The organism is Mesorhizobium huakuii (assembly GCF_014189455.1).
Classification (GTDB): domain Bacteria; phylum Pseudomonadota; class Alphaproteobacteria; order Rhizobiales; family Rhizobiaceae; genus Mesorhizobium; species Mesorhizobium huakuii_A.
Window position 1 is genome coordinate 173,014 of the sequence record NZ_CP050299.1, and the last position, 115,343, is coordinate 288,356.

Genomic DNA, 115,343 nt, shown 5'->3' on the forward strand with positions numbered 1-115,343 from the left:
AAGCAAATCCTCAAGCAATGCAATGCGCTGTTCCATCGGAAAACTCAGCAACGGCACCGCACTTATCACACAGTCGAATTGCTCCCCGCGCCGCTCGGCCAGCACTTCCTCCAGCGCGAACGCATCGCCCAATCGAAAATCCACCCCTGGAAAGCGTCGTGTGAGACGATGATAGAAATCCTTGGATTATTCGACCGAAACCAGCTGATGCGGCTTGATGCCCCTTTCCAGGATTGCCTTGGTGATGACGCCAGTTCCTGCGCCCAGCTCAAGAACCGGCAATCCGGATGCCGGATTGATAACGCTTGCCATACGACGCGCGGCATGAACGGACGTTGGCATCAGCGCGCCCACTCGTTTCCTGTCCTTCTGCCAGCCCTTGAAGAATTGCACTTCTTCTTCGAACTTCCTGGCGAGGAGCTCCTTCAATCGAAAGACCATATCCACTCCCTGCTACGCTATTTGTCTGGGTCATTTTGACGACGCACTCTATCCCCTTGCCGGACTGGAGACCGCCGACAGCGGTGCTGTCGCAATAGACGGCTAGCCGGTGCATGGCGTCGGCGCCGAGCGCGCGGTGATCTTCCAGGAAACCGCCTGCTGCCTTGGCCGAGCGTACTCGGCAACGTCGCTTTCGGCCTCGAGGTACGGGGCATGGCCAACCAAGAAGCCGAAGAAAGGGTCCGCTTCCATATTGCACTGGTGGTCGGCCTCGCCGAATTCACCGATGCCTGGCCAAGGCAGCTTTCAGGCGGCAGCGCCTCTCCACCGCTATATATCTGAGTTAAGCGCAATTCAGCAAAGCCAGTGGTTTCCAAAAGGGCTGACCAGAGCGTCGGAACGCATCGTGGGGCTTTGCGGTCGCAATAGGTTGGGCGGGGTCGCGGTATGATGCTCATCTTGTTGCTCTGGCCCGGGCGCGTAGGCTATCTCGTCGTCGGTCCAGCCGGATTCCGCTGCGCGCTCAACCAATTCCTGAAGGGCCGGTTCCAAGGCGAGCTGGCATTGAAGGCCGCGGTCCGTATGTCGACTGGGCACCTTGGTTCGGCGATCGCAATGCTTGATCTCTTCGTTGCAGGCCATGGGCTCTCGCCCCTCCCCTTTCGCCATACAAGGCGCGCCAGCTCACGCGTTGTTCGTGCGCGCCTCGGCAATCGCTTCATCAACCAGCCGCTCCAGCGATCCGGCGCGTTCAAGCTCCTTGAAGAAATAATGCGGCGTGACGCTACCGAGCCGGTGCAACTCGGCTGCCCGTTTCGCATCGAGCAAGACAACCGGCGGCGGGTTGACCGTCACGCTCCAGCGCTTTCCTGAAGAAGCGCTTGGCCGCCGGACAGGTGCTCGTCGACCTGCCATTTGCGGGTCACGAGCCGCTTGCGCCGGGTGAAGCGTCCCAGGCGCAGTGGGGCGAAATGAACGACCCCGCGGTATCGTGGAATGGCGATGCTGATGCGGCGCTACTATTGCACCTCCTGTAGCCTCGCCGTCATGAAGTCTATGAAAGTGCGGACCTTGGCGGAAAGGTATTTTCGGCTCGGATATACGGCATGTAGCGTGTTGGTGAACCCGATCGCGTCTGGAAGCACCATCTCCAGCCGGCCTGCTTCGATATCCGGCTCAACCATCCATTTCGGTAGAAAAACAAGGCCCATGCCCCGCAGCGCTGCAAGCTGCAAAATCGTCTCGTTCTCGCTCTGCATCACGCGACGGAATGTGACCCTGTGCCGTCCATCCGGACCTTCCAGCGACAGGCTGTCGCCGAGGTTGATCCCGCTGAACCAAAGCAGCGCGTGGCCATTGAGATCGGTGATACGTTGGGGTCGCCCTGTTCGCTCCAGATATTCCGGCGATGCCATGAGACGAAACTCGATCTGGGTCAGCGGACGGGCAACAAGGCCCGGATCGAGCCGCTCGCGCGACGTTGCCCGCAGAGCCAGGTCGAAACCTTCGTCCACCAGATTGACGATACGCCCGCTTAGATCGACATCCAGGCAGACGTCGGGATAGCGCTGATTGTAGGCGGCCAGTATGTCTACAAAGCAGGAACTGGCTGCCCAAACCGGCGCACTCAGTTTCAGGGTCCCACGGGGTGCCACGGTGACGTTGCCGACAGCCGCTTCCACCTCGTCAAGCCCTTCAAGCATCTGTTTGGTTTGATTGAAATAAAGCGCACCAGACTCTGTGAGGCTGACTCTTCGGCTGGTCCGGTTGAGCAACCGGGTGCCCAGGCGGTTCTCCAACTGCATTACGTGTTTGCTGGCCATTGCCGGCGAAATGCCGAGGCGATCTGCGGCAGCGGTGAAGCTTTTTAGGTCGGCGACGGTGCAAAACACCCGCAGGCTCGTCAACGTATCCATTTATCATCAACATCCAGGAAATGGTTCTTCAATATCAGCCAGATTGATCATTGAAGGAGAAAAAATCAAATTCTTCCGCAACGGACGCCCTTGGAAGGCAAGCTTTTCAAACGGCGCCCCAGCCGCGGATTTTGCGGTCACCTCATGAAGGACAAACCTGGTGACAGATTCCTTGCTCCCGACCTACTTCATCAGTCATGGCGGCGGACCCTGGCCCTATATTACGGGCGAGTTCCGCCGCAATTTCGACGTGCTTGAGAAGTCGCTGGTGGACATGCGCGCCGAACTCGGCAGCGCGCCGAAGGCGGTCCTCGTGATCTCGGGCCACTGGGAAGAGACTGGTTTTGCCATCTCGTCAGGTGTCAAGCCGGGCATGGTCTATGACTATCACGGCTTTCCGGAATACCTCTATAGCATCGCCTACAATGCGCCCGGCTCGCCGGAGCTTGCGAACCGTGTTCAGCGGCGACTCCTCGCAAGCGGCATCGAAGCGGCACTTGATCCAACACGCGGTTACGATCACGGCACCTTCAGCATCATGAAGCCTCTCTATCCGGACGAGGACATTCCTTTGGTCCAGCTTTCGCTGGATATGGGTTACGATCCGGCGCTGCATATCAAGGTCGGCCGAGCTCTCGCGCCTCTGCGCGCCGAGGGCGTTCTGATCATCGGCAGCGGCCTCAGCTATCACAACCTGTCTGCCATGCGCGGCACGGACGGATACGAGCCGTCCCGTCGCTTTGACGCCTGGCTCCAGGAAACTCTGATGCATTGTCCTTCCGAGAAGCGAACCGAACGGCTCATCGAATGGGAACGGGCGCCAGCCGCCCGCGCGGCGCACCCCCGTGAAGATCACCTCATCCCGCTGATGGTGGTGGTCGGTGCCGCCGAAGACGAACCGGGTGCCACGATCTATCACCAGAAGGACTTCGCGGGCGGGCTCACCGCATCGAGTTTCCGCTTCGGTCTCGCCCCTTCAGCCGCCCAAGCAAATGGAGATGCGCCATGATCAGCGAAACGTTCAAACCGATCGTCTATCTCAAGGAGAACTGCCCCTTCTGCTTGAAAGTTCGCCTGTTTCTTCTGGAATCAGGCCTGGCTTCGGAAGTTGAAAGCCGCGACTTCGTTTCCGGCACCGCGGGGGAGCAAGAAATCCGGACAGAGCTGCTGCCGCACCTCGATGAGGTGAGCTTTCCGTGCGCGCAGCTTGAGCCCGGTCGTTACGTCACTGAATCCGACGACATTGTTGCATTCTTCGCGGCAAAGGCGGGCCGCGATCCGGCCAGGCTGCCGGTCTACCGGAACTATGTCGATGGCGTCTTTGCCATGTCGATGAAGCTCTGGAAGGAAAACCAGGAACTGAAGAAGGCGGTTTCCGCCGCCTGACCACCCATCAACCAAATTGGAGATGTCATGCTTGATACCGTCAAATGGACGCCGCGCGTTCTTGCGATCCTTCGCATCATGACCGCACTTCTGTTCCTCGAACACGCGACCATGAAATTCCTGCAGTTCCCGGCCGCGATTCCGGGTGTGTCCTATCCGCTGCCCGCCATCATGATCGTTGCCGGCACAATCGAGGTGATCACCGCGCTGTTGATGTTCGTCGGATTTTACACGCGCCTCGCCGCCTTCATTGCTTCGGGTGAGATGGCAGCCGCCTATTTCATGGCACACGCGTCGCAGGGTTTCTGGCCGGCTCTGAATTTCGGCGAACCCGCGATCCTGTTCTGCTTCATCTTCCTTTATCTCGCCCTCGCAGGCGGTGGGGCATGGGCCCTCGAGAACGCTCGCCGCCCGGCCATGGCGTAAACGGCAGCATCTGGAAAAAGCAAGTGCCAAACCAGACGACCAGAATTTTGGAGACCGCAATGAAAGCCGCACTTCTCAAATCCTACGGCGACGTCGATCACTTCGAAATCGCCGATATTCCGACGCCGCAGCCGGGGCCGGGCGAGGTCCTCATTAAGATCGAGGCATCCGCGGTCAACCCATTCGACCTTGTTCTCCGCCAGGGCTTCATGGCCGAATTTATACCGCTGCCGCTGCCGGCTGTGCTTGGCGGAGACGCCGCCGGCGCCATTTCGGCGCTCGGCGAAGGCGTGACCGGTTTTGCGGTCGGTGACCGGGTTGTGGCCGATTTTCCGGCAAACGGCAAAGGCGCGCACGCCGAATATGGCGTCGTTGCAGCCACATCTGTCGCCAAGCTGCCTGCTGAACTAAGTTTCGAGCAGGGTGCCTCGCTCGTCAAAGCTGGCCTTACCGGGCGCCAAACCGTCGAAGCGCTGGGAGTCAAGGCTGGCGATCGGGTTCTGGTCTCGGGCGGCCTTGGCACGGTGGGACGGTCCGCGATCCAGTATCTCAAACAGATCGGCGCCAAGCCGGTGGCGGGCGTCCGGCGTGAGCGGCTGAGTGAAGGCCGCGACGTGGCGGGCGAAGCGCTCGATATCACGATCCCAGCCGCAGTTCCGAGTTTCGACTATGCCATCAGCGCCGCCGGCCCCGTAGCCGGCAATCTCATCAGCCATGTCCGCGACGGCGGCCATGTGGCCAGCGTTGTTCCGGTGCCCGAGGGCGCCAATGCCGGAAATCGCTTGGCTATCATTGAACTCTACCACCGCACCGATGCCGCCACGCTTAATGCAGTGCTGGATTCCGCCGTACGTGGGCAGCTGGTGATCCCGATTTCCCACACTTTCACCCTGGACCAGATTGGCGCGGCCCAAAAAGCGGTTGCAGCGGGCGCTCCCGGGAAAGTCGTGCTGAAGCACTGACAGCAAGAATATGGCCTCGCCGTATGTGACATTCGATTTTGGATGGCGCGTGTGAGGCCGCGAAGTCCATGTGGCGCGGGCGGCGAATTCCTGCTTGCACCAGGAAGCGTACCCGGCGCGTAAGGGCGTGCGCCGTCGACGACGTGGACGAGGACGAGGAGGACGTGATCCGCTTTGACCACGCCGGAGCAACCTACGCGATCTATCGCAGTCCAGAAGACGAGTTTTTCGCGACCGACGGCCTGTGCACGCATGAGTGCATCTGGCCGACGGCCTGGTGATGGACAATATTGTCGAATGTCCCAAGCACAACGGCAGGTTCGACTACAGGACTGGAGCGGCAAGAGGCGCTCCGGTTTGCGTGAACTTGAGGACCTATCCGACACGCGTCGACGGTGGCGAGTCTTTATCGAAATCGATTGAGATTTGGGGCCATGATCTTCAAGGAACAGGTCAGGTGGGAGTTCCTCAAGCCCCAGGAATTTCTCGAGCGCCAGAAACAGAAACCGGTCGTCTACCTTCCGATGGGCCTTTGTGAGCCGCATGGGCATGTCGCACCTTTCGGTCTCGACACGATCAAGGCCGACTGGCTGTGCGACGAAGCCGCTGACCGGTTCGGTGGCGTCGGCGCACCGACCATGGCCTACCACACCCATGAGACCGGCTATCACGCGCCTTGGCTTAAGGAGGTCATGGGCGGGGTCAATCCCAGGCTCGCGGCGCTGCCGCCGCATCTCCTGCTCGAGACGCTGCTCTACCAGCTGCGGGCTTTCCGCAACGCCGGATTCCAGGCGGTGGTTGTCGTCAGCGGTCACCATGGAAGCCAGGACGATCTCAGGATGATTGCGGAGGCATTCGCTGGCGCCTTCCCCATTCAGCACTTTGTCAGGACAGACCCCGAGCTCGTCAGCGGGAAATTCACAGGCGATCATGCGGGTCGATACGAGCTTTCGCAGCTTCTGGCGATCCGACCGGACCTCGTGGCGCTGGACAGGGCTGACCGGATCGGCATGGATCCGCTGGACGTTTCGCGCAGAATCCTGACCCCACTTAAACACCGCCTGTAAGAATATGTTATTATATCAGCACGTTAGGCGCGCGCCGGCGCGTGTTACCACTACATTTTGGGGATGATCTCAGGCGAGTTGTTCGTCGAGGTTGTGTGGCAGAGCGATGCCAGATGCCTTGAAGACGTTGCCCACTTGGCCCGTAACGTGGGTTCTGGTGGTGACGATGCGACCATCCTTTTCGATGGTGGCTTCCTGGAGGCGGTCGAGATCGCGTAGAAGCGGCTGCCATTCGGGCGTCAGGCCTTTGGCCCGGCAGAGGCGGTACAGTTCCTTGCTGAGTACGAGCCCCAGGAACGAGCAAAACACATGCCCGCGGATGGCGGCATCGGATTGGTGGAAGATCGGCCGGGTATTGAAGGTTGCCTTGGCGGCGCGGAACAGGCTCTCGACCTCGAGCAAATCGCGATACCGCAGCACGGCCTGGAGCGGGGTCACCTTCGCGTTGGTCCGCACCACGGTGATGCCGTCGTAGCGGGCTTCCTCGGCAAGCTTGCCGACATCGATCTTGAAGTTCTTGCCGCTGGCCTTGAGGTAACGCCGGTAGGCCGAGTTGCCGACCAGTGCCTTGTCGCCCTTCTTGAGCTGCGCCTCGAGGCCGGCGATGATCGCCTGGCGGTCGGCCTTGTCCTTCTCGGCCTCGGCGTCATTGCGGCTGACGATGTAGCGGTCTTTACCGACCTTGACCTCTTTGACCCACAACTGAGTTTCACCACGCTGGCGCTCGAGAACGAGCGGAACCATCGGTGCCGTGTCATTGAGCACGACGTTGTGGATCACGCTGCTCGAGCGTTCGCGGGCCCCCAGAATGTATTCCATGCCCAGCTTTTCGAGCGCGGCGATGGTATCGGCGCTGATCATGCCGCGATCGGCGACAACGCAGGCGCGTGTGACGCCGAAGCGCGTTCGCAGCCGATCGACCACCGGCAACAGGACGGTCACGTCAGCGGTGTTGCCGGGCACCATCTCGGTGCAGATCGGCCGGCCCTCGGCATCAACGACCAGCGCCAGGATCATTTGCGCCAGATCGGGGCGGAAGTCCTTGGAATGCCCGCGCTTGCCCAGCGTCTCGCCGCCCGCGCCATGGAAGGACAACGAGGTGGTGTCCATGAACACAAGGCTGAGGTCGGTGAACAGGTCCTGCCGGCGCGCGAAGAGCTTTTCCTCGATCGCGTCTTTCACGCAGCGCGCCACCAGCGCGCCTTGCGCCTTTTCGCCGAGTTCCTCGCCCAGCCACGCCATGGCCCGGTAAAAGTGATGGAGCGCCAGACCCTCGGCGCCCTCGATACCATAATCGGCCATCCAGTTCGCGCAGTCGCGGTCCGAGCCCGAGACGAACAGCCGATGCAGCGTGCCAACGAACACCGCCCGTTCCACCGCAAAGCCGAACTGGCGCCCTTCCAGCACCTCTTCCAGCACCTCGCCGATCCCGAGCCGCTCCCACAGCCGCCCGAACAACAGCGGACCGCCGATGCGGCGAGAGGCAATTCGCCCCGCGTCAATGTCGGACAGGATGAGGCTGCGTTCGCCATGGCGCGCAATCGAGGCCGCCAATCTGTCAAGTTCGCCGCTGGCAACCAGCGCATCCTTGCGGCCCAGCGCCTTTATCGTGCGCTGGCGAACGGTTTTACCGTCGCGGACACTTTCCACGAGGTAAAGATAGCGGTGGCCGCGCGCGACTCTCTCAACGACAAACATGCCAGCGTTGTTAGCGAATAAATGCCATCAAATCCATACAACATGCGGCTAGCAGATCAAATGTTGTTACCACACATTTTCGCGCCGAAAACTCAAGGCGAGTGAATTCAATAGCTTAACGGACAGCGTTCGCCATCCGTTCACCTCCAACTGTTCAAGTCGGGCCTGACGTGACAGAAGCGACCGCAGAGAAGGACACCGCATCCTTGAGGCTTCCCTCGACGCGCTCGGAGCCGCAACCAGTGCTTTTCGCTTCACGGAAAACGCCCCAGATTTTAGCCTGATGAAGGCCATGGTCGACGTCTGGGAGGGAATTGACCGTCGCCGCGCGCAGTGGAAGACACACAACCCCTGAACATCGACATCGCATTTGCGTCCCCGCCCAAGCCGGGCGGCAATCAATGGAGGAGAACGAACTTGGGCGGCACGATCAAATTTGCACTCAACCACATGACAGCCCCAAAGCTGACCAGCAAAAAACTGATCGACCTGGCATCCCGACTTGGCTGCATCGGTATAGAACTTCGGAACGACCTTGCAGACAAGGGTCTCAGCACAGGCGAATTTTTTCGATGGCGAGAAGCCCTCGGCGATTGGCGAATATGCCCGCAGCAAAGGCATTCGCCTTCTGGGCCTTTCCGAGGCCTATGGCTTCAATCGCTGGTCGGACGCGATGAAGGACAAGATCAAGCTCTTGATCGCCCAGGCGAAGGAAGCCGGAGCAGAATCTATCAGCCTCATACCGAGCAACGATGGGGCCATCGAACCTGACGAGAAGCGGCTCTCCGATCTCCGCGGCGCACTCGCCGTCATACTGCCGATGCTTGAGGAGGCGGACCTGGTCGTCCTTCTGGAACCGCTGGGCTTCACGACCTCTTCGTTGCGTCGCAAGCGCGAAGCTGTCGAGGCGATCGAGGCCGTCGGGGGAAGGATCGGTTCCGGTTGGTGCACGATACGTTCCACCATCACATCGCTGGCGAGGCCGAATTTTTCCCGGAATGGACAGGCATCGTGCATATTTCCGGCGTCGTTGATCCATCCCTTGCACCCGAGGAGATGAAGGACGGTCACCGCATCCTGGTCGATGAGGCCGACCGACTGTGGAACGTTGAGCAGATCAAGACGCTTGTCGCCATGGGCTACAAAGGCGCCTATTCTTACGAATGTTTCGCGCCTTCGGTCCACGCGGACGAAAATATTGAGGCGAGCCTGAAGACGAGCATAAAGCTCATCGAGAACTCGGCGGCTCAATGAGCCTGAGTTAGCCACACCGGACTCCGCGCGAGCATTTAACAAGAGGTGCGCATCCGCCTAGCCCCCCGTTCCACACTGCCCTTTATGCGACCCAGGTAAACGTCTTTGCTCTCCGATCCAGAGGTCAGCCTCGTCGGAGGGACGGCGATCAGCATCGCGGCAATAAAGGTCTTGATTGGAGCCGACTGCGGACTGTCCTCTTTCGGCTGTGAATTGGCGAATAGCTTCCATTAGATGCTGGTAGGAACCACCGCTTTTGACCCCACGTCGGATGCTTTCCTCAAGTTGTGTCATGGTTTGATGATGTACCGCCCCCATCCTCTGTCTCTTTCCTCCAAGGCTAGTCGCCGCCGCCGATCGACAGGCTGAAGAACGGCGACGCGATCCTGCTCGTGGTTTCCCCGAGGATATTGTCCAGCTGCGCCATTTGCTTGAGCATGTCTGAAGCTGGACTTCTGACTTCCTGCCTAAGGCATGCGACATTGGCTTGAACGCCTACCGAGCCCGAATTCGATCTTGCTAAAAATGTGGGATATCGCCGACCAGGGGCCGAGCGGATTAGCGCAACGCCTTGAGCTCGCGGTGGGCAGGGAATTCGTCCAGCGCCGCGTCGATCAGGCTCTCGCGCGAAATGCTGCCGCCGCCGCCCAGGGAGATCAGGCGGAGCGCGGCGAACCACTGCGCTCGTCCGTTGCCGCTCAGCCTGAGGCGCGAGACGTCGCCGCCCGCCCGCAGCCAGATGTCCTGGTCCGTCGGGCCGAGCGGGAAGAGGTCCGGCATGATCTGCTCGAGGTCCCGGTGGCGCTGATTGACGCCCGGCGAGATCGACTTGGTGCCGCCGAGCGCGAGTGCGACGGGGAAGTTCTCCTCAAGGTCGCTAGCCTTGAACACTGGGTGCTGCCTTCCCGGGACGGACTGCCTGACCGTCTCGGACACGTGGTTGAACAGGTCAAATACCCGGATGGTCCCGTCGCTGGCGGCGGTGGCAGCGCCCTTGAGGCCGGAGAGCATCGCGGTCGTGAACACGCTGTTCCGCTCGCGTCTGAGCACCAGAGACGTCTCGGTCGCGCGCGACGACGCGAGCACAACCCGGCCGGTCCCCCGCGCCAGTTGCTGCAGCGACTTCTCGTCGAACCCTTCGTCGATCCCGTCCTCCCCATCCTCGCCCAGGCCGGACTTGAGCGTGGCGGTGCCGGCGGCATGGCACGCGTCGACGACGAGGATGACCCGCGGCGCCTTGATGGCGGCGATCGCGGCGGACAGCTCGGCCTCGCCGAGCGACGTTCCTGCGACGTCCGTGAGCTTGCAATCGTAGGGGACGAGCGCGCTCGTCGCCTCGGCGCCACTGCCGATGCGCGCCCCGTGGCCCGAGAAGAAGATCGCGACGGTGTCGTCGGCGGTCGCGGTCGCCGCGAGGTCGGCAAGCGCTTTTCGGATGTTTTCGAGCGTGGACGCGTCGTCGGTGAGGACAGTGACGTTCGCCTCCGGATAGCCGCAGTACGCGGACGACTTGAGGGTCTCGGCGGTGTCGAGCGCGTCATTGAGCACGGCGGCGGGAAGACCCCCGACCGCCTCATAGTTGGCAACGCCAATGATCAGCGCCCGGCCTTGGTCGAATTTCATTAAGGACTCCATCGGGTGTCTTCCGCCGCCGACTCAGTTCCGGAACAGCGGGTCGTTGGCCATCAGCCTAAGGTTGGGATTCTCGGGGAAGTCGGCTCGCATCTGCTGGATCAGCCTCGAGACGCGGGGTTGCCTTCCGTTTTGGATGTCGCGGATCGCACCACGCCAACGCTCCTTGCCGGTACCGTGGTGACGAAGGTCGGCGTCCCGTCCGCCGGACCGCTCCCACATCGCGTCCTGGTCCGGCCCGTTTGGAAAGAGCTCGGCGGCCAGCTCGGTGAGCACGTCCCACTTCTCACTGGCGCTGACGGGCGAGAGCCCGAGGAACCAGCGCTCGACGAGGCCGATCAGGCCGAGGCAGTGGCGGAGCACCGGCGCGACGTCGTTCCGGCCGGCCCGGTAGATCGAGATCAGGTCGTCGACGATGTCGCTTCGTCCGCGCGATGCGACGGCCCGTCCGAGCAGGTCGGCATCGGCAGGGGTGATCGACCGGACCGCGCGGACCGCGGTCGAGACCCACCGCCGGAAGCGCGCGTGGTCGAGCCCGCCGAGTCCGTCGATCACGTGGAGACCTTCCGCGAGCGTCCCGGCCGCGAGGCGCATAAGGAGCTGGTCGAGCCGCGGATCGCGGACGATCCGTTCAACCAGTTCAGGCTCGATCGTGGTGTTCTGCTGACCGGCTCCCGCGCTCGCGAACCAGGCGTCAGTCGTCGCCGCGAGCAGACGATCCCGGGTGGCCGTCGGCACCTTATCCCAGACCTTGCTCCTCCGCGGGTAAGTCGTCAGGTCTGCAAGCGGCGATACGGACAGGAGGTGGAGGAGTTCCGCCGGCGGCCTGCCGCCGTCGATCTGCTCGTCGAGAAGCTGGTTGAACGCCTTCCGCGGGTCCTCAGGCCCACGCCACGCTCCCGTGTCAGCCTTGAGTGCTGCCACCCAGATGCGCCGGTTCGGGGCGGTCGACATGTCCCGCCTCCCCAGGAGCGTCGGGTCCTTCGCCACCGCCTCGCCCGCGATCGTGAGCACCCGTGCGTCGGGAACCCTGGCCACCGCGTCGAGGATCTCGCCGGGCTTCGCGCGGCGCATCGCGAGCCGCATCGCGGTGACGTCGGCACCCGGCTCCACGGCGCTCTGGGCGCTCGCCGCGTCCGCGGGCTTCATGCTCGCGCCGGCCGCGATGGCGTGCAGCCGAAAGAGCTTCTGCTTGGCGGCAGAGGCGATGATCGGCTTCGCGGTGGCGGTATCCAGGTCTGTCGGGGCCGCGGCCTCGAGCGCCTCCAGTCCCTTCCGGTCGCTCGCGACCAGCGCGACGAGCGGCGCGGAGACGCGGGGCTCGGACTTCGCCCAGCGCCAGAACCCAGCGGCAAACTGGCCACCCGTCGCAACGGCCGAGCGGTCCAGGCCCCGCCTCGCGGCCTCGCGCCAGGGTGCGATGGCATCGTCGTCGATCAGCGCGTCGGCGACGATGGTCACTATGTCGGCATCGTCTGAGGGAAGATAGTTGTTTTGTTCGAACCATAGCTCGAGCGCCTGCCAGACGAGGCCGCTCGTCTCGAGACCCGGGAGCGCGAGGTTGCGCAGCGTCAGGATCTCCGATGGCTGAGCCGTCGGGAGTACTTCGACGAGCCGCTCGACGATGGTGCGTTTCTCGACCTCCCCCCGCGCGGGATCCGGCGAGAGCCGCTCGATCAACCGGGTGGCCGAGACAAGCCGCGCGACGGTGTTGGGCGTCGTGGATGCGATGGCGTGCGCCTGCTCGAGCAGCTGGAGCTCCTGGAAATCGTCAAGGTTCGCGCCGATCCTGTCGCCGAACTCCCGCAGCTCGGCGCCGTCGGCCGAGCCGTCGATCATTCCAGCGGCCTGGGGCCGCTCGGCGCCGCTCCGGCCAACGATCCGCTGCTGCTGTTGCCACCGCCCGACGAGGGAGGCTGGCGTGCAGACGATCGTCGGCTCCGGCTTTTCCACCACGTCCTTCGGGCCGAAGCTCAGCCGGAAGTAGAGCTTGCGCCGCAGGGCGGGCCATAGGCGTCCCCACAGCGCGACCATGAGCTTCTCGAAGCCGTCCGATCCGATGCGCACCACCGGGCCGGAGCCGCGGCTGACGAGCGCCTGCGCCGTGTCCGCGAGATCGGATGTCGCGGGCGGCATTCCCGGTACCGGAGTCACCTCGAGCGCCTCGACGGCTGCCGGTGCCGCGTCAAACGACGTGATGAGGTGCGCGAGCAGCGGGCGGAGGTCGTCCAACGCGGCGATCTCCTCCAGGTCGCAGATCAGCGCGTGGGTGACTACCATGCCTGACCGTCCAACCGACGGATCGCTGAACGTTCGAGCGACAACGTACCAGTCGCGCACGGCGAACCCCGACGTGACGGGCGACCAGTCGGCGCCTTGGGGCTCCGTGTCCGGCAGGTCGAGGCGCTGCGCCAGCTCGCCCGCGAGCTTGCGGTCGCCGCTCGCGTACCTGAGGGCGTGCCCAAGTTTGACAGTGCCGTAGATCGCCTGGTCGACGCGCATCCTCCGCTTCCCGTCCGCTCAGTCGCCGGCGTCGAGCAGGTGGTAGATCGGCAAGGCAAGGTCGCCGCTCTTCGTGCCGTTCGCCTCGACGACGTAGCCGAAGTGCTCGGGACCCTTACTGGCGTATTCCATGTCGCGAGTCGTGGGGCTGAGCGGGCGTTCGAGCGCGGAGAGGCCCATGATCAGCGGCTGCCGCCAGTTCGACCGCACGAACGCCGAAACGAGCGGCAGTCGCGCTTCCAGAGCCTCCGACGGGGTCTGTGCGATCCCCGCCTCGTCCCAGCAGGTCAGGAGCACGCCGAGGCGCGGAAGGCGGTGCAACCTGGACGTGGACCGATGGGAGAAGATGAGCATTTGGAGCAGCTCCACCAGCCTGGCCTGGTCGGAGGGATGCACCTCCCTGTTCTCGACCGAGACGCCCTTCAGACCGGCCAGTGGCTTGGAGAACATGTCGTCGCCGACGCTCGTCTGCTGGGGCCGGATGAGCAGCAGCCACGCGTCGGCCTCGTCGACGCGCTTTTGCCAAGTGTCGGGGAGTCGCCGGTTCTCGATCACGGACTTGATCTGCTCGCCGCCATATTCAGGCCAGACCAGGTCGGCCTCGCGGCCGTTGGCATCGACCACCGGCCAGACGCTGTCGACGTTGACGGACCGTGCGGTGTGACCCGCGGCCCGTCCCTCGTCGAGGCTCTCGAGCGCGGCCTCGAAGGCCTCAAGGTTGGTGGCCGCGCCGTTCATGCGCAGCGCTCCCGGGATCCGCATGAGGCGGCGGAGCAGCTGTGCCCCGTAGTGCGTCTTACCGACGCCGCTCTCGCCGACGAGGAGGATCGAGTTGGACGTCTGGCTCACGGCTTGTTGTTCCCGTAGATGAACAGGGGGTCGTCGGATGTTGATGCCGGCGGCGGCAGCCGGACGCCGGGCCGTCTGACGCCAATCGCCCACTGGAGAAGCTCGACCAGCCCAGCGCCCTTGTTCAGCAGCGGATCGCCGTCGGGCGCCCCGACCACGCTGACCGAGTGCTCGACCGTGTCGGACATCGCGTCGGTGACGGCACCGCGGACGGCCTCCTCCATCTCCGGAGGAATGTCGACGTCGGACTTGGTCCAGACGAGAGCGACGGGGCGGCCGCCCCGTTCCGCGCCCAGGCGCTTCGCGATGCGCTGCAGCGAGCCGCGCGCCGTGCCCATCAATTCGCCGGCGAGCGCATCGCGGTCGGCCACGATCATGAAGGCGTCGGCGTTATCCGACACCCAGCGCGCGCCTGCCCCCTCGTCAGAATCCCTGTTGATAGCCCATCGCTGGAACCATTCGCCGGGCGCGTCGGTGAAGAGGTAGTCGACCGGCCGGTCGCCGTTCTCGTCGCGAAAGGTCAGGTGCAGGAGCCCCGGCGCCCTTCCGCCGCGACTGGTCGTGTGGGCGGGGAAGCCCGGCGGCTGGCCCGGCGCCCACCGCATCGAACCCGCGACCGCCTCCCACCCGGAGAGCGTGTAGGATCCGGCGAATAGCTGGCCCTTGGTGCCGGCCAGGCCTCGACCGAGCAGTAGGTACCATGCCGCGAGCAGGGTCGTCTTGCCAGCGTTCTGCGGCCCCACGACGCCGATGACGATGGGCTTGCCGCGCCCCGACACGAATCCTAGGTCCGCGAAGCCCAACGCGCTGCCGGACCACGGCATCAGCATCTCGCCCGAGAGTTCCTCGTCGGCTGTGTCGGTTACCTTGGCCCCATGCCAGATCGGGCACTTCGACAGGTCCGTGTGGCCGAGGTCGCAGCCGGTGCCGGGGACGAAGCACGTCGCCTGCGCGCACTTCTCCACGGGTCAGCCCTTCTTCGCGGAGCGACGCTTGGCAGGCGAGGCGTCTGTCGCCGCCTTCGAGGCCTGGAGCTCTCGGAAGAGCCATCCTGCCCACGCCACCGCGTCGAGCTCGGAATTGGCCGGGACGCCGGTGAGCCGCTGAAAGTCGTCCGCGTTCCGTGCGCCGGTGTGCGCAGGGTGGCCGATCAGGGCGAGCAGTGGCCCGCGCCCGTCCGGCGCCGCCGCGAGGTTGCCGGCGGCGGCTCGGAGCGAGGCGAGTCCGTCGTGGTCCTGGGCCTCAGCGACGAGGTCCCCCACGGGCCGCTTGCCGCCACCCGCTGTACCGTTCAGGCGGAGGACCGCCTCGCCCAGGAACGCCGACACGCTCGCGGGCGAGAACAGCGGGACCGTTTCGAACAGGTCGAGCGCCATGAGTGCGGCGGCGACTGAGGGCGGGAGTTCACGGTAGCTCTTACGGGCCGAGGGCGAGTACAGCGCCTCGCGCCACCAGAGAAGATTGGTGCGGCGCTGGAGCCCGGCGGTGGCGGCGCTGATCGACTTTAGCGTGTCGTCAACGTAGCCGGAAACCGCTGTGGCCAACTTGCTGAAAGGCTCGGCCAAGTCCGGCTGGCTGACTTCGATCTCGGACATGGCGGCGTTGATCGCGGCGGCGATCGCCGTCCCGGACCGCTTCCCGAATTCGTAGACCCACTGCTGTTGCTGTTGCGGCCAGTGCGGATTGCCACCTGTCGCGACGCCACCTTGCTGAGGGTGGTGAGACGATGGGCCAGCGGCCGCGGTCATGCCGTTCTGCAGGTCGGTCTGGGACGCCTCGCCGATCTTGACATCTGGTACGGTGAGGGTCGGTACCTGGTACTTCATCGGCTGGACCGAGATGGTCTCCGGCGTCGCCCACTCTTCTTCCGCGCGGGCGTCGACGCGGCGCTCGACCTGCTCGACGATGCCGATCCAGATGTCGCGCTCGTTATCGACGGGCAGGAGCGGGAGCGCGTTGCGCGCCGACGCGATGAAGCACACGCCGACGCGGTCGTCCTCTGCGGCGGCATTGACCAGCGCGTCGAGCAGAATGGCGCGGATCACCGCGATCGGCGTCGCCGCGAAAGTGTTGCGGTAGGTTGTCCACCTGTTCTGGAGCGCCGCCAGCGCCTCTTGGACCACGGGATCGTCCTCGGGCGCGTTGGGGTCGAACGCGATGAGGGAGTAGCTCAGCGCTTTAGACGGGTTCTTTTTCAGCGCGTCGCCGAGGTCCTTTGCGGCCTGCGAGAGCTTCTCTAGAGCAGATTCGACTTACTCCGGGTCATACCCGGCTGCCTCGAAGTAGTTTCGGCATTCGGCCGGTTTGAAGGCGTCGAGGCAGTCGGCGATGACGGACCAGAGTTGATCGATGGAGCGGGCGGCTGCTTTTCTGAGTAGGGCTTTGAGCTTCGAGAACGCCATCTCGATGGGATTGAAGTCGGGCGAATATGGCGGCAGCAACAGAAGCCGTGCGCCGGTCCTTTGGATGGCCTCGCGAACGCCGGTGATCTTGTGAGCCGGCAGGTTGTCCATGACGACGATGTCGCCGGGAGAAAGTTCAGGCGCGAGCACCTGTTCGGCATAGGCCAGGAAGGCGGCGCCGTTCATCGGCCCGTCGAGCAGCATCGGTGCGGTCAGGCCGTTCAGCCGCAGTCCAGCGGTGAAGGTCGTGGTCTTCCAATGACCATGAGGAACCGGCGCACGGCAGCGTTCGCCACATTTGGCCCGCCCGCGCAGCCGCGCCATCTTGGTGGAGGCCGCAGTCTCATCAATGAAGATCAGCTTCTCGGGGTCGAGATCGAGCTGGCCGTCGAACCAGGCGCAACGGCGCGCCTTGACGTCGGGGCGCTGTTGTTCGCTGGCATGCGCCGTCTTTTTTTAAACGTGACGCAGCGCCTGTCGAGAAACATCCAGATCGTCGAAGGAACCACGCGCACGCCATGCCCGGCCGCCAGCCTCTCGGCAATCTCCGCCAGAGTGATGTCGGGCGTCTCCTCGATCAGGCCGAGGATGAAGGCTTCGTGAGGATCAAGCTTCGAGCGCGACGGTTGGCCCTGCTTGCGTGCCGCCATCTCACCCGTCTCGCGATAGCGGCGATACCAGTTCCCCGCCGTAGCAATCCCGATCCGGAACCGGCGTGCTGCCTCCCGCGTCGAAACACCCTCCGATATAGCCAAAATCACCCGACCGCGAAGGTCCGCACTCAAGCTGCGTGTCATCGTCATCTCCCTGCAAATCACAGGGAAAATGAAACAGACTTCCGCCACCGCGTGAATCCCAAATGTGACTCGGCGTTCACGGAAAATGCTCTAGCTTGGTGTCGTCCCCGCCGACGTCGATCAGCCCCTTGTTCAGGAACCCTTGAAGTGTGGCGTTGTCCACGCACTCATCCCCCTGTACCGATCTCACTTTGTTTTAGCGGACCGAGCGACCATGCCAATACGAAAAATATCTTCTATTTCCAAACTAAAAAGAGGAGGATCGATTCGTTCCGGGTCGCTTATTCGGACTAACGTCGTGTAGCATGCTGCCAGCGTGGGGTGGATTGAAAGTACATGTAAAAGTTCACAGGGGCAGGTCGAAGGGCAATTGTTTCGGCACGAGTGGCGCAGGCCGGTCGTCCATGTCGAGTTCGTACTTTCCAAATCGGCGAATGTGCCGACGGGTGTAGGGACTGAGGGCAGCAGCAAGCTTCGGAGTGACGTGCAGGCCGTCATTGGCCATGGAAGCAAGAGCCTCGGTCAAGTCGGCGACATTTGAAAGCATGATAGCGTTCGCGACCAGGCTGGCATATTTGACCTGCTTTTCCTGCTCGACCGGATCCCCGCTCTTGATGATTGGACCGCCGAATGTGATCCAGTCGAGGAAATCATTGAAGGATTCGATTTTCGTGGTTTCGGCGCGGATGGTGCACCGGATCTCGGGATTGGCGATATAACGCAGCAGGAACAGCGTACGCTCGACCCGACCGAGTTCGCGGAAGGCTTGGTATAGCCGACTTTTCCGGTTGTGCGATCCGAGTTTGCGCAGCAACATGGAGGGTAGGACCAAGCCGGCCTGAATGGAGAGGACGACCTGCATCATGTCCTGCCAATGCGTCGAGATCAAGCTCCAGTCGATTTCGCGGGTGAAGAGCCTGTCAATATGCTGGTAGCGCACCGATTTGTCGGGCCGATAGAAGGTGGCGTCACCCCAATTGCGCATACGCGGCATCAGCATGATGCCGAGAAAGCGGGAAAGACCAAAGACAGGCTCGCTTTGACCCTGGGTGTCGGCATGGAGGATGTCCGGCTGGATTGTCGATCGGTTCTTCATGAGGCCGTCCAGGATATGGACCGCTTCCCAGACGCCGCAGGGGATGAAGGTGGTGAACAACGCGATATAGTTGTCAGCGATGTGATGATAGGCGATGCCACCATAGGCACCGTAACGGATATGCTGAGCACCCAGGAGGTTGTTTTCGCGAAGCGGGACGTGCGTGCCATCGGCGATCGCCGCCCGGCCGGCGCCCCAGATTTTCGGCAAGGGGAAGCGATTGTAGGCGTCGATCAGGTCCGTCATTGCGGCTTCGAGCTTGGACGTATTGATATGCTGGGCATTGAGGCGACGCAACGTATCGGCGCTGGCGATAGCTGGAGCATGGCGGGCGGCCTGGACGGGGCCGAGATTGCAACCATAGCCAAAAGTCGTGAAGACATAGCGCTGCTCGGCTCTTGTGAGCTTCGGATCGGCTCCGGAAGGCGGGCCGAAGTGGCGCGTGAAGTTGGTCCAGAAAGTCCCGTCCCTGAGAATATCGAGCAGGTGGCGTTCGCGCATGCGAGCATGGACTTCCATCTCGAAGCCCTGCAATCCCTCGGGCAGCGACTTGGCCCTGAGCTGTTTGAGGTGCGGCACGCCGTCAGCGTCAATGGTCAGTTCCGCGTTGGAGGGGAAGTCCGCATCGACCGCCACTGCTGTCGCCGTCAGTTCTCGCCGCAATTGATCGACAAGGTGTTCACCGCTCCCGGGAAGGCCAAGCGCATCGCAATATTCTGCCAGCCGCGCTTCGCAATCCGGCCAAGGCAGGAGCTGAGTCCTGTAATCATCGAAGGTTTCGGCGCCGACAACGAACAGATCCGTTGCTTGCAGCGCGTCCGCCAGATGGATGAAGACGCAGACTTCGAGCGCGCGACGATCGACCACTGTACTGCCACCACGGCGCTTCGCCACGAAGCTTTGCCATCGCTGCGAGGCAAAGCTCAGCTCAAGCGGTCCAGCCAATTCGTCACGGCGGGCGTGACGATGTTCGATCACGATCGACAATGCGTCAAGCAGGCTGCGATCCTGTGTCGCCGAGCGAATCTCCATCAAGTCCAGCAGCTGGAACAAGAGGCTGCGGGTTTTGGCGTGGATTGGCCACAGCAGCGGCAGATCGTTGTTGCGATGCCAGGCGCTGACCGTTTCACATTGCTGCGACAACGCCTCGACGCCGCCCTGCTCGGCCAAAAGAGCGCGGATGCGACGTCCAGTATCGGTGTCGCTCTCGCCTTCCTTAGCCGTTTCCAGCACCTGTCCCTGAACAGCGATCAGTTTCTCCTCGACGTCACGGTGCTGCTCCTGGAACGCTTTGAGCTTTTCCTTGGCGGCGGCCTGCGTCTTTCGGACACGGCGCAACAACATCTCGATCAGTTCGTCACGGCATTGCGCGTGGACCTGTCGCAGAAGGCTCAGGACCAGAAGGTAGCGCCGTCCTGGCCGGGCAATGGCAAGAAGTTCGCTCACCTCCAAAGCCCGGGCCTCGGCGGCGAATTGCCGGAGCTTGGTGTGGGTTATGTCTGCCAGAGGCGGATCAGGATCAATCAAATTGTTCAGCCAGTGGAGGCGCTCGATCCACAGCCTGATTGTCTCTGGGCGCGCTGGCCCAGGCGTCTGTTTCAACCGGTTGAAAGGGGTTGTCGCGGCTCCCGGCGGGACCGTCAGCAATCCATCCAGAGCCGCGACAACATCTGCGGTCAGCCGAACTGCAACCTGGTCGTACATGCGCGTGTGGACCTGGGTTCGCAAGTGGTTGACCAGCCGGTCCAGTGTGCTGAAGGCCGGCAAATCAATCGAAGCCTTCCCCAGAGCTTCAATGCCTCGATTGATCAGGCCCGCCGGATCGCTCATCGTTTCGGCTGCCGCAAGCACGGTGACCGATACCAACTGCTCGGCAGTTTCGGAATAAGCCGCCACGCCGAGATGAATGCGTACCGCCGTCCGATAGCGGTGGAGCGTCGTCTTTTGACGGGTCTCGTCGAGCAACGGGGGCACGGCGTCCAGATCAAGTTGCGCCGCCAGATAAGCGAGCGTACCGACGTGAACGTCGCTCACCGATGGAAAGTAGCCAAGGTCCTGCCGGCCCTTCAGCACCGTCGCCAGTGTCAGGCGACCGGTATCGGTGAGCGCCTTATCACGAACGAAGAAGAGATCGGCTTCATTCAGGAGGTAGCGGACGTTCAGTTCCTCAGCCGTCAGAGGGTCGCCAGGACGCGGGTAAGCGGTGCGGTCAATCGAGGTCATGAGATGTCCAGAAAAGGGTCCGCCGAAGGGGCGACGGAAAGTGTATGAATTGAAGGCGTTAGGACATAGCGATTGTAACCGGGGCAGATTACCGGGCAGTCAGGCTTGAGCGGCTTGCCTAACGAGATCCGGGAGCGGCGGAATCGACTCTTGTGTTGGTATGCCGAGGCGGTCGCCGAGATAGCGGAAGAATGAGACGTCGAGCTTGATGCAGGTCTTCATCAGGCCGAGCAGGACGTCGCGGGCGTTCTTGCCTGCCTCGCTGACGGTTCCGCCGGAGATCTTGCGCTTGGTGACGAAGGTGCGGATGTCGTTTTCCGAACCATTGGTGTGGAGCGGGATCTCGGGACGATCGAGAACGCGCAGGAGTTCATGCTTGCGGCGATGCAGCCTGGCAAGAAGCCGGTCGAGCATGACGTAGCCGGTTCGTCGTTTGAACAGGCGCTCGAAGCGGGCGCGCAGGGCCGCCGCGTGGCGCGGACAAGGAGCACGCTGGTAGCTCTTGAGGTCGCGATAGAACCACCAGATCAACTGGCGCATGATGTCGACGGCCTGACGTTGATCCGGGGTCACGGGTATCAATTTGTGGACGAGCCGCTCGGCGTGGACCCAGCACAGAGCATGGTCGCCGATGCGGAACTGGCCGGCATCATCGGACACGACCACGGTATCGCCAAGAAAGCCGTGGTGGCGGATCGCTCCCCACATCGCCCCTTCGGTGGCGATCCTGACTGGGTTGGGCTCAACCGCGAGCTGGTCGAGGCCGAGTGCGGCCAGATGCGCCTGCCATGCGGCGCTGTCGGCAAATGCCTTGTGCGGCGCAGCCGCCAGCCGCGCGATCACCGGACCGGCGAGGTTGCGGCCGCGCATATAGGCCAGGGCCTCTTCATTGATGAAGTAATCGCTGTGCCCGGCACGCAGCGTCGCCAGGAACGCCTCCCGTGACTTCGATCGCCCGGTGCGGAACGCGGTGAAGCGGCGATCGCCGATCTGGGTGGTGTAGCCGTCCTGGTGGGCGTGGCGCGCCGACGTATCATCGACGGTGATCCAGGGCGCCGTAGCCAGCCCGGCGCGCAGCACGTCACGGTCCTCCGCCGCGAAGGCCTCCAGGCCCTCCGAAATCAGCCGCACCACCTGGCGCTTCGAAATGTCGACCCCGATCCCGGTCAACAACGCCGTCAACCGCTCCGTCGTCACCTGGCCTTGAATGTGACAGGCCAGAATGAAGCGGCGCAGGTTCGCGCCCCAGCCGCCGATGATCCCCGCCGGCAAGGGCGCCACCATCGTTTCGCCGGTCGGTGTCACCCAGCGCTCGCGGCGATAGCGCACCACCTCGGCCGACAACGCCAGATCGCGCACCAGGATCGTCTCATACCCCTTGAAGCGAGAGCCCGCAGGAGCGCTCACCGCAACCGTCACCTCGCGGCTCACGCGACCGCCGTCGCGCTTGGCGCCGCGCCGGCGGCGCTTGCCCTTGCCAGATGTCGGCTGCGTCGCCTTCTCCATGCCCGATGGCTTGGTCGGCTTGACCGGGGGACGCGGCGGCAGGTCCTTCAGCCGGGCGATCTCATCCTTCAGGGTCTGGTTCTCGGCGCGTAGCGCCTGGTTCTCGATCTCAAGGCTCTCGACCCGGCTTTGAAGACCGCGCACTTCGCCGATCAGCGCAGAAACCAGCCCGCGGAGTTCCGCGAGCGACAGGCCTTCAAGCGAATCAGTCGGTGGTAGCGTCACGCAAAGGGTGAATCACGAAAGCACGCGCCTGCAAACCCCCACCGCCCGGTAATCTGCCCCGGTTACATAGCGATTCGCCGTCCGGAAAGGAAGACATTCTGGGACGCAATCATCGTCACTTCCATGCCAAAAACCGCACGGCACTTTACCTGCGCGTCTCCACGCCGGAGCAGAAGCCCGATCTGCAATATGATGGGTTGCATGGCTACGCTGCGCGCGCCGGACTGGAGATCGTCGGAGACTACTGCGACATTGCGGTGTCAGGCCGCCGCGAGGGACGCCCCCGGCTCAACGCCTTGATGGCGAGTGTTCGTAACCGTGAGGTCGATTGTGTCCTGGTCTGGAAATTCGACCGTTTCGCCCGCTCCACACGTCACCTTCTGATCGCCCTCGAGGAATTCGATCACCTCGGCGTGCGCTTTATCAGCGTTCAGGATCAGATAGACACCGCAAGCCCCATGGGGCGGGCCATGTTCACCATCATCGCAGCCATGGCAGAATTGGAGTCCTCTTTGATTAGCGAGCGCGTCACCGCTGGAATGCAGGCGGCGCGATCGCGCGGCAAGCATCTCGGACGGCCAAGTCTCCCAATTCTGTTGGTTGAAGAGATCGAGGTGCTTGCCGCATCAGCCGATCTGAGCATTCGAAAGATTCAAGAGAAAATCGGAGGAAAAGCCAGTCGAGGCCGCGTTGGTGAAATCGTCAAACGCGTCCGATCGGCAAAAGCGTCGACCGGGTGAACTTTTTACACGTACTTTCAATCTACCCCCGCAAGGACTCCATCATGCAAATCAAAACCGCAAGCCTTGGCCCTAACGCGCATCCGCACGACCCGGTTGCGGGCGACGGATCGTCACCCGCCGACCGCAGCATCGAGATCGAAGCGGGACACGGCAGCGGCACTCTGTGGCCCACGGACGGCACGCAAGCACGCGCGTGCCCGAGACCGGCTTCGGAAACCACGATGTGCCTCGCGGACCTGCTGTCGATCTCCAGCCAGCGGCCTTCGAGGCCCGAAGTCATACCGGCCATTGTGCAAGCCGGGGACGATGAAGGCGTCCCGGATTTGCTTCCGCAACCGGCCCGTTCCGGGGCGAGCCAGCCGCGCCTGGCCAATCCCGGCGAAGCGAGGGACGTCGAGAGCGGGTTGCTCATGCGCGATTGCTCGTCGCGGATCGCCGCCTTCCTGGGCAACCTGTCGGTCGTCCAGGAGCTTCGGCAGTTCGATGACAGCGAGTTCGTGGGCAAGCTGCGTAACGAACTGGTCACCGAGCCCGGATGTCGAGAGCCGAAGACGCTGCTGGCCGCCATGGGCGAGAAGGTCGATGAACTGCGGTCGCACCTGGACAAGCAGGCGTCGACACCAGAGGAGGCGGAGTTCCTGGCAGAGGCCCGGCGCTATCTCGAGCCGGTCATGACCAGCTTCGAGACCGACATCCACACCTTGCAGCACGACGCGAGTGCCGCGAAGCGGATATACCAGGGAGCGCTGACGCTTCTGCTCTACCCCTTGCCGCTCGCCACGCTGTTCACCCAGAAGACTGGCACCTACGCTGCGTTCAACATTGCTTCCTACACCTATACGGCGATACAGCTGGTCTCGCTTATGCGACGCCCGACAACGGACGCCAAGCTGTTCATGAAGCACGCCATCAACCGGCACAGCCTGGTCTTCTTCATCTCGCTGATCTATGCCGTACCCACCTTCTACGCCAAGGCCGCGCCGCTGCAGCGCAACGCCGGCTTCGTCGCCGGCGCAGCGGCAGCGCAAGGGGCGATGATGTTCGGCCTGCGGCTGGGGCAGGACCTGATGGACTCGATGCGGCTGCGCTTCAACGGCGCCTTCAACCGCAGGCGTGATCTTCCCGACGGCTTCAGGGACGCCATTGAGGGAGTCGTGGGCGATCTGCGCGCGGGTCTGAGCAACGTCAACCGCTCCGTCGGCGAATTCCAGAAGGACCGGCGGATCACGCCGCACATGGATCGGCAGCTCACCTTCTTCAAGCAGGACCTGTCCAGAATCGTGACGGGCCTTGAGCGGCTCGTAGCGACCGGGACGCGGCAGGAGAGCCCGGTCGCCGCAAGCGATGACCCACCAGGCCCCCTAGAGGCGGTGCGCCGGACCCTGGACGCATCGTTCGCAAACAACCCCGACCTGAAGGGAAAGCTCGCGCTGGCGACCGTAGCCTTCGCCGTCCTCGGGTCAAACATCGCCCTGATGCGCAACAACGGGCTGGCCCTACCTGACTTCATCGCCGATGCGGTCGTCTCGTCGACGTTCCTGCTCCGTGAAGCGCTGAGCCCGCACGTCACGCACGCGGGGATGAACGACAGCGTGAGCGACACCGTCGGCGGTATGACGATCGGCCTGCCCTTCTCCGTAGCCGCTGTGATGAGCGGCTACATGGACGACCCCAGGGCCAACCCATCGGGCTTCATAGCCGGGACCGTCGGCTACACGGCGGCCTACCTGCTCTTCGGCCGGGTGGCCGGCGACGTCATGTCCAAGGGCCTCATGGCTACGAGCGGAGCGCTCGGCTGGGGCCAACAGCAGGCGATCCGACTCGGCCGGAGCGCGATGGCCTTGGGTTTCGAGCTGGTCGCCGGGCACCGCTCGCCGGCTGCAGCGGATGTGCACGACGTAGCCGGGGTCGAGATGGCGGGTGTGCCGCATGAGCCGCTGTTCTTCAGCCCCTCACAGCGGGCGTCCGCCGAACGCACCCTGGTCGGCACGCTTGAGCAGATCGGCGACGAGTGGTACGAGGCGCGCGACGAATGGGAAGGCGAATCGGAGGGGACGGCGGGTAGGGACGACCCCTGGGTCGACGCACCGGCGGAGCTGCCCATGCAGCCGGCGCCTCAGTCGGAATAAGCAGCCCTGCACGCGTATGGGGTCGGGCGGGATTCCTGAGCGGGAGGGTCGGTAGGGATTCGTGTAAGAAACCTTTACTGACAGCGAGTTAGCTCACTTTTGGCTGTTTTGTACACAAATCCGTAACCGGGGCAGATTACCGGGCAGTCAGGCTTGAGCGGCTTGCCTAACGAGATCCGGGAGCGGCGGAATCGACTCTTGTGTTGGTATGCCGAGGCGGTCGCCGAGATAGCGGAAGAATGAGACGTCGAGCTTGATGCAGGTCTTCATCAGGCCGAGCAGGACGTCGCGGGCGTTCTTGCCTGCCTCGCTGACGGTTCCGCCGGAGATCTTGCGCTTGGTGACGAAGGTGCGGATGTCGTTTTCCGAACCATTGGTGTGGAGTGGGATCTCGGGACGATCGAGAACGCGCAGGAGTTCATGCTTGCGGCGATGCAGCCTGGCAAGAAGCCGGTCGAGCATGACGTAGCCGGTTCGTCGTTTGAACAGGCGCTCGAAGCGGGCGCGCAGGGCCGCCGCGCGGCGCGGACAAGGAGCACGCTGGTAGCTCTTGAGGTCGCGATAGAACCACCAGATCAACTGGCGCATGATGTCGACGGCCTGACGTTGATCCGGGGTCACGGGTATCAATTTGTGGACGAGCCGCTCGGCGTGGACCCAGCACAGAGCATGGTCGCCGATGCGGAACTGGCCGGCATCATTGGACACGACCACGGTATCGCCAAGAAAGCCGTGGTGGCGGATCGCTCCCCACATCGCCCCTTCGGTGGCGATCCTGACTGGGTTGGGCTCAACCGCGAGCTGGTCGAGACCGAGTGCGGCCAGATGCGCCTGCCATGCGGCGCTGTCGGCAAATGCCTTGTGCGGCGCAGCCGCCAGCCGCGCGATCACCGGACCGGCGAGGTTGCGGCCGCGCATATAGGCCAGGGCCTCTTCATTGATGAAGTAATCGCTGTGCCCGGCACGCAGCGTCGCCAGGAACGCCTCCCGTGACTTCGATCGCCCGGTGCGGAACGCGGTGAAGCGGCGATCGCCGATCTGGGTGGTGTAGCCGTCCTGGTGGGCGTGGCGCGCCGACGTATCATCGACGGTGATCCAGGGCGCCGTAGCCAGCCCGGCGCGCAGCACGTCACGGTCCTCCGCCGCGAAGGCCTCCAGGCCCTCCGAAATCAGCCGCACCACCTGGCGCTTCGAAATGTCGACCCCGATCCCGGTCAACAACGCCGTCAACCGCTCCGTCGTCACCTGGCCTTGAATGTGACAGGCCAGAATGAAGCGGCGCAGGTTCGCGCCCCAGCCGCCGATGATCCCCGCCGGCAACGGCGCCACCATCGTTTCGCCGGTCGGTGTCACCCAGCGCTCGCGGCGATAGCGCACCACCTCGGCCGACAACGCCAGATCGCGCACCAGGATCGTCTCATACCCCTTGAAGCGAGAGCCCGCAGGAGCGCTCACCGCAACCGTCACCTCGCGGCTCACGCGACCGCCGTCGCGCTTGGCGCCGCGCCGGCGGCGCTTGCCCTTGCCAGATGTCGGCTGCGTCGCCTTCTCCATGCCCGATGGCTTGGTCGGCTTGACCGGGGGACGCGGCGGCAGGTCCTTCAGCCGGGCGATCTCATCCTTCAGGGTCTGGTTCTCGGCGCGTAGCGCCTGGTTCTCGATCTCAAGGCTCTCGACCCGGCTTTGAAGACCGCGCACTTCGCCGATCAGCGCAGAAACCAGCCCGCGGAGTTCCGCGAGCGACAGGCCTTCAAGCGAATCAGTCGGTGGTAGCGTCACGCAAAGGGTGAATCACGAAAGCACGCGCCTGCAAACCCCCACCGCCCGGTAATCTGCCCCGGTTACCACAAATCCCTGCCAAGCCTCTATAGAGGCTCGAGAATCCCGCGCGTCAATGCTTCGTCGTCCCAGCTATGACTTCGGTGAGCCAGCGCGAATCGGAGAGTTTCTCGCCAAACTTGCTCCTACAGTCACTGTAGGAGATCAACATGGGTCTATGCGTTTCAAAGCCGAGCGTGGCAGGCTCACCTGAGCATTATGCAGCCCACGCCACAGAGCAGGCCACGCCCTCTACGCCGTCATCTCCCGAGGCGTCCATGTCACCCAGCCTGTATGGCTTGGCGTCACTCGGGTCTCCCGGAGCGAGCTCGAGCCGCCGTCCATTAAGTCCACTGCTGGAGTTGAATACCAGCGATCTGGTAAAGCAAAAAAAGCGACTTTGGCAGCGGATCCAACACGATGGGTCGCAGTTCCGAACCACACCTGAAGAACGAAAACAGTTCAAGACTGCGCTCATAACTCTTTGGGGCTAACAATCCCGCCCACAGAGGCAGCAGCAGTGGAATGGGATGATGCAAAGAATGGCACAGATGAAGAGGAACCACCCAGAACTCGAACACATGGCAACCGAGGATCTCGTGGCGCTGCAGGCATGGACGACGGACGATTATGAAGTAGTACAGGATGTTCTGGAGAAAGAAGCGACGCCCGCTGCTCATGGCCTTGCATTTGCAAAATGCATCATTTCCGCCCTGCACTCGCTTCCCGAAGAATATTCATATCAAGGGACTGTCTTCACCGGCGAAGATCAGTTGCCGGACTGGGTGTCGGAGCGATACCAAGAAGGAAGCATCACCACGGACCGCCGATTCTTCGCGACCTCAGAAACCAAGAATGCATCCTGGCAAGGAATGGCAGTCGAGTGGGAAAGCAATTCAACAACTGGAAAACGCATCTCCATGTTTTCAGAGCGCCCGAATGAGCAGGAAGTTCTCTTCCCTCCTGGCACCCGCTTTCAGGTAACACGAATTGAAGAGAACGAGACTCATCCCCGCCTGAAGATTTATCAAAGCCAGATCGCGTAGGCATTCTGAATCGCCCTGGAGAAGTATTCACCAGAAGTACGGATGTGGGCGGTGTGGATGGTGTTCGAGCGGACTGAACTTCGCAGCAACAGGCTGCTGAAGAATCATCTGCCACGCGAAACGGCAAACGGACGGCTCGACAAGGGGTTCTCAGTTCACAGGCCAAGCGCGCTGCTGACAGGCAATGCGCTTGCCTGTCAGTTGCGGTCACTTTGTGCCAGTCGCAGCGCTGCGCCATGACAGCAGCCGTACGTCCCTGGCGCAGGCAACGCGCACTAAGAGCGGCGATGGCCACCGCCGTACAGATCTACGACCAGGTCACCAACGGCTGCCGGCGATCGCCCATAGGCTCCGTGAGAATCCCTCGCTAGCGACATCGCAGCCGGCCAGCCCTCCCGCAGGCCCGCTGGGCGCTCTGTAAGTGCTGCCTCTGACCAGCAGCAGGCCAGCGGCGCTGTGCGAGTTGCATCCTCCTTGCCTGGCTGCGCTGACTTTGCCAATTCACAACCGTCCAGCCTAAATGACGCCACCGTCCAGTTTGACTGATAGCTTTGTCCAGTTTATTTAGTGCCGGCGTCCACTTGCTTGGCTGTATGTAGTAACATGCTGACCCCAGCGAGCACGTGGTACTCACTACCTGCTGCGTTCAGGCCCGCCGAACCGGCAACAATCGCGCCAACGGAAATCGCTCCAACTACGATCCGCCAGACGGCAAAGAACCGAAACCCGTAGCGTCGTTGAGCAAGAGTGTTGAATTGCACTACTGCGCCCAGCCCAAGGAAGGCTGCAACAGCGATCGCGAATATAGGTCAGCGTTTCCATGTTGCCTCCTCGTGCACTTTAGGTAGCATTATGCTACCGCGATAGCCGGTGGGTTTCAATGGGTGTGGGCAACGAGGCCTGAACGTCTCAGCTACCTACCTTGATCCTGTTCGCGGTCCTGATCCTTGCGGCGTATATCCGGGAGGGTTTCACCACGCTCTATACGGCCCGCCAAGTCTTCGCGCACCTTTTTGGCTACCCCAGCAGCCGACGCAGGCTGGGAGGCCGCTACGCGCGCTTCTACGGCCCTCACGTATGCGTAGGAGGGAGCTAAGTCGGGATACTTCGCGACGGCCTGTTTGGCGGGCAGGGACCGGAACGCGTCAGCCCTGTCCTTCGCTTCCGACGCTTCCCTAGCAGAGCGAAGTGTGGCGGCTCCATCTTTGCCATAGCGAATTTCAACGTCATCGCCGACACGTGGAGGGCGACCTAACTTGTCTCTGAAATGCGCAATGGCAGAGCGTGCACCGATCTGCTGCACCAGGTGCAGGTCGGTTTCGCCAATGACCTTACCGCTGTACTCGCTGTTCGGCCGTGGAATGAATGTCCGGCTCTCCTGTCCCAAGGCCCGCTCCGCGATCGCCTTGGCATCCGCAAAGCTCGCAGCAGCCCGATGTTGGCGGCTCTGTGAGAAGTTCTGCAGTTCGTCCTTGTAGAGCATCCGAGCCCAGGCCGGCACATTCTCGCTGGCGCGAATTGCCTTGCCGCGCTCCAATATCACCGACAGTTCGTGGGGCTTGCCCAGCTGCGAGTTGTCGAAAATGTACGCCCGGTCAGCAAGCTTGGCAGCCTCGCGGATCAGCGGTTGATTGCGGTCGTAACGCTGACGGATCTTGTCTTCCGGGACGGGATGCCCACCCTTGTTGACGCGATCGGCGACACGCATCACTGACAGGTTCGGGCTTCGGACGTTGACGTGGTAAAGCACCACCTCGTAACCGGCAGCTTTGGCGTCACGCACCAGGTCTACCTTCGACGGATGTGAGAACGTGGATTCAGTGACCAGGCTCTTGCGTTCGGCCATGAGTTGCCGGCGACGTTCCTCTGCCAATTCCTGGCCACGTGCAGACTCCGACTTTGTTTGCGCTGGGTGACCAAACTCTCGCAACGCCAGCTCGTCGGCGTTTACAAACTCGGCGTCCGGATAGCGCTTTTCCAGTCGATTCCTGTAAAGCGTTGTCTTCCCTGCGCCGTTAGGCCCAGCAATGACGTGCAGTGTCGGCGTTCTTTCGTCAGTCACTCTTCGATCACCACAGTGTTCCCGTCGCCCGCAACCCGAACAAGCCGGCCATGCGCGTCATACCCTGCAGCACCGGCAGAGCGACCCAACAAGGCCATCGCAGCTGTTTCCTCGCTGCTCGGTGCAAGCATCACGTCATCAAGCAGGTCGTAGTAGTGCGTGCGTTCCTGGTCGGCCAGCAAAGCCGGATCAAAGCGACCCTCCAATGCGGCGCGAACGCGATCGAGGGTAAACCCTGGCGCTTGCTCGATGGCGCGCCCGATCCGCGCCCAGTGCTCGAGCTGGCCACCAATGGAACGCGAGAACACCGGTGCATCTTCCCGCGCCAGGTTGACGAGGGCGCTTGACAGTTTCACCGACGCGAAATCGATCTTAGGCTGACGGGCAGGGGAGTTTGGCGAAGGTTTGGTCTTTGTGGGCATCACGTTGCTCCTATTTGAGTAGCAAAATGCTACCCGAAATGCTGCCTAAAATCAAGCCGGGTGGCAAAGTGACACTCAAACAAAAAGCGCGGCCTGAGCCGCGCTTTCGTTCCTACATCGGTGGGAATTACCGCGCCTGTGTCTGCTGCCCGTTGCCAGGCTGCGTGCCCGCTGCGCCTCCACCACTGTTGCCACCGGGGGTGCTGCAATCCTGGTAAGCCGAATTGCATTTGCCCTTGACGATCGATTCCACCAGGTCATCTTGTCCGGACGGGCACATCTTGAGGAAATTGCGCCTCTTCTTGCGCTCGTCGCTGGGCTTGTCCGCCCTGATACTGAAATAACGTCTCAGCGGCGGAGTACATTCCGATGGAGCTGATCCAGCCACCAGGCACAGAAGTGCCTCGCACGCGTCCTTCTGGTCTCCCTGCATCGTCTCTTGCGCAGCTACGCTTCCTGTGCCGCCGGCGATGAAGCTTGCCACCATTAAGATCCAAAGCTTTTTCATAGTCGTCACCTGATTGGTCATTATCGTTCCGCGCCGCGATCCTGCCGGCGTTCTGCTTCCTGCCGTTTACGGACTTCCGGCAGAGAATTGCCCTTAGCCAAGCCGCGCTCGATATTCTCACGCAGCGAAGCTAGGCCCTGTCGGCTCGAAGCCGGGATTTTGGCCAAGTTGAAGAACGTTGTGGGAACATTGTCTCGCTAATTGACGAGTGCTTTGCTGGGGAATGACAGTCTGCTCCAATTTTAGGGATTGGAGTGACGGGTTTGCATATTTCGCGAGAGGATTTGATCGGGCGCTGGAGCCTGAGCTATTCGGATATTGAATTTGTGAACGGCAAGCCGGTCCCGGCGCGACTGGGATTGGCGGTTCAGCTTAAGTTCTTCGCCGCGCACGGCTTCTTTGTACAGGACCATGCCTCGATCCCGGCCGACAGCGTTTCCTGGCTGGCCGAGCAGCTTGGCGTCGGATCTGGCGCCATGACCGAGTATGATTTCTCCGGTCGGACTGCGCGCCGGCATTGTGCCGAGATTTTGCAGTACCTCGGCTTTCGGCGCCTGAAACGGTGCGATCGGGAAGAGCTGACATTATGGATCGCTGGCGAACTGTGTCCGACCGGGCAATCGGTCGGCGCCATGCTCGAGCAGGTTTTTCTGTGGTGCCGGGACCGTTGCATATACGGCCCGTCGCACAAGGAACTGGAACGCCTGGTGCGTTCGCAACGGCAACACTATCTCGACGACTGGTTGACCGGGGTGAGCGCTCGCCTTTCAGCAAGCACGGTCGCATTGCTGGAAGCTTCTATTGCTGAGGCAGACGGCCAGACCGGCTTCAATACGATGAGAGGTGATGCTGGCCAAGCGTCGCTCGACAACATCCTCAGCATGACGGCGAAACTTGCCTTCATTCAGAAACTTGATCTGCCACGGGATATGCTGTCGGCGACCGGCAAGGCATGGGTGGAACAGATTGTCCGCCGTGTCGCCGGCGAAAAGGCCTGGGAGATGCGGCGGCACCCTTCGGCCAAACAAATCGGACTGTACGCAATTTATCTTTCGTCACGGCAAGCGCAGCTCACGGACGCGATGGTCGATTTGCTGCTCGAGACGGTCCACAAGATCGGGACGCGCTCGAAACGCAAGGTGGTCGGCGATATCGCGAAGGATATCGAGCGGGTTTATGGCAAGGAAAGATTGCTGGTTGAGATTGCCAGTGCTTCGATCGACGAGCCCGCGGGGCGCGTCTGCGATGTCATTTTCCCGATCGTCGGCAAGGACAAGCTGGCGGCGATCGTCAAGGAGAGCCAGGCGAAAGGGGCTCTCGACCGGCGCATATATAAGGTGATGCGCTATGTAACCGGGGCAGATTACCGGGCGGTGGGGGTTTGCAGGCGCGTGCTTTCGTGATTCACCCTTTGCGTGACGCTACCACCGACTGATTCGCTTGAAGGCCTGTCGCTCGCGGAACTCCGCGGGCTGGTTTCTGCGCTGATCGGCGAAGTGCGCGGTCTTCAAAGCCGGGTCGAGAGCCTTGAGATCGAGAACCAGGCGCTACGCGCCGAGAACCAGACCCTGAAGGATGAGATCGCCCGGCTGAAGGACCTGCCGCCGCGTCCCCCGGTCAAGCCGACCAAGCCATCGGGCATGGAGAAGGCGACGCAGCCGACATCTGGCAAGGGCAAGCGCCGCCGGCGCGGCGCCAAGCGCGACGGCGGTCGCGTGAGCCGCGAGGTGACGGTTGCGGTGAGCGCTCCTGCGGGCTCTCGCTTCAAGGGGTATGAGACGATCCTGGTGCGCGATCTGGCGTTGTCGGCCGAGGTGGTGCGCTATCGCCGCGAGCGCTGGGTGACACCGACCGGCGAAACGATGGTGGCGCCGTTGCCGGCGGGGATCATCGGCGGCTGGGGCGCGAACCTGCGCCGCTTCATTCTGGCCTGTCACATTCAAGGCCAGGTGACGACGGAGCGGTTGACGGCGTTGTTGACCGGGATCGGGGTCGACATTTCGAAGCGCCAGGTGGTGCGGCTGATTTCGGAGGGCCTGGAGGCCTTCGCGGCGGAGGACCGTGACGTGCTGCGCGCCGGGCTGGCTACGGCGCCCTGGATCACCGTCGATGATACGTCGGCGCGCCACGCCCACCAGGACGGCTACACCACCCAGATCGGCGATCGCCGCTTCACCGCGTTCCGCACCGGGCGATCGAAGTCACGGGAGGCGTTCCTGGCGACGCTGCGTGCCGGGCACAGCGATTACTTCATCAATGAAGAGGCCCTGGCCTATATGCGCGGCCGCAACCTCGCCGGTCCGGTGATCGCGCGGCTGGCGGCTGCGCCGCACAAGGCATTTGCCGACAGCGCCGCATGGCAGGCGCATCTGGCCGCACTCGGCCTCGACCAGCTCGCGGTTGAGCCCAACCCAGTCAGGATCGCCACCGAAGGGGCGATGTGGGGAGCGATCCGCCACCACGGCTTTCTTGGCGATACCGTGGTCGTGTCCGATGATGCCGGCCAGTTCCGCATCGGCGACCATGCTCTGTGCTGGGTCCACGCCGAGCGGCTCGTCCACAAATTGATACCCGTGACCCCGGATCAACGTCAGGCCGTCGACATCATGCGCCAGTTGATCTGGTGGTTCTATCGCGACCTCAAGAGCTACCAGCGTGCTCCTTGTCCGCGCCACGCGGCGGCCCTGCGCGCCCGCTTCGAGCGCCTGTTCAAACGACGAACCGGCTACGTCATGCTCGACCGGCTTCTTGCCAGGCTGCATCGCCGCAAGCATGAACTCCTGCGCGTTCTCGATCGTCCCGAGATCCCGCTCCACACCAATGGTTCGGAAAACGACATCCGCACCTTCGTCACCAAGCGCAAGATCTCCGGCGGAACCGTCAGCGAGGCAGGCAAGAACGCCCGCGACGTCCTGCTCGGCCTGATGAAGACCTGCATCAAGCTCGACGTCTCATTCTTCCGCTATCTCGGCGACCGCCTCGGCATACCAACACAAGAGTCGATTCCGCCGCTCCCGGATCTCGTTAGGCAAGCCGCTCAAGCCTGACTGCCCGGTAATCTGCCCCGGTTACATGCGCTCGTCCTGGGCCAATCATTACCGGCGCATGCTGCCCAGTCTGCTTTCGGTTCTGGAATTCCGGTCGAACAATACCGCGTGGCGTCCGGTGCTAGTGGCGCTGGATTGGATCAGGAGCAAGGTGGATGATGGCTGCCGGTTTGTGCCGATGCAGGATGTGCCGTTTGACGAGGTTATTCCGGCCAGATGGCGCAGTTCGGTCAATGACGATGGCTGTGTGAACCGGATCAGCTACGAGCTTTGCGTCCTCACCCAGTTGCGTGATCGCATCCGCTCCAAGGAGATCTGGGTTGTCGGCGCGGACCGCTATCGCAATCCTGACGACGATCTTCCCAGGGACTTCGAAATCCGGCGTGACGCCTATTACACAGTCCTCAACCTGACCCCGAACGCGCGAGCGTTCACAGCCGGCATTCGCAAGGAGCTTGAGCATGAGTTACTGCTTCTGAACGAAACGATCCCACGAAACGGCAAGGTCCGGCTGCTGTGGCGGGGCGAAAACCGCATATCGATTACACCGTTCAAGCCTCTGCCGGAACCGAAGGGGCTGGAAGCAATCAAGGGCGAGATCGGTCAGCGCTGGTCGATGACAGGATTGCTCGACGTGCTGAAGGAAGCCGCACTCGATACCGGTCTGCTGGAGTCCTTCGAAACATCGGCGTCGAGAGTTGCCCTGTCGCGCGAGGCGCTGGATCGGCGGCTTCTGTTGTGCCTTTATGGTCTCGGCACGAATGCCGGGCTCAAGCGGATCGCCGGCGCAACACCTGATGTCAGCTACGACGAGTTGCTGCATGTTCACCGCCGCTTTATCCACGCGCCGGCGCTGAGGGAGGCGTGCGCGAGGGTTGCAAACGCGACCCTGGCCATCCGCAACGCAGCAGTCTGGGGTGACGCGGGTACGGCGTGCGCATCTGATTCGACAAAGTTCGGAGCGTGGGATCGCAATCTGATGACGGAATGGCATGCCCGCTACGGCGGCCGTGGTGTCATGATCTATTGGCATGTCGAAAAACGTGCGACCTGTGTCTATTCGCAATTGAAACGGTGCTCGTCCTCGGAGGTCGCCTCCATGATCGAGGGCGTGCTGCGTCATTGCACCGATATGGAAATCCAGCGCCAGTATGTCGACAGTCATGGTCAGAGCGCAGTCGGTTTCGCATTTTGCCGCCTTCTCGGCTTTGAACTCGCCCCACGCCTGAAGGCGATAGCCCGTCAGAAGCTTGCCATCCCGGAAGCCTCGCTGCGCACAAGGCTGCCGAATCTCTTGCCGATCCTTTCCAGCGCGATCGACTGGGAGGAGATCGAGCAGCAATATGACGAGATGGTCAAATACACCGCCGCCATGCAGACGAGAACGGCGGACCCGGAGGCCATCCTGCGCCGTTTCGCCCGTGCCGAAGTGATGCACCCGACCTACAAGGCGCTGAGCGAGCTCGGCCGCGCGGTCAAGACGATATTCTTGTGCCGCTACCTTCGCCAGGAGGCATTCCGCCGGGAAATCCACGAGGGGCTGAATGTCGTCGAAAACTGGAACAGCGCTAATGGCTTCGTGTTTTTCGGCAAGGGCGGCGAGATCGCCACGAACCGGATCGATGAGCAGGAGATTTCCGCTCTGGCTTTGCACCTGCTGCAGGCGTCACTGGTCTATGTGAACACACGCATGCTTCAGACCGTGCTGGTGGAACCGAAATGGGCCGCACGGATGGCGCCGGAAGACTATCGCGGCCTCACGCCTCTGATCTACAGTCACGTCAATCCTTATGGCCGTTTCGATCTCGACTTGAATAGTCGGATCGATTTTGATCGGCTGGCGGCATAATTTTTGGAGATACCAATGGTTAAAATTGCTGAATCATGCCTGAATGTTCTCTACCAACATGGGCTGTCGTCGGCGCAGTTCCAGTTTTATTTCGAGAGAGCAAAGCATGATCTTCTGGCCAATGACATGGCCTGCGACGCCATCGTTGCGGAGGTTATGCAGTCCATGGACGATCATCCGGATGTGGCAACCTTGTTCGGATTGCTGCTGGATGAGGCACGAATGGGCATCGAGAATGACAGCCCATATGGAAAGGCCTTCCTGGAAAATGCGGAGAAGGCGATCAAGGCTCGCATTGCTGCGGGCGCTGGCGAGCCGCTTCACGGTTTGAAAATTGCTGGCTTGTATCGGCGTGCCAGTCTGCCCGTGCCAGACATACTGATGCTTGACCCGGTTGGGGAAAGCCCCGCCGAGGAGATCCCGATGCCGGATCTTGATGGCGCGCTTGCCGTTTTAGCGGCAGAAGTTGAAGCTGAAGGCGGCGGCGCGTATGAGTTCTTCAGTGGCCTGGATGAGATGTCGGCAGGAATGCCGGAGGAGTTCAAAGCCGAGTTTGTCCATCATCTGTTGAGCCTCGACAATCCCTTTCTGGAGCGCTGTGCACTCTATTGGCTGGTATCCGGCACATCATTGACGGGAGAGGCCGTGGCCGCCGGCCTACGAGAAAGGCTCATGCGCGGGAAGCTGGAGCCTGAAACCTTATCCTATCTGCCGATCATTCGCGGCTGGCTGTCGGCGAGCGCCGCCCGGGCGGCTATCGATGACATTGGCAAGCTGGCGCTGCGACAAGGTCTCGCTGATGTTTCCAAACAAAACAGGGCGGAGCCGATCGTCAGCGACATCCTGGCGACCACCGCTGACGGGGTCGGAGCGCAAGGCCTAACGATTGTGGGAAAACTGCAAGCCCAGACATTTGTCGCGATGATCCTGTTAAAGACCGGATACGGCATCAAGGATGCCTTTGTCATTCGTTGCCGTTCAAAGCGCGAAGCAACCAGCATCGTCTCTTATGCCCGCCAGGAAGCAAACAGCGTCCGAATAGATCGAATGTCTGCCGAGCTTCTGCTGGAAGCGGCTCTGGCGGATGGGATAGAAAACGGCCATCCACCAGCGCCGGCCTTCATTGACGTCATGGAGGCTTGTAGCTTGAGCCAATTGCGGCCCCAGGAAAGGGATCTGCAGGCTTTGCTGGATCACGTCGATCCGCAAAAGGAAATCCAGAATGCGACAGCGGCACAACTGGATCGGATGCTCCGCAATGAGCCCGCACTGGATGCGCTTGTCCCGTTCACCGACAGCTGGTTTGAAGACACAGGAGAAACACGCGATATCATTCGGGGATCCCGCTCGGCGCGGACTGTTGAAAAAGAATCTGGGCCTTTCTCGAAGGCCGACGAGACATCTGGGCAAGGCGATTTCTGCAAACCGCGATCATTCTCAAATCGGCTAAAAAGGAGCGACTGTCAAAAGCACTGGCAGCCGCAGCCTTTGCACTGATACACAAGCATCCCCTACAGGGCATCCCGCTCATGGAAGATATCGTTATGACCACACTGGATGCAGGCGGTGCACCTTTGTAGTGAATATTTTTGGTATACCCATGGAGAACATCGTCAATGAACGGGTTGCGGCCGTTGAATCCTGTTTATTGTGGGTCGGAAACGAGATATTGAACAACTCGGCATGACAGCACACGCAAATTGAACAGTTAGCATGGTTAGGACATGGCTCGTATCGGATATGCCCGTACATCCACAACAGACCAAAACCTCGCCGCGCAAATCGCCGCGCTCAGGAACGCCGGCTGCGAGGTCATCCGCGAGGAGCAGAAAAGTGGTGCATCACTCGAAGGTCGTCCGCAACTGATGACCATTCTCGACTTCATCCATGCCGGCGAAACTCTTGTCATCACCCGCATCGACCGGCTGGCCAGATCGTTGCGAGATCTTCAGGTGATAGTCGACCGACTCAAGGCCAAGGGCGCGCATCTGGTGGCCACCGAGCAGCCCGTCGATACCTCCACAGCCGCCGGCAAGGCGTTCTTCGACATGCTCGGCGTCTTCGCGGAATTCGAAACTAACCTGCGGCGCGAGCGGCAGGCTGAAGGTATCGCCGCCGCCAGGAAACGTGGCATCTACAAAGGTCGCCCACCGAAGATTGACCGCGCAGAAATCCTGCTTCGCCTCCAAAAGGGTCAGGGACCCAGCAAGATCGCCCGCGATCTCGCCATATCACGTGGCACGGTCTATCAGGTACGCAACGGTGCTTCCGAATGAGCAAGGCCAACCGCATCACCCGTTTAACATCCGCCGCCTGCGAGCAGATTCAGGCCCGCATGCTTGAGGCTTGCAGAAAGATCGCCTCAGATCACGGACTGGTCATCGAAAGTACCGGGTGGCGTGGCCTGGAACCTGGCTTCTCATTCGAACCAGCATTCCGCATCAGTATTCCCGCGCCAGACGGCAAGACGCTCAATCTGGATAAGGAGATGTTCGCCCTGCTGGCCGAACAGTACGGCCTGGAGGCTGCTCACTTCAAACGCGAGTTTATCGCTGGTGGCGAGCGTTTCCGGATCACCGGCATTGATCCACGAAGACCTAAATATCCCATCTCCGTCGAGCGTATCCCCGATCGCCGCGGCTTCAAGTTCACCGCCGACAATGTTGCCATGTTGCTCAAAGCTCAGGTCGAACCCTGACGTTCACCAATCGTTCTTCAACTTGGCCAAAATCCCGGCTTCGAGCCGACAGGGCCTTTCTGCTCGATCGCCAGCCCTCGATCCTGTCCATACCACTCAACGCACACCAACGGCCAACAAACCATTGCAAATGCTCGCAAAAAGAAGCGTTTGTGGACGAAAACTAACTAGTTGAGAAAACTGGCGCACCCGACGCGATTCGAACGCATGACTCCTTCCTTCGGAGCGCCCATCGGCTAAGATTACGAGACTTTAGAGATATGTAATCATTTGTTTTCTGGTCATTTTTACCCGTCGATCATCATCATTACGGGTCGTGTCTCATCAGGTGGTGTAGCTCGGTGGTTACGAAGCCGCTCGCGAGCGTTCTCTTGCAAATCCGGCGCTCGGCGTCACGCGATCGATGGGTGATCGCTTAACAGCGACGCCCGGCGGTCGGCAGGCCGGTAGACAATCGTCTGAGGCCGGTCTACCCCTGACCCGCTGCCCCCGCCCGGTTATTCTCGTCCTTGCGATCCCCCTGAAAGAGTAGTTCCGATGCTTCCTCCCCAACTCAGCCGCCGCGATCTCCTGACCATGATCGGCGCGCTTGCCGGCAGTGAGGCCATGTATCAGGCCATGACGACCCTGGGCTTCGCGCAGGAGTCGCCCTACAAGGGTCCGATCAAGCTGGACGGCGATCCGAAAGGGGCTTCCGTTCTCGTACTCGGCGGCGGACTGGCCGGCATGGTCGCTGCGTACGAACTCAGCAAGGTCGGTTATAAGGTGCAGGTTCTGGAGTACAGGGAAAAAGCCGGCGGTCGCTGCTGGTCGCTGCGTGGCGGCGACAATTACACCGAGCTCGGCGGCTTCGAGCAGGAATGCAAGTTCGACGAGGGTCTTTATATCAATCCCGGCCCGTGGCGTATCCCTTACCATCACCATGCCGTGCTGGATTACTGCAAGCGGCTCGGCGTCAAACTCGAGGCGTTCGTGCAGGTGAACCACAACGCCTACTTGCATTCGGTCAAGGCGTTCGAAGGCAAGCCGCAGCGCTACCGCCATGTCAGCGCGGATTTCAACGGCCATGTCGCCGAGCTGCTTTCCAAGGTGACGAAGCAGGGTGGACTCGACCAGGCGGTCTCGACGGAGGACCGGGAGAAGCTGCTGGAAGCGTTGCAGAGCTGGGGCGCGCTTGACGAAAACTACGCTTACGTCGCTGGCACTCACAGCAGCGAGCGGCGAGGCTTTGATATTGAACCGGGCGGCGGCCAGATGCCGCTGGCCAAGCCATCGCAGCCGATAGGGCTCTCCGACATCGTGCAATCCGGCCTGTGGAGCAGCCTTAGCACTGGCAGTCTCTATGACTACCAGACCACGATGCTGCAGCCGGTCGGCGGCATGGACATGATAGCCAGGGCGTTCGAGAGGGAAGTCGGCAGCCTTACCAAATACAACGTGAAGGTCACGGAGATCGACCAGGACGACGAAAGCGTCACCATCCGCTACGAGGATGCGCGAAAGGGCGGCGAGGCGCAGACCGCCACCGCTGACTGGTGTATCTGCACCGTGCCGTTCTCCGTGCTCAGCCAGATCAAAACCAAGGTGTCGACCGAAACGAAGGCGGCGATTGACAACCTACCTTACGGTGCCGCGATCAAGGTGGGATTGCAGTTCAAGCGCCGCTTTTGGGAAGAGGACGAACACATCTACGGCGGCATCACCTACACCGATCTGCCCAACACGCTGATCTCCTATCCCAGCACCGACTATCACAGCCCGGGCAAGGGCGTGCTTCTCGGCGCCTTTTCATTGGAGGCCTGGGCTTACGAGTTCACGTCGCTGCCGCCGGAAGAGCGCATCCAGAAGGCGCTGGAGTACGGGGCTCAGATCCATCCGCAATACAAAGACGAGTTCGACAACGGCGTTGCCGTCGGCTGGCACCGCGTGCCATGGACGCTCGGCTGCTATGGCGAATGGACCGAGGAGAAGCGCAAGGAACACTATCATGCGGCAAGCTCGATCGACGGGCGCATCGCCATGGCCGGCGAGCACATCTCCTACATGCCGGCCTGGATGGAAGGAGCGATCCTGTCTTCGCTCGATGCGATCGGGCGTCTCCACCAACGCGTGGTCAGCGGCTGACGGCCCGCCGCCAGCCAGCTCGCCCTGATCGCAATCTGGAGACTTTTGGACATGAACCGGATCACCTCTTTCGCCGCCACCGTTGCCGTTGCGGCTTTCGCTGCGTTTCCTGTTTTTGGGCAATCGTCCGACTCGACCGGTTTTGGCAATGCCTCGAAGATCCAACCCAGAGATGGCGCCGGCATTTACGCGGCGATCTGCCGGGGTTGCCACATGCCGGAAGGCGTCGGCGCAGTCGGGGCCGGCAAATATCCGGCGCTCGCCAAGAACGAGAAGCTCGAAGCGGGCGCTTATCCGGTCGTCATGGTGGTCAAGGGTCAGAAGGCGATGCCGCCGCTCGGCTCCTATCTCGATGACGAGCAGGTGACGGCCGTGGTTAATTACATCCGTACCAATTTCGGCAACAACTACACGGATGCGGTGACTGTCGAAGACGTGCAGGCGGCGCGCCCGTAAACCCGGCCTGAACAGGTCATTGCAGGCGCATTACCGGCGGGCGCACGCTGACCTTCCTTGGCTCCGCGGCTATCTCGAACAGGAGTTGGTGCCGCTACGCTCTAAACTCCAGGCCACGAAAGCACTGGGCTGGAAAACGCCCGCTGAGGCGCTTGACGAGTGGTTGCGGTAGGTCAAACAGATTGGTGTTGCGACGACCGGCCTGAATCCGCCCAATTTTCGTGCGCTGCCCATTCCGGTCTTCTCAACCTGCACGGCACCCAGCCAAGCATGAGCCGCGTTGGCACTAGGACAATGCCGAGGCGGAAAACTTCATGAAAACACTGAAGCAGGACGTAGTGCAGGTCCTCAAGCGCCTCCTTCGGGGTTCTCTTCCCCAAGGTTGCAGGCTAGGCCTGAGTCCAGGAACGCCCTAAGATCGAAAAGTCGGGCAACCGAAAGGCGCGGAACGTCAGTGGTCTTGACCGATGCGACCGCTGGATCGATCATCCAGGCATATTTCCCCCACCATTTTCTAGGCAACGCCCCACGCCCGACAGCGTCTCCTCACGTCATCTCGCGAACCCCGAGTCGTAGATCACGTTGAGGACGCCGCGAACTGCGGCCACCGGCCAGGCAGCGTATTATTCATCAGTGCCGACGCTAAGCATGCTCTTCCTCGTCGTCGGATAATCCTGGCATGATATCACCTGCGAGTAGCTTCTCCTTCGAGAGCAGTCCAGCGTCCTCGAGGGCTTCGCAATCCGGCAAGTCGCGCAGCGTGTCGAGCCCGAACTCCAGCAGGAATTCTTTTGTCGTCACGTAGGTGTAGGGCGCGCCCGGCGTCGGGCTACGCGGACCAGAAGCGATCAGCTTCGCGCCGCGCAGATGGCCGATCAGGTCGCGAGAAATCTCTTTCCCAAAAAAGCTCGACAGTTCTCCACGCGTGATCGGCTGGAAATAGGCGATACACATCAGCACCAGCACGTCCGACTGCGTCAGGTCGACGGCACGCCCGTTGCCGCCGCCGGCCGTGCCAAATGCACTGCGGATGGCGTCGGCATAGGCCGGTCGTGTCAGGTGCCGAAAACCGCCGGCGACGGCGACCAGATCATAAGGCCGGCCGCGCAGCTCCTCGCGGATGTCGTCGATGAGAAGGTCGATGCTGCAGCTTTTGCCGACGATGCGGCCGAGCGTTTCGCGGTTGACCGGTTCGCTCGCGGCAAAGATCGTTGCCTCGACGCGGTTCATCCACTCGCGCCAGCGCGCCTCCGGCGGCAGGTGATCCAGCTCCCGATCAACCGGCATTCGCTGGACATCTCTTTCTTCTCGTATGCGTCGTGTCGCTTCCGCCATCGTCTTCACAGTCCGTAGATGCGGAAGGTTGGCCGGCCGGACAGTTCACGCACGGCGCCCAACTCGACCAGCCGGTCGAACAGGCGGCGCAGGCCGCGGTCACTCATCCCGGTCTTTTTGTCCCCGCGCGATGCCACGAGCGCGTCGTCGGACAGGAGTCTTTCGACGACCATGTCCGCCGCCTTGGCCCGGAGTTTTGGAGCGACCACAAGCAGCCGCTCCGCGCGGCGCTCGAGCTCGGCGGAAAGATCAATTGCACGCAACGCGGCGCGCGCCTGTGCGGCAAGCAGACTTTTGGCCAAATCGGCTTCCGTCTCGGCACCCGCAGCCTGGTCGGCAGTCGCCGGTCGACGCGGCCGGCCCTTACCCACTCCCAAAGCCTTCTCCGCACCCAGCAAAGGCACCGCATGCGCCCAACCCAGCCGCTGCGCCAGCAGGGCGTCGGCGAGCCAGGCTCCAAGGGCGCGCCCGAAACCGTGGCGTTCGGCGGCCATGAATGCGCCGGTCAGCATGCCGACCATTCCGGTGCTGGCAGAAAGCCGTCGAAGCTCATCCGCCAGATCGCTGACTGCCTCGTCGTCGCGGGCGTAACCGAACTCTTCCAACATCGCGGCGAGACTTCTCTTCGTGAGAAGCTCCTCGGCGGGCCGGGCTGCCAGCCGGCGCCAGGCGAGCAGCAAAAGACCGGCGGGCCCGACGGACAAAAAATCGCCCGGTCGCGTGAGCAGCACGGCGTCGCGCAATTGGCTTTCATCCTCGACGCGACCGACCTGCTTTGCCGTGACCGCGGCCGCCGCAAGCGCCAGGCGCTGCCGCCAAGCGCCAGCCCACCGCTGCTGCCGACGGACCACCGCATCGAGCGCGCCAATGGTGGGGTCAGAACAAGAGCTGCTCGAAATCATACGCGGCCTTTATCAACCAAAGACAGCTACGGCTGATTTGATGATGATGCCGCCATGCGGGCTTCGGCGCATCTGACGACCCGTGGCGGTGCGAAAAACATTCGTCAATTGCAGCGCAGGCGGCACGCGCGACCACAAGGTTCGCACGCTCTCCCGGCCATGCCGGGTTTTGCGAATGACGTTTCCTGTGACGACGCGCTGCGACCATCGGAAGCCGATCTCGTGGAAATACAGGTCGGCATGCTGCGGGCTGATATGATGAAAGACGCCGGCGATGGTACGGCGGACGCGGGAGTTGAAACCTTCGACCGAATTGACGTGGACGGCGTCCCGGACATACTCACCGCTGGAATGCTTCACGGTCTCGTGCTTGGTAAAGCTCTCACCAATGGCCATGAATGCCTTCCACTCGTCGCTCATCAAATGAGCTCCCAATTCGATCTGCGCTTCAGTGACGCGTTCGCTTGCTCGCGCCGAGAGACTGGTCACGACCGCGGCACGCGCGTCACCGGACGGAGCGCCAGGCGTGACGTCGGTCGGCCGCTGCACCATGGCCATGACTGGCGTTTTGTCCGTATTCGCCTGGCCTTTCCGGCCCCGTCCCGGAGGTGGGTCATCCGGCCGCTTTCGGGGACTTCCCCCGAGATGGAAATGGTCGATCTCAACCGTGCCGACGAGCATGTTTTCCCGCGCCACCATGAGACGCAGTGCATGTCCCATCCGCCAGGCCGTTGGCTGGCTCACCCCGAGCGCCTCGGCCAGGCGCACCGACGACAAGCCCTTGTCGGATTGCAGTAACAGCCACATTGCCTTCAGCCAAACACGCATGGGAAGCTTCGTGGAGTGCAGAGGCGTGTGTGTCGTCACCGTGAACTGGAACCGGCAATCGCCGCTGGAACATTGATAAAGGCCCGGTCGGGCGCGACGCTTGCCGGTATCGCGACCGGCAAGCGCGATCGAACGTTTGTATCCGCAGGCGGGGCAGATCCGGCCATCCGGCCACACCATGCTTTCCAGCAACCGACGGGAATGCTGCTCATCCCGGAAGGCCGCGATCATTTCTTCAACAGTCCGAATGTTGGAAAGCGCTGCAAGTATTTCAGGCATTCTCACCTCCTTCAGACCAGCCCGAAGAATCGCATGAAAAGCTATAGGTCACAAGGATATTGCGGTCTTTGGTTGATAAGGGCCTCATACGCTAAGGTTGAACGGAACGTGAACTGTCGTCTCTGACGCGCATGATGGTTTGTCGGCTGGTTTGGAACTTTCTGGCGAGAGCTGAAACGCTCATCCCGTTGGCCAGCCCTTGAAGAACATCATGCTTCCGCGTTTCGTTGAGCCGCGCTGGTCGGCCAAGGGTCTTTCCTTCTGATCTTGCCCGTTTGAGGCCAGACTGCGTGCGTTCGATAAGCAGATCACGTTCGAACTGTGCGACGGCATTGATGACGTTCATGGTCATTTTGCCAGCGGAGCTTGCGAGATCGACACCACCCAGAGCGAGGCAGTGAACCCGGACACCCAATTCCTCCAGTTTTCCTACTGTGGTGCTCACATCGATGGCGTCCCGACCAAGACGGTCGAGCTTCGTCACGATGAGCACATCCCCGGCTTCGAGCTTATCCATGAGCCGGATGAAGCCCCGGCGCCGCGCAATGGCGATACTGCCGGAAATAGTTTCGGTGACGATGCGACGTGGCTCGATGTGGAACCCGGCGGCCTGGATTTCCTGGATCTGGTTTTCAGTCGTTTGGCCGGTCGTGGAGACACGGACGTAGGCAAAGGTGCGTGGCATAAGCTCGATTCGTCCGAATAGGCTGTCCGAAATGTCGGGCATGTCCGTAATTATGTCAAGCTAATTTGTGGACAGTGCGATTTCACCCTGTACGGAACCGGTCGTTTTCGGACATGCCGGAGGCCATCGGCGCGATGTTGCATGGAGTAAAGAAATGGCCCGGCGGAAGCTTCTCAAAATTCAGGATCGACAGGAGCTGTTCGGCGTGCCAACCGATGAAGACAGTTTGATCCGTCACTATACTCTGTCTCCGGTCGACCGGCTGGAGATCGAAGTGCGCAGGCGAAAACATAACCAACTCGGCTTTGCTGCCCAGCTTTGCATGATGCGATATCCGGGCAGGACGCTCATGGCGGCCGAAATACCGCCGCGGGCAATGCTCAACTATATCGCCGAGCAACTGGATGCCGATCCGGAAAGCTTTAGCTCCTATGCGAGGCGAGAGCCGACCCGACTGGAACACGTCTCGCACCTCCTCGCCTATCTTGGGATGAGAACCGCGGCAGCTCCGGACCGGCGAGCCGCCTTGATGTCCGCAATCGAAACGGCAGCGACAACCGACAAGGGGTCTCCTATTGCCAAGGCAATCGTCACCACCATGCGGGAACGCAATGTGGTGCTTCCCACGCCGGACACCATAGAGCGGATCGGGCTGGCGGCACGCGCCATAGCGCGACGGCGTGCGGAAGCGGCGTTGATCTCCGGCTTTTCCCCTGAGCAGCTTCAGAGCCTCGACGATTTGCTGAAGGTCGATCCTGCAATTGCACAGACGCGGTTCTATTGGCTACGATCGGCCCCGGACGCACCCGGCGCCAGCAACCTGGTCGCGATGATGGAAAGGCTCTCCTTCATTCGCACCCTTGATATCGATCCCCGCCTGCAGGGCCGTATCCATTCCGGACGCTGGGACCAGATGATCCGGGAGGGCGATGTCACGCCGGCTTGGCTTGCCGCTGATTTCAACGCCAGCCGTCGACGCGCGACGATCGTCGCCCAGGTTATCAAGCTCGGCCACAAGCTGACCGACGACGCGATCACCATGTTCATCAAGCTGATCGGCAGGCTCTTTTCCCAGGCCAACAATCGCAAGAAGCAGCGCCATGCCGAAACGCGCAAAGAGACGGCGAAGGTGCTCCGGCTGTTTCTCGATACGATTTCCGCCCTTCAGGCCGCCAACGACAACGATGAGGATGCGATCGAGACGATCAACCGGCACGTCGGCTGGCATCGTCTTTTGCAGGTAAAGCCCGCTCTCGAAGCCATGGTGGAAAATGGAGATCCTGATCCATTGCTTGTGGCGGTGGAGCAATACGCGAACGTCCGCAAATATGCGGCGCTGTTCCTACGGACCTTCGCTTTCCGCTCGGCTCGCCGGAACGATCCCCTGCTTGCGGCGATTGAGACCCTCAAATCCCTCTACGAAGATGGGCGGCGCAGCCTTCCAGATCGGGTTCCGGTTGCCCATCTCGGCGCGACGGCCCGCAAATTGATCTTCAGCGGATCAAAACCTGATCGTCGTCTCTACGAGATTGCCACGCTGGCGGCGTTGCGGGAGCGCCTTCGCTCAGCAGATGTCTGGGTCGAAGGCAGCAGGGCATTTCGCCCGATGGATGAGCATCTTATGCCGCGTCCGGCCTTCTCCGATCTCAAAGAAACCGACCAGCTCGGTCTCGGCGTACAGCGCGACGGGGCGGCATGGCTCGCGCAAATGCAGCAATTGCTCGACTTCAATCTGAAACGCCTCGCACACCGCGCCCGGAACGGCAAGCTTGAGGGTGTCCGTCTCGAGGCCGGAACCCTGCTGGTGACGCCGCTGGCCAGCGAGGTTCCCGCCGCAGCCGAGGAACTGAATCTTGAGCTGAACGACATGTACCCGCTCGTCGAGGTGCCAGATCTTCTCAGAGAGGTGCATGAGTGGACGGGCTTTGCCGACCAGTTCACCCATGTGCGAACGGGCGACATGCCGCAAAACATCGCTGCTATGCTCGCCGGCACCCTCGCGGACGCCACCAATCTCGGGCCGAAACGCATGGCGGGTGCATCGAAAGGGATCAGCGCCCATCAGATCGGCTGGATGCGCATGTTCCATGCCAGGACCGAAACTTATCGGGCGGCGCAGGCAAGCGTGACCGACGCCCATGCGCGTCATCCCCATGCTCTGCTCTGGGGCAATGGAACGACCGCGTCTTCCGACGGTCAATTCTTCCGGGCCAGTGATCGTGCTGCAGGGCGCGGCGACATCAATCTGCACTATGGCAGCGAGCCAGGCACCAAATTCTATAGCCATCTCTCCGATCAGTACGGCTACTTCAGCATCCTGCCGATCAGTCCGACCGAAAGCGAGGCGGCCTATGTTCTGGACGGGCTGTTCGATCATGACACCTTCCTCGACATCGATGAGCATTTTACGGACACAGGCGGCGCTAGCGACCATGTGTTTGCTCTCTTTGCCCTGATCGGCAAACGCTTTGCGCCCCGCCTGCGCAATCTCAAGGACCGAAAATTCCACACGTTCGAAAAAGCCGATATCCATCCGGCCCTCGCGGACCATATCGGCGTGCAGATCAATACCGCGCTCATCATGGAATATTGGGATGATCTGCTGCATCTGGCGGCGTCGATCCGCACGCGCGCCGTTGCACCCTCGACGATTCTCAAAAAGCTGGCAGCGTCACCGAATCCGAGTCAGTTGGCCAAAGCCCTGCGGGAACTCGGCCGTATCGAGCGATCCTTATTCATGATCGAGTGGTATTCCAGCCCGGCCCTGCGTCGGCGGTGCCAAGCCGGTCTCAACAAGGGCGAGGCCGCGCACAAACTCAAGCGTGCCGTCTTCTTCCATGAGCGCGGCGAAATCCGCGACCGATCGTTCGAGAGCCAGGCATTCCGCGCCTCCGGCCTTAATCTGGTCGTCAGTGCCATCGTCCATTGGAACACCGTCTACCTTAGCCGCGCCGTCGCCCATTTGCGGCAGAATGGTCGGAATATTCCCGATATCTTGCTCAAGCACGTCTCGCCGCTCAGTTGGGAGCACATCAATCTCACCGGCATTTACGCTTGGGACGCTGCGCCGGACCTCCCGGAAGGCTTCAGGCCGCTCCGCTTGCCGACGAAATTGCTCTGGGCGGCATAATGTTCATGCTCCGTTCGACCTTAGCGTATGATTCGAGCAGTTCTTGTTCTGACCCCTCAAAAGCCGGTGACAAATTCTCGACTGCCGACCTATTTCATCAGTCATGGTGGCGGCCCCTGGCCCTATATGACGGGCGAGTTCCGCCGCAATTTCGACGTGCTCGAGAAGTCGCTGGTGGACATGCGCGCCGAACTCGGCAGCGCGCCGAAGGCGGTCCTCGTGATCTCGGGCCACTGGGAAGAGACTGGTTTTGCCATCTCGTCAGGTGTCAAGCCGGGCATGGTCTATGACTATCACGGCTTTCCGGAATACCTCTATAACATCACCTACAATGCGCCCGGCTCGCCGGAGCTCGCCAACCATGTTCAGCGGCTACTCCGCGCAAGCGGCATCGAAGCACCACTTGATCCAACACGCGGTTACGATCACGGCACCTTCAGCATCATGAAGCCTCTCTATCCGGAGGAGGACATTCCTGTGGTCCAGCTTTCGCTGGATATGGGTTACGATCCGGCGCTGCATATCAAGGTCGGTCGGGCTCTCGCGCCTCTGCGCGCCGAGGGCGTTCTGATCATCGGCAGCGGCCTCAGCTATCACAACCTGTCTGCCATGCGCGGCACGGGCGGATACGAGCCGTCCCGCCGCTTCGACGCCTGGCTCCAGGAAACTCTGACGCATTGTCCTTCTGAGAAGCGAACCGAACGGCTCATCGAATGGGAACGGGCACCAGCGGCCCGCGCGGCGCACCCCCGTGAAGATCACCTCATCCCGCTGATGGTGGTGGTCGGTGCCGCCGAAGACGAACCGGGTGGCACGATCTATCACCAGAAAGACTTCGCGGGCGGGCTCACCGCGTCGAGCTTCCGCTTCGGCCTCGCCCCAGGGCTGTTCAACGCTAACATCTTTGTGATCGGCTTTGATGCGTCGCGGGCAAAAAGGGCGATTCCCTCCGGGAGATTTGTCTGAATCTATGCAGGGCAACCAATCATGAGGGTTGCACCGTTGCCCGGCACATTGCTGTCATTGTTTTCGCAGATCCCCGATCCACGCCGTGGCCAGGGGCAGATGTATCCCCAGGCGCCGATCCTGCTGTTCACGGTGCTGGCGATGCTGGCCGGGGCGGTTTCGTATCGTCAGGTCCACGCCTTCATCCGCATCCATCTTGTCCGCCTGAACGGCGTGTTCGGGGTCTCGGTGCGAAAGGCCCCAGCCTACTCGACGGTGCGGTTCATCCTTCGCGGTCTCGACGGGGCGGAGGTCGAAAGGGTGTTCCGCCAGCATGCGGCCGGCCTGCCGACGCCCCCGGCCCAAGAGCCGGACGACGCCATGCCGGACGACGTCATGCCGGCGTGCGTGGCCATTGACGGCAAGACGCTGCGCGGCAGCTTCGACGCCTTCAACGATCGCAAAGCGGCGCATCTGCTGAGTGCTTTCGCCAGCGATGGTCAGATCATCCTCGGCCATCTGGCGATCGATGAGAAGAGCAACGAAATCCCCGCCGCCCAGGACTTGATCGCCACGCTGGGCCTGACCGGGCGCATGTTCACTCTCGACGCCATGCATGCCCAAAAAAACCTTCGCCGTAGCCCTGGCCACGGGTAACCATCTGCTGGTTCAACTCAAGGAGAACCAGCCCAATCTGGATGACGAGATTCGCGCCATCGTCGACAGCCGCACTCCCAGCGACACGGCCTCCTCACGCGACACAGTGCGATCCCGGCAGGAGGATCGAACCGTGGACGTCTTTCCCGTCGGCAAGGCCCTCGTCGACAGCGAATGGCAGCCCTTCGTCAAGACCATCATCCGCGTCACCCGCCAAACTTGGCTCCGCAGTGCCGCCACGGGCATGTGGCAGCCGCGCGGCGAGGTCTCATACTATATCTCCTCCGAACAGGGTCTCCCCGCCAAGACTTGGGCCGCCATCATCCGAGGCCACTGGGGCATCGAGAACCGCAACCACTATGTCCGCGACGTGTCCTGCGACGAGGACCGCAGCCGTATCCGCGACAACCCCGGCATCATGGCCAGAGCCCGCAGCTTCGCCCTCAACATCCTGCGTCACAACGGCACGAAAAACGTCGCTCAAGCCCTCTGGAACGGCGCTCTCTCCCTCGATCTCATCCTCGCTTACAAGGCTCTGTAATCAGCGTTGAACAGCCCTGGGCCTCGCCCCCTCACCAGCCCAATCAAACGGACAAGAGTCATGACCAATGAAACGTTCAAACCGATCGTCTATCTCAAGGAGAACTGCCCCTTCTGCTTGAAAGTTCGCCTGTTTCTTCTGGAATCAGGCCTGGCTTCGGAAGTCGAAAGCCGCGACTTCGTTCCCGGAACCGAGCAGGAGGAAAAAATCCGGACAGAACTTCTGCCGCATCTCGACAAGGTGAGCTTTCCGTCCGCGCAGCTTGAGCCCGGACGTTACGTCGCTGAGTCCGACGACATTGTTGCGTTCTTTGCGGCGAAGGCGGGCCGCGATCCGGCCGGCATGCCGGTCTACCGGAACTATGTCGATGGCGTCTTTGCCATGTCGATGAAGCTCTGGAAGGAAAACCAGGAACTGAAGAAGGCGGTTTCCGCCGCCTGACCCCCCATTAACCGAATTGGAGATTTCATGCTTGATACCGTCAAATGGACGCCGCGCGTTCTTGCGATCCTTCGCATCATGACCGCACTTCTGTTCCTCGAACACGCGACCATGAAATTCCTGCAGTTCCCGGCCGCGATTCCGGGTGTGTCCTATCCGCTGCCCGCCATCATGATCGTTGCCGGCACAATCGAGGTGATCACCGCGCTGTTGATGTTCGTCGGATTTTACACGCGCCTCGCCGCCTTCATTGCTTCGGGTGAGATGGCAGCCGCCTATTTCATGGCACACGCGTCGCAGGGTTTCTGGCCGGCTCTGAATTTCGGCGAACCCGCGATCCTGTTCTGCTTCATCTTCCTTTATCTCGCCCTCGCAGGCGGTGGGGCATGGGCCCTCGAGAACGCTCGCCGCCCGGCCATGGCGTAAACGGCAGCATCTGGAAAAAGCAAGTGCCAAACCAGACGACCAGAATTTTGGAGACCGCAATGAAAGCCGCACTTCTCAAATCCTACGGCGACGTCGATCACTTCGAAATCGCCGATATTCCGACGCCGCAGCCGGGGCCGGGCGAGGTCCTCATTAAGATCGAGGCATCCGCGGTCAACCCATTCGACCTTGTTCTCCGCCAGGGCTTCATGGCCGAGTTTATACCGCTGCCGCTGCCGGCTGTGCTTGGCGGAGACGCCGCCGGCACCATTTCGGCGCTCGGTGAAGGCGTGACCGGATTTGCCGTCGGTGACCGGGTTGTGGCGGATTTTCCGGCAAACGGCAAAGGCGCGCACGCGGAATATGGCGTCGTTGCAGCCACATCTGTCGCCAAGCTGCCTGCTAAACTAACTTTCGAGCAAGGAGCCGCGCTCGTCAAAGCAGGCCTTACCGGGCGCCAAACCGTCGAAGCGCTGGGAATCAAGGCTGGCGATCGGGTTCTGGTCTCGGGCGGCCTTGGCACGGTGGGACGGTCCGCGATCCAGTATCTCAAACAGATCGGCGCCAAGCCGGTGGCCGGCGTCCGGCGTGAGCGGCTGAGTGAAGGCAGCGACGTGGCGGGCGAAGCGCTCGATATTACAATCCCAGCCGCAACTCCGAGTTTCGACTATGCCATCAGCGCCGCCGGCCCCGTAGCCGGCAATCTCATCAGCCATGTCCGCGACGGCGGCCATGTGGCCAGCGTTGTTCCGGTCCCCGAGGGCGCCAATGCCGGAAATCGCGTGACTATCGTCGAACTCTACCATCGCACCGATGCCGCCACGCTTGATGCAGTGCTTGAGTCCGCCGTGCATGGGCAATTGGTGATCCCGATTTCCCACACTTTCCCCTTGACCAGATCGGCGCGGCCCAAAAAGCGGTTGCAGCGGGCGCTTCCGGGAAAGTCGTGCTGAAGCACTGAAAGCAAGAATATGGCTGGCATAGCCGACATAGAGCTGCTGCTTCCGCAGCGTCAGAGCCGATTCTCTACATGTAAAAGCTGTACCTTGGGGCGATCTCCTGCCCGTCTCCGAGGTACTTTAGCACCTGCCCCACCTGTCTTGCCGCCGCAATAGTAATCGGCATTCCGTTGTCGAACTGAGTGTTGTTCCAATTCATCTTGGTCAAAGCCAGGGTCTCGTACGCGATATGCTGCAGTGGTTGACCGAGGACCTGACATCGCAGCATCAGCGGCCGCGCACATACATTCCGGGATATGTGCGGAAGAAGTCGACGCTGCCGCGCGTGTAAAGGAGAGCCTGATCCTTGCTGAAGCGCAAAAGGCTGCCTCTCAACGGTGGATAGACACCGAGGCGATAAAGGCGTGTCATCGATTTCTGGATCCAGACGAAATCGGCATAGTCGATGTCGCGCTCGTCAATGGCCTTGTGAAAACCGTCCAGTTCGTTCCGATCGAAACGCGAGGTCTTGTGCAGTACTACGCGGGCTGGGTAGTGGCCGTGCTGACCGCGAAACACCTTCAGGGAATCTCTCAGGAGCGCATAAGCATCTTCGGCGGTGAGATGGGGCGAACGGTCTTCTTCGCTCTCGACCATGCGTCCGCCACGAAGGATTAAACCTTCCCCTCTCTCGTCAAACATCTGGGCCGTGCTTGTATGCATATGCTCGCCTTCCACCGATCGGTAGAAACTTAGACCGACGAAAGATGTTCTAAGTTCTCTGGCATCCCTTGCGAGGCGCCACGGCAGGCCACCGGCTTTGTAGTAGATGGCAGTGATAAGGTTCCAGGCGATGGTGGCAGGATCCTGCATGCGCCGGTCGCTGTTCTCCTTCAGTTTCCGAGGTATGCGGTAAGACGGATCGAATGTGGTCGGCCACATCAACTGAATAGGAATACGCAGGCGCATGCACGCTGCCTTGAGCATGCCGCGGAAGTCCAGTTCGCTGCCTGGCTCCGCTTCCACCGGGGCCTCCGCGTCGACCTCGTCGTCGTTCTCGCCGGTGGCTTCACGCGCATTCACGGTCCTTTCGATGATCTCGACAGGCAACGCGATAAGAACGACATCCGGTAGCGCGGTCCTTTCAGCGAGGACCGCGATTTCGTTGACGATGGTGCTGACCACCTCGCGAGTGACCTCCCTTTGTCCCGGGATCGCAACCAGACGACCGATTTCCTTTGTTGGAAGGATTCGCTGAAGCTCGCTCGATGTGGTGAATTCGCATCGAAAGGTTTCATCGTTTCGCAGACCTGGGAATCGTGGGAACAGGTTCGCCTGCCGGCTGGACTTTGCTTCGAAACCGTCAGAGCACGCCTCGATCCATCTGGCGGTACCTTCCACCGTGTCCGCGCTCCCGACTATTCCAAGCTTGATGCGTCTTGACGCACCATCGATGTGCACGTCAAAGGGACCGTAGTCCATGATCCCGAAGCGGATGTCGGGATGCCGCAGCCCACTTCCGAATTCCAGTGCGGGCTCGGCCAGATGAGAAAGCCTCATTCCGTGCCCTCCTGCATCTTGTCGAAGTCGAACAGCGGCGAGGTGGGATTGGATTCTTGCGCCGTCCAAAGTTGGTCCGGGACACCGACGTCGAGTTCGAATGATTCCAACGGCGCGAATCTGAGATGTGGGTAGGCTTCTCCGAGCAGGTCTCCTGTGCGGTGCGTGGTCAGAAACGCCTGCCACATCACAAACTGACCCATGACAGCAGCGTTGTTTTCGAGTTCTTTAATCTTCTTCAGATGTTCGCCTGCTTTGAAATCCGGTTCCCAGCCATCCCTGCTGAAATGATAGGTCGGCGAGACCTCGACATACCATTTCTGGTCATAGCGGACGAAATGCGGGCGGAAGCCCGAATGACGGAAGTAAGCAGGCTTCCCCGGATGGTCGCGCTGGCGGCCATAGCCCTTGACAACGCGACGCGTAGTCAAGTTCCGGAGGCTCCTGTAGGCGTAGTTGAGCTTCCCTCGGTTTCTCGGCTTCACGAAATACAGGATGCCGCTGTCGCGATCGCGACGGAGGTCGGGTCTCACAAAATCCCCGATCGCCCTATTCAACAGCGCCACGAAATCACGAACCCGGTCCACGTCGTCGCTGCCCGACCACTCGGAGGTGTCGAAGACTTCCATCGCCGACACATCGCAGATCTTGTTCCAGGGCCACTTGTCCAAGTCGTTGAATGACAGAACCGCATTGCTCCTGACTATCCACTCGGAAGACGCTTTCGAGTCCAGCTCCCTTAGGGCGGCTCCGAAAGATTTGTCCGTGTGGTGGTGGGTTGGGGCCCAGTAGATCTTAGGCGCGAAACCGATCTCCAACAGATTCACGAGCAGGGATTCGTGGAGACGCACGCTAGGTCCCGTGGACCCGGGCTTTGCCGAAGTGGCTACCGCCACGATCGCGGCCTTTGCATCGACAGAGAAGAAATCGGATCGCTTGTCGAACACGACCTTCCGCGACTTCAAGTGCTCGATGTCACTGAACCATTCTTTGATCGACTTCCAATAGGCCTTCCCTTCATCGAGCTTCACGACGAGCAGCAGAACAGGAGCCGTGCCATGCATCCAGTACTGGATGTCTGCTTCTGTCACGGGGAACTCAAACGTGGTGTCGGTTTCGGCCTGCAGTCGCGTGCGCTCGGTTGCCTTTCCCTGAACCTGTAGCAACAGGTTTGAGACGGCTCCCGTCGTTTCATCACGTAGTTCGATAAATCCATCGATTCCGGCTTCGACGCCGCCAGTCTCGTAGAACATGAAGCCCATGCTCAACACGACTTGGCGAATATACGCGATGCCGCGTTCGCCGATGATATCGGTACGCCCAATCTTCTTCGCCATCTTCCGCTCAACGAGAGTATGCGACCCAGAATCGAGAATAGGGACAAGAATCGTTCGGTTAGGATACGACGGCGCGGGCCGCGCTTCAATTTCCCGACGAGTTGTAATCGAATAGCTGCCGCGACTTCCAACGGAAGACCAGGTGCTATCGACGTCTAAGCCAGGATCGCCTGAGCGAAAGCTTCCTCGTCACCCGAGCCCACTAAACGGAACGGCACGCCGAGTTCCCGGGCATGTTTCTCGGCGAGCGCTATGACCAGGGATTGGTACTCGGCAATCTGGCCAGAAGTCCTGTCTGGGCGGACCCTACCCGTGTCTCGAGTCCTGCGAGCGAGGATGCTTTCAGGATCGCCGGAAAGAGCTATCACAACGTACAGATCGATCGCACGGAACACTTCCAGAGGGATTTCGACATAGCCGTTGTCGGTGTCGATGATGTTATGCGCGTCGAAAACGATTGGGCGGCTCTCCTGGGCCCGCAGCTTCCCGAAAGCTTCGATTAGCAGCGTCTGATTGTCGAGAACTTGACCTTTTCTGAGTTCCTCGCGGTCTACGGTTCGAGCCAGCAGGTCGGCTTTCGCTTGCCGTAGGACATCGCTTGCCTGAATATGGATGAAGCCGGCATTTGCGGCACATCGTCCAATCACGTACGATTTTCCGACACCTGACACGCCGACTACCAGTGCGGCTCTCGCCATGTCCCCCTCAACTTCCTCTAGCCTGAGCCTCTGCCATGGACGACCGTGCGACGAAATTGCCCGCTACATCGCACACGCTGTCCACTACAAGTTTGCCTGGGACCGTTTTGATCTCTCTCGTGTTGGCATAGGATCCGGAAAAGACAGGAGTTGCAATGCAATTCGTTTTTCCTACTCCCCGACGGTTGTACGACGCCGCTCTCGAGCGCCTGAAGACAAGGCTCGCAGACGAGTTTCCCGAACGAACTTCCGTTCCGCGTCGGCGCTTCGTCATGGCCGAACGCCTCGCGGACAAGGTGTTGTCTGAGCAGAAATCGACGACGATCCGATACGACCGCGATAGGGTCGAGTACCCCGCTGGGCCTGTCCTGCCACTTTACGCGGCTGAAGAGCGCGGGCCGCAAGATGAGTATCGTTGCCTTGCCTGTCTCCGTGTCCTGAGCGTGCGCTACTCCACATTCAATGGCCTTACTGAAGCGGATGCGCGTTCCGACGGGTTTTCTTCCCTAGACGAATTGCTCGGTGCACTGCAGCGCTTCTACGGCCGCATAATGCCGGAAGACACGGTCTGCATTTACGAGTTCGCCCTCGAGCCAACGGCGACGAAGCGAAACACTCGCGGCCGGAACGTCGTGCTGGAATCCCCCTCGGTCTAAAACTTGAAGCCTAGCTTTAGGAGCGGCTTCAGCTTCGTGTAGGCCGATTCGGGAATCTTGTTTATCGACTGCGGCCACGAAGGCAGGACGCCGTAGCCGAGCAAATCGGTCAACGGCACGGTTGGCTCTACGTGCCCGATCAGCAGGAAGTCAATGACCTTAAGCGGACGCGATCCCGCCACCCAGTGCGCGAGTTCCGCGTCCGAGAACACGGACCGTTTCGCAGTCCACTTTCGTACCTCGTTCACATCGAGGGTCCAACGGACGGATTCCACGACACCCACGCTCGTCATCGACTGGGAGCCGTACGACGGGGACTTGGTCATGTAGAAGAAGAGCAGATCTCCGGGCTGCATGGCGTTCGTGGGGGCGTGGCAGATGTAGACCTTCTTGATGGTGTTACCCGGTTTACCACCTGGCGCCCCGGTGCTTCCGGTCGTCGGAGCGGTCGCCTCCGGGAACAACTTCCGATGATATCCCGGCTGGATAGGTACGACGAACTTGCTCACAGCAGCGTCGTCCGAAAACCGCGGGTAGTTCTTCTTCACGGTCTTGAGCTTATCGGTTCCGGCCGCCAGCGGCCCACTTCCCATTGGCTTTTCGAAAACTAGCTCGCCTTTCGCGAGGGTTTTTGTCTTCTCGAACCCGTATTCTTCAAGGAGGCGGATCAGACCTTCCTGCTTCGGAAATGCGGTGACGTAGGTCAGGTCGTAGTCGTTCCGTTGACAATGCCATAGGACCTGCTTCAGCAACTGCTCGCCTAACTTCTGGCCCCGATGGCCCTGCGCCACCTTGAAGGTGCAGATTTTCAGAATCTTGGCAGCAGCGTACTGCGTGCCGGCTGCGGCGTGGGTCTCGTCTTTTCGAATGACGATCCCGGCTAGCTTGCCGCCGTCCTTGATCACCCAGCAGTCGCGGTGCTCTTCCTTACACTTCGGCACCCAGACCTCACGGAACCCGACGTAATCGGCGGCCAGATCGTCGAAAATCTCATCCTTGAAGTCGATGTTATACGCTTTGGCGTATTCGACGGAGGGCAGGAAAACCTGATCAGGTTCGTACGCTTGCTTAAGCCAAGCGACCGCGTCAGCGACTGTCAGGACCTGTTCGCTGAGACCGGCGGCCTTCGCACGTCGATGGATGCCGTCGTCCTCGGTAACGAATAGCTCCACGACACCATCCGCGACCGCGTGCAGCATCTTAGCGTCGCAAACGTCATTCGGCTTCGGCAGCTTGCCGTAGAGCCTTGCCAGTTCCCCCTCGGAAGGAACGTGAACGCCCTTCAATTGCCGAAACTTCTTGACCTTAGAGAGAGTGACCCTCCTTCGATCCTTGTCGGGGTCGCGTTCGATATCTTCCAAAGAGGCTTCATGCACGAAGACGGAAATTCCGTGCTCCTGGCATTTGCGCTGCAGGTCGGCGAATTGAGCCTTGATCTCCTTCGCATCCTCGAGCTGGATGATGACATTGGTGTCGATGAGCAGCTTCATCTCTCGGAACCTCGGATCAGCTGACGGAAAGCGTCGTCGGCATAGGCGAATGACTGTGGTGGCGTAAAGCCGAGACGTTCCTTGAGTATGGATAGGGGGACGGGTTCCGTGACGGCGACCGGATCCTGGAGCTTGATTACGAAGCCGGACGTCCTCTCAGCATAGTATGCATCGAAGTCATCGCGCTCGATGAACGCTACGTCATTATAGTTCGCCCATATGCTCTCGACCGGGAGTTCTTCCACGGTAGAGATCGTGGCGTAGCCGATCACCGCTTGGATGGGAGCCGACGCATAAATGTACATGACTGCGCCGGTGACCGTCCCATACGGAAATCGACGCCTCAGTTCGACTTTCTTCTGACCGCTTACAATCTTGGTAGCGTACTCTGGCTTGATGCTCAGAACGAAGTCGTGGCGGAACAGGTCAAGATTGTTCATTCTTTGACGATCGCAAAATTTCTCACGATCGGCATTATCCTACGCGAAACAAATTGTGAACCGCTGATTGATCCAAATCGGCGACGGAGGTCACCGCCGATCGGCTTCCGATATTGCGGTTCGCAAACCCGGAAGAAACGCCGAGGCAGCAGGGGTCGCACTTGCCTATCTGTAACCCAAAGGCCGTAGTCTGGCAGAGGAATGGCTCATGGAATCATCACAAAAAAAGGGCGCTTGGCTGCCGCTGTTGCAGTTGTGAGAACGACCGCTTTCAAGTCGAGGCAGAGTTTGGGTTAGCGACTGAGAAAAGGCGCGATGCCGATCCGCGAGGATCTGCGCGCTGGTCTCTCCGCTGTGCCGATCTGGATGCAGGAGTTCCTGCGCGAACTCCTCAGCCTAGACGCTCGGCACGAGGGCAAATCATGAGCACCGACGCCTACCGCCAAATCATCGCAGCGCCGCCACGTGACCGGCTCGACCTGTTCCTCGCCACGGCCAATCGCATTGGTGCCCCGGTCGGTAATGTCGAAAAGGACTTCTGGGTCTGCTGGACGCTCTATGCGCTCTATCACGAACATGCCAGGCGCGGTGCCGGTCACCTCGGCCACGCCCTCAACAACGCAATGCTGCATTATTGCCTGCAGCTCGCCGACAAGGGGCTGAAGGCGCTGGTCGACGACGACCATCTGTGCAATGGCCTCACTAGGAACCACACAGCGGCTTCCCGTACCCCAACGGATTGGGATAGGTGCTCCGGTAGATCCGGCCGAATGTCCGACCCGGCGATATGGTCTCGATTTCGAGCTTTGCACGCCCGAAATCGGGAGGAGGTGGAACGCCCGGCATTCAGTCGAAATCGCCCCTGGCCATACCTTCGGCCGCGGCCAGCACCGCGGCATCGTCGCCCTGCTGAAGGGCTCTAAGACCCGTCCGCCCATCGAGGGCGCCATGGCGCGACGCCAGAAACCGATAGACGGCCCAGGCACTATTGCCCAACATGGCATGGAGCGCCGGCAATGCGCCGAAGGGACGACCGTCCTTGTCGAGCTGCCACACAGGAAAGCGAAAGCCGCGCTTGGCGCCATCGATCCCGAGCACCTGCCCACTCTGTCGCTTGGCGTTGACTGTCACCCGCGACGTGCCTAGCAACTTGGCGAAGGCTTCAGCACTGAGCATGTCTTCCCCGGCGACAATTTCGGCGACGCGCTTGCGGCCACGTTCGCGCGCCGCTGCAAGCGCCGCTTCAAGTTCACCCTCCGGCTTGCCCGTGTCCTCGACGGGAAAAGTATCGTCTGAAGCGATCGATTGCTTTTCGACCGGAGTGATCGTCTGCGCATCAGCCGCCGGATCGACCTCTACCCGGAATGATACGCGATGGCCGATCTTGCGGCTGCGTGCGATCGCTTCCTGATAGCGTTCGAGCAACACCTTCTCGAAGTCTGCCTGTGCCGGCAGCTTCGTGGTAAAGCTCAGGCCGGCGACTCCCGCACGGGATCTGGTCCCGCTATGGTTGCTGCGTTTTGGAGCGGCCATGGATGACACCCCCGTGCTGTCACCAATATGGTTACAGAGCGCAAGTTCGTCAAGTTAGATAATTTGGTAAAGTCTGTAGAGAATGGCGGATTAACCAATTCCCCATGCGCGAAACCGTCCCCGCCCGTCATCTCGCGCAGCCCCAAGGCCGTCGACGAGGTTGAGGGCTCCCTGTTTTGTCACCTTTAGCCTCTCCTGGATCATGCCGGTCGAGACAAGCGGCCGCGACATGACGAGGTAGACTAGGTCGGGGAGTTTCGAGCTCGCGCCGCTCCATCTGGCTTTTTGCCAGCACAAAACGGCTCCTTCAGGCCAGCCACTGCTGCGTCGTGAATAGCATCGAGCAAGGCGAGCAGCCGATCGCCGCGATTGCGCGCCCGCCTCCGCTTCCGCGGAATGTTCTTGGCGCCGAGATGCAGGCTGGCGAGATGGTGCGCGGCAAGACCTTCCCGCCGTAGCAGTGCGACCACGAGCGGTGGCCTAAGCCAGGCGGCATGCTGCAGCACCTCCATGTCCGATCAGGCCTCGAGCAGGATCGCGCAGCGCAGAACGACTGGCAGATCGCGTGTCCTGGCCATAACGTCCTGCCATTGGCCAGCCGTTCTTCTTCATTCCAGTCGAGATCGTAGATCAGGCATTTTGCGGCTCCGGCCGGTCACCTCCAGACGTTTCCTCTTTCGCGTGAAGATTTCGGCGAAGCGCTTTTTCGCGCATGGCGGCGCGTCGAAGTTTCAAAAGGTATCGCTCATCATCGCGTGGCCCACCCTCACGACCAGTATGGCGCTTCGGATCTTGGATTGTGCACTGTAGGCAGCAAAGGATTGCCGGCCGGACCATGAGAACGGGACGCGACAGTGGCGCGTCGTCAGGTCGAAACGCCCACCACGGCGGTATGCTGCTCACGCCAATTGCTTGGGCCAACTCTCGGGCCATGCGATTGGCACCCGCCCGATCCGCACAGCATAGCTCGTAACACTGCCCCGGTGACCTTCGACACTTTGCTCGATTGGGCAGTGGGCCAGAGACTTCTCACGAAAAGAAATCAATTGTATTCTGCGATGCGGTGCTTCTGGCAGGAGCGCGCCGCCCGTCGTTGCGAAGCTGTTGACAGCACTGCCGATCCTGACGCTCCCGTTCATGTCATGTTCGGGCTCGCGAGGTGGTTGACGGGCGACACTTCCCAACGAGCCAGGAGAACTGGCATGTCCAAGACAGATGTTCAGCCGTCCTCGATTGAGGGCATAAAGCGCCTTGCCAAGGCTATCTCAAAGCGAGATGCAATCTCGCACAGCGAAGCCCTTGACACGGCATCTAAAGTATCGGGCTTTGGCAATTTTCAGCATGCACGCCGATCGTTGGGCGATCGTTCAGCGGAAGCCAGCCTGGCGCGGAATGTGGTCTATATCTCCACCTTCTGGGAAGATGGTCACGAACATCCGGCCGTGAGACTATCCGGGTATTCATTTCAAAGCCGCTTGATGAACTGATCAAGCCGTCTCAGTATCGATATGCTCATAAGCTCGGTCGTTTCCGGCGTCGTGCCTCAGACCATGTGGTCGATGGGCATCGACCAGACTCTGCGAGCGCGGCTTTGGACATCGCTTGCGGAGCTGCGAGGGTACTGCAGTTCATGGACATCACGGGCCTGCAGCCATCCAAGGCACACGTCGAACCCGGAGCGGAATATCTGGCCCGCCTGCCTGGACGTGATCATGGAAGTGCCTGGTACGATCCCGTCGCAAAACATCACGTCGGGGCCGACGAACCTTACGCAAGGAGTGTTGCGTCGAAAGAGCGGGACGCCTGGGCGCGGCGACACAACTGGTCGATCGCAAGGCCGGAATGGCCGGGAATGTACTATCCGGGAAGCTGTGAACTTTACCTGTATGCCGATGCGTCGAAGGGATATTCGCTTGATGGGCTTCTCAAGGCGCTTTCCAAAGGCCCTTCACCGATCGTGCCCGCGAATTGTGACCGGGTCGCCATCGACGGTCGCGCTCCTTTTGTGACTCCGGGAGAGAAGGCTAAAGCCGAGGCGAAGCTCGCGAGAAATGTTCAACGAAAGGCTACCGCGCCACGCGGTCCCAATACCACTGTCGAGTACCGGCTGCCGCTCAGCGGCATGCGGCGCCGGCGCCCTAAGGCGGCGATGCCCGTGGACGCGCATGCCAGGATAGGCACCCTGCTGAAGGGTGTGCTGACCGACATGCGAGCGCGCGCGGGCGTCTACAAGCGCGTTGATGCAGTCCGAAGCGAGCTTGATGACTGGGTTCAATGCGAACACGATCGGGCGGCCATGCCCGATGAGGTGTTTTTCGACCTCTACTACGGAGAGAATTCCGCCGGAGGAACGTCAAAAGCGGGTGAACAACACATCGAGGACCTCCGCCTCGCACAGTCCATCCTGATGCAACACTATCCGGATTGTGCGCCGTTGAGGGACCTCGTGGGAAAAATCGATCTCGCCGTCATATCGCTCGAGAAGTTGCGGTGACGATGGCGGTCGTCCGGCCAGGCACAGGCGCTCTATTCGTCGACGTCGGCATCATTCTCGCCGGGGGCGGAAAACCCCGGCATGATGTCGCCCGCCAGAAGCTTTTCCTTCGACAGCAGCCCCGCATCCTCGAGAGCCTCGAAGTCGGGAAGATCGCGCAAGGTTTCAAGCCCGAATTCCAGCAGGAACTGTTTCGTCGTCACATAGGTATAGGGGGCGCCGGGCGTCGGGCTTCGCGGGCCTGAGGCGATCAGGCCGAAGGAGCGCAAATTGCCGATCAGGTCGCGGCTGATCTCCTTGCCGAAGAATGACGAGAGTTCGGCGCGCGTGATCGGCTGAAAGAAGGCGATGCACATCAAGACCAGCACTTCGGATTGCGTGAGGTCGACGGCGCGTTCGCCAGAGCCGACGGCGGTACGGATGGCGTCGGCATAGGCCGGCCGCGTCAGGTGCTTCCAGCCGCTGGCGACCGCGACCAGATCGTAAGGCCGGCCCCGCAGCTCCTCGCGGATGTCGTCGATCAAGAGGTCGATGCTGCAGGTCTTGCCGACGATGCGGGTAAGCACCTCGCGGCTGACCGGTTCGCTGGCGGCGAAGATGGTTGCTTCGACGCGGTTCATCCATTCGCGCCAACGTACTTCTGGCGGCAGGTGATCCAGTTCGCGGTCGAACAGGTGACCATCTGATTGCTCCTTCGCCCTTTTCCCCCTCGCCTGCTCCATGGTCTCACAGCCCGTAGATGCGGAAGGTCGGACGACCGGACAGCTCGCGCACGGCGCCAAGTTCGATCAGCCGGTCGAACAGGCGGCGCAGGCCGCGGTCGCTCATGCCGGCGATCTTTGAGGATGCGACGATCGCGTCGTCGGACAGCAGCTTCTCGACGACAGTGTCCGCCCCTTTCGCCCGCAGCTTTGGGGCGACAGCCAGCAGGCGGTCGGCGCGGCGGCCGAGCTCGGCCGCAAGATCCATCGCCTGCAGCGCCGCCTGCGCATAAGCCGCCCAAATGCGTTGCCGGGACGCCTGCCCGGATTCCCGTTCGGCATGGGGTGACCGACGACCGCCCGCCACCGGGTGCAAGCCGAACAGGGGCACCGCATGCGTCCACCCTAGCCGGTCGGCCAGAACAGCGTCCGCAAGCCACGGTCCAAGCTCACGCGTGGCGCGACTGTGATGACGCTCGAGCACGGCCATCGCGTCGACCGCGCCAGCGACTGCATTACCGACCGCGCCAGCGATCGCCTGGATTTCGTCACCGATTTGACCGGCCGCCCCCACGTCAAGCGCGCTCCCCAGATCCGCGGCGACATCGACCAATACCCCTCGCTGACCAACGTCGCGACTGGACGCGATGCCAGCGTTCGCCAGGCAAGCAGCATACGGCCGGCGGGTCCAACGTCGTCGCCGGGACGGGTGAGCAGCAGCGCGTCACGCAGCGCCGCCTCGTCCTCGACCCGGCCGGCGCGTTTGGCCGTTGCCGCCGCTGCCCCGAGTGCCAGGCGCTGCCGCCAGGCGCCGGCCCATCTCTCCTGCCGGCGCACCACCGCATCGAGGGCGGTCAGCGCCGCAGCCGCGGCAAACGCAGCGTCTTCGCTCGAGTCCGGACCGGCCGCCACGGCGCGCAGCCAGGTCGGGACGGGAGTGGCCAGCGCAGCCGGGGCTGCACCGGTGAGGGCCACAGGTGCATGGCGAAGCAGTTTCGGGCGCAGAATCATCGTCGACAGCATGAATCATCGCGGCGCTTCTGGCAACGAAAATGGCCTAAAGCCGCCGCGCCCGTCGACAGTTAAAAACGAACGATAAACCGTAGCCTTTCGTTTTAATCCTTGTAGAGGAGATGCTCTCTCTCGTCGATCAAAACCCGGAAATGCGCGTTGGGCAAGAGCAAGCATACCGCGACGGCAACAAACACGCCGCCCCGCCACAGAAGAGGCGGTGCTGCCGGATGATCTGTCCGCCATGCTGGGACGCTCGACCGCAGCAGCGACGCGGCGTGAGCATCGATTCTTCCTTGCAAAATAGGAGTCGCACTCCACAATTGCTAGGATAACTGGGCGCCGCGCCACGACCGAACTTACGGAATCGCTGGCCGCCGTGGCGCTGCTCGGACCGCGTCAGGTTTGGCAAGACCACACTCCTAGCGCTGGAAATAGCCGGAGGGCGTCCTTCCATCCGAATCCGACGCCGACCGCCTATCTCGAAATGTACCATTTCGACTGTCTCGACGTTGGCACACTCAAACCGATCCGCCCGCTCACCGTCAGCCGCAAGCGCTTGACCGCGCCGGCATCTCGATGGCATCATCGGGATTGGACGGTGGTGTACGGGTGATCGGCAGGACGTGGACGACCGGGGGCCGTCCTCCTACATGGCGACCAGCACTAGCACCAGGCATTGCCGGTCCTTGTGTCGGCTTGCTGGCGCCGCTCGCGGTGTTGCCAGTGCCAGAGATACGAATAGCGGAAGACATGACCGACCTTGATTTCAGCCGGCAGCATTTTTTGCTGTCAGACCTTTGCCGGAAGAAGCTCGCCGTTGAGATGGTCAAGGCCCGGCTCCATTTCGACGGCTTCGACAGCGGCGATCTCGTCGGCGCTGAGTTCCGCGGTCAGATCGACCCGGCGGTCGCGCTTCGACAGCCGGACAAAATCTTCGTAAGCCAGCAGCACGGTGCGAGGCCGCCGTTCTCGGTGATGATGACAGGGTCGCGGACCGCGGCATCCTGATAGGCGCCGAAGGTTTTCGAGACGGCGGTGACGGTGACGGTGGTGGTCATCGGCTGAACTCTTTTCTTCCGGAAGACATGGGTTTTCCGGGCTTTCCACAGGTATCAGCCGGCCATCGTAATACGCGCTTGAGCTGGGCACAAAGCGATAAGCTGCGGGATTTGGCGATCATCATCCCGTCATCCTTGCTGTGGCGCCGTTGGCCTTGAGCGCCGCCATCAGCATCGGCCCGACCGAAAAAGTCCCTACCCTGGCCTTATCAGTCAGCGCCCGAAGATAGCCGCCGGCGGAATTGATGTGCTGAGCACGTTGCAGGATACAGGCGATCACCATCGCCGCGGTCTCCTGACCCATTGCATGGCAGGCTTCCTCATACGCTGACGGCGAAACACCCAGATATCCCCGCACCTGGGCGGCGGTTATCATGAGATCGCGCCAATTGCTGATCCCGTCGACGGCATAATCCGCAATTTCGGGGCAGGCCTTCAGCACCATCCCCAGCGGGTATGTTTTCGGCGCCTCTGCGGTCCTCGTTCTGGGCTCGGCCGTCGCCCCGCTTTTCTCTAAAGCAGGTTCAAATTCAAAAGTAGAGTCGGTATTTGAATTAGATTGCTGCCGCTCGCTTTGAGAGTCATTGCCGCTCGGATTCGTGGATTTCATATGAGTTTCCAGCAGCTTATCCACATCGTCATGCAATACGGCAAGATCTGCTGCGATCGGTTCCAGCTCCGCAATGCAGGCTCGGCGCGGAATTGCCTCCACAACGCTGCGGAAGCGCTTCCACAAGCCTCCCCAGCCGCCCGGAACGTGCTCTTCAAGGGCGGCCTCGATGAGCTTGTGGATGTCACGGCGGTGCAAGGTGATCCGCTCGCGCATGAGCCTGAGCGCCCGGTTGTCGGCACGAACACGCTCCGCCGCCGCCTCAAACTCGCAAGCACGGGCTAGCAGAGGTGCCAAGGAGAAGCCGAATGCTTCCTCTATCTCCCCTCCCCGGCCCTTGCGGGCGTAGCGCTTGCCGTTCGGGCTGTCCCGACGGATGATTAGCCCGCAGTCAACAAGAGCCGCCAGGTGTCGCCTGACTGTGGGCTCGGGCATTCCGTGCGCCCTGAGCGACAGTTGGGCGTTCGAGGGAAAGACGATGAGGCCGTTTTCCTCACTCAGCTCGCTGTCAGGATAGAATGATAGCAGCGCATTCAGGACGGCCAGAGCGCGATCGCCGATACCGACGATGCTCTTGCCTTCGCAGAGGTTGCGGTAGATCTGCCACTTGTCGACAACCCTGCCCTTAGGGATTTCACGTGAATCGTTTCGCGCTGCCAGCATGGCAAGCGACATCGGCCGCCGCCCAAAGGGCGTCGTTGCAATACCAGTCTCCATTTCTTCCCTTCGCCTTCAATTAGGCAAAAGAAATCCGTCCGCCGAATCGACGCTTAAAACGCTTGACACTGATTCGCGGAAATGAGATTCTCGGCTTGCTAAAGATCGAGAAGGGCTTCCACGGTTCGCCGTCGGGGGCCTTTTTCTTTTGCGGTTTTAGTCTCCCTTGGTTTCCTTTTCCTGCTTCCTGTAGGCCTCATAAAGACCGTCCAGTTGGCCTGCTATGAACTCAGCAAAATGGAGACCGTAAGCTGCCTCGACTATTATCGAAGCTTTCTTTGGCGTCCCTCTAATCGCAACGCTCAGTGATCTGTCGGCAGGAGCCCAGGCTTTGGGTGCGAGGGCAACCTTTGGCTTCTTGGGTGTCTTGGATGATTTCAGATGACTGAGGAGCAGGTTGAAGACTTCGTCCTTCACCTGACCTGCTGCAAACTCCTCGGTTCGAACGTACTCGATCGCTTTGGTAGCATTGGCTGGAATCTGAACTAGTTTTTTGAGTTCTTCCCAACGATCCCTGCCAACACCCTTTGCGGCCCCAACGACACTCAGCACCGCTTCGGGAACCGTCTCAGCGACCGACAGCATACGAGACAGCAGCGTGTCATCGACCGTAAGGGCTGATTTGACAGTATCCTTCGTCATACCGCTCTCAATCAACTTCCGTGCGAACAACGACTTCTCGATAAACGACAGGTCGGCTCGAGCAGTATTTTCTTGGCCCTGTGCGATGACATGCTCAATGTCAGCCAAGCGCTTCACGACCGCTCGGACATTAATGCCGAGATCGCGGGCGACCTTTGCCCGTCGATGGCCAAATACAATCATGTAGCGGCCTATATCATGGGGGTGCGGTCGCACAAGGATCGGTGTCGACTGGCCAGATGTACGAATGGCTTGTCTGAGCTGTAGGTATTCTGCGTCATCCTCCCCTATACGATCAGCAATGAACGAACCATCGAGATCCTTGGGGTCAATCGCCACCACGGTTTCTCCGTCGAGCATCCGCACTGAATTCTCGGCCAGTTCGTCCAGTGACTGCATCATCGAACGCGACGCGCCACGCTTGGCGTAGTCAGACCTAGCCTGCGATGCCGAATGCACTGGCTGTTCCCGAGTAAGTGACGCGGTTACGCTTGCCAGAAGGTCCTTTCTAGCCATTCTGTCCTCTCAGACCTGCTCTCATCTTTTTGAAATTGCTTCCAAAACTGCCGTTCTGCACGGCTGTCAAAATGGTCACTTCCGCCCCCATGCCTTATGAATAAGTGATGTAATCTCGGAATTGACCGCGTTCAGACTTTCAATCGCCCGCTCATATGTTGTTCGCGTGAATTGGCTTTTCTCGACCTCGTAAAGTGTCTGTTTCGTGATGCCCGCGTCTGAGATGGCCGTAGTCTTCACCATTTGGTTCTTGAGCATGCGCTTGTTGAAAAGTGCTTGCAGGAAACCAACCATCTGGGCCTGGGGACCATCGGTCGGCTCATATCGAGTCACGAGATAACGGAACCACTTCAGCTTCACCGCTGCCCCAGCCCCCTTGATGGACTGCAGGATGCCACCGAGCATGAGCAAGAACTGAGACATCGACATCACATCGAGCATCTGCGGGTGCACGGTAATAATCACTGACGTCGAAGCTGTCAGAGATGTGAGCGTTAGGTAACCGAGTTGCGGTGGGCAATCTATGACAATCACGTCATAGCGATCGTCAACTTCCTTGAGCGCCGCAGAAATGCGCGTGAAGAACAAGCGCCCTTCTGGTGAATTCTTGCTAGAAGCGGCTAGTGGAGTGTCGTACTCGTATTCCTGCAGTTCAAGATTGGCAGGCACGATGTCCAAACCCGGGAAATTGGTCGGCCGAATAATCTCCTTGATTGATTTTTTGTGCTCGTCGTATCGAAGTGCCTCATAAAGCGAGGGATTCTTGTCGAGTTCAGGCTGAATGCCATGCAGAGCTGACAGGGAAGCCTGCGGATCAAGGTCAATTGCGAGAACGCGATGCCCTGTCAGAGCGAGGTATTGAGCTAGATGGGCAGCTGTTGTTGTCTTGCCGGAGCCACCCTTGAAATTGACGACGGAGATGACTTGCAATGTGTCACCTTGACGGCGGTGAGGAACATAGCGCTTGAAGTCCGAACGACCGTGCTTGTCGAGGTATTGACGCAACTCGAGCATCTGCAGAGCAGTGTATGAACGACGACCCGAATTGGAAACCTCAGGTGCGGGGCCCTTGCCTTCGAGATGCAGCTTTTTAATATGATTCTGGGTGACGCCCAGAAAATCCGCGACTTCGACCGAGGAAAATTGCCGTAGCCCCTTCATCGCATTTGGTGGATACTGCTCAAGCCGCAGCATGTTCAATTTGTCCGAGATAAGCTCTCCCTGTTCGAGAATCTCCTCGTCGAAATCGAACTCCAAGTCGTGATCGGGCATCAAATTCATACTCGGCAATTTCCAGAATAACGCTTTTCTGACATGATTGTCACTTCAAGCGTGATTAATGCCCGATTCGGACAATCCAGCAAGAAGTTTTTAGCTAACAGGAGGTTAACGGGCGTTCTCGCCTCGAAAGCATAATCTAAAATTGCATCTGTGAGCTGTTGGGAACCGTTGTCGCAAGCCATAAAGGCAGCACGAGCTTGGCATGACATTCGGACGTCTACACCATTGAAATGATGGCACAATTATCCGATTTGCACGGCTGTCAAGTTTAACGGTCGGGGCACGATTCCGGTTCCGTGGTTGACGTTATGCCCTCTGTGCAAGATAGGAACGGTGCTGGGCCGACCTGAGGGCCGAACTTCAGCGGGAGGCGAACTTGCGCGGTCGTCACCCTTTCAACTGCCGAACTGGCCGACCTAATTTCGGATGATGTATAGCTATCAAAGTAAGATAATCGAACGCTCCACGGCCTTCAGATGTCGAGCGTGCCCCGACCGGTCGGTGAGCGGACGCAATCGCAATGGATGCGAAGGGTGCGCCTTCTCTCTCATTGCAGACCGCCTCTGGAACGGATGCACGAAGTCGGCGATACGTTCTGGCTGATGGCGGTCGGCGGTGTCTCTTGGCCGGCCTGCCCGATTTCCAGCTTGGTCGCCCCACTATCCGACCTAATCGACCAGCTTCGCCAGAATGCCGGCGGCCACGACTTCGAAAGGTCATTTGGTGGCGGAATGGCGATGATGATACAGATCGGCCATCGCGAAAGCCACGACATCGATATTTTCCTCGACGACCCTCAATTGCTCGGTTTCATCGACCCATCCAGAACCCCACCTGCACTTTGAAACGATGCCATCTGACTAGCCTTGGGGGGGCGCTTACCGGCGCTAATCCAGTGAAATGCACGCAATTCGGCATCATTATGTTCGCCCTGTCCTGTTTGGCGAACAGATAGACGTAAACCCAAACGTGGATCTGGACGCGGAGTTGAATGCTGGAGCTTTGATGGAGATAGGCGATGACGATTAGACGAAAATTCAAGAGCGACGCCTTCGAGGCGGTCCACAGCGCGATGGAAGGCATGGTGCGCGCCGGCACGGTCGACAAGCAGACCCTTCCTTCGACGAAGCCTGCCTGTTCCGGCCGACGTTATGCGTCGCAAAGAAGATCAAGGCGCTGCCCGAGCGCAATCACGTCAGCCAGCCGGTGTTCGCGCGCTATCTCAACACGTCGCAATCGACGGTGCAGAAGTGGGAGACCGGTGCGCCAAGCGGCCGAGCGGGCTGTAGCAGAAGCTTCTGTGGGTGGTTGAAAAGCACGGATCGCAGGTGCTGCAGTAGCCGCTCAAGCCCCAACCGTACGGTAGGGTGACCGGATGAAAATGTGGGTAACCAAAGAGGGGCACGAATGGCGGGTGTCGGCATGCCAGCTCTTGCAGGAACGCGCCCGAAAAGAGGAGGCGGCCGGCGAGGATCCTGCCTGGCCATGGCCAACGGTGACCTCGGATGAACAATTTTAGCGGCAATGTGGCGAACGAAAAAGCCCAGGCACGTTTCAGATATGCCGGAAACCAGGGCAATCAAACGGTCCTCTTCGGATGAGGGCGAGATGCACGGACGGGCGGTTTAGTGCCGGTAGGAAGGTGAGGGCTTCACCGGCCGCCTTGCGCCGGCTCGCGCTCGGTGAGAAGCGCCAGCAAGGCCGGATTGATATAGAGGTTCTCGCGACCAGCCTTGACTTCTTGCAACAGGCCATTGTCGACGAGGGTCTTTAGATAGACCGATGCCGCCTGTCGTTTCGCTATGCCGGATGAAACCAGGTCGCCGATCCGGCAGTACGGATTGACGAAGATTATCTCGGCAAGCTCTCGGGAGTAGATTTTCGGGAGGTCTCGGCGCAAGCGCTCGGCGGTCTGGTCGAGCAGGTCGCGGATCGCACGTATACGGGCAGTTGACCAGCCTGCAGTCTCCGTTACCGCGGCGAGCATGTAGAGGATCCAACTTTCCCACGCGCCCTCCGTCGTCACGGCGAGAAGGCGATCGTAGTAGGCTCCTTTGTTTCGGATGATATAGCGGCTTAGATAGAGCACCGGGATGTCCAGGAGGCCCTTGTCAACCAGATAGAGCAGATTCAGCACGCGGCCGGTTCTGCCATTGCCGTCGATAAACGGATGGATGGCCTCGAATTGGTAGTGCATCACGGCGAGGCGGATCAACGGATCGATGTCCTCGGCCTCATGGATGTAGCGCTCCCAGTTCGCCAGCTTGTCGCGCAGGAGGTTCTGTCCCTCGGGCGGGGTGTAGACAACCGCACCCGTCGCCTGGTTGACCAGGGCCGTGCCGGGCGTCGACCGAATGTCGAGTTCGACGCCCTTGATGGTGCGGCACACCGCGACCGCCGTTGATGTCGTCACAGGACGCTCTTGCAGAGTTCGGAAGCCCTGATTGAGCGCGGTGCGGTAGCGCAGCGCCTCCTTCGTGGCAGCATCAGCGAGATTTCCGGCTTCATTGGCGAAGCGAAACAAGCGGTCCGTCGTCGTGACGATGTTCTCTATTTCGGAACTTGCCTGGGCTTCTAAGAGCGGGATAGAGTTGATGAGGACTGCTTGGTTCGGAATATGCTGACCCGATATCCTGAGTTCTGCTAGGGCCGCGCGCGCCGCTATGCAGGCCTTGAGCACGGACTTCGTTTCAACATCCTCCTTTGGGGGCAGGGGAGGGAGGTCATTGTAAGGCCGGTCGGCCTGAAACGTCATGTCGATGGTTCCCTGTTCGATCGACATGTCGGGGTTGATATGTCGTTGGCATCGACACATTGTCAAATCATGTCGATAGAACCGTAATCTATCGACATATTGTGATAGCAGCAAGGCGATCGCGCAAACGGAGGTTATTAGCGGCGGCTCCCTCCAAAGGGGCGTTTACAGCCCGCTTGCCTTGGTGAGGTTGATCCGAAACCTGTCGCGCCGGCGCTGATAGCGACGGGTCATTTCCGCGGAAGCATGGCCGAGCTGCTTCTGCACGTATCGCTCATCGACCTCGGCCGAGGAAGCGAGGCCGGCGCGCAGCGAATGCCCAGAGAATTTGGTCCCGCGCTCGCCTTCCGACAGATCGCCACGAACGCCCGCGGCCAGCGCGGTGCGCTTGACCAGCCGTGCAACTTCCTGGTCGTTGAGACGCTCGGCTCCAACCGCTTTGCCGTGGCCTGTGACACGGCGGAACAGCGGTCCGTGCGCGATACGAGCGAGTTTCAACCAGGTCTGCAGGGCGACCACCGGGCAGGTGGCGTCGGAGGAGCCGCGGCCGATCTCGACTTCGCGCCAGCCGGTCTTTCCCCGCAGCGTCACCAGCATGCCTTTGTCAAAACTCTCGATCCAGCCCGAAGAATCTTCGGTCTGATCGCGGCCAACATCGAGGCCGACTATTTCCGAGCGACGCAGGCCGCCAGCGAAGCCAAGCAGCAACATGGCGCGATCACGCAGGCCGCGCAGGGTGCCGCGGTCGAGGGTCTCCAGCATCGCGATCAGATCCTCGGGAAGAAGCGCCTCCTTCTGCCGTGGCGGCTGTGCGTGGCTGTTGCGAATGCCGGCGAGCACAGTGGCGATATGGCGGTCCTTGCGGTCGAGCGGCTGGCCACGCTGCGTATAGTTCCAGGATAGGGAGGAGAGACGGCGCTCGATTGTCGCCACGGAGTTCGGCTTCTTGTCCCCCGTTACCTTGCCGGATGCGCAGGCGGTGATGTAGAGGCCGACGGTCTGTGGGCCAGGCGGAAACACCTCTAGATTCTGGCGGCGTGCCCAGGCGCAAAAATGCTTCCAGTCGGCGGCGTAGGCGCGGCGCGTGTTGGCCGAACTTGCCGCCTCGACATAGTCGCGGGCGCGGTCGGCGAGCTGGTCCAGGTGTGCCGGCAGGCGATTTGGCGCGGTGGACGACAGGGGAGGGGAGGGCGTCCAGTCCGAGGTGCCGTCGACCGGCCGTCCCATTGCCATGACGAGATCGATAATGTCCGGCAACTCGTTGTCGAGACCGCCGCTGTCGAGACCGTCGCCGGCAATCGGCGCTGACGGCTCAGCCCAGGCCTGTGAGGCGGAAATCTCGACATTCAGCGTTGTGCTGTGGGACGCCCCGGAGTTATTCCGGGTGTAAATTTTGGGCTTCTGCTCGACGTCTTGGGCTGTCGTTCGCATTCCATCAACGGGCGGCAATTCATTGATCTCGAACGAATCAGATTTTGGATTCATTGCCGGATTCTAGCCGAATTAGCGGATTTTTCGTAACATTTTACAGCGAGGCCGCTGTGGTTCACGGACCCGACAGGGACACGATTGATGATGCCACCTTGGATGAGGCGGTTGCAAGGGAAGTCGTGATCCGGAGGCTGGCGTCGCTCGACAACCGTTGCGACATCCCTTGAATACCATAGCACCAAGTGCTATCTTTCGTCATGCCGGATCGAATATTCAAGGCAGCATGGTTCGCCAAGGCGGCGCGCAAGGCACGGCTTTCGGATGCAGCGCTTACGCGGGCAGCCAGGGAGGCCGCGCAGGGCAAGGCGGACGATCTCGGCGGAGGCGTTTTCAAAAAACGGCTCGGCGACAATCGCTTCCGATCGATCCTGCTCGCCAGGAGCGGCGAGTTTTGGGTTTACGTCTATCTGTTCGCTAAACAGGACAGGGCGAACATCGATGATGACGAATTGCGTGCGTTTCGCGATCTGGCCGCGCTCTACCGGCGCAAATCCACCGTGGATCTGGACGCGGAATTGACTGCTGGAGCTTTGATGGAGATTGGCGATGACGATTAAACGAAAATTCAAGAGCGACGCCTTCGAGGCGATCCACAGCGCGGTGGAAGGCATGGTGCGCGCCGGCACGGTCGACAAGCAGACCCTGCGCTCCTTCGACGAAGCCTGCCTTTCCCGGCCGACGATATTCGACGCCAAGAAGATCAAGGCGCTGCGCGAGCGCAATCACGTCAGCCAGCCGGTGTTCGCGCGCTATCTCAACACGTCCGAATCGACGGTGCAGAAGTGGGAGACCGGCGCCAAGCGGCCGAGCGGGCTGGCGCTGAAGCTTCTGTCGGTGGTCGAAAAGCACGGTTTGCAGGTGCTGCAGTAGGCCTTTTTCCAAACGAGCGATAATGCAACATTATCGTTCATTTTACGAAGGCGACAGGTGCAGCGCTTTCTATCCATTTCTGTTGCCAAAAGCGCCGCCATGATTCATCGTGCTTTTGATGATTCTGCGTCCCAAACCCTCCCTACGCCACCAGGGCACCCTTCTCGGCGCCATGGCGGCGACCCCGATGCTCGCTGTGCCGAGCTGGTTGCGCCGGGCGGCTCCCGACGCTCAAACCGTTGCGGCGCAGAGCATTGAGGACATTGCCGTCACTGCCGGCGCCGCCATCGGCGCGCTCGATGCGGTGGTCCGCCGGCAGGAGCGGTGGGCCGGCGCCTGGCGCCAGCGCCTGGCGCTTTCGGCGGCCGCGGCAACGGCGAAGCAGGCCGGCCGCGTCAACGATGAAAATGCGCTGCGCGATGCCATGCTGCTCACACGACCGGGCGATTTTTTGTCCGTCGGCCCGGCCGGATCGATGCTCCTGGCTTGGCGACGGCTGGCCGGCACGCCTGCCGAGAAACTGCTGACCGAGGCGAGCATCGGCGCGGTGCTGGATGACCTCGGTCTCCGTCGCGACGACGAGGTGGTCAGCGACCTGGCGGACGATCTTCGGCAGCTTTCCGCAGGTATCGGAACGGTCGGCATGCTGACCGGCGCGTTCGCGACTGCCGAGAGATATGGTTTCGCACGAGCCTTCGTATGTTGGCTCGCCGACGCCCTGCTGGCGCAGCGGCTGGGCTGGGCCCACGCGGTGCCGCTGCTCGGCGCCGAATCGGCCGTGAGCACAAGCGGTCGCTCGCGTCGATCGGCAGCCAGCTCGGTGGCGACAAGCATTGAGACAGATCCCGAGCGTGCGAAAGACCTGCTTGCCGCGCAGGCGCGCGCCGCGTTGCGTGCCATCGATCTGTCCGCCGAGCTCGAGCGCCGCGCGGACCGGCTGCTTGCCGTTGCGCCAAAACTCCGGGCCAAGGCGGCGGACGCTGTTGTCGACAAGCTCTTGTCCGATGATGCGATCGTCGCCTCGGAAAAAATCGCAGGCATGAGTGACCGCGGCCTGCGCCGGCTGTTCGACCGTCTGGTCGAACTCGGCGCCGTGCGCGAGCTTTCCGGCCGCCCGACCTTTCGAATTTACGGACTGTGAAGACGATGGTTGAGGCGCGCGCGAAACAGGGGAGGGGACGATCAAGCGAAGGTCGATCAGCTGACCAGCGATCAGGCGACCGCCTGTTTGATCGGGAGCTGGATCATCTGCCGCCGGAGGTGCGTTGGCGCGAATGGATGAACCGCGTCGAGGCGACGATCTTTGCGGCCAGCGAACCGGTTGGCCGGGAGACATTGGCGCGCGTCGTCGGCAAAACCTGCAGCATTGATCTTCTCATCGACGACATCCGCGAGGAGCTGCGCGGTCGGCCCTATGACCTGATCGCCGTCGCCGGCGGCTGGAAGCATCTGACCCGGCCGGCCTATGCCGACGCCATCCGTGCCGCGGTTGGCGGCAACGAGCGAGCCGTGGATCTAACACAATCTGAAGTGCTAGTGCTGATGTGCATCGCCTACTTCCAGCCGATCACCCGCGCCGAGCTTTCTTCGTTCTTCGGCAAGGAGATCAGCCGCGATTTTATTGGTCATCTGCGCGGCGCGAAGCTGATTGCCTCCGGTCCGCGCAGTCCGACACCCGGCGCGCCCTACACCTACGTCACGACCAAAGAATTCCTGCTGGAGTTCGGCCTCGACACCCTGCGAGACTTGCCGGATTTCGAGGCGCTCGAGGATGCCGGACTGCTAAGCAAAGAGAAGCTGCTGGCTGGTGAAATCATGCCGGAGTTGGCTGGCGGCCATGAGGATGTCGCAGTCGATATGGAGGAATAGCTCGGCGCTGCTGACGCTATGGCTGTGCTTTGCGAAGGCTTCCCGCTTTTCCATAGCCAAATCGCTGTAGCGACAGCGCCGCCGAGGGCGCCCATGTCCGAAATTTGTAGGCAAATTTCGGACATTATACGGCTTCTGCGCAACTGCCGCCCAAAAATTCGTGGTCACGCGCAACGCCAAACTTGAGACTCCGTGGGACAACACCTCGCCGGCTCGTGGGCGACGCCGGCGAGACCCTCCGGACGGAACACGACAAGACGCTAATCATCTTTGGAAGGGGCGTTTTGGTCCGAATCTTGATTCAGTGGGCCCGGGTATGGCAATGCGACCAAACGTGACCCGCGGCGTGTCGCCGCAAGCGTCGGGCGTGGCTGACTTACCAGCGACGCCGCTCGCGAGTTCTACAAGGTGGCGTTGACGTTAGACGCAGAGCAGGGAATCTGGATCGTGGATTAACAGGCTATTGCCCGGTTGCGAGCGCCTGAGCCAGCAACAGCGACAAGGTCGGGGAAGGTACATCAGCTTTCGATCACGACCGCTGGGCGGTCGCGGCCTGCTCGTCGAAATACCGCAACAGGTTCATGCCGCCGCGCACGATGTCGCGTTCGATCGCCTTGCGCGCCATCTTCTTGTTGCGGGCACGGAACGCTTCGATCAACGTCTCATGCTCCTCCGCGCCGATATAGTCGTTCTCGGCCTGCTGATAATACACGTTGAGGATCGGACCCATCGATACCCACAGGCTTTCGATCTGCGCGATCAGCATGTCCATCTTGGACAGGCGGTAGACGCCGAAGTGGAATGCGCGATTGGCGCGGCGAGCGCGTTCAGCATCGCCGGACGTTTCGCCGGCCACAAAATCACGATGGATTTCGACGAGCGTATCAATGGCCGCGTCGGAAACATGCTCGACGGCGAGTTCGGCCGCCAGTCCCTCGAGCGCGATACGAATGAGACGGACCTGCCAGTAACGCGACCGGGTCAGCTCCGGAACGGTGACGAAACGCCCCGAACGCAGTTCCAGCGCCTGCTCGCTGACGAGCCTGAAACAGGCCTCCCGCACAGGCGTGACGCTGGTGCCCAGCCGTTTCGCCAGATCCTGCATCAGCAGCCTTTCGCCCGGCCGGAAATTGCCCGCGATCAGGGCCTCGCGCAGAGAGATATAGGTTCTCGCCGACAGACTACCTTGCTCGACTGGCTGCATTGTGTTCATCGATCACCGCTGCAATGTTGGGCCGCACCGAATCGGCAACGGATAGGAGTACGAGAAGCTCTTATATCCTATAAGTCCTATTGCGAACTATGGCTAAGCGCGGGCGGTTCTCCCGGCAGAGAGCTTGCGTCAGGATCGTCTCGATGACTCCAGCGACTTCTCGATCGTCGCCCGTTCATGGCTTCGCGAAAAGCGGGAGCGGCTGACTCAGCCCGGTTCGCTACCATCTACCTGCGGAACCCGAGATCGAAGGCATCGTCGCTCGTCGGTCGTCGCCTGCATGGCTGCGAGCGTCGACGGTGTGCCGCTGAATGTACGCCCATGAACACGGATCCCGACGAGCTCCATGAGATAGCGACGACCCGCGACCAGGCCGACCGGATAACCTGACAAACCCTGCGCCCGGGTGAAGACATGCGGCGCGCCTTGCCTGCTACGGCTCGGGCTGAGCAGTCCGCCGGGCATCACCGCGCTGGTGCGCTCGATGAGTGGAGTGGTGGGTGTCCTGATTGATCATCTGAAAATCTGTGCTTCTCATAGTCTCCTTAGAGTCAGCCGAGCGCTTCGAGGACGGTGGCCTCAATTCCCGCAGCGTCCAGCCGGTAGTGCTTGTAGAGATGCGTCGGCGGCGCGATGAGGCTGTATTCGTCACGGATGCCATGGCGTATCAGCCGTGCCGGGCTGCCCGCCTCCGCCAGGATTTCCGCCACCGCGCCGGCCAGACCGCCAAGGATGTTGTGTTCTTCGATCGTCAGAATGAAGCGGGAGTGAGCTGCGGCCGCCAGGACAGCCTTGGTATCAAGTGGCTTGATCGTATGCATGTCGATCAGCCCGACGGATTTGCCCGCCGCGCGCAGCGCGCGGTAAGCCTCCCTTGAGGGATGGACCATCGAGCCACAGGCGATGATGGTCAGGTCCGATCCTTCGCCGTGAACGATCGCCTTACCGAATTGGAAGCCCACGCCGTCTTCATAGACCACCGGTTCCTGGCCGCGGCCAATGCGGAAGTAGATCGGCTGAGCATGGTTGACGGACGCCTTGACGGCGGCCGCCAGTTGCGGCCCGTCGGCCGGCGCGACGACCGTGAGGTCGGCGATGCTTCGCATGATGGCAAGATCCTCCGTCGCATGGTGGGAGGTCCCATAGAAGCCGAGTGAAATACCGGCATGATGACCAATAAGCCGCACCGGCAAGGCCGAATAGGCGACGTCGGTCCTGATCTGCTCGCAGCACAGCAGCGCCAGGAAGGAGGCGAACGTGGCGACGAACGGCATGACGCCTGTGCTGGCCATGCCGGCGGCGGCCGAAACCATGTTCTGCTCGGAAATGCCGAATTGCGTGAAGCGTTCAGGAAAGCGTTCCGCAAACCTAACCAGCCCGTTCGAGTATTGCAGGTCGGCCGTGCCCGCCACGACCGGATGACCCTCGTCAACCAGATCAATGAGTGCGTTAGACAGGTAGCTTAGGCCAGGTGCGCGTGCGTTGATCTGGCGGTATTGCCAGGAGTTGGGATCGATCGGTCCGTTCATTGCGCTTTGCCTCCACGCTTGATCTCTTCAGCAGCCAGGGCCTCGTCCGACGGCGCCAAATAGCCCAGGTGCCAGCCGGGTTCAGTTTCCATGTAACCGACGCCCTTACCTTTGGAGGTTTTGGCTATGATGCAGACGGGCTGGACTCGTGATGTCTCGGCCTTCAGCTGTCGAAGCAGCGTCGCGAGCGCGACGACGTCGTGCCCATCGACCTCGTGCACCTGCCAGCCGAACGCCGCCCATTTGTCGGCCAACGGCTCGATGCCGATGATGTCGTCAACCTGTCCGTCGAGCTGGTATCCGTTGCGGTCGACGATGGCGATCAGGTTGCCGGCCTTGTGGTGGGCCGCGGACAGCGCTGCTTCCCAGACCTGGCCTTCCTGCATCTCGCCATCGCCAAGCAAGACATAGACATCGAAGCGTCGGTCGGTCGCGCGACCGCCAAGTGCCATGCCGAGGCCACCGGACAGGGCATGACCTATCGAGCCGGAGCTGAAATCGACGCCGGGCACCTTGCGCATGTCGGGATGATCACCAAGTGGGTTACCCAGCCGGGTATAGCCATCGAGAACGTCCTTTGAGAAGAAGCCCCAGTCGACCAGCAGCGGGTAGAGGCCGACCGCCGCGTGTCCTTTGCCCATAAGGAAGCGGTCGCGGTCTGGCCATCGGGGGTCGCCGCGCTTGAGCCGCATCGCATCGTAGTAGAGCGTGGCGAATATCTCCGCGCAGGAAAACACCGACGAATAGTGGCCAACCTTGGCGATCTGGATGAGGCGAAGCGTCTCGAGCCGTACGAACTCGGCCCTGTCCCGCAAGAGGGCGATCCGCCCGGCGTCGGGTTGTAAGGCAATGTCTGATGGTGTGTGTGGGTTGGGCATTGCGCGTAACTCCCAAGATCGTTTTTACTCGACAACTTATAAGTTATAAGATATTTACCGCTCATGCAACCGTCCATCTGGTCGCGAAGGAGAATTTTGATGAAGAACGAATCGCGCGTGCTGGACATGGCCAGGCACTTTCATTCCCAGACAGATCCACGCTTGCATGAAGACCACGGCCCGTTGACGATCGTGACCGGCCAGGGCGCGACCATCGTCGATGACGCCGGCAACCGCTACATCGAGGGGATGGGCGGACTCTGGTGCGCCTCGCTTGGCTTCAGCGACAGCCGGCTGGCCGACGCTGCTGACCGCCAGATGCGCAAACTGGCCGTCTACCACACCTTCAACCACCGTTCGAACGAGCCCACGGTCGAACTCGTCGAACAGCTTGCCGCGTTGGCGCCATTCGACAACGCGCGCGTTTTTCTAGTGGGCTCCGGTTCGGAAGCCAATGACACAATGGTCAAGCTCGCCTGGTATTACCAGGCCGCGCGAGGGCGTCCCGACAAACGCAAGATTATCAGCAGGTTTGGCGCCTTCCACGGCAGTACGATCATGGGCGCGGCGCTGAGTGGCCTGCCGCACATGCACAAGTCCTTCAATCTGCCGCCGCTTCCCGTCATATTCGCTGCGCGGCCGTTCCACTATCTTGATGGTCTGCCGGCCGAGGCGGAGCGTGACTACGCCACGCGCTTGGCCCAAGAACTCGAGGCCCTGATTCTAGCGGAGGGGCCCGAGACCATCGCCGCGATGATCGCCGAGCCGATCATGGGCGCTGGCGGCGTGCTGGTGCCACCGGAGGATTACTTTCCAAAGATCCAGGCGGTGCTGCGCAAATACGACATCCTCATGCTGTCCGACGAGGTGGTCTGCGGCTTCGGACGCACCGGGAACTGGTTCGGGAGCCAGACTTTTGGCATGGAACCGGACATGCTCTCGATCGCCAAGGGGCTTTCATCCGGTCACCTGCCCATTGGCGGCGTCATTATCTCCGACAAGATCTACCAATGCGTCGCCGACGAGGCCCACAAGGTCGGCGTGTTCGGCCACGGTTTCACCTATTCCGGTCATCCGGTGACAGCGGCCGTCGCCGCCGAGGCGATCAAGATCTACCGCGAGATCGATCTCGTTAGTCAGGCGCGTCGTCTCGGCGATTACCTCCATGGAGCGCTCGCCGACGCGCTCGACGACCATACGCTTGTCGGCGAGGTCCGCGGCCGCGCTTTATCGCGGGGATTCAGATCGTCGAGGATCGCGCCGCCCGTCGCGCCTTCGCGCCGGAGCTGCGAATTGGCGCCGATGTCGAGCGGCGGTGCCGCGAGCACGGCGTCATGATTCGCAACATGGGGGACGTGCTGGCGATTTGCCCCCCGTACGTCATCACCCCCCATGAGATAGACGCCCTGGTCGACGGCGTTCGTGCGGCGCTTGACGAGACCGCGGCGGCGCATGCGCAGGCCGACGAGCTGGCATGAGTCCGCGGGGCCGGTCAGACGCTTGCCGACCCGGTCGCTAAACAGTTCACCGCCCACCAAAATTAGGAAGATTTCCCGCATGCTGTCTGATCGCTACATCGAATTCGACAAGGTCGAGAACAGCAGCTGTCGACTCCCGCGATGCGAGCAGCCGCGAACCGGTTTCGTCGCGGGGTTCATCGGCGAGAACAACAAGCTGATCGGCGTCGTATCGCGCCAGCGACATGGCGAGTGCCAAGCGGAGATCGATGGCGGCGTGACGATCATCGCCCGCTGTGACCCCGCGCACGAATGGCGGGAGGGTAAGGAGGTCACCATCTCCATACGCCCTGAAAACGTCTGTGTGGGTCCGCAAGCCGACGCTCCCGACATCGTCATCTCAGCATGCGTGTCCGAAGTCATTTATCTTGGTGATCATGTTCGCCTACACCTGATCTTATCGGGTGGAGGCGTTCTCGTCGCCAAACGTCCGAACCGCCGGACGTGGAATATCGCGGCGGCGAGACGTTGCGCATCGGCTGGAGCGCGGCCGACGGTGTCGTCCGGCCGCCCGACAAGGGAGCCCCCCGGCAAGGCGCGAGCCGGCACAAGTCAAATCCTGACCAGATGAGCCGAAACGGAGGCTAGACCATGCTTCAGAAAACCAGCCATTTCATGCGGCAGGCCAATCTCATCAACGGCGAATGGGTGCAGGCCGATAGCGGCCAGACGGTCGACGTTAACAACCCGGCCACCGGCCTCAAGATCGGCACCGTGCCGAAATCGGGCAAGGCCGAGACCCACCGCGCCATCGAGGCCGCCGCCACCGCCTTCAAGACATGGCGCAAGACCACCGCGCTCGAACGCTCGAAGCTGCTGCGCAAGCTGCACGACGCGATGATGGACAATCAGGACGTGCTGGCCGAACTGCTGACCATCGAGCAGGGCAAATCATTGTTTGAATCGAAGGGCGAAATCGGCTCGGCCGCGTCCTACATCCTTTGGTTCGCCGAAGAGGGCCGTCGCACCTATGGCGACGTCGTGCCGTCGCCATGGGCGGACCGCCGCATCCTGGTGACCAAGGAGCCCGTCGGCGTCATCGCCGCCATCACGCCATGGAATTTTCCTTCGTCGATGCTGGCCCGCAAGCTCGGCCCGGCGCTCGCCGCCGGCTGCACCGCCGTCGTCAAGCCGGCCTCGCAGACGCCGTACTCGGGTCTCGCCTGGGGCACACTGGCCGAGGAAGTCGGTTTCCCCAAGGGGGTCGTCAACATCCTGACTGGTTCGGCCAGCGAGATCGGTGACGAGATCTGCGCCAATCCGCTGGTGTCGAAGATCACCTTCACCGGATCGACCGAGGTCGGCAAGCTTCTGATCCAGAAGTCGTCGGTCACCGTCAAGAAGGTGTCGATGGAGCTCGGCGGCAACGCGCCGTTCATCGTCTTCGACGACGCCGATATCGAGCGTGCCGTCGCCGGCGCCATCACCGCCAAATATCGCAATTCAGGCCAGACCTGTGTCTGTACCAACCGCTTCCTGGTTCAGGCCGGCGTCTATGACAAGTTCGTCGAAAAGCTGGCTGCCGCCAGCAATGGGCTGAAGGTCGGTTCCGGCCTCGAAGAAGGTGTCCAGCAGGGACCGCTGATCGACGAGAAAGCGGTCGAGAAGGTCGAGGAGCTGATTGCCGACGCTACTGCCAAGGGCGGCAAGGTCGTTGCCGGCGGCAAGCGCCATGCGCTCGGCGGTTCGTTCTTCCAGCCGACCGTCATTGCCAATGCGACGCCCAAGATGCGCTTCATGAAGGAAGAGATCTTTGGCCCGGTCGCGCCAGTGTTCAAGTTCGAGACCGAAGAGGAAGCCATCGCGCTCGCCAACGACACCGAGTTCGGCCTTGCCTGCTATTTCTACACCGGTGATCTCGGCCGCGCCTTCCGCGTCATGGAAGGGTTGAAATACGGCATGGTCGGCGTCAATGAGGGCCTCATCACCACGCCGGAGGCGCCGTTCGGCGGCGTCAAGGAATCCGGCCTTGGCAAGGAAGGTGGACATCAGGGCATCGAGGATTATCTCGACACCAAATATGTCTGCATCGGCGGACTTGGTCTCTAGCCATGGTGGCGGCGGCACACCGCCGCCACCTACGCCATATCACGCTGTACACCACGAAAAACTGGAAGAGGTGAAGATATGACCTTGCCATCCGCGTCCGATGGAATCGCTTTCATCGACGGCTCCTATGTACCGATCGCCGAGGCACGAATTCCGATCCTTGATCGCGGCTTCGTGCGCTCCGATGCTACCTACGACGTGGCGCATGTCTGGAATGGTCGCTTCTTCAGGTTGCGTGACCATATGGCGCGCTTCAACGCTTCGATGCGGGGGCTGCGCATGACGCTACCGCTCGACGACGCCCAGATCGAAGGCATCCTGACCGAATGCGTCAGCCGCAGCGGACTGCGCGACGCCTATGTGCAGATGACTTGTACCCGCGGTGTGCCGCCAAAGGGCACTCGCGATCCACGCTTGTGTGAGAACAGGTTCTACGCCTTCGCGCAGCCATTCGTCTGGCTGGCGAATGAGGAGCAGCGTGGTCGGGGTCTGTCGATGATCATCAGCGATATTCGTCGTATTCCAGCTGAATCCATCGATCCACGCATCAAGAATTTTCACTGGCTCGACCTGACGATGGGCATCTTCGAAGCTTACGATCGCGGTGCCACCGTCGTCGTACTCTCGGACACGGAAGGCAACGTCACCGAAGGTCCGGGCTTCAACATTTTCATCGTCAAGGACGGTGCCTTAGCGACGCCGGACAGCGGTGTCTTCGAAGGCATGACGCGTCGGTGCGTGGTGGAGCTTTCACGCGAAATTGGTATCCCGTGCGACTTGCGCATGGTGACCGCGGCGCAGGTGCGCGATGCCGACGAGGTCTTCATCACCAGCACCGCCGGCGGCATCATGCCCGTGACCACAATCGACGCGCGGCCCGTGAGCCAAGCCAGCGTGGGCGGCATCACGACGAAACTGCGCGATCTTTACTGGGAGCGCCACAGGACAACCTGGCTCGGTGAGCCAATCATTTATAAGGATGAGCCTTGAGCGCGACAGGCAACGTCTATGTCGTGACCGGCGGCACGCACGGCATCGGCGCCGCCTGTGTCCGGCGGCTTGCCGAGCAGGAAGACGCGGCCGTCGTTTTCACCGGTCGCGACCAGGCCGCCGCGGGGGAAATCGTGTCCAGCTTCGCCAATGCGCGTTTCATCGCCTGTGATGTCCGCGACGAAACCGAATGCCGGACGGTCGTGAATGCCGCGATGACGCTCGGCCACGGGAAGATCGCCGGACTGGTCAACAACGCCGGCATGACGGGGCGAGGGGCTTTCGAAGCCGCCACCCTCTGTGACTGGGACGAGATCATGACGGTGAATACACGCTCGTCGTTTGTCTTCACCAGCGCGGCGCTGCCGGGACTGCGCGCGGCGCGTGGATCGGTGGTGATGATGTCGTCAGTGGCCGGGCTGACGGGCGAGGAGGGGTTGGCTATCTACTCGGCCTCCAAGGCCGCGCTCATCGCCTTGACCCGGTCGCTGGCATTGGAGATCAGCGAAGTTCGGTTCAATGCCGTCTGCCCCGGCCAGATCGCAACCAGGATGATGGCGGGCACGCTTGCCATTCCTGGCCGCAGGACTCTGTTGGAAAGCCGCATTCCGGTCGGTCGTTTGGGAACCCCCGAAGACGTCGCCGAGGCCGTGGCCTGGTTGTTGGCGCCGGCTTCGTCCTTCGTCAACGGCATCGTCATGCCGGTCGATGGCGGCGAGAGCGCGGGATTGAAGACGCCGACCCGGCCTGAAAACAGCACCGGTTCATGAAAGCCCTATTGACTTATAACTTATAAGTAGTACGGTGGCGCTGTGAATGAGCAATAGCGCGGACGGACCCGAAGGCGCACTCGCCTAGACGGTGACTTCGACGCATCAGCAGATCTGTCTGCTCCCAAGGCAGACCGCGGCGCCGGCGAAATCGCCGGCTCCCGGACCCGGGAACACACGAAAAAATGGGGAATCACATGACCAAGAATCGCGCTTTCCGATCCATCCTCGCGGCGGCTTTCGTCTCGGGCGTGGCCGTCCTGCCCAACGCCGCCCAGGCCAAGGATTGGTGGCCCTTCAAAATCAACGCGGCCAAGGGCGGCGATTTGAAAAAAGTCGAGGCGATCGACTACGTGCCGTTGGAGAAGGCCGAGAAGCCCTGGAACCTGTGCGTTCTGTTTCCCCACCTCAAGGACAGCTACTGGGTCTCCGTCGACTATGGCATCGTCGAAGAAGCAAAGCGCCTGGGTGTCAAGGTGACAGTGCTGCAGGCCGGCGGCTATGACGCGCTGCCAAAGCAGCTGTCGCAATATGACGATTGCGTCGCATCCGGTGCCCAGGGCATACTTGTCGCCGCCATCTCGGAAGCCGGCCTGGCGGCCAAGCTGAAGGAAGGCAACGCCAAGGGCCTTGTCCAGATCGCGGTCGCCAATCCCATTCTCGAAACCCCGATCACCGCGCGTATCACGCCCGACACCTACCAGAAGGGTTTTCAGGAGGGTGAGTACCTCAAGAAGTACCTCGGCGATAAAAAGACGACCGCGATCGGCCTGCCGGGTCCGCAGGGGTCGGGTTGGGCAGAGAGCTATATGGCGGGCTTCCGCGACAGCACCAAAACCGGCAACATCAAGCTCCTGGCCGAGCTCTATGGTGAACCCGGCGTTCCGCAAAGCCTGCGCCTCATCGAGGATGCCCTGCAGACCCATCCCGACCTCAACGTCATTTGGGGCGGGGCCGCGGCGGCGGAAGCCGCCGTCAGCGCCGTCGCCGACGCCGGCCGTGACGACGTCGTCATCATGTCTTCCTACGAGAACCAGACGATGCTGAAGCTGGTCAAGGAAGGCAAGGTGCTTGGCTTCGCCGCCGAATATCCCGTCATGATGGGGCGCATCAGTGTCGACCTCGCGGTGCGCGCCTTGGAAAAGAAGGACTATGAGAAGGTTCTTCTGGTCGCGCCCGGCATTGTGACGAAGGACAACATCGACAAGATCGACCCGACACAGATTTTCGCGCCCGATGGGTGGAAGCCTGAATTTTCGGTACAATAGTCGCATCTTCAATGGGCCGCGGGCCTGAGCCAAGGCCCGCCGCCCTTTTTGCTTCGATGTCGGTGGTGTCAACCATGCTTGAACTTACGGGTATGACCAAGCGTTTCGGGGGGCGTGGTCGCGCTTGATGGCGTCGATTTCACGCTGTTGAGCGGTGAGGTCCACGCCCTTCTCGGCGAAAACGGCGCCGGCAAGTCGACGCTCATCAATCTGATAGCGGGAACCTACAACTGGACCGAAGGTTCGTGCCGTATCGACGGCGAAACTGTTCCCGCGCTTACCCCTCAGAAATCGCGCGATGCCGGGGTCGCGGCGGTGTTCCAGGAATTCAGTCTCGTCCCCGACCTCACGGTCGAGGAGAACCTGTTTCTCGGACGCGAGCTGAAAGGACGAATTTTCCTGAACCGGCGCGCGATGCGCGCCCGCGCGGAGGAACGCTTCCGCGAAATAGGCTTCCACGTACAGCTGGACAGCAAGATCGAAACGCTGACTCGTGCGCAGAAGCAGATGGTCGAGATTGCCAAGGGCATGCTCTCGGACGCCAAGATACTCATCCTCGACGAACCGACCGCGTCGCTTACCGACGGCGAAGCGGAAAAACTCTTCGCCGCCATCGCGGGCCTCAAGGCGCGGGGCGTCGGTATCATCTATGTGTCGCACCGCATGGCTGAGATCCGTCGGCTCGCGGACCGCGTCACGGTTTTGCGAGGAGGGCGCAAGATCGACACCTTGGCCATCGCCGCGGCATCCGACGCGACGCTCATCGAGATGATGGTAGGCCAGCCGGTCGAAAGACTGTACCCGTCAATCAGCCAGCGCCCCTCCGATATCGTGCTGGCGACCAGGGGGCTGCGTGTGTCCGGCACCGTATCCGATGCCTCCATTACGGTCAGGGCTGGAGAAATCGTCGGCCTGGCCGGCCTGGTTGGCTGCGGCCGCAGCGAACTTTGCCGGGCCGTGTTCGGCCTGGAGCGGGTGACGTCCGGTGAGATCGAACTTCACGGCGCGGTGGTACAAGCACCCGCGCCGCACAGCATGCTGCGTGCCGGACTATGTTACTATCCGGCTGATCGTGGCGCCGAAGGACTTGCCCTCAGCCGCCCGGGCCGCGAGAACGTGACGATGGCCGCCTTGGATGATCCGAGACTGTCCCACGGCGGACTGCTCAAGTCCTGGCGCGAGCGCCGGGCGATAGCCGCCCCGTTGAAGACACTGGGCCTGCGACCGATGGCGCCCGAACGCGCGGCGTCGTCCTTTTCCGGCGGCAACCAGCAGAAACTTGTGCTGGCGCGGGGTCTGATGCGCCCGGTCTCGGTTCATGTTTTCGACGAACCCACGGTCGGTATCGACGTCGGCGCCAAAAGCGAAGTCTACCGGCTAATGAAAAGCCTGGTCGAGAATGGCGCGGCGATCCTGCTGTCATCGTCTGAACTGCCTGAGCTCGTTCACCTGGCCAACCGCGTCTATGTCATGCGCGAAGGGCGCATAGTCGCCGAACTCGAAGCCGACGGCATCAGCGAGGTGACCGTGTTGCGCCATTATTTCGACGCCGAAACCGGCGCCACGGAGGCGGCATGACCACCGATGCGCTGCGGCGACGTTTTCTGGAAACCGGCGGGATCGTCATCCTGCTTCTGGTCGCGGTCGCGACGGCGGCCGCGATCATCGAACCGCGTTTTCTGAACCGCCTAAACATCCTCAACGTGCTGCGCAATTTTTCCTTCCTGGCGGTTCCAGCGATCGGCCAGATGATCGTCATGACCACGGGCGGCTTTGATCTGTCAGTTGGCGCCACCATGGCGTTGGCGTCCGTGGTCACGGCCGCGGCAATGGCCGCGATGCCCGAAGCGCAAGGGATCCAACTGCTCCTACCGGTGGCGCTGGCTCTGGCCAGTGGCGCCTGTGTTGGCCTGGTAAACGGCACGCTGGTGGCGCGCCTTGCCCTGTCCCCTTTCATGGTCACATTGGCATCGTTGTCGATCGTCGCCGGCATTACGCTCTACTACACGCAGGGCATCCCGATATATGGCGTTTCCGACGCCTTCGTCGATGCCATGGGGCGAGGGCAAGTGCTTGGGCTGCCACCTGTCTTGCTGCTCGCGATAGCGGTGATCGCCATCGCCATCGTTCTGCAGCGACGGACCCCGCTCGGGCGCCACTTCTACGCCGTCGGCGGCAACGCCGGCGCCGCCCGGCTGTCGGGAGTGCGAACCCACCGTGTGCTGATAACCGCCTACGTGTTGTCTGGTCTGCTGGCGGCGCTCACCGGCGTCCTGATCACCGCTCGCATCGGTTCCGGCCAGTCCACGATCGGCGGTACGCTGGGACTGGAGACGATCGCGGCGGCGGTGATCGGCGGCGTTTCACTGCGAGGCGGTTCAGGCCGTGCTGAGAACGTCGCCATGGCGGCGCTGTGCCTGGCGATCATCGCCAATGCGATGAATCTCACGCAGATCGACAGCAAGTTCCAGACGCTGGTGCTGGGTACCGTGCTCATCGGCGCGCTGGCTTTCGACCGTATCGTTCAGGGGAGGCGGGCCAATGTCTGATCGACCAGACGTCGCGGCTCCGGTCGTTCTTGACCGCGCTCGCCCGGATATCCGACAGCTTGCGGCGCAGGCCAGGCTGCCGGGGGCCATATTCCTGGCCCTGCTGGTTCTCGGTTTGATCGACCCGCGAATCGTTTCAAGCGGCAATCTTTGGAACATCGCGATCCAGACCAGTTATCTCGCACTCTTTGCCATGGCGCAGACCATGGTGCTGCTAACGCGGGGCTTCGACCTATCGCTCGGTTTTACCGTCTCGCTCGTCAGCGTCATATCGGCGATGGTGATGACCGGAACCGGGGATATGCCAATCCTGTGGGGAATCGCGGCTGGCCTCGGCGTCGGCGTGCTGATCGGTGGGCTGAACGGCTTCCTGATCGCTGGTATCGGCATCAACCCACTGGTGACGACGCTCGGCATGGCCAACATTGTCATGGCGCTGGCATCGACCGTCAGCGGCGGCTTTCCCGTGCCGGGCATTCCCGAGACCTTCACGGACGCCCTGGCGGAAGGACGGCTGATCGGCGTCCCGGTGCCCATCCTGTTCGCCGCGCTGTGTTTCGCGCTGCTGTTCCTGGTCCTGCGCTTCACCGTGTTCGGCCGCGGCCTGTATCTCATCGGCGCCAACCCTCGCGCGGCGACGGCGGCGGGCGTTCGGACCCGACGCGTGGTTGCGATCGACTATGTGGTCTGCTCGCTGCTGGCCGCGATCGGCGCCATGCTGCTCACCGCGCGCACGGGATCAGGAGAGCCCAATCTCGGCGGCAACCTGACACTGGAATCGATAGCGGCGGCCGTGGTCGGTGGCGTGCGCCTCACCGGCGGAGAAGGAGGCGTCACCGCCGCTCTGCTCGGTGCCCTGTTCATCACGGTCATTTCCAACGCCATGAATCTCATGCAGGTCGACGGCTATCTGCAGCAGGTTCTTTTGGGCCTGATCATTCTGGCTAGCCTGATACTCGGTCGCGATCACAAGAAACGCTAACAGCTCCGGACCTCAAATGGCTTATCAAGTCTGCATCGATATCGGCGGAACCTTCACCGATTGCCTGGTTTCCGAGCCCGGTGGGAAGATCTCGATCTTCAAATCGCCAACGACGCCCGGCGAATTCGAGAAAGGATTCATCAATGTGCTGCACGTCGCGGCGGCCGGGTATGGGCTCGATCCCGCGACGTTCATGGCCGAGATCGACCTGATCGTGCACGGCTCGACCGTTTCGACCAACGCGCTCGTCGAGCGCAAAACTGTCAAGGTAGGGCTGATCCTCAACGAAGGACACCAAGACATCCTCGTCCTGCGCGAGGGGCCGCGCAAGGGTGCCTTCCAGTGGCGGCTCGACTATCCCGAGCCTTACGTTCCGCGCCACCTGACGAAGACGGCGCGGGGCCGCGTCGATGCGCGCGGGCGGGAGCTCACGCCTTTGTCGAGATCCGATGTCGAGTCGGCAATAGCCGACTTCCGGCGCTATGGCGTCGAGGCGATAGCAGTCGGTTTGCTCTGGTCGGTCGTCAATCCCATCCATGAAACGACGGTGCGCGATATTATCGCGCAGGCATGGCCGGAGGTTCCGGTCATCCTCAGCCATGAAGTCAATCCGATGTCGCGCGAGTACAAGCGCATCATCGCGGCCGCCATCGACGCATCGATCAATCCGATCGTGCGCACCTATATCGAGGAATTGCGACAGGCGCTTTCGCGAGCGGGTTTCCAGGGCGAGTTGCTGCTGGCCAACTGCGTCGGCGGCATGATGCCTCCCGCCGAGATGTTGCGGCGGCCGATCTACAGCGTCATGTCGGGGCCGACGCTGGCGCCGATGGCCGCGCTGGCACTGAGCGACGAGGCCAATGTCATCGTCGGCGACATGGGCGGCACCACCTTCGACGTCTCGGCTCTGCGCGACCACCAGATCATCGTGACCCCGGACAGCATGATCCACGACGATTCGCTGGGCATCGCGAAAGTCGATGTGAGATCGGTGGGCGCCGGCGGCGGGTCCATAGCCTGGGTCGACGATGGCGGCCTGCTGCGGGTCGGTCCCCAAAGCGCTGGCGCGCGCCCGGGGCCGGCATGCTACGGAGCCGGGGGTACCGAGCCGACGGTCACCGATGCCAATGTCGTGCTCGGCATCATTGACCCGGATTATTTTCTAGGCGGGCGGATCAAGATCAGCCGCGAACTGGCCGAGAAAGCGGTCGCGGGAATCGCCGCGCGGCTCGGCATCTCAGTGTTCGACGCGGCTTACGCCATCCAGACCACCAGCAACCACAACATGGTCGGTGCCATCGAGGAAATCACCATTCGCGAAGGCATCAATCCGCGCGACAGCTTCTTTGTCTGCGGCGGCGGCGCGACCGCCATTCACATCGCCGAGATGGCCGACATATTGGGCTTGAAACGCTACATGATTCCCCGCTTCATGGCCGGACTGAGCGCGTTCGGCGGGTTGATCTCTGATATCACGCGTGAGGAAAGCGCGGTTTTCCTGACCTCGACACGGCGCTTCGAGGCCGCAGGCGTCTCCGACATCCTGGCGCGGCTGAAGGTCTCGGGCGAGGCATTCCTCGAGCATGCCGGCGTTGTGCCTGACTTGCGGCGCTTCGAATTCTCCTTTCTTGGTCGTTACGAGTACCAGTCCTGGGAGATCGAGGTCCATTTCGAGGCCGATGAGGCGCGCCTCGACGCCGAAAAGCTGCCAGGTCTGGTCGAAGCGTTCCATCAGATGCACGAACGCATCTATTCAATCAGATCCGATCGTGACGTTGTCGAATTCACCAGCTGGAAACTGCGCGCGGTAGGCAAGCGCGTTAATCAAGACGCCTGGAAGGACTTCAGGCTGGCCGACCAGGCGACGGCGCCGGTCGCCAAGGCCTATCGGCCAGTTTATCTGCACGAAGCTCGCCGGACCAGCCAGTTGCCGGTCTACGACATGGACCAGCTGGGCGCGGGAGCGGCGCTTGACGGCCCCTGTCTGGTGGAGGCCACGACATTCACCGCCTTCCTCAAGGACAAGCACCGCGGGAGCGTCGACCCGCAAGGCAACATCGTCGTGACCGTCGATTGATCCAAACCTTCACGAACAAGGGCATTGTAAAATGAGTTCACCTGTCGTTCGCCTCGAGACGCCAACGCGCCGCGTCGATCCATTCCTGATGTCGGTTCTCAAGAGCCGGTTCGAGGCCATCGTCCGGGAGATGACGCTGGTTGTGATGCGGGCCAGCCGTTCGGCGGTGATTAAGAACGCCCGCGACCTGAGTTGCGCGATCCTGACCTACGATCATCGTCTCGTTTCCACCGAGGACGCGCTGCCTATCCACGTCATGTCGATGGATCTGGCGACGCGTCCGATAACGGAGCTGTTCGATGACATCGCCGACGGCGACATCTTCCTCAACAACTGCCCGTACACGGGCGGCACCCATCATGCTGACCTGATCATGGCGATGCCGATCTTTTTCGAGGGCAAGCCGCTGTTCTGGGCCGTGGCGCTCTCCCATCACGCCGACACCGGCGCGCCGACACCTTCGACCTATCTGCCATTCGCCAAAAACATTTATGAGGAAGGAATCCACTTCCCCTGCGTGCGTGTGGTCGAACAGCACAGGGAGAAGCAGGACATCCTGCGCATCGGCATGATGCGCAACCGAGTTCCAGACATCTGGCTCGGCGACGTCCGCGCTCAGATCGGCGCCTGCAGGACCGGTCGACGCCGTCTGCTGGAACTGCTTGAAAAATACGGTCGCGACACACTCCTGGATTTCGTCGAGGACTGGTTCGACTACGGTGCGCGTCGCGCCATGGCCGAAATCGCCAAATTGCCGAAGGGCAAGTTCTCCTACGAGGTCCGCCATGACCCGGTTCCCGGCGTGGCGGAGGAGGGCATCCCGGTCAGGATCACCATCGATGTCGACCCCGACGCCGGCGAGATCACGGTTGATGTGCGTGACAACATGGATAACGTCCCGGGCGGGCTCAACCTGTCGGAAAACACCTGCACCGGCTCTTGCCGTATTGGCGTCTTCAACAATCTCGACGACGGCATCCCGCACAACGAGGGCGCCAAAAGCCGGATCAAGGTCTTGATGCGTGAGGGAAGCGTGGTCGGCAAGCCCCGCTACCCGGTCGGCACCTCCGTGGCGACCACCAATGTCAACGACCGGTTGATCATCGCCGGCAATTGCGTGTTCTCGACGATGGGAGAACCCTATGGCCAGGCCGAGAGCGGTTCGCACCTGCCAGCGGGCATCGGCGTGATTTCGGGCAAGGACCCGTTCAAGGATGGGCAGCCCTACGTCAACCAAGTGTTCATTGGCTACGCCGGCGGCGGAGCGCGTCACGGCTATGACGGTTGGCTGACATATTGCGGGCCGGCGAATGGCGGCCTGATCGCGCTGGATTCAGTGGAGGTGGATGAATCCATGTATCCCATCATCATTGAATCGCGCGGCGTGGTGGCGGACACGCAAGGCATTGGCGAGTTCGAGGGTGCTCCCGCCGTGGGCGGCGTCTTCTATCCCGTCGACCACGAGATGACACTTGTTTACTCGGCCGACGGTACAACCTTTCCGCCGCGTGGCGTGCTCGGCGGCGGTGATGCCAAAGCCAGTCGGAGTGCCAAACGCGGGACGGACGGCAGGCTAGTCGAATTGCCGGCGTTCCATGAGGAGGCGTGTAGCGCCGGCGAGCGCATCGAGTTCGTCGCCTGCGGCGGCGGCGGCTATGGCGAGCCGACCAGGCGTGACGCCCGGCGTGTCGCGGCCAGCGTCAGCCGCGGCTGGCTCAGCAGCGAAGCGGCCCGCAAGTCCTACAAAGTGGCGTTGGTGGTAGACGCTGAGAAGGGCGTCTGGGTCGTCGACCAGGATGCAACCGCGCGCCTCCGGGCGGCCTGAGCCAGCGCGAAGAGAGCGCCGCCGGCCGGCGGCTTCGATCATGCCGTAGCAGTCTCCTGGTCGAATGAGGTCTGACGCCAACCTCCGTTAAGTGCCTTTCTGCAGGAGATTGAGGTTTAGCGCACCGCAGCCGCACCGCAGTCCTTCCTTTCTCCCTCGATCGGGCGCAACGAAAAACATTTCGTTGCAGGTCTGGCAAGTAAAGGCGCCGGTAAATGCGCGGAACGAACTGACGACTGGCACGAAGTCCTCTTTGTTGAGGTCAGCCCATTCGTTGAAGTGAACTGCCGTGTTTATCTGCCAGTTTTCATAACCAGTCTTGATCTTGGCTTCAGTGAAGGTGGCCTCGATCGCGGTTATGCGCTCGACGACATCCTTCTGATTCCATGAACTGGCAGCAGCCTTTGCCTTCTTGAGCAGTTCGCCGAGGCTGCTGGTAGCGTTTGGAAGGAGATCGCCGAGCATGAACTGAGCGTCGCCCCGGAATTCGACATTGGCGCGTAGACGATCGCACGCTTCCTTGGCGAAGTGTTCGAGATGGTGGCGAAGGAGCGCCGCCGCGGCGCGCACTTCGTTCTTGGCGAGATGGCCATCGAGCTCGGCCCAGACGTCGCGATCGTCCCACTCGGTTGGACCAAACTCGACGGTCCAGGTTCTGAAATGTGCGAAGTTGCGTCCCTTAATTAGGCCCTCGGATTTCATATGCCGCAGCCAGATCTCGTCATGCGTCGTGAAGATGAACTGTGTGTTGGGGAACTTTTCTTTCAGCAGCGTGCAGACCTGGCGCCGATGGCCGGCATCGACGGACATCAGGACATCGTCAAGGACCGCGAAGGTAAAATTCACACCAAGCAGATGGTTCATCAGCGCGAGGTAGAGACAAAGGCCCATCCCGTCCTGATGGCCTTCGCTATGGTAGGCGCCAGGCGGGAAATGTCCGCGGCCGTAGAAATCGACGTCAAAAGCGAGCTTGCCGATCGAAGGCATAAGCTTCGCAGTGAAGGCCTTTTCGTCTTCCTCGTTGATCTTCCGGTAGTAACTCGCGAACGCGGTCTCGACGTCCTTATAGATTTTCTCAAGCGCGGCCGTCGTCACCGTGCCGTAGATGTCGGACACCTTGGCCGCGCGTTCTGCGCGGAGTGTACCGGCCACGAATTTGAGGCGCGCGGTGCGATAGTGTTCCAGCCGTTCCTGTGCCAGCACGAGGAAGTCGCGCGCCGCATCCTGCTTGGTGGGCTCGGGGATCGCCGCGATAGCAGTATCAAGCGCCGCCATTGTTGGTTCGATGTCCGAGACGATGTGGGCGGCCGCGAGAACCGTTCGCGTGTCTTCAAGCGGCAGAAGCTTCTGAAGCTGCTGATACCGGCCGCGGATAATAGTCGTGAGTTCCGTCAATGCGTGGGCGTCGATCTTCGGCGAGAACAGGCCGGCATGATTGATCATGGTGTTCAAGGCGGTGCCAGCAGTATGTATGCTGTCGAGGACAGGCTTCAGCTCCATCTCCAGGGCAGCACGCCTTCTACTGACTTCCTCCAGGTGGGAAAGCTTTCCGGCGAGATGACCCCCGAAGGCGTCGGGCTCAAACGGTGTGTCGCAGACGGGACAAGTCGTTCCGTCGTAAAGCTCCAGGGCCGATTTCAAAAGTGCCTCACGCGACAGGCCGTTGAGGCTGTCGGCATCCCTGCCGAGTTCGGCAGCATTGGCATCTGCGGTCGAGCACACCTGTTTGAAAGCATCGGACTGGAGTGCTTGAATCGCTTCCCTCAATGTCACGAGGTCGGCGCCGGCTTGGATCTTCGGCACGCGGCCAGGAGCGTTGGCGGCGGAAGTCGTCAGTCCATCCTTCACCGACGTGCTGGCGTCGAGGTCGCTCAGTGGTGCGAGCCCTAGCAGTTCCCGGCGCGGGTTGACCGTTTCGAGTATCGATCTCTTTGTGAGTTGCGCCGTGTCGAGGACTGCTAGGAGATTCCTGATCGCATCCTTCTCGACTCGCTCCAGTCCTGGGAGGTCTCTGGTGGCGGCGTTTGAGATCTTTTGCAGGACACTGCGAAGCTTCTCGATGTCGTCGAGACGCAGCAATGTCTGGACCTGCTTCGATCTTTGGCCGGGCTCAGAAAGTACGTAACGAATCAGTTCGCGACGTGAGAGTACGAATTCGGGATGGAGATTGACGCTCTCGAATGCGGCGATGACGTCCCTGTCGGCGGGGTTAATTTCAGGCGCGCTGGCTGCTTTGACGGTGCGGCTGATCTGAGCCTTCTTGTTGCCGAGTGCGGGGATGGTGACATCGAGTGTCACCAACGCGGCCTCGGGCTTGTTGCGGCTATCGACATGCGGACCGTGCGCTTTGACTGAGAGTCCGCCGGTCCCGGCGCCCGACAGGCGGGAGATATTGCCGGTAAGCGCGAATTCGATCGCGTCGACGATGCCGCTCTTGCCCGTCCCATTCGGCCCACATGCAGCGAAATTCTGTCCCTTGAGGTTCAGGGTTAGGTCGCGGATGCCACGAAACTCTTGAATACGTATCTTGTCGATCCGGATCATGAAGCATCCGGGAAAAGAGCGACGCGGATGGTAGGTTCGGCGAAGACGCCATCTTCGAGAACGACCTTGCGTAGACACAGAGCCGCTTCTCCGAAGCCTTCCTCTTTCTCCAAGGCGTCGAAGAATTCGCCAAGAATACTGGCAGCGACGGATTTCACTTTTGTGGGCGGCTTACCCTTATCATCGTTGCTTTCTGTTGTGTCCAAGTTGTTTGCCCCCTATTGGTCGCAGACAGCAGTGTTCTATGCTTACGCCAGCAGCGGCCGTCGCGCTAGGGAGGGCCCGTCGCGAAACTAGCGGGGTGGCCGGGCCAGGCGATTGCGGCGCTAAGCGTAGGCTTCAATACCACGCCCACCGCGTCGAAGGTTCTTGCGTGGGCGGCCAAATGATTGGACCAGCGTAACTCCTGATTGCCAAACCATAAACGCCGACTTGTGCGGGGCTTTGGCGGGAATGAGCAGACGCGTTACGACCGGCTCTCCCTTGAAGGGGTCACCGCGCCGTATGGCTGATCCGTATTTCCGCGCGCCTGCCGTCGGTCTTCGTTATTTCACGAATGGTGATCGTATTTTGCTCGGCTGGGACGACGCTCGAACTCAGTTCGTAGGCGAGAATAACGATAACGATTTGCGCCCCAAGCGCCATGGCATAGGCCTTTGCACTCTTGCAACCAGTCGTCTCCGATGGCCTTCACATGGCTGTGGAGGGCGAGTTTGCTTGCGATGTACGGCGACGAGATCGAGGGGCCAGAGTGTCCAAAAGACATCGGCAGTTTCTGCTGTTGAACGTCCGCTCCCGTTCGGAGGAAATGTAATAGCGCGAGTTCTCAAAAGAACTCATCCCAGCTATGCTTAAACTGGGACGGCGGGGCAAAAGGGATGAGGTTGCCATTACCTTGGACTGTGGTGGTCGCCTTGGCGACAGCACTGAGCGTCGCAGACCCCGCAACTGCACAGGAATCTGAACACTCCGCTCGGCAGACTCAACAAGCGCTTGCCGACCATGGCTACGATCTCGGGACCGCGGACGGAATTTGGGGACGTCGGTCCATCAGTGCGCTCAAGGCTTTCCAGAAAGCGAGCAATCTTCCTCAGACCGGCACTTTGGACGAAGCGACGTCGGCGGCACTTTTTCCGCAACCCCGGGTGACGCGTGGGCCGTTGAGGCCCATAGCCACGGATGCGCACCCGTCGCTCTTGGAGAAGCTTGGTGTTCCAACGAAGACAACTCCACAAATAAGTCACGGTGAAGCCGGGCAAGCTGGCGGCGATGTTCACCAGGCGTTGCCTTTGCCGGCGCACACCCAGGGTGCGTCAGCCAAATCCGATCGCTTGGCATCGGAGACCAACAAGGTCAGTGAGGGGCCAACCACTCCAACGCCGCGTTTAATCTATTTGGGCCTGCTAGGGGTCGCAGCCGCATTGTTCTTCTTGCGGAGGCGCCGAAGAACTCCAGCCGCGGAGTTAGGTCCAGCAACAGCCGAAAGCAAGCGCAGCGAACCTGAGCGCAGTGTCAACCGGCCAGCCAGAACCGACAGGCATCGTCTCTATGTTCCGAACGATCGCTTGGTTCCAGCCAACAGTGCTGGAAAGGAACCAGTCGACCAAAACCCGGTCCTGCCGGCGGATATTGCGGCTTCAATCGCGGCCCACAACGCCGCGGTCGACGGTTTCATCAGACAACGCGGAGCCGTCCAACGGTCCAAATCAGGGGCCAATCCTTCAGCCAGGCAGCCGTTCGCTCCCGCAAAAACGGGTTGGCAGAGCATTGAAACCACCAAGGTCATTCCGGCAACGACTACAACCGAGGGATCGCACGCATCGCACAATGCTCAGGTTGCGGATTTCATTCGGCAACGCGGCCCTATTCTTGTTCCCAACACGGCCGGGTCGGACCAGCCGCGGTGGTTCGACCGGCTACCGGCAGGGCGGGCGAGCCCCACCGCGCGCCAGTCGGCACATTGGATCCCTGCGAATACAGTAGCAATGGTGGGAAACCATACCATTCCCGGCGGCATGATCTATGTAGGTGAGCACCTGCCGAGGCAGGGCAGTTTAACCGACCCAGAGAACTGCCTGATCGACCCTAGATTGACTGTCGCCACTCACGGCGATCCACTGGGTCAGACGATGGGCTACTGGCCTTCCTACTCAAGCATTTCGCCCGCGGCGCGAAAATCCTATCTGGACTGGCTTGCGAGCTATGCTGCAATTTGGGTGACGAGGCTGATCAAGCGGCGCTCTGCGGCTTCAGTTCAATGACCTCGATTCCATCCTGGAACGTTGCACCTGCGATGAGTTTAGGCAACTGATTTTGTCCTTTCAGTCGTCGCCACGTCCTGGCCGCGGCCATGACCAGCTTGAAGACCATCAGCCTGGCGGTTTTCGAGGAGAGTGAGCCCTTGGTACGCACCGTGCGATGGCGAACGGTCGCAAAGACGCTCTCGATGGGATTGGACGTTCGCAGATGATCCCAATGTTCGGCGGGGAAATCGTAGAACGCCAGCAAGGCATTCTGATCTTTGGTCAGGCAGTCGACCGCCTTGCCGTATTTCGCATCATATTTCTCGACAAAGACGGCAATCGCCGTCTCGGCTGAGGCTCGGTTCGGGGCGGAAAAGATTTCGCGCAAGTCCGTCTTCATGGCGGCCTGCACCGATTTCGGCACCTTGTTGAGCACGTTGGCTGTCTTGTGCACCCAGCATCGCTGGTGCTTGGTGCCGGGAAGGAGCTCATCGAGCGCTTTCCAGAAGCCAAGCGCGCCGTCGCCGACGGCAAGATCGGGCGCGATCTGCAGGCCACGACGCTTGACGTCGACCAGCAGCTCGCGCCAGCTCTGTGCGCTCTCACGAATGCCGGTCTGGAAGCCGAGCAGCTCTTTCTTGCCCTCGGGCGTGGCGCCGATCAGGACCAGCATGCATTCGGCATGATCTTCCATCCGGGCCTGCAGGTAGACCCCGTCCGCCCACACATACACATAGCGGCGCGCCGAAAGATCGCGCTTTTGCCAACGATCGTATTCGATGCCCCACTCCGCCGTCAGTCGCGTGATCACCGAGGGTGAGAGGTTCGGCGCCTCCTTGCCCAACAGAGCTGCCAGAGCTTCCTGAAAGTCGCCCGTCGAAATGCCGCGCAGATAGAGAACGGGAAGAAGCGCATCCAGACTTCGTGTCCGACGCGCCCATTTCGGCAGGATCGATGAGGAAAAACGGATGCGCTCCGCTTCACCGTTCGCGCCGCGATCCCGGACCTTCACCCGGCTGACGGGCACCGCCCCGATCCCCGTCTGGATGCTCCGCTCCGGCCCGTGACCGTGCCGGACCAGCCGGTCACGTCCGTCCGGAAGCTTGAGATCCCGCATCTCGGCAAGAAACGCTTCGGCCTCCATCTCGATCGCCTGCGCCAGCAATTTGCGCGCGCCGGTGCGAAGCACATCCGTCAGGGGATCATCGATTTCGTCGGGCTGACGAAGGCGAACAATGTTGATAGTCTCGTTCATGGCGTATCGCTCTCCTTGAGAGGTTCTGGCAGGCTTCATCACCCGCCTCGATACGCCGCCCTTCTCAAACCGTCATCACCCAGTTTCAGCCATAGCTCCTGGCTTGCCGGGTCGCGATCCGATCCCGACGCCTATATCGGATACGTGTTCCTCTATTTCTACGGTCTCGAACGCCGCCTCATGTTGCAGGAAAATGTGCCCGACGCCGATGCTGTCGTTGCCGAGGTTCGCCGGCTATTGCAGGTGTACGGGGGGAATGGCTCATTCAAGCGGTATGCTGGTGAGCTGCTTTCGGCTTATCAGCTAAAATCGGCTCAGTTGCCGGAAAAGCTTGATCTGGAGGTCGAGGAAAATAGCTACGAAATCCCGATAATGCTGAAAGTCGCCCTCGGGATCCGGGTACGCAGCGGAGACGCGATCGAGCCCGACCTTTTGTTGGCCTACGTCCTAGCCGATCCCGAAACGAGAGTGCGAACGCCGGCGCGACGGGCACAGACGCTATTGCGACAGCTGTTCGCGGAAGCGGTGGAGAAGCAATATCCAAATGGCATGCGCGTTCCGGCCGCGGGAGTGCGAAAACTGAAGGTCAACTACCGTGCCTGCAGCGGAACGTTCGATCTTGAAATTCGCCCCTTTGGCGGCGACCTGCCGGACATCACAAACCGCGGCGAACCGATAGGCGGCGCACGCCGCATCTTCGACGACTGCACGGATCGGCTCGACGACTACAGCCGCATGCTCGGCCGTTCGGAGGGATTGAAGCCGACCCTTGCGGCTGTGGCTCAGCTGCCCTTGGGTTTGCGCGTCAAGAATTGTGAAGAGCTTCCTGGTCAGCCCTTAAGCCAGCTGCAAGAACTGTCGAATGATGGTGCGCTGATATCGATCCGTCAACTCGCTGTGTTGGCTGGGATGGAGCCCGACAAAATTGCCGCGCGGGCAAAGCAGAAGGACCTTTCCGGAATTCTGGCCGCCTTTGGCTATGGCAATACTGCCGATCCTTCCTTTTCCTTGAAGTCCGCAAAACCAGACGAACTGGCAATGGTCTTTGGCCTGGAGCGTGAAGCTGAAGCTAATCTCGAGCCCGGCGACCATTACCGCCCCATGCTGCTGTCAATCATGCTCGGCATGGTGATCGCTTTCGCCGACGGTCTCCTCCACCCCTTGGAGGAACGCAGGCTCTTCGGCAAGATTGACGAAGCGCCCGGTCTGTCGAGGGACGAGCGTGTACGCCTCAAAGCCGAGCTCAAGGTCTGCGCAGCCGATGCCAGCCGCGTAGCGGATTGGACCAAACGCATAGGAGACGTGCCTGAGGACCGCCGCGAAGACCTTGCCGATGAATTGGTGGCAATCGCCGTGGCAGACGGAACCCTTCACGCACGAGAAGTGTCGCAGCTCGAGAAACTGTTCAGGCTGATGGATCTTGACCAAAACTCCCTATATTTGCGATTGCAGGGGAGTGTTGCGCCGCAGAACAGGCCGCGCGACGGAAATGACGATCTTCCCCTGGTTATCCCCGCCGGGATCCAGCCGCCGAGCATTCCGGTGTCGCCGGCGCCTCCTAGAACACCTGCGACGCGCGTCGACGTCTCGCGTCTCGAAGCGATCCGACGTGAAACCCGGAGCACGTCCAGCGTCCTTGCCGATATCTTCCTGGACGAAGCAGAGCCGCCGATCGAGCTTCAGCCCGCGATCGAGGAAATCGAGAATGGGGATGCGCCCTTCGACGGGTTGGAGCGACGCTATGCGTGGCTTCTGTTGCAACTGATCGAGCAGGAAGCCTGGACGGCTTCGGATTTTGAGCGTTTGGTGCGCGGTGCCGATCTGATGCCGGGCGCGGCGAAGCAAGCATTAAACGATTGGTCCCTCGACCGCTTCGACGAACTGGTCCTGGACGGCGAGGACCCTGTCATCGTCAACGCCAGCCTGTTTTCCGAGACTACTCCCCAGTCTCCGTCGCTCACCGTCTCTGTCGAAGGAATGTCAGCATGACGACAAAACCTCCACCTATCAAACCAAGAGATCGAGACACCATTATCAGCGCCTTGCGTGCCGGTGTCGTGCCGCGCATCGGTCTCCAGCATATTCAGGTGGGGCGCCAGCGCGAGATCGAAGCGCTTATCCAGGACATAGAGCGGATCGGCAACGGCGGGTCGAGTATCCGTCTCGTCATCGGCGCCTATGGTGCAGGCAAGACCTTCTTCCTGTTTCTCATCAGGCAGATCGCACTTCAGCGCAAGCTCGCCGTCTGCCAGGCCGACCTTTCTCCGGATCGCCGCATCCACGCCACCGGCGGGCAGGCGCGCACGCTCTATGCCGAGCTCGCCACCAGTCTTGCGACCCGTACCGCTCCAGATGGAGGGGCCCTCAGAAACATTCTGGAAAGCTACATACAAAAGGCATCGGAACGCGCTTCCTCAAGCGGGACGACTATTGAAACTGCCATCAAGGAAGGCCTTGGCGATCTTCGCGAGATGGTCGGTGGCTATGATTTCGCAACCGTCATCGTTGCCTATGCGCGGGGCTACGAGGAAGGAAACAGCAATTTGCAGGACGCCGCGCTGCGTTGGTTGCGCGGCGAATACACGACCAAGACAGAGGCGCGAGGCGATCTGGGCGTGCGTACCATCATCGACGACGCGTCCTTCTACGATGGCCTGAGGCTGCTCGCCCGTTTCACAAGGCTCGCTGGTTTTGGCGGCCTGTTGGTCTGCCTCGACGAACTCGTCAATCTCTACAAGCTGCAGAGCGCCCAGGCTCGCAAACAGAATTACGAGCAGATCCTGCGCATCTTCAACGATGTCCTGCAGGGCACGACGCAGGGTATCGGTTTCATTCTGGGCGGCACACCGGAATTTCTGCTCGACACGCGGCGCGGCCTTTACTCCTACGAGGCCTTGCAATCCCGCCTTGCCGGGAACAGTTTTGCCGGCAATGGCCTGGCCGACTATTCCGGTCCGGTGGTCAATCTGCCGAACCTGACGCCGGAGGAACTCTACCATCTCCTGGAGCGGCTACGCGACGTCTTCGCGGCCGGCGATCAGGAAAAATGGCTGGTGCCGGACGAGGCACTCCATGCCTTTATGGACCATTGCGCCAACCGGATCGGCGAGGCTTATTTTCGGACTCCGCGCAACACGGTGAAGGCCTTCGTCGATCTGCTCGCAATCCTCCAGCAAAATCCCGGCACAGATTGGAAAGACATGCTCGGCATAATGGACGTCGCGGAAGATCGAGGCGGTGCAGGTGACCAGCCAATCGATGACGCCGAAGGCGGAGCGGACGACGAGCTTGCAACCCTCCGCATTTGACACGCTTTCCGAGCCCGTCAGGCGCTGGATTTGGCAGCGGAAATGGCCGTCGCTACGGGATGTCCAGGAAAAAGCTATTCCGGCCATACTCGCGGGCGGCGATGTCGTGATCTCCGCACGCACTGCCGCTGGCAAGACTGAAGCCGCCTTCCTGCCGTTGTTGACCCGGCATGCCGAGCACGCAGGCAGCGCCGATGGGTTCGCCATCCTCTATGTCAGCCCGTTGAAGGCGCTGATCAACGATCAGCACCGGCGGCTGGAAAGCCTGTTCGAAGGGAGCGGCGTCCTCCTGCACAAATGGCATGGCGACGTGTCGGCAGACGCCAAAACCCGTGCACGAAAGCGACCGTCGGGTGTCGTGCTGATCACCCCGGAATCGCTTGAGGCGTTGCTCGTCCGTAGGGGCGGGGAGGTTGCGCAGATGTTTTCGCGCCTCGATGCGGTGGTCATCGATGAGTTACATGCCTTCATTGGCACCGAGCGAGGCATGCAGCTGCAGTCGATCCTGAACAGGATCGAAGTGGCGACCGCGCGAGACCGCATCGATCGAATTGGGCTGTCGGCAACACTTGGCGACATGAGCCTGGCTGCCGAGGCGCTGCGGCCCGGCAAGGGCGCTAGCGTCACGATCGTGGAAGGCAAGGACGAGGGAAACGGGGTCCGTTTGCAAATCCGCGGTTACCTGCTGGACGGCACCGATCCAGGCGATCTCATGGCTGCCGCAGACAATAGCGATCCGCCGGGAAAGCCGGCCGAACCTTTTGAACAATCGACGGTCCCAGCGGCGCTTGCGTCCGACCTGTTTCGTCTGCTGCGCGGCCAGAGCAATCTCCTGTTTGCCGGATCTCGCGCCAATGTCGAGGTCTATGCCGACATGCTGCGTTCGATGTGCGACGAAGCGAGCTTTCCAAATGAGTTCTTCCCGCATCATGGCAATCTCGCAAGGGCCATGCGCGAGGAGGTCGAAGCGCGGCTTCGAGACGATCCACGCCCGACCACGGCGGTCGCGACCACCACCCTGGAACTCGGAATCGACATTGGCGAGGTGGAGACAATCGCCCAGATCGGGCCGGGTTTTTCGGTCGCATCACTTCGCCAGCGCCTCGGCCGATCCGGCCGCAGGGCCGGAAAGCCCGCAACGCTGCGCATGTTCGTCATCGAGCCTCCCATTGGTAAGGGGCGACACCCAATTGATCGCTTACGCCTGGATCTGGTTCAGTCGATTGCGATGGTTGAGTGCCTGCGGGCGGGATGGTGTGAGCCGCCAATGCCAGCTGGCCTGCATCTTTCAACGCTCCTCCATCAAGTGATGGCACTGATCGTGCAGACCGGGGGTGTAAGCCCGACGATCGCCTGGAAACTGTTGTGCGAGCGCGGTCCTTTCCGAGCCGTGGACAGGACGCTATTTGCCGAATTGCTTCGGTGCATGGCCACGCCTGAAAACCAGTTGCTTGAGCAGTCGCCGGAAGGCTTGCTCATGATCGGAGAGACCGGGGAAAAAATCACGGAATCGTACGAATTCTATGCTGTTTTCGCCACGGAACGAGAGTACCGGATCATTCACGATGCACGCACACTCGGCACCTATCCGCTTAGCCGCCTTAATGCACGGCGATAAGCTTTTGACGGCCTGAAGCGACGCTGTGGTCGCCGTTGCGGTGCTTTTCCACGCGCCTCGTCAGGCGCCGGAATTGCTCCGTCGTGATGGCAGGCGGGGGTTTGCAGGTTGCGGTCGACGGGTTCGTTTCGGGGCGTCTGCGCCCCATCGTTATGTCGCGAGTTGGGGGATGCGATCGAGGACGATGCGCAGGATGCGCTGGTCGGGGCACGATGTCGGCAGGTGCAGGCGGATTTGCGATTTCATCTCGACCACCCGCGCAGCGATTTTGATGAGGCGCAATCGCAGCGTGTCGAATTGGGCGACGGCAAAGCTCGAGCGCCTCGGCATCGCGGCCCGCAAGCCCCACATCAACCAGTAAGCACCGGCATGCAGGAATAGCCGGAACTGGTTGGCCGTCGCTCTGGTGCAGGATGTGCGGTCGGCGGCAAGATGCGTCTTCCACGACTTGATGTGGTTCTCGGCCGCGCCGCGCCGGCAGTAGACATCCTCGTAGAGCGCCTTGGCCTTCCCACCGGCAAGGTTGGTGACGACGAAGCGGGTATCGGCACCTTGGGCGCCGACCTCGACCCGCGCGATGATGCGCTCGACGCGGCTCCAACTAGCGGCGCCGTCAACGAACTCCTTGAACCTGCGGACCTTGCCTGTCTTGGCCGACGCTTCGAAGCGCGCCGTCGTGCTGGCCTCCAGATCCGCGACATGCTTGCGCAGGGTCGTGGTGGGCGCGAGGCCAAAGATGAAGTCGACGTCGTTGGCGCGGCACCAGTCGATGACCTGCGGGCTGCAATAATGGCTATCGCCGCGGAGCAGGATTCGAATGTTCGGCCAGTTGATCCGGATCGCCCGCACCAGACGGCGCAGGTGGGGGGCGGATCTCAGCCCCACTCGGCCGCTTGGCCGGTCGCAGGATCGCGCTGACGAACCGTCCCGCCCCATCGAACACTACGATCGGCTGGAAGCCGTATTCGTCATGGTGGGCATTGAACAGGCGAAGCTGTTGGCCTCCGTGCACAGCGTCGAAGGTGTCGTCAATGTCGAGTACGATCCGCTTCGGCACCTGCCGGAACGAGGCGCAATAGAGATCGACCATCGCCCGCCCCATCGCAACCAGCTCCCGCACGCCGGGCAGGTTCTCCAGCCGGCACAGCGTCGATTGCGACGCCAGATCCCGACCCGACGGCAGCGCATCCTGGGCCATCTTGAAGACCGGATCGCGGCGCAGCCGGTTGGCGTCGTTGCCGTCCTCGTAGCCGGCGGCAATCATCTTCATGCGAAAGCCGATCATGTCCGCCAGGCTGTGGACGACCTGGTCCGGGCAGCGCGGATCGTCGATGCAACGCGCCAGACGCTCGGCCACCCGCAACCGCTTTTCCACCTCGGCCAAAGCCAGAACGCCGCTGTTGGACGACAGCATGCCGCCCTCGAAACGGGCGACGACGGACTTGCCGCCGACTGATGACAAACCGCTCAGCGGCAGCGTAAGATCGTTCATGGTGGGTGTGGTCTCCGGGAAATGGTTCGGATCGGCTTAAGCAACCAAATCCTAAGTCATTTCAACGGCTTGCGCCACATCCACCAACCCTCATGAATTTTTCAGGTTAGCTCTCCACTTGCACGTGGCGAAACGATCATTTTTGCGGGGCGGCGCTGGCAAATCATCGAAATCGATGATCGCGCTCGGGTCATCATGGTCAAGCCGACCCGGGCGGGAAAGCCGCCGCATTTCAATGGCAAGGGGGCGGCCATCCACGATCATGTGGTGGCAACGATGCGCGCAGTTCTCGCATCCGATGAGGCCTACCCCTATCTCGACCCTGCCGCGAACCGGCTGCTGGATGAGGCGCGCAGTTCGTTCCTGGACCTGCAGCTGGATAGCAGTTCAATCATAGCGCATGGGGAGGGGGTCCTGATTTTCCCCTGGGTCGGAACCAGGAAGCTGCAGACGCTAACCCTGGCATTGCTGGCCCGCGAGTTCAAAGCATCGCATTTCGGGCATGCGATTGAACTTCAGGAATGCGAGGCAGAGAAGGCTATGGAAGCACTGCGGGATATAGCCGGTTCGCCGGCGCCATCCGGTGAAGAACTTGCTGCCCGACTGGCGCAACCGGCATTGGCAAAGTTCGACACGTTCCTGAGCGATCACCTAATGAGATTGGTCACAATGGTGGAGAGAATCAGCGCCAAGGACTTGCCCCTGATCGCCGCCAACGCTTTGGGAAATCAAACGACGCATGAAGTCGCATAACCTCCGGGATCGGTTGCTCGCACTGAGCTCTGACAGCCTTTCGCATGTGTCGAAGGCTGCTATAACGGACACGTCGACTCGCACCTGTGCTCACCAGACTTGACCAGGATGAAAACCAGCATCGATCATTTGCCGGAGCACAAGCAGGAGGAATTGGCCCGTGTGGTCGAAATCCTTCATGCCGAATTCGAGGACGCGCTGGCGGAAAGCAGCGCGGACTGGAAGAAGAGCGGCCGCATCCTGAAGATCATCCTGTTCGGCTCCTATGCCCGCGGTGACTGGGTCGACGAGCCGTTGACGATGAAGGGATATCGCAGCGATATCGATCTGCTGGTGGTGGTCAACAACAACAAGCTTTCCGATTTCGCCTATTGGTACAAGGCGAAGGATCGGCTCGACCGCGATCGCGCCATTAAGACGCCTACCAGCTTCATCATGCACAGCCGCCGCTTCGTGAACACGGCACTGCGCCAAGGGCAGTACTTTTTCACCGACATCCGCCGCGAGGGCATTGTCCACTACGAGCTTGACGAAGAGCCGCTTGCCGAACCCAAGCCGCTCACACCAAAAGATGCTTACGAGACCGCCAAGGACCATTTCGACGATCGCTTTCCAAGCGCCAAGATTTCCTTGATACCTTCCTGTATGCCCTAACGAAAGGCAGACAAAAGAACGCTGCATTTCAACTCCACCAAGCCATCGAGCACACCTATTCGACGCTGCTACTGGTGCTTACCAACTATAGCCCGCTATCTCATAAGCTCACTTTTCTGCGGGCCTTGGCGGAGGATCAGGATAGAAGATTGTTCGAGGCTTGGCCCGGAGAACAGCAACGCCATCGCGCCTGGTTCAACACGCTGAACGAAGCCTATGTGAAGGCCCGCTATTCCATGCACTACCAGATAACCGAGGAGGCTCTCGTCTGGTTGGGCGAGCGGACAACCGAGCTCCATAAGGGCGTTGAAGAGGTTTGCCTGGAACATTTGGCAAGGCTGAGGGAAGTGGCTGGCGCATACGCACAGGCGAGCGTTTCGACCGTCAAAGTCGACATGTGATACGAAGGCCGTGGGAGGTCGGCGCGAACTCAATGATCACGACGCTAGAGATTGGCCACAAGGCATACCCTAGACGTTGTAAAGCACGCCGACGATTTTCCGAGCGCCAACCACCGATGGAACCCCGTTTGCAGCCTTTCCAACAGAAAGGACCTGAGACGATCCCATCCCGCCTATGCTCTCGAACAGCCTGAGATGGGAAAGGTCGCCAGGAAGTGCCGAGCCCACCCGCTTGAAAATGCTTGATCCTTCATCGAGGAAGAGGGCAACGAGGGCGTCCTGATGATGCCCGAGGGTGTCGAGTTCGATGTGGTCTCCTCCAAGGACGACTTGCTTGTCGAGTGCGAGCGGCACGGCACTTTCATCGACCACACGGAAGGCGATTACGATCCGCTGCAACTCCCTGTTGGCGTCAACGGCTACGGCCTCTTCTGGGCCATGATCGACGCGCACCCTGTGGTCGAAAATGACCCCGACAACTTGGTGAATTGCTGTTTCATCCTCGGGAAGGAAGACGGTTTTTGGATTGCGGATGCGCGGGTCCGGTATCTCGGCAGTGAGCCCGATTAATCCACCATTTGCGCTGCGAACCAACCGGCGCGCGTAAATATCCTTGCTATGCCGAGCGATCACAAGCCGCCGGTCCGCGCTTGGCGTTGCGATGGACCTAACGATCGCAAGACTGCCAGCAGGTGCCGCGAACCCGAAGTTGGCCCGCCTGAGATAGTATGCGACGCAGCCCTCGAGAGCGCGCGTGTCGAGAATCTCTGGTTCGTCTTGGGTTCCTATAGCCGCCCGGTGCCGGGTAAAGGCCGCCAAGTCAGGACAGATGACGACTCGCGGGATGGCAAGCGAAGTAAAGTCGATCGCGGCAGGCGCCTCAAACTTCTGCTTCGCTTCTGGGGCGTCCCGCCGGCGCCAGCGATAGCATTCTTCACGCATGTCCTCGGCAAGCTTGATCAGATCGACCAATTGGCCAGCGCATTGCGCGACCTCACCAGCGGTGATGTCTAGTCGACGCCCGTGATGGGCCTTGTTCATCAAGGCCACCACTGCGGAATTGTCGCCCAGCGCAGGGTGTTCCGCGAACCGCCTGAAAATGCCTGAACCAAACATCCCGGCCGATCCAGCGCGCACCAATGGGCGCATTCGCTGCACGAAATCGGCGAGCGTGGGATTCGGTGTAGCCTTGGCCCAGGATGAATGGGCAGGATCGTCGAACATGTCCCCAAGCTGCGCCTCTAGGAACACGCGACATCCGTCGGCGAACTCGCGTGCGGACTCTTCTTCATTTTGGTCGGCATCGAAGTGCTTCTTGCGCTCAAGCAGGACGGAATGGGGCACGATCGTCCTGACACGGGGCTGCAGCCGTGTCGCGGGATGCACCGCAAGGTGCTCAACTCCTCCCGGAAGCTGGATTTTGGCGACCCGGCCGCTGAAGCGGGGATCATAGGACGTAACGATCACCTGCGCGCCCCCGCTTGCCAAGTTTCCGAGTGCGGCCGCCAGCCGCTCCCGGTTTTCGTCGTCAAGCAGCTCCTGGGGATCGTCGAGCACGAGGATAGTCAAGCCGCCGCGCTCCTTCAGCACGTGCTGCCAGAAGGCGAAAAAGAACGCGACCAAACTCGCCCGCAGGGCTGACGCGTTCGTGACATGTTGGGCTGGAGCCGCGACACCTCCTGCTTGGACGACCAGGTCCAATTCGCCTTTACGGCCCATACCGGTATCGACGAGTCGGTGAGCCGTATCGGGAAATGCGCCGAGATAGATCAGATCACGCCATGCGGCGGCGTCCGTTCGAAGGATTTTGCGAAGCTGGTCGACTTGCTGGTCAGCCAACGTTCCCAAATCAGCGAGTTGACCGAGCGCCGTGCTTGCCGTTGCGTAATTGGCAAGCCGGGTTTCAGCCGCCCGGCGCGTCGCGAAGTGCTTTGAGAGCCTTGCACACTGGGTCAACGCGTCCGATATCGGCTCGGCTGCTTTGACGATGTTTTGAAGTTCCAACAGCTTACCGGTAAGGGTTAGCTTCTCTGCAGGCTCCCCTTCCTTGGGCTTGCGCCCGAGTACGCGGGTGAGGACCTCCCGTGCCAAGGCATCGTTGTTCTGGCGCCAACGGGCAAAGCGGATCGCCCGGTCAAGCCGCTCCAAGGCCAGTTGAAGGTGGGTACACCCTGCTGGCAACGCGATGGCGATGGGATCATCCAACTCCGCGCGATTCTCGAATACCCCATCGAGGCTCAAGGCCGTGGGCGACTTCAACTCGCCAAGAATGCCTGCGAACGGTGCGAACGAAAAAGCCTCGTCAACGAGCGCTTTTCTCAGAAGGTCGCACGGATTTGACGGCAAGTCCGTAACCAACTCAGCGCGAAGCGCCTCGGGCAACGAGCGCAACAGATCGCCATGGGCATTTGCCGTCCAATGGGCAAGGGTTTGCGACAAGAGGTTAGCATCGGAAGCAGCCCCAGCTAGGTGCTGTTTGACCGGCTGGCCCGTCACAGGGTCAACGGCATTGGAATGATCGCCACCACACACGACGCACCGGTCTTGGTCGCGTGCTGGGTCCGGATGATCCGTCATCCAGGCCTTGATCCGTGCATACAAGCGCGTGCGTGCTGCGCTCGAAGGATTTTGCGCCAGCTCCTGGAGAGTGCGCGCTTCCGTCAGAATGGCAGTTAGCTTATTTTCGGCATCGCCAAGCTCGTCCGGCGTCAGTTTGCGGAGGTCGGCGAGCCGCGCGATTGACTTCAACGTTTGAAGCTGGCTGACACGCTCGAGCGCGCGACCGATATTCTCTTCGAGGTCGGAACGCAGTTTTGCATCGGCGGGATCGAAACGCCCGCCAAGGATCTCTTTCGCGGACTCGAACGCCGATGCCTTTGCGTCGTCGAAGTGCGCCTTGATAGTCTTAACCTCTTCTTCGATGGCCTTGTCGTCCGACGGGACTGGCACCGGTATGGGCGGCTCGAGCGCAGCATGCATCCGCAAGATTTTTTCGAGGTCGCCTTTGGCAACGTTGTAGTCGCCGTCCGCCTTGTCGCGTTCGCTGCGCTTAGCCTTGACGAGGTCTTTGTCAATCTTGGTTTTCGCGCGGCGCGTATGTGCGGCAAGGTCCACGAGCGCTGACAACCCTGTAAGCTCTGACACTGCGCGTCCCAATTCCGACTCAGATCCCAACCGAATGAGCGGGAGCAGGGCCGGCATGACGGTGCCGATGCGGAGTGCGATGGGATCGACCCCGAGCGCGGATAGATCGGGCGGCAACTCCTTGAGCTTGCCCTGAAGCGAGCGCGTTATGCTTCGGCGGATTGGAGGAAGCTCGACGCCGCCATCATCAACGAAGGTCAGTTCAACCCATGTATCCGCAGGCACCCCGTCCTTGTCAGGCCGGTACTCGTCCAGGAGTGGCATGGGTGTCAGCGACGATAATTTGTGCGTTGTTCGTTCGTCCGCATTGCCTATCCAGCAATCGAAGTCCTCCGGGTTTTCCGGCTCGCGCTGCGGCCGAAGCATCTGACCTGTGAGGGTCCAGATGACGGTATTGAGCAGCGAGGTCTTTCCGGATCCGTTCCGCCCTTCGAAGAGCGTGATTGGGGACGAGAACTCATGGACATAATTCTCCGGGGCTGCATCCGGTGTCCCAAACTTATGCAGGCCGGCGAACCGGTGGGCCTCCACCCTCTTCAGCCGAAGTCGTCTATTGTTCGCGTTCGCGGGCCGGGAGGGCAAGGCCTTCACAGCAGGTGGCGGTTGGGAGATCGTGTCCACGAGTTCTTCTGCATGCGGAGAGCGGACATCAGCACTCCAAGCCGCCGGGCCACGATTTTGGTACCATGCCAACGCGCTACGCGTTGCAGCATCAGGCAGAGAGAAGGTGCGCGCGCCTTCAATGAGAACTGGGATGCCTGCAATCAGATCTGCAACTAACGAGTCAATTGTGTGCAAATGCAGCGCACGAGCATTCAACCCATCCATGTTTTCGTCTGACCATTCTTGCGCCTGAGACATCTTCGCCAAGGTATTGAGGTAGGAGGGACAGTGACACTAGCGTAATAATTGGCCGATATCAGAAAAATGTGCCCTTGGGGGTTACCTGCTCCCCGCCTTGCAGCTCAGCTAGTCCTGTGTGCTAGACCGCTTCCCTCTAGTGTCTGGGGGCACCCCCCAACGGCCGTTTCTGGCGCAACTAGTCCCTTCAGCGTTAGGTCCTGTCGCTTTCAGGCATTGGCAGAATTGCCCTCTACGACCGACATGCCGCGCATAGCCGAACGGCAACTCCAGGAAATCTCAAGAGGGGGGGTCCTTGGGCTTCTTGCGCGCCAGATAGTCTATGATTGCGTTGAAGTTGATGCCAAAGCCGAGGAAGTTCGGCTGCAGCAGGAGGAAACTCGAGGCCGCCACAACGCCGTTCGGCGCGTCGGAATTGGCAGTCGCTTTGCCTGCAAGAGCATCCGCCACGCTTACCATCAGTTTGAGGCGCCGCTCGTTGAAGATCGGCTCGGATCGGGAAAGGTTCTGGAGTAGGTCCTTTGCGGCTTCGAGCCGTTCCTTCTTTCCAGATGAAATTGCGATGGTTGCGTAGCCGAAAACGAAGTCATCGAACTCGCGACGCTCTAGGGTCGTTCGGTCGACGGTGTCGATTTCCGACGCCGCACGCTCTGCGCCGGAGAGGTGAAGAAGGCATTCAGCAAGGTGTACCGTGTGTAGGCCTGGGCCGCGGAGGGCTATGCCATCGCGATAGGTTCGCTCAGCCAGCTCCCACTCCCCTGCATAGCGATAACTGTCTCCCATTTCGCCAAGGATTGCGGCCTTGCCGCGGTCGGTCCAGTTGTCCTCAGCTAGCAAGGCCTGGAACTGCGTGGCGGACTGTTTCAGAAGCTTGGAGTCGCGCTTGAGCGAGCCGAGTAATTGCAGGAGCGAACCGAAGAGATGCCGCTCATGGCCCTCGAGCGGGTCGCTGTCTTCAGTGCTCCGAACCATTTCGACGACCTCGAACAGTTGCTCCTCAGCTGTTTTCGTGTCGCCAATCAGATAGTATTGGATCGCCTTGCCTTGACGGTATTGCAGCTGGTTGCGGCGTTCCTGGCCGAGCTGGAGAATGCGATCCAGGATCGCAATTCGATCTGCAAATGACTGGCTGTCGAACTGCAGATCAACGAAGAGGTGGAGGATGTCCAGGTCGCTCTCGTCCTTCGTGATTGGCTCCAGCTTCGCTAGCTCACGGCGGGCTTCGGTGCGGTCGCCTTCTGGAGAAAGATGGTGGACGGCGCGGTAATATGTGATTTTTCGGTGCCACCAAGTGTGTTGAATATTCTCACGCAAATGGTTGAGCGCTGCCGGCCAGTCGTTCCACTTGCCCAGCCGATAGTAGAGAGCCGAGAGGCGCCCCACATAGTCTCCAAGGGCATTGACATCGATCCGCAGCAGCTTCAACGCCATGCCAGCTCTGGCAATGACTGGCGCCGTGTGCGATCTGTGCCAGATCGTATACTGCGTTACGTCAGCTCGTGCGGCGAGCAGCGCTCGTTCTTGCTGGCGGTCCTTCAATGCCTTGAAATAGGCCTTACCAATATCGAAGCCAGGTAGGCGGCGACGGCAACAATCCTTGAATTTCTTCTCCGAGGCGCATGGACAAGGTTCGCTCCACTTCGGCTTCCATGCTGGGTATAGTCGCTTTGTCATCGATCGGCCTTCATTATTTGCCTCGTTGATGGCCATAAGCTTGATGGACGAAAGAAAGAACCGCTAGGTCCCAAGCGAGTACCTGAACTTTTGACCTAAGAATAGCGAGACCTTTGTCGCTGCGAATGGCGAGTCCCAACGACAGAAATGAGGTGCATGACAGCCCCGTCTGCAGGCTCAAGCGGCATCACGATCAGATCTCAGTTCCCTCAGCGAGGGTGAACGCATCTTCGACGTCCACGCCCAAACGAATTCTAACGGAACGGCTTTCAATGCAATGTGACCCGCACGCGCGGAAGGATCGTCGCACTCCGGGCTGAAATGAAATGCTTCAACGCCGATTGGCCTAGACGGATCTCTTCACCCACCTATCGATCTTCAGCGAACCGCCGAAGTGCGTATTTCAATGAACTCACTTCGCGATTTCCACTAGAATGAGAATCTCAGGTAATCTTAACTAGCTCCCTCCCATTGACACGTCCCTTTATCAAGAAGACACGTCTTGGCAACTCTCGTGTAGCCGTCGTCTTGTTCGACCTGCCCACCAGCATAAAGGCATACCATGTCGGAAAGCGCGTTTCGATTTCTGCTGCAAAAGGACGCGCAGCCGTTTTGTCCGTCGACATGCTTTATCGTCGCAGATCCGGAGATCAACGATCGCAAGGTTTGGACACTAGAATTGGAGCGCCCCAAAGACGCTGAGTGGGTCTTGCAGATAGATGACATGAAAGATTGGATGCTGCACGGCAAAAAGGCAGTGCGGCAGATGTTCTACGACACGCAGAACCCGCGCACCCCCTTCCGGGAACTGGACCGCGACGAGGTCTTCCGCGAATATCTTCGGAAAATCCTTGAGAAGCTGCCACCGGAGTATCAACAACGTCGAAAGTACGCGTTGATGCCGTCGATCGCCGAAGACAAGACGCGCATTCGGTATAAGGAAGCAGTCGAAGCGGCAATACCGGGTGTCACAATCATCCCGGAACCCGAGATGGTGGCCGAGTATTTCCGCCTGTTGAAGCGCACTCTGAAGCTCGAGACTGGAGCGAACAACGTCATCCTCGTGATCGATGTGGGCGCCTCGACAGCGAACATGACGTTAGTCCTCAGTCGACGCGACGGAACCATCGTCGATATCGATTTGAAAGGCGATCAGCGTGATCTGCGCATCCGAGCGCTCCGCGGAGACAGCGTCGCAAACGCCGGTAGGTGGGTCGATTCGCATCTCGCCGAGGTGTTAGGTGTTTCTGAGTCGCTAATGGACAAAGACCGCGAAAATCGTGACCGGGTCCTTAGAGCAATAGAACATGCAAAGGTAAAAGCGAGCGAGACAGGAAGAGACGTCCTTGTCGAGATACCGTCGGCCGGAGCACCCATCTCCATCAGCCAAGCAACGTTGAAGTCAGCGTCAAAGACCCTGGCGGAATCGCTACGACCGCTTTTCGAGAATTTGTGCGAGCGTCTATACGACAATCAAACGTCGAGCGACGACGCGAAACGAAAAAGCGCGCCTCGTCTAAGCGAACGCCAAGTGACCTCTGCCGGCGAAGCATACCGTCTCATCGACGGCGTCTTGCTGGCGGGAGGAACGAGCCTTCTCCCGGGGTTCGAGGAAGCAATGCTCGC

At 60.9% G+C, this 115,343-nt stretch carries 89 protein-coding genes and 15 pseudogenes (2 of these 104 only partly in view); 56 read left to right on the top strand and 48 right to left on the bottom strand.

What is annotated here, in order from left to right:
* A pseudogene (gene pmtA, locus HB778_RS38615) lies at positions 1 to 441 on the bottom strand (phospholipid N-methyltransferase PmtA); it reaches 156 nt to the left of the window's first position.
* 55 nt (positions 442 to 496) lie between these two features.
* On the opposite strand from pmtA, the pseudogene HB778_RS38620 reads away from it, so the two are divergent.
* Positions 497 to 762, top strand: a pseudogene (locus tag HB778_RS38620) (ABC transporter ATP-binding protein); the annotation flags it as partial.
* A 363-nt stretch (positions 763 to 1,125) separates the two neighbouring features.
* Here HB778_RS38620 and HB778_RS42440 read toward each other — a convergent pair.
* The 3 genes and pseudogenes from HB778_RS42440 to HB778_RS38630 form a co-directional block, all read right to left on the bottom strand.
* On the bottom strand, positions 1,126 to 1,296 hold the full coding sequence (locus HB778_RS42440) for a hypothetical protein (protein WP_244662179.1): 171 nt from the start codon (positions 1,294 to 1,296) through the stop codon (positions 1,126 to 1,128).
* A pseudogene (locus HB778_RS43750) lies at positions 1,283 to 1,430 on the bottom strand (IS6 family transposase); the annotation flags it as partial. The pseudogene HB778_RS43750 and the gene HB778_RS42440, both read right to left, overlap by 14 nt.
* Before the next feature lie 30 nt (positions 1,431 to 1,460).
* Positions 1,461 to 2,357 carry a LysR family transcriptional regulator gene (locus tag HB778_RS38630; protein WP_183465770.1) on the bottom strand — a complete coding sequence of 299 codons (897 nt, stop codon included), beginning with the start codon at positions 2,355 to 2,357 and terminating at the stop codon, positions 1,461 to 1,463.
* Positions 2,358 to 2,517: 160 nt separating this feature from the next.
* Between HB778_RS38630 and HB778_RS38635 the strand changes: the two genes are divergently transcribed.
* From HB778_RS38635 to HB778_RS38660, 6 genes and pseudogenes are all read left to right on the top strand, one after another.
* Positions 2,518 to 3,366, top strand: a complete 849-nt coding sequence (locus HB778_RS38635) for a DODA-type extradiol aromatic ring-opening family dioxygenase (RefSeq protein WP_183455365.1) — start codon at positions 2,518 to 2,520, stop codon at positions 3,364 to 3,366.
* Positions 3,363 to 3,743: a glutathione S-transferase N-terminal domain-containing protein gene (locus tag HB778_RS38640; RefSeq protein ID WP_183455366.1), complete on the top strand. Its 381-nt coding sequence runs from the start codon at positions 3,363 to 3,365 to the stop codon at positions 3,741 to 3,743. The genes HB778_RS38635 and HB778_RS38640 overlap by 4 nt, the downstream gene beginning before the upstream one ends.
* Before the next feature lie 27 nt (positions 3,744 to 3,770).
* On the top strand, positions 3,771 to 4,169 hold the full coding sequence (locus HB778_RS38645; protein WP_183455367.1) for a DoxX family protein: 399 nt from the start codon (positions 3,771 to 3,773) through the stop codon (positions 4,167 to 4,169).
* 59 nt (positions 4,170 to 4,228) lie between these two features.
* On the top strand, positions 4,229 to 5,131 hold the full coding sequence (locus HB778_RS38650; RefSeq protein WP_183465771.1) for an NADP-dependent oxidoreductase: 903 nt from the start codon (positions 4,229 to 4,231) through the stop codon (positions 5,129 to 5,131).
* 68 nt (positions 5,132 to 5,199) lie between these two features.
* Positions 5,200 to 5,540, top strand: a pseudogene (locus HB778_RS38655) (MocE family 2Fe-2S type ferredoxin); the annotation flags it as partial.
* A gap of 25 nt (positions 5,541 to 5,565) precedes the next feature.
* Positions 5,566 to 6,198: a creatininase family protein gene (locus HB778_RS38660; protein ID WP_183455369.1), complete on the top strand. Its 633-nt coding sequence runs from the start codon at positions 5,566 to 5,568 to the stop codon at positions 6,196 to 6,198.
* 69 nt (positions 6,199 to 6,267) lie between these two features.
* Here HB778_RS38660 and HB778_RS38665 read toward each other — a convergent pair whose 3' ends face one another.
* Positions 6,268 to 7,896, bottom strand: coding sequence for an IS1634 family transposase (locus HB778_RS38665; RefSeq protein WP_183462928.1), 1,629 nt, complete (start codon positions 7,894 to 7,896; stop codon positions 6,268 to 6,270).
* Positions 7,897 to 8,569: 673 nt separating this feature from the next.
* On the opposite strand from HB778_RS38665, the gene HB778_RS41110 reads away from it, so the two are divergent.
* Both HB778_RS41110 and HB778_RS41115 read left to right on the top strand, forming a co-directional pair.
* A complete protein-coding gene (locus HB778_RS41110; protein WP_210308096.1) occupies positions 8,570 to 8,956 on the top strand; it encodes a hypothetical protein in 387 nt (128 codons plus the stop codon).
* The gene (locus HB778_RS41115) at positions 8,953 to 9,150 is read left to right on the top strand and encodes a hypothetical protein (RefSeq protein ID WP_210308097.1); all 198 of its coding nucleotides are present in this window, start codon (positions 8,953 to 8,955) and stop codon (positions 9,148 to 9,150) included. Before HB778_RS41110 ends, HB778_RS41115 begins: the two co-directional genes overlap by 4 nt.
* A gap of 558 nt (positions 9,151 to 9,708) precedes the next feature.
* Here the strand turns inward: HB778_RS41115 and HB778_RS38675 are convergent.
* The 8 genes from HB778_RS38675 to HB778_RS38710 form a co-directional block, all read right to left on the bottom strand.
* Positions 9,709 to 10,773, bottom strand: coding sequence for a caspase family protein (locus tag HB778_RS38675; RefSeq protein ID WP_183455372.1), 1,065 nt, complete (start codon positions 10,771 to 10,773; stop codon positions 9,709 to 9,711).
* Between the two features lie 33 nt (positions 10,774 to 10,806).
* Positions 10,807 to 13,284 (bottom strand): effector-associated domain EAD1-containing protein, encoded by a 2,478-nt coding sequence (locus tag HB778_RS38680; RefSeq protein ID WP_183465773.1) that lies wholly within the window; start codon positions 13,282 to 13,284, stop codon positions 10,807 to 10,809.
* Positions 13,285 to 13,302: 18 nt separating this feature from the next.
* On the bottom strand, positions 13,303 to 14,133 hold the full coding sequence (locus HB778_RS38685) for a hypothetical protein (RefSeq protein ID WP_183465774.1): 831 nt from the start codon (positions 14,131 to 14,133) through the stop codon (positions 13,303 to 13,305).
* Complete coding sequence (locus HB778_RS38690) at positions 14,130 to 15,098, bottom strand: TRAFAC clade GTPase domain-containing protein (RefSeq protein ID WP_183465775.1); 969 nt, start codon at positions 15,096 to 15,098, stop codon at positions 14,130 to 14,132. The genes HB778_RS38685 and HB778_RS38690 overlap by 4 nt, the downstream gene beginning before the upstream one ends.
* A 3-nt stretch (positions 15,099 to 15,101) precedes the next feature.
* The gene (locus HB778_RS38695; protein WP_244662197.1) at positions 15,102 to 16,331 is read right to left on the bottom strand and encodes a GTPase-associated system all-helical protein GASH; all 1,230 of its coding nucleotides are present in this window, start codon (positions 16,329 to 16,331) and stop codon (positions 15,102 to 15,104) included.
* A 54-nt stretch (positions 16,332 to 16,385) separates the two neighbouring features.
* Positions 16,386 to 17,332 (bottom strand): IS630 family transposase gene (locus HB778_RS38700; RefSeq protein WP_183465598.1). Its coding sequence is split into 2 segments (ribosomal slippage): positions 16,386 to 16,993 and positions 16,993 to 17,332, totalling 948 coding nucleotides; the frame shifts between segments, so codons are not numbered across the junction.
* Positions 17,333 to 17,678: 346 nt separating this feature from the next.
* Positions 17,679 to 20,651 (bottom strand): Tn3 family transposase, encoded by a 2,973-nt coding sequence (locus HB778_RS38705; RefSeq protein ID WP_183465776.1) that lies wholly within the window; start codon positions 20,649 to 20,651, stop codon positions 17,679 to 17,681.
* A 99-nt stretch (positions 20,652 to 20,750) separates the two neighbouring features.
* Positions 20,751 to 22,382, bottom strand: coding sequence for an IS66 family transposase (locus tag HB778_RS38710; protein ID WP_183463841.1), 1,632 nt, complete (start codon positions 22,380 to 22,382; stop codon positions 20,751 to 20,753).
* A gap of 197 nt (positions 22,383 to 22,579) precedes the next feature.
* Between HB778_RS38710 and HB778_RS38715 the strand changes: the two genes are divergently transcribed.
* Both HB778_RS38715 and xopAA read left to right on the top strand, forming a co-directional pair.
* A complete protein-coding gene (locus HB778_RS38715; protein WP_244662180.1) occupies positions 22,580 to 23,122 on the top strand; it encodes a recombinase family protein in 543 nt (180 codons plus the stop codon).
* Between the two features lie 44 nt (positions 23,123 to 23,166).
* Entirely contained in the window at positions 23,167 to 25,254 is a 2,088-nt protein-coding gene (xopAA, locus tag HB778_RS38720; protein ID WP_183455378.1) for a type III secretion system effector XopAA, read from the top strand.
* 147 nt (positions 25,255 to 25,401) lie between these two features.
* On the opposite strand, the gene HB778_RS38725 is transcribed toward xopAA, so the two are convergent.
* A complete protein-coding gene (locus HB778_RS38725) occupies positions 25,402 to 27,033 on the bottom strand; it encodes an IS66 family transposase (RefSeq protein ID WP_183465777.1) in 1,632 nt (543 codons plus the stop codon).
* Between the two features lie 209 nt (positions 27,034 to 27,242).
* On the opposite strand from HB778_RS38725, the pseudogene xopAI reads away from it, so the two are divergent.
* Positions 27,243 to 28,118 (top strand): annotated as a pseudogene (gene xopAI / locus HB778_RS38730) (type III secretion system effector XopAI).
* Positions 28,119 to 29,031: 913 nt separating this feature from the next.
* Here xopAI and HB778_RS38735 read toward each other — a convergent pair.
* From HB778_RS38735 to HB778_RS38745, 3 genes are all read right to left on the bottom strand, one after another.
* Positions 29,032 to 30,180 carry a zeta toxin family protein gene (locus HB778_RS38735; protein WP_183455379.1) on the bottom strand — a complete coding sequence of 383 codons (1,149 nt, stop codon included), beginning with the start codon at positions 30,178 to 30,180 and terminating at the stop codon, positions 29,032 to 29,034.
* The gene (locus tag HB778_RS38740) at positions 30,177 to 30,602 is read right to left on the bottom strand and encodes a TA system antitoxin ParD family protein (RefSeq protein ID WP_183455380.1); all 426 of its coding nucleotides are present in this window, start codon (positions 30,600 to 30,602) and stop codon (positions 30,177 to 30,179) included. Before HB778_RS38740 ends, HB778_RS38735 begins: the two co-directional genes overlap by 4 nt.
* 127 nt (positions 30,603 to 30,729) lie before the next feature.
* Entirely contained in the window at positions 30,730 to 31,131 is a 402-nt protein-coding gene (locus HB778_RS38745; RefSeq protein WP_183465778.1) for a TrbM/KikA/MpfK family conjugal transfer protein, read from the bottom strand.
* A gap of 233 nt (positions 31,132 to 31,364) precedes the next feature.
* On the opposite strand from HB778_RS38745, the pseudogene HB778_RS38750 reads away from it, so the two are divergent.
* The 8 genes and pseudogenes from HB778_RS38750 to HB778_RS38785 form a co-directional block, all read left to right on the top strand.
* Positions 31,365 to 32,480 (top strand): annotated as a pseudogene (locus HB778_RS38750) (DUF4158 domain-containing protein); the annotation flags it as partial.
* A 45-nt stretch (positions 32,481 to 32,525) separates the two neighbouring features.
* Positions 32,526 to 34,157, top strand: coding sequence for an IS66 family transposase (locus HB778_RS38755; protein WP_183463841.1), 1,632 nt, complete (start codon positions 32,526 to 32,528; stop codon positions 34,155 to 34,157).
* A 25-nt stretch (positions 34,158 to 34,182) separates the two neighbouring features.
* Positions 34,183 to 36,006 (top strand): annotated as a pseudogene (locus tag HB778_RS38760) (Tn3 family transposase); the annotation flags it as partial.
* A 15-nt stretch (positions 36,007 to 36,021) separates the two neighbouring features.
* A complete protein-coding gene (locus HB778_RS38765; RefSeq protein WP_244662182.1) occupies positions 36,022 to 37,503 on the top strand; it encodes a hypothetical protein in 1,482 nt (493 codons plus the stop codon).
* A gap of 227 nt (positions 37,504 to 37,730) precedes the next feature.
* Positions 37,731 to 38,282, top strand: coding sequence for a recombinase family protein (locus HB778_RS38770; protein ID WP_183454862.1), 552 nt, complete (start codon positions 37,731 to 37,733; stop codon positions 38,280 to 38,282).
* Positions 38,279 to 38,704: a hypothetical protein gene (locus HB778_RS38775; protein WP_183455382.1), complete on the top strand. Its 426-nt coding sequence runs from the start codon at positions 38,279 to 38,281 to the stop codon at positions 38,702 to 38,704. The genes HB778_RS38770 and HB778_RS38775 overlap by 4 nt, the downstream gene beginning before the upstream one ends.
* Before the next feature lie 537 nt (positions 38,705 to 39,241).
* Complete coding sequence (locus tag HB778_RS38780) at positions 39,242 to 40,828, top strand: NAD(P)/FAD-dependent oxidoreductase (protein WP_183455383.1); 1,587 nt, start codon at positions 39,242 to 39,244, stop codon at positions 40,826 to 40,828.
* A 51-nt stretch (positions 40,829 to 40,879) separates the two neighbouring features.
* A complete protein-coding gene (locus HB778_RS38785) occupies positions 40,880 to 41,284 on the top strand; it encodes a c-type cytochrome (protein WP_183455384.1) in 405 nt (134 codons plus the stop codon).
* A 642-nt stretch (positions 41,285 to 41,926) separates the two neighbouring features.
* Here the strand turns inward: HB778_RS38785 and scpB (HB778_RS38790) are convergent.
* The 4 genes from scpB (HB778_RS38790) to HB778_RS38805 form a co-directional block, all read right to left on the bottom strand.
* On the bottom strand, positions 41,927 to 42,619 hold the full coding sequence (gene scpB, locus HB778_RS38790; protein ID WP_183455385.1) for an SMC-Scp complex subunit ScpB: 693 nt from the start codon (positions 42,617 to 42,619) through the stop codon (positions 41,927 to 41,929).
* A gap of 5 nt (positions 42,620 to 42,624) precedes the next feature.
* Positions 42,625 to 43,521: a DUF1403 family protein gene (locus HB778_RS38795; RefSeq protein WP_183465779.1), complete on the bottom strand. Its 897-nt coding sequence runs from the start codon at positions 43,519 to 43,521 to the stop codon at positions 42,625 to 42,627.
* A 12-nt stretch (positions 43,522 to 43,533) separates the two neighbouring features.
* The gene (locus HB778_RS38800; protein ID WP_183465780.1) at positions 43,534 to 44,628 is read right to left on the bottom strand and encodes an IS1595 family transposase; all 1,095 of its coding nucleotides are present in this window, start codon (positions 44,626 to 44,628) and stop codon (positions 43,534 to 43,536) included.
* A 91-nt stretch (positions 44,629 to 44,719) separates the two neighbouring features.
* A complete protein-coding gene (locus tag HB778_RS38805; protein ID WP_183465506.1) occupies positions 44,720 to 45,313 on the bottom strand; it encodes a recombinase family protein in 594 nt (197 codons plus the stop codon).
* A gap of 154 nt (positions 45,314 to 45,467) precedes the next feature.
* On the opposite strand from HB778_RS38805, the gene HB778_RS38810 reads away from it, so the two are divergent.
* From HB778_RS38810 to HB778_RS38840, 7 genes and pseudogenes are all read left to right on the top strand, one after another.
* Entirely contained in the window at positions 45,468 to 48,443 is a 2,976-nt protein-coding gene (locus HB778_RS38810; protein WP_183465396.1) for a Tn3 family transposase, read from the top strand.
* Between the two features lie 126 nt (positions 48,444 to 48,569).
* The gene (locus HB778_RS38815) at positions 48,570 to 49,409 is read left to right on the top strand and encodes a DODA-type extradiol aromatic ring-opening family dioxygenase (protein WP_244662183.1); all 840 of its coding nucleotides are present in this window, start codon (positions 48,570 to 48,572) and stop codon (positions 49,407 to 49,409) included.
* 21 nt (positions 49,410 to 49,430) lie between these two features.
* Positions 49,431 to 50,045: an ISAs1 family transposase gene (locus tag HB778_RS38820; RefSeq protein ID WP_183456831.1), complete on the top strand. Its 615-nt coding sequence runs from the start codon at positions 49,431 to 49,433 to the stop codon at positions 50,043 to 50,045.
* On the top strand, positions 50,005 to 50,586 hold the full coding sequence (locus tag HB778_RS38825; RefSeq protein ID WP_183455035.1) for an ISAs1 family transposase: 582 nt from the start codon (positions 50,005 to 50,007) through the stop codon (positions 50,584 to 50,586). Before HB778_RS38820 ends, HB778_RS38825 begins: the two co-directional genes overlap by 41 nt.
* A gap of 60 nt (positions 50,587 to 50,646) precedes the next feature.
* Positions 50,647 to 51,027, top strand: a complete 381-nt coding sequence (locus HB778_RS38830; RefSeq protein WP_183465782.1) for a glutathione S-transferase N-terminal domain-containing protein — start codon at positions 50,647 to 50,649, stop codon at positions 51,025 to 51,027.
* A gap of 27 nt (positions 51,028 to 51,054) precedes the next feature.
* Positions 51,055 to 51,453, top strand: coding sequence for a DoxX family protein (locus HB778_RS38835; RefSeq protein ID WP_183455367.1), 399 nt, complete (start codon positions 51,055 to 51,057; stop codon positions 51,451 to 51,453).
* A 59-nt stretch (positions 51,454 to 51,512) separates the two neighbouring features.
* A pseudogene (locus HB778_RS38840) lies at positions 51,513 to 52,414 on the top strand (NADP-dependent oxidoreductase).
* 265 nt (positions 52,415 to 52,679) lie between these two features.
* On the opposite strand, the gene HB778_RS38845 reads toward HB778_RS38840, so the two are convergent.
* From HB778_RS38845 to HB778_RS38855, 3 genes are all read right to left on the bottom strand, one after another.
* Entirely contained in the window at positions 52,680 to 53,951 is a 1,272-nt protein-coding gene (locus HB778_RS38845) for an argonaute/piwi family protein (RefSeq protein WP_244662184.1), read from the bottom strand.
* Positions 53,948 to 55,288: a DUF4365 domain-containing protein gene (locus HB778_RS38850; protein WP_183465783.1), complete on the bottom strand. Its 1,341-nt coding sequence runs from the start codon at positions 55,286 to 55,288 to the stop codon at positions 53,948 to 53,950. Before HB778_RS38850 ends, HB778_RS38845 begins: the two co-directional genes overlap by 4 nt.
* Positions 55,289 to 55,443: 155 nt before the next feature.
* Positions 55,444 to 55,986, bottom strand: a complete 543-nt coding sequence (locus HB778_RS38855) for an ATP-binding protein (RefSeq protein ID WP_183455401.1) — start codon at positions 55,984 to 55,986, stop codon at positions 55,444 to 55,446.
* A gap of 272 nt (positions 55,987 to 56,258) precedes the next feature.
* On the opposite strand from HB778_RS38855, the gene HB778_RS38860 reads away from it, so the two are divergent.
* On the top strand, positions 56,259 to 56,642 hold the full coding sequence (locus HB778_RS38860) for an ASCH domain-containing protein (RefSeq protein ID WP_183465784.1): 384 nt from the start codon (positions 56,259 to 56,261) through the stop codon (positions 56,640 to 56,642).
* On the opposite strand, the gene HB778_RS38865 is transcribed toward HB778_RS38860, so the two are convergent.
* Together HB778_RS38865 and HB778_RS38870 are read right to left on the bottom strand one after the other, a co-directional pair.
* Complete coding sequence (locus tag HB778_RS38865) at positions 56,639 to 58,132, bottom strand: GNAT family N-acetyltransferase (protein ID WP_183465785.1); 1,494 nt, start codon at positions 58,130 to 58,132, stop codon at positions 56,639 to 56,641. The genes HB778_RS38860 and HB778_RS38865 overlap by 4 nt on opposite strands.
* Positions 58,129 to 58,572 (bottom strand): ASCH domain-containing protein, encoded by a 444-nt coding sequence (locus tag HB778_RS38870; protein WP_183455396.1) that lies wholly within the window; start codon positions 58,570 to 58,572, stop codon positions 58,129 to 58,131. Before HB778_RS38870 ends, HB778_RS38865 begins: the two co-directional genes overlap by 4 nt.
* A 567-nt stretch (positions 58,573 to 59,139) precedes the next feature.
* On the opposite strand from HB778_RS38870, the pseudogene HB778_RS38875 reads away from it, so the two are divergent.
* Positions 59,140 to 59,273, top strand: a pseudogene (locus HB778_RS38875) (alanine dehydrogenase); the annotation flags it as partial.
* 145 nt (positions 59,274 to 59,418) lie between these two features.
* On the opposite strand, the gene HB778_RS38880 reads toward HB778_RS38875, so the two are convergent.
* The 3 genes from HB778_RS38880 to HB778_RS42455 form a co-directional block, all read right to left on the bottom strand.
* A complete protein-coding gene (locus tag HB778_RS38880) occupies positions 59,419 to 60,105 on the bottom strand; it encodes an XRE family transcriptional regulator (protein WP_183465786.1) in 687 nt (228 codons plus the stop codon).
* Positions 60,106 to 60,195: 90 nt separating this feature from the next.
* Positions 60,196 to 60,336 (bottom strand): helix-turn-helix domain-containing protein, encoded by a 141-nt coding sequence (locus HB778_RS42450; RefSeq protein WP_348524817.1) that lies wholly within the window; start codon positions 60,334 to 60,336, stop codon positions 60,196 to 60,198.
* 11 nt (positions 60,337 to 60,347) lie between these two features.
* Complete coding sequence (locus tag HB778_RS42455; RefSeq protein WP_244662185.1) at positions 60,348 to 60,617, bottom strand: DUF1612 domain-containing protein; 270 nt, start codon at positions 60,615 to 60,617, stop codon at positions 60,348 to 60,350.
* A 690-nt stretch (positions 60,618 to 61,307) separates the two neighbouring features.
* Between HB778_RS42455 and HB778_RS38890 the strand changes: the two genes are divergently transcribed.
* Together HB778_RS38890 and HB778_RS42460 are read left to right on the top strand one after the other, a co-directional pair.
* Positions 61,308 to 61,592 carry a hypothetical protein gene (locus HB778_RS38890; protein ID WP_183465787.1) on the top strand — a complete coding sequence of 95 codons (285 nt, stop codon included), beginning with the start codon at positions 61,308 to 61,310 and terminating at the stop codon, positions 61,590 to 61,592.
* A gap of 143 nt (positions 61,593 to 61,735) precedes the next feature.
* Positions 61,736 to 62,599 (top strand): DUF5623 domain-containing protein, encoded by an 864-nt coding sequence (locus tag HB778_RS42460; RefSeq protein WP_244662186.1) that lies wholly within the window; start codon positions 61,736 to 61,738, stop codon positions 62,597 to 62,599.
* 32 nt (positions 62,600 to 62,631) lie between these two features.
* Here HB778_RS42460 and scpB (HB778_RS38900) read toward each other — a convergent pair whose 3' ends face one another.
* The 7 genes and pseudogenes from scpB (HB778_RS38900) to repA form a co-directional block, all read right to left on the bottom strand.
* Entirely contained in the window at positions 62,632 to 63,321 is a 690-nt protein-coding gene (scpB, locus tag HB778_RS38900; protein ID WP_183465788.1) for an SMC-Scp complex subunit ScpB, read from the bottom strand.
* 4 nt (positions 63,322 to 63,325) lie between these two features.
* A pseudogene (locus tag HB778_RS43755) lies at positions 63,326 to 64,311 on the bottom strand (DUF1403 family protein).
* A gap of 569 nt (positions 64,312 to 64,880) precedes the next feature.
* Positions 64,881 to 65,094 (bottom strand): annotated as a pseudogene (locus tag HB778_RS43760) (hypothetical protein); the annotation flags it as partial.
* 9 nt (positions 65,095 to 65,103) lie between these two features.
* Positions 65,104 to 65,372: pseudogene (locus tag HB778_RS42465) on the bottom strand (type II toxin-antitoxin system prevent-host-death family antitoxin).
* A gap of 121 nt (positions 65,373 to 65,493) precedes the next feature.
* Positions 65,494 to 66,699, bottom strand: a complete 1,206-nt coding sequence (gene repC, locus HB778_RS38915) for a plasmid replication protein RepC (RefSeq protein WP_183465790.1) — start codon at positions 66,697 to 66,699, stop codon at positions 65,494 to 65,496.
* Positions 66,700 to 66,855: 156 nt separating this feature from the next.
* The gene (gene repB / locus HB778_RS38920; RefSeq protein ID WP_183455392.1) at positions 66,856 to 67,857 is read right to left on the bottom strand and encodes a plasmid partitioning protein RepB; all 1,002 of its coding nucleotides are present in this window, start codon (positions 67,855 to 67,857) and stop codon (positions 66,856 to 66,858) included.
* 75 nt (positions 67,858 to 67,932) lie between these two features.
* Positions 67,933 to 69,138 carry a plasmid partitioning protein RepA gene (repA, locus tag HB778_RS38925; RefSeq protein WP_183455391.1) on the bottom strand — a complete coding sequence of 402 codons (1,206 nt, stop codon included), beginning with the start codon at positions 69,136 to 69,138 and terminating at the stop codon, positions 67,933 to 67,935.
* Between the two features lie 572 nt (positions 69,139 to 69,710).
* Here repA and HB778_RS38930 point away from each other — a divergent pair.
* Positions 69,711 to 69,983: a nucleotidyl transferase AbiEii/AbiGii toxin family protein gene (locus tag HB778_RS38930; RefSeq protein WP_183455498.1), complete on the top strand. Its 273-nt coding sequence runs from the start codon at positions 69,711 to 69,713 to the stop codon at positions 69,981 to 69,983.
* Between the two features lie 173 nt (positions 69,984 to 70,156).
* Positions 70,157 to 70,427, top strand: a pseudogene (locus tag HB778_RS42470) (helix-turn-helix domain-containing protein).
* A gap of 362 nt (positions 70,428 to 70,789) precedes the next feature.
* Here HB778_RS42470 and fic read toward each other — a convergent pair.
* Together fic and HB778_RS38940 are read right to left on the bottom strand one after the other, a co-directional pair.
* Entirely contained in the window at positions 70,790 to 71,893 is a 1,104-nt protein-coding gene (gene fic, locus HB778_RS38935) for a protein adenylyltransferase Fic (RefSeq protein ID WP_183455461.1), read from the bottom strand.
* Between the two features lie 165 nt (positions 71,894 to 72,058).
* Positions 72,059 to 73,324 carry a site-specific integrase gene (locus HB778_RS38940; protein WP_432421305.1) on the bottom strand — a complete coding sequence of 422 codons (1,266 nt, stop codon included), beginning with the start codon at positions 73,322 to 73,324 and terminating at the stop codon, positions 72,059 to 72,061.
* 257 nt (positions 73,325 to 73,581) lie between these two features.
* Here HB778_RS38940 and HB778_RS38945 point away from each other — a divergent pair, with 257 nt between their 5' ends.
* The 4 genes from HB778_RS38945 (at position 73,582) to scpB (HB778_RS38960) (ending at position 76,123) form a co-directional block, all read left to right on the top strand.
* Positions 73,582 to 73,941 (top strand): type II toxin-antitoxin system RelE/ParE family toxin, encoded by a 360-nt coding sequence (locus HB778_RS38945; protein ID WP_183455388.1) that lies wholly within the window; start codon positions 73,582 to 73,584, stop codon positions 73,939 to 73,941.
* The gene (locus HB778_RS38950) at positions 73,931 to 74,254 is read left to right on the top strand and encodes a helix-turn-helix domain-containing protein (RefSeq protein ID WP_183465791.1); all 324 of its coding nucleotides are present in this window, start codon (positions 73,931 to 73,933) and stop codon (positions 74,252 to 74,254) included. Before HB778_RS38945 ends, HB778_RS38950 begins: the two co-directional genes overlap by 11 nt.
* A 118-nt stretch (positions 74,255 to 74,372) precedes the next feature.
* Positions 74,373 to 75,395, top strand: coding sequence for a DUF1403 family protein (locus HB778_RS38955; RefSeq protein WP_183465887.1), 1,023 nt, complete (start codon positions 74,373 to 74,375; stop codon positions 75,393 to 75,395).
* A gap of 5 nt (positions 75,396 to 75,400) precedes the next feature.
* Positions 75,401 to 76,123, top strand: a complete 723-nt coding sequence (gene scpB, locus HB778_RS38960; RefSeq protein WP_183465792.1) for an SMC-Scp complex subunit ScpB — start codon at positions 75,401 to 75,403, stop codon at positions 76,121 to 76,123.
* A 529-nt stretch (positions 76,124 to 76,652) separates the two neighbouring features.
* On the opposite strand, the gene HB778_RS38965 is transcribed toward scpB (HB778_RS38960), so the two are convergent.
* From HB778_RS38965 to HB778_RS38975, 3 genes are all read right to left on the bottom strand, one after another.
* Positions 76,653 to 77,336: a GntR family transcriptional regulator gene (locus HB778_RS38965; protein WP_183465793.1), complete on the bottom strand. Its 684-nt coding sequence runs from the start codon at positions 77,334 to 77,336 to the stop codon at positions 76,653 to 76,655.
* 551 nt (positions 77,337 to 77,887) lie between these two features.
* Positions 77,888 to 78,865 (bottom strand): transketolase family protein, encoded by a 978-nt coding sequence (locus HB778_RS38970; protein ID WP_183465794.1) that lies wholly within the window; start codon positions 78,863 to 78,865, stop codon positions 77,888 to 77,890.
* Positions 78,862 to 79,743, bottom strand: coding sequence for a transketolase (locus tag HB778_RS38975; RefSeq protein WP_183465796.1), 882 nt, complete (start codon positions 79,741 to 79,743; stop codon positions 78,862 to 78,864). The genes HB778_RS38970 and HB778_RS38975 overlap by 4 nt, the downstream gene beginning before the upstream one ends.
* Before the next feature lie 99 nt (positions 79,744 to 79,842).
* On the opposite strand from HB778_RS38975, the gene HB778_RS38980 reads away from it, so the two are divergent.
* From HB778_RS38980 to HB778_RS39030, 12 genes are all read left to right on the top strand, one after another.
* Entirely contained in the window at positions 79,843 to 81,081 is a 1,239-nt protein-coding gene (locus HB778_RS38980; protein WP_348524823.1) for an aminotransferase, read from the top strand.
* Positions 81,078 to 81,221 (top strand): hypothetical protein, encoded by a 144-nt coding sequence (locus HB778_RS43300; protein ID WP_348524819.1) that lies wholly within the window; start codon positions 81,078 to 81,080, stop codon positions 81,219 to 81,221. The genes HB778_RS38980 and HB778_RS43300 overlap by 4 nt, the downstream gene beginning before the upstream one ends.
* Positions 81,222 to 81,300: 79 nt before the next feature.
* Positions 81,301 to 81,831: a TOBE domain-containing protein gene (locus HB778_RS38985; RefSeq protein ID WP_183465799.1), complete on the top strand. Its 531-nt coding sequence runs from the start codon at positions 81,301 to 81,303 to the stop codon at positions 81,829 to 81,831.
* Between the two features lie 20 nt (positions 81,832 to 81,851).
* Positions 81,852 to 83,309, top strand: coding sequence for an NAD-dependent succinate-semialdehyde dehydrogenase (locus HB778_RS38990; protein ID WP_183465801.1), 1,458 nt, complete (start codon positions 81,852 to 81,854; stop codon positions 83,307 to 83,309).
* Positions 83,310 to 83,387: 78 nt separating this feature from the next.
* Complete coding sequence (locus HB778_RS38995) at positions 83,388 to 84,299, top strand: aminotransferase class IV (protein ID WP_244662187.1); 912 nt, start codon at positions 83,388 to 83,390, stop codon at positions 84,297 to 84,299.
* Complete coding sequence (locus HB778_RS39000) at positions 84,296 to 85,069, top strand: SDR family NAD(P)-dependent oxidoreductase (RefSeq protein ID WP_183465803.1); 774 nt, start codon at positions 84,296 to 84,298, stop codon at positions 85,067 to 85,069. The genes HB778_RS38995 and HB778_RS39000 overlap by 4 nt, the downstream gene beginning before the upstream one ends.
* Before the next feature lie 197 nt (positions 85,070 to 85,266).
* The gene (gene torT, locus HB778_RS39005; protein ID WP_183465806.1) at positions 85,267 to 86,337 is read left to right on the top strand and encodes a TMAO reductase system periplasmic protein TorT; all 1,071 of its coding nucleotides are present in this window, start codon (positions 85,267 to 85,269) and stop codon (positions 86,335 to 86,337) included.
* Positions 86,338 to 86,451: 114 nt separating this feature from the next.
* Positions 86,452 to 87,915 (top strand): sugar ABC transporter ATP-binding protein, encoded by a 1,464-nt coding sequence (locus HB778_RS39010; RefSeq protein ID WP_183465808.1) that lies wholly within the window; start codon positions 86,452 to 86,454, stop codon positions 87,913 to 87,915.
* Positions 87,912 to 88,886 carry an ABC transporter permease gene (locus tag HB778_RS39015; protein ID WP_183465810.1) on the top strand — a complete coding sequence of 325 codons (975 nt, stop codon included), beginning with the start codon at positions 87,912 to 87,914 and terminating at the stop codon, positions 88,884 to 88,886. Before HB778_RS39010 ends, HB778_RS39015 begins: the two co-directional genes overlap by 4 nt.
* Positions 88,879 to 89,868, top strand: coding sequence for an ABC transporter permease (locus tag HB778_RS39020; RefSeq protein WP_183465812.1), 990 nt, complete (start codon positions 88,879 to 88,881; stop codon positions 89,866 to 89,868). Before HB778_RS39015 ends, HB778_RS39020 begins: the two co-directional genes overlap by 8 nt.
* Before the next feature lie 16 nt (positions 89,869 to 89,884).
* Positions 89,885 to 91,945 (top strand): hydantoinase/oxoprolinase family protein, encoded by a 2,061-nt coding sequence (locus HB778_RS39025; RefSeq protein WP_183465814.1) that lies wholly within the window; start codon positions 89,885 to 89,887, stop codon positions 91,943 to 91,945.
* 31 nt (positions 91,946 to 91,976) lie between these two features.
* Positions 91,977 to 93,770, top strand: a complete 1,794-nt coding sequence (locus HB778_RS39030; protein WP_183465816.1) for a hydantoinase B/oxoprolinase family protein — start codon at positions 91,977 to 91,979, stop codon at positions 93,768 to 93,770.
* A gap of 87 nt (positions 93,771 to 93,857) precedes the next feature.
* On the opposite strand, the gene HB778_RS39035 is transcribed toward HB778_RS39030, so the two are convergent.
* From HB778_RS39035 to HB778_RS39045, 3 genes are all read right to left on the bottom strand, one after another.
* Complete coding sequence (locus HB778_RS39035; RefSeq protein WP_183465818.1) at positions 93,858 to 96,314, bottom strand: ATP-binding protein; 2,457 nt, start codon at positions 96,312 to 96,314, stop codon at positions 93,858 to 93,860.
* A complete protein-coding gene (locus HB778_RS39040) occupies positions 96,311 to 96,520 on the bottom strand; it encodes a hypothetical protein (RefSeq protein WP_183465819.1) in 210 nt (69 codons plus the stop codon). Before HB778_RS39040 ends, HB778_RS39035 begins: the two co-directional genes overlap by 4 nt.
* Before the next feature lie 286 nt (positions 96,521 to 96,806).
* Complete coding sequence (locus HB778_RS39045; RefSeq protein ID WP_183465821.1) at positions 96,807 to 96,959, bottom strand: hypothetical protein; 153 nt, start codon at positions 96,957 to 96,959, stop codon at positions 96,807 to 96,809.
* 269 nt (positions 96,960 to 97,228) lie between these two features.
* On the opposite strand from HB778_RS39045, the gene HB778_RS39050 reads away from it, so the two are divergent.
* A complete protein-coding gene (locus tag HB778_RS39050; protein WP_183465823.1) occupies positions 97,229 to 98,575 on the top strand; it encodes a TerB N-terminal domain-containing protein in 1,347 nt (448 codons plus the stop codon).
* On the opposite strand, the gene HB778_RS39055 is transcribed toward HB778_RS39050, so the two are convergent.
* Positions 98,544 to 99,812, bottom strand: a complete 1,269-nt coding sequence (locus tag HB778_RS39055; protein WP_183457400.1) for an IS256 family transposase — start codon at positions 99,810 to 99,812, stop codon at positions 98,544 to 98,546. The genes HB778_RS39050 and HB778_RS39055 overlap by 32 nt on opposite strands.
* 144 nt (positions 99,813 to 99,956) lie before the next feature.
* Here HB778_RS39055 and HB778_RS39060 point away from each other — a divergent pair, with 144 nt between their 5' ends.
* From HB778_RS39060 to HB778_RS39070, 3 genes are read left to right on the top strand one after another with little or no spacing between them, the layout of a single operon-like run.
* Positions 99,957 to 101,801 (top strand): TerB N-terminal domain-containing protein, encoded by a 1,845-nt coding sequence (locus tag HB778_RS39060; protein ID WP_244662188.1) that lies wholly within the window; start codon positions 99,957 to 99,959, stop codon positions 101,799 to 101,801.
* On the top strand, positions 101,798 to 103,120 hold the full coding sequence (locus tag HB778_RS39065; RefSeq protein ID WP_183465827.1) for an ATP-binding protein: 1,323 nt from the start codon (positions 101,798 to 101,800) through the stop codon (positions 103,118 to 103,120). The genes HB778_RS39060 and HB778_RS39065 overlap by 4 nt, the downstream gene beginning before the upstream one ends.
* Positions 103,071 to 104,738 (top strand): DEAD/DEAH box helicase, encoded by a 1,668-nt coding sequence (locus HB778_RS39070; RefSeq protein ID WP_183465889.1) that lies wholly within the window; start codon positions 103,071 to 103,073, stop codon positions 104,736 to 104,738. Before HB778_RS39065 ends, HB778_RS39070 begins: the two co-directional genes overlap by 50 nt.
* 150 nt (positions 104,739 to 104,888) lie before the next feature.
* Here HB778_RS39070 and HB778_RS39075 read toward each other — a convergent pair.
* Positions 104,889 to 106,230 (bottom strand): annotated as a pseudogene (locus HB778_RS39075) (IS1380 family transposase).
* 195 nt (positions 106,231 to 106,425) lie between these two features.
* Here HB778_RS39075 and HB778_RS39080 point away from each other — a divergent pair.
* Together HB778_RS39080 and HB778_RS39085 are read left to right on the top strand one after the other, a co-directional pair.
* The gene (locus HB778_RS39080; protein WP_183465829.1) at positions 106,426 to 106,983 is read left to right on the top strand and encodes a hypothetical protein; all 558 of its coding nucleotides are present in this window, start codon (positions 106,426 to 106,428) and stop codon (positions 106,981 to 106,983) included.
* A gap of 108 nt (positions 106,984 to 107,091) precedes the next feature.
* Positions 107,092 to 108,038, top strand: a pseudogene (locus HB778_RS39085) (nucleotidyltransferase and HEPN domain-containing protein).
* A gap of 69 nt (positions 108,039 to 108,107) precedes the next feature.
* Here HB778_RS39085 and HB778_RS39090 read toward each other — a convergent pair.
* On the bottom strand, positions 108,108 to 112,043 hold the full coding sequence (locus tag HB778_RS39090) for an AAA family ATPase (protein ID WP_183465831.1): 3,936 nt from the start codon (positions 112,041 to 112,043) through the stop codon (positions 108,108 to 108,110).
* Positions 112,044 to 112,322: 279 nt separating this feature from the next.
* Positions 112,323 to 113,753, bottom strand: coding sequence for a YecA family protein (locus HB778_RS39095; protein WP_244662190.1), 1,431 nt, complete (start codon positions 113,751 to 113,753; stop codon positions 112,323 to 112,325).
* 526 nt (positions 113,754 to 114,279) lie between these two features.
* Between HB778_RS39095 and HB778_RS39100 the strand changes: the two genes are divergently transcribed.
* Positions 114,280 to 115,343, top strand: partial view of an AAA family ATPase gene (locus HB778_RS39100; protein ID WP_183465833.1) — the beginning only. The gene runs 1,966 nt beyond the window's last position; the window shows 1,064 of its 3,030 coding nt (coding positions 1-1,064); the start codon lies at positions 114,280 to 114,282; its stop codon lies beyond the right edge, outside the window.

Excerpts from the sequence above, each read along its gene's own strand:
- HB778_RS38630 (WP_183465770.1), bottom strand. The coding sequence starts at position 2,357 with ATGGATACGTTGACGAGCCTGCGGGTGTTTTGCACCGTCGCCGACCTA.
- HB778_RS38640 (WP_183455366.1), top strand. The coding sequence starts at position 3,363 with ATGATCAGCGAAACGTTCAAACCGATCGTCTATCTCAAGGAGAACTGC.
- HB778_RS38645 (WP_183455367.1), top strand. The coding sequence starts at position 3,771 with ATGCTTGATACCGTCAAATGGACGCCGCGCGTTCTTGCGATCCTTCGC.
- HB778_RS38650 (WP_183465771.1), top strand. The coding sequence starts at position 4,229 with ATGAAAGCCGCACTTCTCAAATCCTACGGCGACGTCGATCACTTCGAA.
- HB778_RS38660 (WP_183455369.1), top strand. The coding sequence starts at position 5,566 with ATGATCTTCAAGGAACAGGTCAGGTGGGAGTTCCTCAAGCCCCAGGAA.
- HB778_RS38665 (WP_183462928.1), bottom strand. The coding sequence starts at position 7,896 with ATGTTTGTCGTTGAGAGAGTCGCGCGCGGCCACCGCTATCTTTACCTC.
- HB778_RS41110 (WP_210308096.1), top strand. The coding sequence starts at position 8,570 with ATGAAGGACAAGATCAAGCTCTTGATCGCCCAGGCGAAGGAAGCCGGA.
- HB778_RS41115 (WP_210308097.1), top strand. The coding sequence starts at position 8,953 with ATGAAGGACGGTCACCGCATCCTGGTCGATGAGGCCGACCGACTGTGG.
- HB778_RS38675 (WP_183455372.1), bottom strand. The coding sequence starts at position 10,773 with ATGAAATTCGACCAAGGCCGGGCGCTGATCATTGGCGTTGCCAACTAT.
- HB778_RS38680 (WP_183465773.1), bottom strand. The coding sequence starts at position 13,284 with ATGCGCGTCGACCAGGCGATCTACGGCACTGTCAAACTTGGGCACGCC.
- HB778_RS38705 (WP_183465776.1), bottom strand. The coding sequence starts at position 20,651 with ATGACCTCGATTGACCGCACCGCTTACCCGCGTCCTGGCGACCCTCTG.
- xopAA (WP_183455378.1), top strand. The coding sequence starts at position 23,167 with ATGCAAATCAAAACCGCAAGCCTTGGCCCTAACGCGCATCCGCACGAC.
- HB778_RS38740 (WP_183455380.1), bottom strand. The coding sequence starts at position 30,602 with ATGCCCACAAAGACCAAACCTTCGCCAAACTCCCCTGCCCGTCAGCCT.
- HB778_RS38745 (WP_183465778.1), bottom strand. The coding sequence starts at position 31,131 with ATGACCAATCAGGTGACGACTATGAAAAAGCTTTGGATCTTAATGGTG.
- HB778_RS38765 (WP_244662182.1), top strand. The coding sequence starts at position 36,022 with ATGGTTAAAATTGCTGAATCATGCCTGAATGTTCTCTACCAACATGGG.
- HB778_RS38770 (WP_183454862.1), top strand. The coding sequence starts at position 37,731 with ATGGCTCGTATCGGATATGCCCGTACATCCACAACAGACCAAAACCTC.
- HB778_RS38775 (WP_183455382.1), top strand. The coding sequence starts at position 38,279 with ATGAGCAAGGCCAACCGCATCACCCGTTTAACATCCGCCGCCTGCGAG.
- HB778_RS38780 (WP_183455383.1), top strand. The coding sequence starts at position 39,242 with ATGCTTCCTCCCCAACTCAGCCGCCGCGATCTCCTGACCATGATCGGC.
- HB778_RS38785 (WP_183455384.1), top strand. The coding sequence starts at position 40,880 with ATGAACCGGATCACCTCTTTCGCCGCCACCGTTGCCGTTGCGGCTTTC.
- scpB (WP_183455385.1), bottom strand. The coding sequence starts at position 42,619 with ATGGCGGAAGCGACACGACGCATACGAGAAGAAAGAGATGTCCAGCGA.
- HB778_RS38795 (WP_183465779.1), bottom strand. The coding sequence starts at position 43,521 with ATGATTTCGAGCAGCTCTTGTTCTGACCCCACCATTGGCGCGCTCGAT.
- HB778_RS38800 (WP_183465780.1), bottom strand. The coding sequence starts at position 44,628 with ATGCCTGAAATACTTGCAGCGCTTTCCAACATTCGGACTGTTGAAGAA.
- HB778_RS38805 (WP_183465506.1), bottom strand. The coding sequence starts at position 45,313 with ATGCCACGCACCTTTGCCTACGTCCGTGTCTCCACGACCGGCCAAACG.
- HB778_RS38810 (WP_183465396.1), top strand. The coding sequence starts at position 45,468 with ATGGCCCGGCGGAAGCTTCTCAAAATTCAGGATCGACAGGAGCTGTTC.
- HB778_RS38815 (WP_244662183.1), top strand. The coding sequence starts at position 48,570 with ATGACGGGCGAGTTCCGCCGCAATTTCGACGTGCTCGAGAAGTCGCTG.
- HB778_RS38820 (WP_183456831.1), top strand. The coding sequence starts at position 49,431 with ATGAGGGTTGCACCGTTGCCCGGCACATTGCTGTCATTGTTTTCGCAG.
- HB778_RS38825 (WP_183455035.1), top strand. The coding sequence starts at position 50,005 with ATGCCCAAAAAAACCTTCGCCGTAGCCCTGGCCACGGGTAACCATCTG.
- HB778_RS38830 (WP_183465782.1), top strand. The coding sequence starts at position 50,647 with ATGACCAATGAAACGTTCAAACCGATCGTCTATCTCAAGGAGAACTGC.
- HB778_RS38835 (WP_183455367.1), top strand. The coding sequence starts at position 51,055 with ATGCTTGATACCGTCAAATGGACGCCGCGCGTTCTTGCGATCCTTCGC.
- HB778_RS38845 (WP_244662184.1), bottom strand. The coding sequence starts at position 53,951 with ATGAGGCTTTCTCATCTGGCCGAGCCCGCACTGGAATTCGGAAGTGGG.
- HB778_RS38850 (WP_183465783.1), bottom strand. The coding sequence starts at position 55,288 with ATGGCGAAGAAGATTGGGCGTACCGATATCATCGGCGAACGCGGCATC.
- HB778_RS38855 (WP_183455401.1), bottom strand. The coding sequence starts at position 55,986 with ATGGCGAGAGCCGCACTGGTAGTCGGCGTGTCAGGTGTCGGAAAATCG.
- HB778_RS38860 (WP_183465784.1), top strand. The coding sequence starts at position 56,259 with ATGGCCGAACGCCTCGCGGACAAGGTGTTGTCTGAGCAGAAATCGACG.
- HB778_RS38865 (WP_183465785.1), bottom strand. The coding sequence starts at position 58,132 with ATGAAGCTGCTCATCGACACCAATGTCATCATCCAGCTCGAGGATGCG.
- HB778_RS38870 (WP_183455396.1), bottom strand. The coding sequence starts at position 58,572 with ATGAACAATCTTGACCTGTTCCGCCACGACTTCGTTCTGAGCATCAAG.
- HB778_RS38880 (WP_183465786.1), bottom strand. The coding sequence starts at position 60,105 with ATGGCCGCTCCAAAACGCAGCAACCATAGCGGGACCAGATCCCGTGCG.
- HB778_RS42450 (WP_348524817.1), bottom strand. The coding sequence starts at position 60,336 with ATGTCGCGGCCGCTTGTCTCGACCGGCATGATCCAGGAGAGGCTAAAG.
- HB778_RS42455 (WP_244662185.1), bottom strand. The coding sequence starts at position 60,617 with ATGGAGGTGCTGCAGCATGCCGCCTGGCTTAGGCCACCGCTCGTGGTC.
- HB778_RS38890 (WP_183465787.1), top strand. The coding sequence starts at position 61,308 with ATGTCCAAGACAGATGTTCAGCCGTCCTCGATTGAGGGCATAAAGCGC.
- HB778_RS42460 (WP_244662186.1), top strand. The coding sequence starts at position 61,736 with ATGGACATCACGGGCCTGCAGCCATCCAAGGCACACGTCGAACCCGGA.
- scpB (WP_183465788.1), bottom strand. The coding sequence starts at position 63,321 with ATGGAGCAGGCGAGGGGGAAAAGGGCGAAGGAGCAATCAGATGGTCAC.
- repC (WP_183465790.1), bottom strand. The coding sequence starts at position 66,699 with ATGGAGACTGGTATTGCAACGACGCCCTTTGGGCGGCGGCCGATGTCG.
- repB (WP_183455392.1), bottom strand. The coding sequence starts at position 67,857 with ATGGCTAGAAAGGACCTTCTGGCAAGCGTAACCGCGTCACTTACTCGG.
- repA (WP_183455391.1), bottom strand. The coding sequence starts at position 69,138 with ATGAATTTGATGCCCGATCACGACTTGGAGTTCGATTTCGACGAGGAG.
- HB778_RS38930 (WP_183455498.1), top strand. The coding sequence starts at position 69,711 with ATGCACGAAGTCGGCGATACGTTCTGGCTGATGGCGGTCGGCGGTGTC.
- fic (WP_183455461.1), bottom strand. The coding sequence starts at position 71,893 with ATGACGTTTCAGGCCGACCGGCCTTACAATGACCTCCCTCCCCTGCCC.
- HB778_RS38940 (WP_432421305.1), bottom strand. The coding sequence starts at position 73,324 with ATGCGAACGACAGCCCAAGACGTCGAGCAGAAGCCCAAAATTTACACC.
- HB778_RS38945 (WP_183455388.1), top strand. The coding sequence starts at position 73,582 with ATGCCGGATCGAATATTCAAGGCAGCATGGTTCGCCAAGGCGGCGCGC.
- HB778_RS38950 (WP_183465791.1), top strand. The coding sequence starts at position 73,931 with ATGACGATTAAACGAAAATTCAAGAGCGACGCCTTCGAGGCGATCCAC.
- HB778_RS38955 (WP_183465887.1), top strand. The coding sequence starts at position 74,373 with ATGATTCTGCGTCCCAAACCCTCCCTACGCCACCAGGGCACCCTTCTC.
- scpB (WP_183465792.1), top strand. The coding sequence starts at position 75,401 with ATGGTTGAGGCGCGCGCGAAACAGGGGAGGGGACGATCAAGCGAAGGT.
- HB778_RS38965 (WP_183465793.1), bottom strand. The coding sequence starts at position 77,336 with ATGAACACAATGCAGCCAGTCGAGCAAGGTAGTCTGTCGGCGAGAACC.
- HB778_RS38970 (WP_183465794.1), bottom strand. The coding sequence starts at position 78,865 with ATGAACGGACCGATCGATCCCAACTCCTGGCAATACCGCCAGATCAAC.
- HB778_RS38975 (WP_183465796.1), bottom strand. The coding sequence starts at position 79,743 with ATGCCCAACCCACACACACCATCAGACATTGCCTTACAACCCGACGCC.
- HB778_RS38980 (WP_348524823.1), top strand. The coding sequence starts at position 79,843 with ATGAAGAACGAATCGCGCGTGCTGGACATGGCCAGGCACTTTCATTCC.
- HB778_RS43300 (WP_348524819.1), top strand. The coding sequence starts at position 81,078 with ATGATTCGCAACATGGGGGACGTGCTGGCGATTTGCCCCCCGTACGTC.
- HB778_RS38985 (WP_183465799.1), top strand. The coding sequence starts at position 81,301 with ATGCTGTCTGATCGCTACATCGAATTCGACAAGGTCGAGAACAGCAGC.
- HB778_RS38990 (WP_183465801.1), top strand. The coding sequence starts at position 81,852 with ATGCTTCAGAAAACCAGCCATTTCATGCGGCAGGCCAATCTCATCAAC.
- HB778_RS38995 (WP_244662187.1), top strand. The coding sequence starts at position 83,388 with ATGACCTTGCCATCCGCGTCCGATGGAATCGCTTTCATCGACGGCTCC.
- torT (WP_183465806.1), top strand. The coding sequence starts at position 85,267 with ATGACCAAGAATCGCGCTTTCCGATCCATCCTCGCGGCGGCTTTCGTC.
- HB778_RS39015 (WP_183465810.1), top strand. The coding sequence starts at position 87,912 with ATGACCACCGATGCGCTGCGGCGACGTTTTCTGGAAACCGGCGGGATC.
- HB778_RS39020 (WP_183465812.1), top strand. The coding sequence starts at position 88,879 with ATGTCTGATCGACCAGACGTCGCGGCTCCGGTCGTTCTTGACCGCGCT.
- HB778_RS39025 (WP_183465814.1), top strand. The coding sequence starts at position 89,885 with ATGGCTTATCAAGTCTGCATCGATATCGGCGGAACCTTCACCGATTGC.
- HB778_RS39030 (WP_183465816.1), top strand. The coding sequence starts at position 91,977 with ATGAGTTCACCTGTCGTTCGCCTCGAGACGCCAACGCGCCGCGTCGAT.
- HB778_RS39035 (WP_183465818.1), bottom strand. The coding sequence starts at position 96,314 with ATGATCCGGATCGACAAGATACGTATTCAAGAGTTTCGTGGCATCCGC.
- HB778_RS39045 (WP_183465821.1), bottom strand. The coding sequence starts at position 96,959 with ATGGCGCTTGGGGCGCAAATCGTTATCGTTATTCTCGCCTACGAACTG.
- HB778_RS39055 (WP_183457400.1), bottom strand. The coding sequence starts at position 99,812 with ATGAACGAGACTATCAACATTGTTCGCCTTCGTCAGCCCGACGAAATC.
- HB778_RS39065 (WP_183465827.1), top strand. The coding sequence starts at position 101,798 with ATGACGACAAAACCTCCACCTATCAAACCAAGAGATCGAGACACCATT.
- HB778_RS39070 (WP_183465889.1), top strand. The coding sequence starts at position 103,071 with ATGACGCCGAAGGCGGAGCGGACGACGAGCTTGCAACCCTCCGCATTT.
- HB778_RS39080 (WP_183465829.1), top strand. The coding sequence starts at position 106,426 with ATGGTCAAGCCGACCCGGGCGGGAAAGCCGCCGCATTTCAATGGCAAG.
- HB778_RS39090 (WP_183465831.1), bottom strand. The coding sequence starts at position 112,043 with ATGTCTCAGGCGCAAGAATGGTCAGACGAAAACATGGATGGGTTGAAT.
- HB778_RS39095 (WP_244662190.1), bottom strand. The coding sequence starts at position 113,753 with ATGGCCATCAACGAGGCAAATAATGAAGGCCGATCGATGACAAAGCGA.